This window comes from Pseudomonas sp. SP16.1, from assembly GCF_052682975.1.
The window spans coordinates 1,393,111-1,504,569 of sequence record NZ_JBQYFZ010000001.1; the positions used below are offsets into that span (position 1 = coordinate 1,393,111).

Annotated in this window: 104 protein-coding genes and 6 tRNA genes (2 of these 110 cut by a window edge); 77 read left to right on the forward strand and 33 right to left on the reverse strand. The window is 65.5% G+C overall.

Annotated elements, in window-relative coordinates; translation table 11 throughout:
* The 3 genes from nosP to ACUTAF_RS06775 all read left to right on the forward strand — a co-directional run.
* Window positions 1–350: the 3' end of a nitric oxide-sensing protein NosP gene (gene nosP, locus ACUTAF_RS06765; protein WP_445579251.1), read on the forward strand. The gene continues 805 nt to the left of window position 1, outside the view; only the last 350 of its 1,155 coding nucleotides appear in the window; its start codon lies off the left edge, out of view; the stop codon is at window positions 348–350.
* Window positions 289–2,934, forward strand: coding sequence for a hybrid sensor histidine kinase/response regulator NahK/ErcS' (nahK, locus tag ACUTAF_RS06770; RefSeq protein WP_445579252.1), 2,646 nt, complete (start codon window positions 289–291; stop codon window positions 2,932–2,934). The genes nosP and nahK overlap by 62 nt, the downstream gene beginning before the upstream one ends.
* 285 nt (window positions 2,935–3,219) lie before the next feature.
* Window positions 3,220–4,032: a class I SAM-dependent methyltransferase gene (locus ACUTAF_RS06775; protein ID WP_445582414.1), complete on the forward strand. Its 813-nt coding sequence runs from the start codon at window positions 3,220–3,222 to the stop codon at window positions 4,030–4,032.
* A 185-nt stretch (window positions 4,033–4,217) separates the two neighbouring features.
* On the opposite strand, the gene ACUTAF_RS06780 is transcribed toward ACUTAF_RS06775, so the two are convergent.
* The 8 genes from ACUTAF_RS06780 to ACUTAF_RS06815 form a co-directional block, all read right to left on the reverse strand.
* Window positions 4,218–5,807: a winged helix-turn-helix domain-containing tetratricopeptide repeat protein gene (locus ACUTAF_RS06780; RefSeq protein WP_445579253.1), complete on the reverse strand. Its 1,590-nt coding sequence runs from the start codon at window positions 5,805–5,807 to the stop codon at window positions 4,218–4,220.
* Between the two features lie 331 nt (window positions 5,808–6,138).
* Window positions 6,139–6,558 (reverse strand): GNAT family acetyltransferase, encoded by a 420-nt coding sequence (locus tag ACUTAF_RS06785; RefSeq protein WP_445579254.1) that lies wholly within the window; start codon window positions 6,556–6,558, stop codon window positions 6,139–6,141.
* Window positions 6,559–6,607: 49 nt separating this feature from the next.
* Window positions 6,608–7,273, reverse strand: coding sequence for a response regulator (locus ACUTAF_RS06790; RefSeq protein WP_445579255.1), 666 nt, complete (start codon window positions 7,271–7,273; stop codon window positions 6,608–6,610).
* A 23-nt stretch (window positions 7,274–7,296) separates the two neighbouring features.
* Window positions 7,297–7,875, reverse strand: coding sequence for a PQQ-dependent catabolism-associated CXXCW motif protein (locus ACUTAF_RS06795; RefSeq protein WP_445579256.1), 579 nt, complete (start codon window positions 7,873–7,875; stop codon window positions 7,297–7,299).
* 129 nt (window positions 7,876–8,004) lie between these two features.
* Entirely contained in the window at window positions 8,005–8,796 is a 792-nt protein-coding gene (locus ACUTAF_RS06800) for an ABC transporter permease (RefSeq protein ID WP_445579257.1), read from the reverse strand.
* Window positions 8,793–9,611: an ABC transporter ATP-binding protein gene (locus ACUTAF_RS06805; RefSeq protein WP_445579258.1), complete on the reverse strand. Its 819-nt coding sequence runs from the start codon at window positions 9,609–9,611 to the stop codon at window positions 8,793–8,795. The genes ACUTAF_RS06800 and ACUTAF_RS06805 overlap by 4 nt, the downstream gene beginning before the upstream one ends.
* A complete protein-coding gene (locus ACUTAF_RS06810) occupies window positions 9,608–10,573 on the reverse strand; it encodes a YVTN family beta-propeller repeat protein (RefSeq protein ID WP_445579259.1) in 966 nt (321 codons plus the stop codon). The genes ACUTAF_RS06805 and ACUTAF_RS06810 overlap by 4 nt, the downstream gene beginning before the upstream one ends.
* A 171-nt stretch (window positions 10,574–10,744) precedes the next feature.
* Complete coding sequence (locus tag ACUTAF_RS06815) at window positions 10,745–11,917, reverse strand: ABC transporter substrate-binding protein (RefSeq protein ID WP_445579260.1); 1,173 nt, start codon at window positions 11,915–11,917, stop codon at window positions 10,745–10,747.
* Window positions 11,918–12,075: 158 nt separating this feature from the next.
* Between ACUTAF_RS06815 and ACUTAF_RS06820 the strand changes: the two genes are divergently transcribed.
* The 6 genes from ACUTAF_RS06820 to ACUTAF_RS06845 all read left to right on the forward strand — a co-directional run bounded on the left by ACUTAF_RS06820 (window position 12,076) and on the right by ACUTAF_RS06845 (window position 20,688).
* Window positions 12,076–12,513, forward strand: coding sequence for a cupredoxin domain-containing protein (locus ACUTAF_RS06820; RefSeq protein ID WP_445579261.1), 438 nt, complete (start codon window positions 12,076–12,078; stop codon window positions 12,511–12,513).
* On the forward strand, window positions 12,514–13,779 hold the full coding sequence (locus ACUTAF_RS06825; protein ID WP_445579262.1) for a HAMP domain-containing sensor histidine kinase: 1,266 nt from the start codon (window positions 12,514–12,516) through the stop codon (window positions 13,777–13,779).
* Complete coding sequence (locus ACUTAF_RS06830; RefSeq protein WP_445579263.1) at window positions 13,776–14,426, forward strand: response regulator transcription factor; 651 nt, start codon at window positions 13,776–13,778, stop codon at window positions 14,424–14,426. Before ACUTAF_RS06825 ends, ACUTAF_RS06830 begins: the two co-directional genes overlap by 4 nt.
* 229 nt (window positions 14,427–14,655) lie before the next feature.
* Window positions 14,656–15,195, forward strand: coding sequence for a YbhB/YbcL family Raf kinase inhibitor-like protein (locus ACUTAF_RS06835; RefSeq protein ID WP_445579264.1), 540 nt, complete (start codon window positions 14,656–14,658; stop codon window positions 15,193–15,195).
* 300 nt (window positions 15,196–15,495) lie between these two features.
* Window positions 15,496–19,785 (forward strand): AMP-binding protein, encoded by a 4,290-nt coding sequence (locus ACUTAF_RS06840; RefSeq protein WP_445579265.1) that lies wholly within the window; start codon window positions 15,496–15,498, stop codon window positions 19,783–19,785.
* A gap of 99 nt (window positions 19,786–19,884) precedes the next feature.
* Window positions 19,885–20,688: a helix-turn-helix transcriptional regulator gene (locus ACUTAF_RS06845; RefSeq protein WP_445579266.1), complete on the forward strand. Its 804-nt coding sequence runs from the start codon at window positions 19,885–19,887 to the stop codon at window positions 20,686–20,688.
* A gap of 48 nt (window positions 20,689–20,736) precedes the next feature.
* Here the strand turns inward: ACUTAF_RS06845 and ACUTAF_RS06850 are convergent, their stop codons facing one another.
* Together ACUTAF_RS06850 and exaA are read right to left on the reverse strand one after the other, a co-directional pair.
* The gene (locus ACUTAF_RS06850; protein WP_445579267.1) at window positions 20,737–21,390 is read right to left on the reverse strand and encodes a pentapeptide repeat-containing protein; all 654 of its coding nucleotides are present in this window, start codon (window positions 21,388–21,390) and stop codon (window positions 20,737–20,739) included.
* Window positions 21,391–21,569: 179 nt separating this feature from the next.
* Entirely contained in the window at window positions 21,570–23,432 is a 1,863-nt protein-coding gene (gene exaA / locus ACUTAF_RS06855) for a quinoprotein ethanol dehydrogenase (protein WP_445579268.1), read from the reverse strand.
* Between the two features lie 290 nt (window positions 23,433–23,722).
* Between exaA and pedF the strand changes: the two genes are divergently transcribed.
* From pedF to ACUTAF_RS06875, 4 genes are all read left to right on the forward strand, one after another.
* Window positions 23,723–24,142, forward strand: a complete 420-nt coding sequence (gene pedF / locus ACUTAF_RS06860) for a cytochrome c-550 PedF (RefSeq protein WP_445579269.1) — start codon at window positions 23,723–23,725, stop codon at window positions 24,140–24,142.
* Between the two features lie 4 nt (window positions 24,143–24,146).
* A complete protein-coding gene (locus tag ACUTAF_RS06865) occupies window positions 24,147–25,019 on the forward strand; it encodes a substrate-binding periplasmic protein (RefSeq protein WP_445579270.1) in 873 nt (290 codons plus the stop codon).
* Window positions 25,020–25,040: 21 nt separating this feature from the next.
* Window positions 25,041–25,790, forward strand: a complete 750-nt coding sequence (locus ACUTAF_RS06870; RefSeq protein ID WP_445579271.1) for a quinoprotein dehydrogenase-associated SoxYZ-like carrier — start codon at window positions 25,041–25,043, stop codon at window positions 25,788–25,790.
* 118 nt (window positions 25,791–25,908) lie between these two features.
* A complete protein-coding gene (locus tag ACUTAF_RS06875; protein WP_445579272.1) occupies window positions 25,909–26,829 on the forward strand; it encodes a quinoprotein relay system zinc metallohydrolase 1 in 921 nt (306 codons plus the stop codon).
* A gap of 9 nt (window positions 26,830–26,838) precedes the next feature.
* Here the strand turns inward: ACUTAF_RS06875 and ACUTAF_RS06880 are convergent, their stop codons facing one another.
* On the reverse strand, window positions 26,839–28,392 hold the full coding sequence (locus ACUTAF_RS06880) for an MDR family MFS transporter (RefSeq protein ID WP_461859092.1): 1,554 nt from the start codon (window positions 28,390–28,392) through the stop codon (window positions 26,839–26,841).
* A complete protein-coding gene (locus ACUTAF_RS06885; protein WP_445579273.1) occupies window positions 28,382–29,431 on the reverse strand; it encodes an HlyD family secretion protein in 1,050 nt (349 codons plus the stop codon). The genes ACUTAF_RS06880 and ACUTAF_RS06885 overlap by 11 nt, the downstream gene beginning before the upstream one ends.
* 104 nt (window positions 29,432–29,535) lie before the next feature.
* Here ACUTAF_RS06885 and ACUTAF_RS06890 point away from each other — a divergent pair, with 104 nt between their 5' ends.
* From ACUTAF_RS06890 to ACUTAF_RS06935, 10 genes are all read left to right on the forward strand, one after another.
* A complete protein-coding gene (locus ACUTAF_RS06890) occupies window positions 29,536–30,456 on the forward strand; it encodes a LysR family transcriptional regulator (protein ID WP_445579274.1) in 921 nt (306 codons plus the stop codon).
* Between the two features lie 33 nt (window positions 30,457–30,489).
* Window positions 30,490–31,971, forward strand: coding sequence for a glutamate--tRNA ligase (gltX, locus tag ACUTAF_RS06895; RefSeq protein WP_445579275.1), 1,482 nt, complete (start codon window positions 30,490–30,492; stop codon window positions 31,969–31,971).
* Between the two features lie 178 nt (window positions 31,972–32,149).
* Window positions 32,150–32,225, forward strand: a tRNA-Ala gene (locus ACUTAF_RS06900).
* A gap of 60 nt (window positions 32,226–32,285) precedes the next feature.
* Window positions 32,286–32,361 (forward strand) — tRNA-Glu (locus ACUTAF_RS06905).
* 49 nt (window positions 32,362–32,410) lie between these two features.
* A tRNA-Ala gene (locus tag ACUTAF_RS06910) sits at window positions 32,411–32,486 on the forward strand.
* Window positions 32,487–32,546: 60 nt separating this feature from the next.
* A tRNA-Glu gene (locus ACUTAF_RS06915) sits at window positions 32,547–32,622 on the forward strand.
* 47 nt (window positions 32,623–32,669) lie between these two features.
* A tRNA-Ala gene (locus tag ACUTAF_RS06920) sits at window positions 32,670–32,745 on the forward strand.
* Window positions 32,746–32,793: 48 nt separating this feature from the next.
* Window positions 32,794–32,869: transfer RNA gene (locus ACUTAF_RS06925), tRNA-Glu, on the forward strand.
* 239 nt (window positions 32,870–33,108) lie between these two features.
* Window positions 33,109–33,648 carry a TetR/AcrR family transcriptional regulator gene (locus ACUTAF_RS06930; RefSeq protein ID WP_445579276.1) on the forward strand — a complete coding sequence of 180 codons (540 nt, stop codon included), beginning with the start codon at window positions 33,109–33,111 and terminating at the stop codon, window positions 33,646–33,648.
* A gap of 11 nt (window positions 33,649–33,659) precedes the next feature.
* A complete protein-coding gene (locus ACUTAF_RS06935) occupies window positions 33,660–34,499 on the forward strand; it encodes an alpha/beta hydrolase family protein (protein WP_445579277.1) in 840 nt (279 codons plus the stop codon).
* Here ACUTAF_RS06935 and ACUTAF_RS06940 read toward each other — a convergent pair.
* Window positions 34,469–36,331, reverse strand: a complete 1,863-nt coding sequence (locus ACUTAF_RS06940) for a sensor domain-containing diguanylate cyclase (RefSeq protein WP_445579278.1) — start codon at window positions 36,329–36,331, stop codon at window positions 34,469–34,471. The genes ACUTAF_RS06935 and ACUTAF_RS06940 overlap by 31 nt on opposite strands.
* A gap of 221 nt (window positions 36,332–36,552) precedes the next feature.
* On the opposite strand from ACUTAF_RS06940, the gene ACUTAF_RS06945 reads away from it, so the two are divergent.
* Window positions 36,553–37,002: an acyl-CoA thioesterase gene (locus ACUTAF_RS06945; RefSeq protein WP_445579279.1), complete on the forward strand. Its 450-nt coding sequence runs from the start codon at window positions 36,553–36,555 to the stop codon at window positions 37,000–37,002.
* Window positions 37,003–37,009: 7 nt separating this feature from the next.
* Here ACUTAF_RS06945 and ACUTAF_RS06950 read toward each other — a convergent pair whose 3' ends face one another.
* Window positions 37,010–37,405 (reverse strand): hypothetical protein, encoded by a 396-nt coding sequence (locus tag ACUTAF_RS06950; RefSeq protein WP_445579280.1) that lies wholly within the window; start codon window positions 37,403–37,405, stop codon window positions 37,010–37,012.
* Window positions 37,406–37,498: 93 nt separating this feature from the next.
* On the opposite strand from ACUTAF_RS06950, the gene ACUTAF_RS06955 reads away from it, so the two are divergent.
* Together ACUTAF_RS06955 and ACUTAF_RS06960 are read left to right on the forward strand one after the other, a co-directional pair.
* Complete coding sequence (locus ACUTAF_RS06955) at window positions 37,499–38,482, forward strand: tRNA dihydrouridine synthase (RefSeq protein WP_445579281.1); 984 nt, start codon at window positions 37,499–37,501, stop codon at window positions 38,480–38,482.
* 232 nt (window positions 38,483–38,714) lie between these two features.
* Window positions 38,715–39,164, forward strand: a complete 450-nt coding sequence (locus tag ACUTAF_RS06960; protein WP_445579282.1) for an Hsp20 family protein — start codon at window positions 38,715–38,717, stop codon at window positions 39,162–39,164.
* 50 nt (window positions 39,165–39,214) lie between these two features.
* On the opposite strand, the gene ACUTAF_RS06965 is transcribed toward ACUTAF_RS06960, so the two are convergent.
* A complete protein-coding gene (locus ACUTAF_RS06965) occupies window positions 39,215–41,356 on the reverse strand; it encodes a putative bifunctional diguanylate cyclase/phosphodiesterase (RefSeq protein ID WP_445579283.1) in 2,142 nt (713 codons plus the stop codon).
* A 105-nt stretch (window positions 41,357–41,461) separates the two neighbouring features.
* Window positions 41,462–42,343 carry a LysR family transcriptional regulator gene (locus ACUTAF_RS06970; RefSeq protein WP_445579284.1) on the reverse strand — a complete coding sequence of 294 codons (882 nt, stop codon included), beginning with the start codon at window positions 42,341–42,343 and terminating at the stop codon, window positions 41,462–41,464.
* A gap of 219 nt (window positions 42,344–42,562) precedes the next feature.
* Between ACUTAF_RS06970 and leuC the strand changes: the two genes are divergently transcribed.
* The 15 genes from leuC to ACUTAF_RS07045 all read left to right on the forward strand — a co-directional run bounded on the left by leuC (window position 42,563) and on the right by ACUTAF_RS07045 (window position 59,859).
* Entirely contained in the window at window positions 42,563–43,990 is a 1,428-nt protein-coding gene (leuC, locus tag ACUTAF_RS06975; protein ID WP_445579285.1) for a 3-isopropylmalate dehydratase large subunit, read from the forward strand.
* Window positions 43,991–44,001: 11 nt separating this feature from the next.
* Window positions 44,002–44,649 (forward strand): 3-isopropylmalate dehydratase small subunit, encoded by a 648-nt coding sequence (gene leuD, locus ACUTAF_RS06980; protein ID WP_445579286.1) that lies wholly within the window; start codon window positions 44,002–44,004, stop codon window positions 44,647–44,649.
* A 100-nt stretch (window positions 44,650–44,749) separates the two neighbouring features.
* Window positions 44,750–45,832, forward strand: a complete 1,083-nt coding sequence (leuB, locus tag ACUTAF_RS06985; RefSeq protein ID WP_445579287.1) for a 3-isopropylmalate dehydrogenase — start codon at window positions 44,750–44,752, stop codon at window positions 45,830–45,832.
* A gap of 55 nt (window positions 45,833–45,887) precedes the next feature.
* On the forward strand, window positions 45,888–47,000 hold the full coding sequence (asd, locus tag ACUTAF_RS06990; RefSeq protein WP_445579288.1) for an aspartate-semialdehyde dehydrogenase: 1,113 nt from the start codon (window positions 45,888–45,890) through the stop codon (window positions 46,998–47,000).
* A gap of 155 nt (window positions 47,001–47,155) precedes the next feature.
* On the forward strand, window positions 47,156–48,166 hold the full coding sequence (locus ACUTAF_RS06995; RefSeq protein ID WP_445579289.1) for an aspartate-semialdehyde dehydrogenase: 1,011 nt from the start codon (window positions 47,156–47,158) through the stop codon (window positions 48,164–48,166).
* 155 nt (window positions 48,167–48,321) lie between these two features.
* Window positions 48,322–51,102, forward strand: coding sequence for a FimV/HubP family polar landmark protein (locus ACUTAF_RS07000; protein ID WP_445579290.1), 2,781 nt, complete (start codon window positions 48,322–48,324; stop codon window positions 51,100–51,102).
* 7 nt (window positions 51,103–51,109) lie between these two features.
* The gene (gene truA / locus ACUTAF_RS07005) at window positions 51,110–51,973 is read left to right on the forward strand and encodes a tRNA pseudouridine(38-40) synthase TruA (protein WP_445579291.1); all 864 of its coding nucleotides are present in this window, start codon (window positions 51,110–51,112) and stop codon (window positions 51,971–51,973) included.
* A 42-nt stretch (window positions 51,974–52,015) separates the two neighbouring features.
* On the forward strand, window positions 52,016–52,651 hold the full coding sequence (locus ACUTAF_RS07010; protein ID WP_445579292.1) for a phosphoribosylanthranilate isomerase: 636 nt from the start codon (window positions 52,016–52,018) through the stop codon (window positions 52,649–52,651).
* Between the two features lie 119 nt (window positions 52,652–52,770).
* Window positions 52,771–53,655 carry an acetyl-CoA carboxylase, carboxyltransferase subunit beta gene (accD, locus tag ACUTAF_RS07015; RefSeq protein WP_445579293.1) on the forward strand — a complete coding sequence of 295 codons (885 nt, stop codon included), beginning with the start codon at window positions 52,771–52,773 and terminating at the stop codon, window positions 53,653–53,655.
* Window positions 53,652–54,929 carry a bifunctional tetrahydrofolate synthase/dihydrofolate synthase gene (folC, locus tag ACUTAF_RS07020; protein WP_445579294.1) on the forward strand — a complete coding sequence of 426 codons (1,278 nt, stop codon included), beginning with the start codon at window positions 53,652–53,654 and terminating at the stop codon, window positions 54,927–54,929. The genes accD and folC overlap by 4 nt, the downstream gene beginning before the upstream one ends.
* A 15-nt stretch (window positions 54,930–54,944) precedes the next feature.
* Complete coding sequence (locus tag ACUTAF_RS07025; protein WP_445579295.1) at window positions 54,945–55,568, forward strand: SPOR domain-containing protein; 624 nt, start codon at window positions 54,945–54,947, stop codon at window positions 55,566–55,568.
* Window positions 55,569–55,650: 82 nt separating this feature from the next.
* The gene (locus tag ACUTAF_RS07030) at window positions 55,651–56,163 is read left to right on the forward strand and encodes a CvpA family protein (RefSeq protein WP_445579296.1); all 513 of its coding nucleotides are present in this window, start codon (window positions 55,651–55,653) and stop codon (window positions 56,161–56,163) included.
* A gap of 88 nt (window positions 56,164–56,251) precedes the next feature.
* Complete coding sequence (purF, locus tag ACUTAF_RS07035) at window positions 56,252–57,760, forward strand: amidophosphoribosyltransferase (RefSeq protein ID WP_445579297.1); 1,509 nt, start codon at window positions 56,252–56,254, stop codon at window positions 57,758–57,760.
* Window positions 57,761–57,868: 108 nt separating this feature from the next.
* Complete coding sequence (locus ACUTAF_RS07040; RefSeq protein ID WP_445579298.1) at window positions 57,869–59,080, forward strand: O-succinylhomoserine sulfhydrylase; 1,212 nt, start codon at window positions 57,869–57,871, stop codon at window positions 59,078–59,080.
* A 2-nt stretch (window positions 59,081–59,082) separates the two neighbouring features.
* Entirely contained in the window at window positions 59,083–59,859 is a 777-nt protein-coding gene (locus ACUTAF_RS07045) for an SDR family oxidoreductase (RefSeq protein ID WP_445579299.1), read from the forward strand.
* 106 nt (window positions 59,860–59,965) lie between these two features.
* On the opposite strand, the gene ACUTAF_RS07050 is transcribed toward ACUTAF_RS07045, so the two are convergent.
* The gene (locus ACUTAF_RS07050; protein ID WP_445579300.1) at window positions 59,966–61,630 is read right to left on the reverse strand and encodes an electron transfer flavoprotein-ubiquinone oxidoreductase; all 1,665 of its coding nucleotides are present in this window, start codon (window positions 61,628–61,630) and stop codon (window positions 59,966–59,968) included.
* Between the two features lie 323 nt (window positions 61,631–61,953).
* On the opposite strand from ACUTAF_RS07050, the gene ACUTAF_RS07055 reads away from it, so the two are divergent.
* Window positions 61,954–62,703 (forward strand): electron transfer flavoprotein subunit beta/FixA family protein, encoded by a 750-nt coding sequence (locus tag ACUTAF_RS07055; protein ID WP_012018936.1) that lies wholly within the window; start codon window positions 61,954–61,956, stop codon window positions 62,701–62,703.
* On the forward strand, window positions 62,704–63,633 hold the full coding sequence (locus ACUTAF_RS07060; RefSeq protein WP_445579301.1) for an electron transfer flavoprotein subunit alpha/FixB family protein: 930 nt from the start codon (window positions 62,704–62,706) through the stop codon (window positions 63,631–63,633).
* Between the two features lie 130 nt (window positions 63,634–63,763).
* On the opposite strand, the gene ACUTAF_RS07065 is transcribed toward ACUTAF_RS07060, so the two are convergent.
* Window positions 63,764–64,693 (reverse strand): alpha/beta fold hydrolase, encoded by a 930-nt coding sequence (locus ACUTAF_RS07065; RefSeq protein ID WP_445579302.1) that lies wholly within the window; start codon window positions 64,691–64,693, stop codon window positions 63,764–63,766.
* 116 nt (window positions 64,694–64,809) lie between these two features.
* On the opposite strand from ACUTAF_RS07065, the gene ACUTAF_RS07070 reads away from it, so the two are divergent.
* From ACUTAF_RS07070 to ACUTAF_RS07105, 8 genes are all read left to right on the forward strand, one after another.
* Window positions 64,810–65,643 carry a substrate-binding periplasmic protein gene (locus tag ACUTAF_RS07070; protein ID WP_445579303.1) on the forward strand — a complete coding sequence of 278 codons (834 nt, stop codon included), beginning with the start codon at window positions 64,810–64,812 and terminating at the stop codon, window positions 65,641–65,643.
* 9 nt (window positions 65,644–65,652) lie between these two features.
* The gene (locus ACUTAF_RS07075; RefSeq protein ID WP_445579304.1) at window positions 65,653–66,006 is read left to right on the forward strand and encodes a DUF4398 domain-containing protein; all 354 of its coding nucleotides are present in this window, start codon (window positions 65,653–65,655) and stop codon (window positions 66,004–66,006) included.
* The gene (locus tag ACUTAF_RS07080; RefSeq protein ID WP_445579305.1) at window positions 66,006–66,818 is read left to right on the forward strand and encodes an OmpA family protein; all 813 of its coding nucleotides are present in this window, start codon (window positions 66,006–66,008) and stop codon (window positions 66,816–66,818) included. The genes ACUTAF_RS07075 and ACUTAF_RS07080 overlap by 1 nt, the downstream gene beginning before the upstream one ends.
* 200 nt (window positions 66,819–67,018) lie before the next feature.
* Window positions 67,019–68,488, forward strand: a complete 1,470-nt coding sequence (locus tag ACUTAF_RS07085; protein ID WP_445579306.1) for an aminotransferase-like domain-containing protein — start codon at window positions 67,019–67,021, stop codon at window positions 68,486–68,488.
* A 66-nt stretch (window positions 68,489–68,554) separates the two neighbouring features.
* Entirely contained in the window at window positions 68,555–70,267 is a 1,713-nt protein-coding gene (locus ACUTAF_RS07090; protein ID WP_445579307.1) for a vWA domain-containing protein, read from the forward strand.
* On the forward strand, window positions 70,264–70,836 hold the full coding sequence (locus tag ACUTAF_RS07095) for an RNA polymerase sigma factor (RefSeq protein ID WP_445579308.1): 573 nt from the start codon (window positions 70,264–70,266) through the stop codon (window positions 70,834–70,836). Before ACUTAF_RS07090 ends, ACUTAF_RS07095 begins: the two co-directional genes overlap by 4 nt.
* Complete coding sequence (locus ACUTAF_RS07100) at window positions 70,833–71,474, forward strand: hypothetical protein (protein WP_445579309.1); 642 nt, start codon at window positions 70,833–70,835, stop codon at window positions 71,472–71,474. The genes ACUTAF_RS07095 and ACUTAF_RS07100 overlap by 4 nt, the downstream gene beginning before the upstream one ends.
* Window positions 71,475–71,571: 97 nt before the next feature.
* A complete protein-coding gene (locus ACUTAF_RS07105) occupies window positions 71,572–72,051 on the forward strand; it encodes a hypothetical protein (RefSeq protein WP_445582416.1) in 480 nt (159 codons plus the stop codon).
* 10 nt (window positions 72,052–72,061) lie between these two features.
* Here the strand turns inward: ACUTAF_RS07105 and ACUTAF_RS07110 are convergent, their stop codons facing one another.
* Entirely contained in the window at window positions 72,062–72,916 is an 855-nt protein-coding gene (locus tag ACUTAF_RS07110; RefSeq protein ID WP_445579310.1) for a LysR family transcriptional regulator, read from the reverse strand.
* Between the two features lie 97 nt (window positions 72,917–73,013).
* On the opposite strand from ACUTAF_RS07110, the gene ACUTAF_RS07115 reads away from it, so the two are divergent.
* From ACUTAF_RS07115 to ACUTAF_RS07130, 4 genes are read left to right on the forward strand one after another with little or no spacing between them, the layout of a single operon-like run.
* Complete coding sequence (locus ACUTAF_RS07115) at window positions 73,014–73,247, forward strand: DUF1127 domain-containing protein (RefSeq protein ID WP_445579311.1); 234 nt, start codon at window positions 73,014–73,016, stop codon at window positions 73,245–73,247.
* A gap of 21 nt (window positions 73,248–73,268) precedes the next feature.
* Entirely contained in the window at window positions 73,269–74,219 is a 951-nt protein-coding gene (locus ACUTAF_RS07120) for a DMT family transporter (protein ID WP_445579312.1), read from the forward strand.
* Between the two features lie 13 nt (window positions 74,220–74,232).
* Window positions 74,233–74,715 (forward strand): DUF3291 domain-containing protein, encoded by a 483-nt coding sequence (locus ACUTAF_RS07125; RefSeq protein WP_445579313.1) that lies wholly within the window; start codon window positions 74,233–74,235, stop codon window positions 74,713–74,715.
* Between the two features lie 32 nt (window positions 74,716–74,747).
* Window positions 74,748–75,941 (forward strand): winged helix-turn-helix domain-containing protein, encoded by a 1,194-nt coding sequence (locus ACUTAF_RS07130; protein ID WP_445579314.1) that lies wholly within the window; start codon window positions 74,748–74,750, stop codon window positions 75,939–75,941.
* A 33-nt stretch (window positions 75,942–75,974) separates the two neighbouring features.
* Here ACUTAF_RS07130 and loiP read toward each other — a convergent pair whose 3' ends face one another.
* Both loiP and ACUTAF_RS07140 read right to left on the reverse strand, forming a co-directional pair.
* Window positions 75,975–76,730: a metalloprotease LoiP gene (gene loiP, locus ACUTAF_RS07135; RefSeq protein WP_445579315.1), complete on the reverse strand. Its 756-nt coding sequence runs from the start codon at window positions 76,728–76,730 to the stop codon at window positions 75,975–75,977.
* 168 nt (window positions 76,731–76,898) lie between these two features.
* Entirely contained in the window at window positions 76,899–78,245 is a 1,347-nt protein-coding gene (locus tag ACUTAF_RS07140; RefSeq protein ID WP_445579316.1) for a class II 3-deoxy-7-phosphoheptulonate synthase, read from the reverse strand.
* A 165-nt stretch (window positions 78,246–78,410) separates the two neighbouring features.
* Between ACUTAF_RS07140 and ACUTAF_RS07145 the strand changes: the two genes are divergently transcribed.
* Both ACUTAF_RS07145 and ACUTAF_RS07150 read left to right on the forward strand, forming a co-directional pair.
* On the forward strand, window positions 78,411–79,190 hold the full coding sequence (locus ACUTAF_RS07145) for a spermidine synthase (RefSeq protein WP_445579317.1): 780 nt from the start codon (window positions 78,411–78,413) through the stop codon (window positions 79,188–79,190).
* A 255-nt stretch (window positions 79,191–79,445) separates the two neighbouring features.
* Entirely contained in the window at window positions 79,446–81,161 is a 1,716-nt protein-coding gene (locus ACUTAF_RS07150; protein ID WP_445579318.1) for a DEAD/DEAH box helicase, read from the forward strand.
* Between the two features lie 108 nt (window positions 81,162–81,269).
* Here the strand turns inward: ACUTAF_RS07150 and ACUTAF_RS07155 are convergent, their stop codons facing one another.
* Both ACUTAF_RS07155 and ACUTAF_RS07160 read right to left on the reverse strand, forming a co-directional pair.
* Window positions 81,270–81,671: a transcriptional regulator gene (locus ACUTAF_RS07155; protein WP_445579319.1), complete on the reverse strand. Its 402-nt coding sequence runs from the start codon at window positions 81,669–81,671 to the stop codon at window positions 81,270–81,272.
* Between the two features lie 88 nt (window positions 81,672–81,759).
* Window positions 81,760–82,527 (reverse strand): DODA-type extradiol aromatic ring-opening family dioxygenase, encoded by a 768-nt coding sequence (locus ACUTAF_RS07160; RefSeq protein WP_445579320.1) that lies wholly within the window; start codon window positions 82,525–82,527, stop codon window positions 81,760–81,762.
* A 102-nt stretch (window positions 82,528–82,629) separates the two neighbouring features.
* Here ACUTAF_RS07160 and ACUTAF_RS07165 point away from each other — a divergent pair, with 102 nt between their 5' ends.
* Window positions 82,630–83,289 (forward strand): thiopurine S-methyltransferase, encoded by a 660-nt coding sequence (locus ACUTAF_RS07165; RefSeq protein ID WP_445579321.1) that lies wholly within the window; start codon window positions 82,630–82,632, stop codon window positions 83,287–83,289.
* 117 nt (window positions 83,290–83,406) lie between these two features.
* Here the strand turns inward: ACUTAF_RS07165 and htpX are convergent, their stop codons facing one another.
* The 3 genes from htpX to ACUTAF_RS07180 form a co-directional block, all read right to left on the reverse strand.
* The gene (htpX, locus tag ACUTAF_RS07170; protein WP_445579322.1) at window positions 83,407–84,279 is read right to left on the reverse strand and encodes a protease HtpX; all 873 of its coding nucleotides are present in this window, start codon (window positions 84,277–84,279) and stop codon (window positions 83,407–83,409) included.
* A gap of 89 nt (window positions 84,280–84,368) precedes the next feature.
* Window positions 84,369–84,821 (reverse strand): hypothetical protein, encoded by a 453-nt coding sequence (locus ACUTAF_RS07175; protein WP_445579323.1) that lies wholly within the window; start codon window positions 84,819–84,821, stop codon window positions 84,369–84,371.
* A gap of 6 nt (window positions 84,822–84,827) precedes the next feature.
* A complete protein-coding gene (locus tag ACUTAF_RS07180; RefSeq protein WP_445579324.1) occupies window positions 84,828–86,039 on the reverse strand; it encodes a pyridoxal phosphate-dependent aminotransferase in 1,212 nt (403 codons plus the stop codon).
* A gap of 309 nt (window positions 86,040–86,348) precedes the next feature.
* On the opposite strand from ACUTAF_RS07180, the gene msrB reads away from it, so the two are divergent.
* A complete protein-coding gene (msrB, locus tag ACUTAF_RS07185; protein WP_445579325.1) occupies window positions 86,349–86,744 on the forward strand; it encodes a peptide-methionine (R)-S-oxide reductase MsrB in 396 nt (131 codons plus the stop codon).
* 208 nt (window positions 86,745–86,952) lie between these two features.
* On the opposite strand, the gene ACUTAF_RS07190 is transcribed toward msrB, so the two are convergent.
* Window positions 86,953–87,144 carry a PA1571 family protein gene (locus ACUTAF_RS07190; RefSeq protein WP_445579326.1) on the reverse strand — a complete coding sequence of 64 codons (192 nt, stop codon included), beginning with the start codon at window positions 87,142–87,144 and terminating at the stop codon, window positions 86,953–86,955.
* A 147-nt stretch (window positions 87,145–87,291) separates the two neighbouring features.
* On the opposite strand from ACUTAF_RS07190, the gene ACUTAF_RS07195 reads away from it, so the two are divergent.
* Genes ACUTAF_RS07195 through ACUTAF_RS07215 form a run of 5 tightly spaced genes read left to right on the forward strand, consistent with a single transcriptional unit; the run spans window position 87,292 to window position 91,613 of the window.
* On the forward strand, window positions 87,292–88,407 hold the full coding sequence (locus tag ACUTAF_RS07195; protein WP_445579327.1) for an ATP-NAD kinase family protein: 1,116 nt from the start codon (window positions 87,292–87,294) through the stop codon (window positions 88,405–88,407).
* A gap of 9 nt (window positions 88,408–88,416) precedes the next feature.
* A complete protein-coding gene (locus ACUTAF_RS07200) occupies window positions 88,417–89,007 on the forward strand; it encodes a DUF1287 domain-containing protein (protein ID WP_445579328.1) in 591 nt (196 codons plus the stop codon).
* A complete protein-coding gene (locus ACUTAF_RS07205; protein WP_445579329.1) occupies window positions 89,004–89,438 on the forward strand; it encodes a thiol-disulfide oxidoreductase DCC family protein in 435 nt (144 codons plus the stop codon). Before ACUTAF_RS07200 ends, ACUTAF_RS07205 begins: the two co-directional genes overlap by 4 nt.
* On the forward strand, window positions 89,431–89,838 hold the full coding sequence (locus ACUTAF_RS07210) for a DoxX-like family protein (RefSeq protein WP_445579330.1): 408 nt from the start codon (window positions 89,431–89,433) through the stop codon (window positions 89,836–89,838). The genes ACUTAF_RS07205 and ACUTAF_RS07210 overlap by 8 nt, the downstream gene beginning before the upstream one ends.
* Window positions 89,839–89,846: 8 nt before the next feature.
* Window positions 89,847–91,613 carry an ABC transporter transmembrane domain-containing protein gene (locus ACUTAF_RS07215; protein WP_445579331.1) on the forward strand — a complete coding sequence of 589 codons (1,767 nt, stop codon included), beginning with the start codon at window positions 89,847–89,849 and terminating at the stop codon, window positions 91,611–91,613.
* Here ACUTAF_RS07215 and rhtA read toward each other — a convergent pair.
* The 3 genes from rhtA to ACUTAF_RS07230 form a co-directional block, all read right to left on the reverse strand.
* Window positions 91,610–92,461: a threonine/homoserine exporter RhtA gene (gene rhtA, locus ACUTAF_RS07220; protein ID WP_445579332.1), complete on the reverse strand. Its 852-nt coding sequence runs from the start codon at window positions 92,459–92,461 to the stop codon at window positions 91,610–91,612. The genes ACUTAF_RS07215 and rhtA overlap by 4 nt on opposite strands.
* Before the next feature lie 159 nt (window positions 92,462–92,620).
* Complete coding sequence (ppnP, locus tag ACUTAF_RS07225) at window positions 92,621–92,902, reverse strand: pyrimidine/purine nucleoside phosphorylase (RefSeq protein ID WP_397487701.1); 282 nt, start codon at window positions 92,900–92,902, stop codon at window positions 92,621–92,623.
* 64 nt (window positions 92,903–92,966) lie between these two features.
* Complete coding sequence (locus ACUTAF_RS07230; RefSeq protein ID WP_445579333.1) at window positions 92,967–93,515, reverse strand: 3'-5' exonuclease; 549 nt, start codon at window positions 93,513–93,515, stop codon at window positions 92,967–92,969.
* Between the two features lie 26 nt (window positions 93,516–93,541).
* Here ACUTAF_RS07230 and ACUTAF_RS07235 point away from each other — a divergent pair, with 26 nt between their 5' ends.
* Together ACUTAF_RS07235 and ACUTAF_RS07240 are read left to right on the forward strand one after the other, a co-directional pair.
* Window positions 93,542–94,483 carry an NAD(P)-dependent oxidoreductase gene (locus ACUTAF_RS07235; RefSeq protein WP_445579334.1) on the forward strand — a complete coding sequence of 314 codons (942 nt, stop codon included), beginning with the start codon at window positions 93,542–93,544 and terminating at the stop codon, window positions 94,481–94,483.
* An 85-nt stretch (window positions 94,484–94,568) separates the two neighbouring features.
* Window positions 94,569–94,826, forward strand: coding sequence for a YkgJ family cysteine cluster protein (locus ACUTAF_RS07240; RefSeq protein WP_445579335.1), 258 nt, complete (start codon window positions 94,569–94,571; stop codon window positions 94,824–94,826).
* Between the two features lie 83 nt (window positions 94,827–94,909).
* On the opposite strand, the gene gltA is transcribed toward ACUTAF_RS07240, so the two are convergent.
* A complete protein-coding gene (gltA, locus tag ACUTAF_RS07245) occupies window positions 94,910–96,190 on the reverse strand; it encodes a citrate synthase (RefSeq protein WP_445579336.1) in 1,281 nt (426 codons plus the stop codon).
* Window positions 96,191–96,553: 363 nt separating this feature from the next.
* Here gltA and sdhC point away from each other — a divergent pair, with 363 nt between their 5' ends.
* The 11 genes from sdhC to ACUTAF_RS07300 all read left to right on the forward strand — a co-directional run bounded on the left by sdhC (window position 96,554) and on the right by ACUTAF_RS07300 (window position 110,682).
* Window positions 96,554–96,928: a succinate dehydrogenase, cytochrome b556 subunit gene (gene sdhC / locus ACUTAF_RS07250; RefSeq protein WP_445579337.1), complete on the forward strand. Its 375-nt coding sequence runs from the start codon at window positions 96,554–96,556 to the stop codon at window positions 96,926–96,928.
* Complete coding sequence (gene sdhD, locus ACUTAF_RS07255) at window positions 96,922–97,290, forward strand: succinate dehydrogenase, hydrophobic membrane anchor protein (protein ID WP_445579338.1); 369 nt, start codon at window positions 96,922–96,924, stop codon at window positions 97,288–97,290. The genes sdhC and sdhD overlap by 7 nt, the downstream gene beginning before the upstream one ends.
* 3 nt (window positions 97,291–97,293) lie before the next feature.
* Window positions 97,294–99,066 (forward strand): succinate dehydrogenase flavoprotein subunit, encoded by a 1,773-nt coding sequence (sdhA, locus tag ACUTAF_RS07260; RefSeq protein WP_445579339.1) that lies wholly within the window; start codon window positions 97,294–97,296, stop codon window positions 99,064–99,066.
* Window positions 99,067–99,077: 11 nt separating this feature from the next.
* Window positions 99,078–99,785 carry a succinate dehydrogenase iron-sulfur subunit gene (locus tag ACUTAF_RS07265; RefSeq protein ID WP_024308047.1) on the forward strand — a complete coding sequence of 236 codons (708 nt, stop codon included), beginning with the start codon at window positions 99,078–99,080 and terminating at the stop codon, window positions 99,783–99,785.
* 249 nt (window positions 99,786–100,034) lie between these two features.
* Window positions 100,035–102,866 carry a 2-oxoglutarate dehydrogenase E1 component gene (locus ACUTAF_RS07270; protein ID WP_445579340.1) on the forward strand — a complete coding sequence of 944 codons (2,832 nt, stop codon included), beginning with the start codon at window positions 100,035–100,037 and terminating at the stop codon, window positions 102,864–102,866.
* Between the two features lie 66 nt (window positions 102,867–102,932).
* Window positions 102,933–104,168 (forward strand): 2-oxoglutarate dehydrogenase complex dihydrolipoyllysine-residue succinyltransferase, encoded by a 1,236-nt coding sequence (gene odhB / locus ACUTAF_RS07275; protein WP_445579341.1) that lies wholly within the window; start codon window positions 102,933–102,935, stop codon window positions 104,166–104,168.
* 66 nt (window positions 104,169–104,234) lie between these two features.
* Window positions 104,235–105,671, forward strand: a complete 1,437-nt coding sequence (gene lpdA / locus ACUTAF_RS07280; RefSeq protein ID WP_445579342.1) for a dihydrolipoyl dehydrogenase — start codon at window positions 104,235–104,237, stop codon at window positions 105,669–105,671.
* A 240-nt stretch (window positions 105,672–105,911) separates the two neighbouring features.
* The gene (gene sucC / locus ACUTAF_RS07285) at window positions 105,912–107,078 is read left to right on the forward strand and encodes an ADP-forming succinate--CoA ligase subunit beta (RefSeq protein ID WP_445579343.1); all 1,167 of its coding nucleotides are present in this window, start codon (window positions 105,912–105,914) and stop codon (window positions 107,076–107,078) included.
* The gene (gene sucD / locus ACUTAF_RS07290) at window positions 107,078–107,965 is read left to right on the forward strand and encodes a succinate--CoA ligase subunit alpha (protein WP_003240843.1); all 888 of its coding nucleotides are present in this window, start codon (window positions 107,078–107,080) and stop codon (window positions 107,963–107,965) included. Before sucC ends, sucD begins: the two co-directional genes overlap by 1 nt.
* A 502-nt stretch (window positions 107,966–108,467) precedes the next feature.
* The gene (gene brnQ, locus ACUTAF_RS07295) at window positions 108,468–109,781 is read left to right on the forward strand and encodes a branched-chain amino acid transport system II carrier protein (protein WP_445579344.1); all 1,314 of its coding nucleotides are present in this window, start codon (window positions 108,468–108,470) and stop codon (window positions 109,779–109,781) included.
* A 115-nt stretch (window positions 109,782–109,896) separates the two neighbouring features.
* The gene (locus ACUTAF_RS07300) at window positions 109,897–110,682 is read left to right on the forward strand and encodes a dienelactone hydrolase family protein (RefSeq protein ID WP_445579345.1); all 786 of its coding nucleotides are present in this window, start codon (window positions 109,897–109,899) and stop codon (window positions 110,680–110,682) included.
* Between the two features lie 28 nt (window positions 110,683–110,710).
* On the opposite strand, the gene queD is transcribed toward ACUTAF_RS07300, so the two are convergent.
* On the reverse strand, window positions 110,711–111,067 hold the full coding sequence (gene queD / locus ACUTAF_RS07305) for a 6-carboxytetrahydropterin synthase QueD (RefSeq protein WP_021444059.1): 357 nt from the start codon (window positions 111,065–111,067) through the stop codon (window positions 110,711–110,713).
* Window positions 111,068–111,121: 54 nt separating this feature from the next.
* On the reverse strand, window positions 111,122–111,459 hold the final stretch of the coding sequence (locus ACUTAF_RS07310) for a hypothetical protein (RefSeq protein WP_445579346.1). It continues 505 nt past the right edge of the window; the window shows 338 of its 843 coding nt (coding positions 506–843); its start codon lies off the right edge, out of view — the gene reads right to left on this strand; the stop codon is at window positions 111,122–111,124.

The following is a 111,459-nucleotide window of genomic DNA, read 5'->3' on the forward strand; positions in this document are numbered from 1 at the left end:
ACTACGTGCGCTCGATCCAGCGGGTGCACGAGGACCTCAGCCTGAGTTTCTACTGCGCGGTGGAGAACGGTATCGTCCTCACCGCCATGCGTCCCGGGCCGTTGCTGCCGAATCTCGAACAGCTGTTCACCGGCCTCGAGCAGCGCCTCGGTCCTCTGCTGCTGACCATCGGCTGCGACTGCTTCCTGCGCCGCCTGGAGATCGAGAACGACGGCGGCAGCCAGCCGGTGTCGGCCTTCCTGCGTCAGCAGCGGGTGATAGGTTTCAACACCTACGGAGAGCAGTTCAATGGCATGCACATCAACCAGACCTTCACTGGAGTCGCCATTGGCCGCCCCGGTCGCGGCTGATGGCACCGAGCTGCAGGCGCGCCTGGCCGAGCTGGAAGGCGAGAACGCCAAGCTCAGGCGGATCAACGCCGCGCTGATCGAGCGGGTGGAATCGATCCACTCGCGCGGCGACGACGCCTACGCCGCCTTCCAGCACTCGGTGGTGCTGGCCGAGCAGGTGCGCGAGCGCACCGACGCGCTGAACCAGGCGATGGCCGAACTGAAATCCAGCAACCAGCTGCTCAGCGACGCGCGGCTGCGCGCCGAGACCGCCCACCAGCACCTGATCGACGCCATCGAGAGCATCTCCGACGCCTTCGTGCTGTTCGACGACCGCCAGCGCATCGTCCTGTTCAACAGTCGTTTCAAGGCGCTGTGGGCGCGCAGCCGCGCGCGCATCGGCACCGGCACGCGGCTGGAGGAGATCAAGCGCCTGAGTCGCAGCACCGGCCTGGTGGTCGAGGCGCAGCTGGGCAAGGAGGGCGAGCCGAGCCTGTTCCGCCTGCAGGACGGGCGCTGGGTGCAGGTCAGCGAGCGACCGACCCGCGAGGGCGGGCTGGTGATCCTCTACACCGACATCACCGAGGTCAAGCAGAGCGAGGCGCTGCGCCGCGAGCAGGCGCTGGCGCAGAAATCGCGGCTGCTGCAGCGCGCGGTGGACAACCTGTCGCAGGGCATGGCGATGGTCAACGCCGAGGGTGCGCTGGAGCTGTGGAACCACCGCTTCCTCGAGCTCTGCGGCCTGGCGCCGATCAGTGCGCACCGGCCCTTCGCCGAGGTGATGGCCGAGAGCGAGCTGGAGCCGCTGACTCCCGCCAGCCGCGACGCCAGCGGCAAGCCGCTGCGTCAGGTCGAGGTGCGCCTGTTCGACGGGCGCATGCTCGAGGTGCGCACCCATCCGCTGCCCACCGGCGGCTTCGTCAACAGCTTCACCGACATCACCGAACGCCATCGCCAGGCCCAGGCGCTGAGCGAGAGCGAGCGCTGGATACGCCTGATCACCGACCACGTGCCGGCGCTGATCGCCTACCTCTCGGCCGACCTGGTCTACGAATTCACCAACAAGGTCTACGAGGAGTGGTACTGCTGGCCGCGCGGCGCCATGCTCGGCCAGAGCCTGCGCGCGGTGCACAGCGAGGAACATTGCCGGCGCCTGGAACCCTACGTCGAGCGGGCGCTGTCCGGCGAGAGCGTGACCTTCGAGTTCGCCGAGACCAACCACAGCGGCCAGGAGCGCTACATGCTGCGTTCCTACGTGCCCAACCGCCAGGCCAGCGGCGAGGTGGTGGGCATCTTCGTGCTGATCCGCGACATCACCGAACGCCGCCGCACTGCCGAGGCCCTGCACCAGGCCTACCAGCACCTGGAACAGCGCGTGCGCGAGCGCACCGCCGAGCTGACCACGGTCAACGACCAGCTGCGCCGCGAGATCGACGAACGTACGCAGATGGAGGCGCGCCTGCGCGAGGCCAAGGGCGAGGCCGAGCAGGCCAACCTGTCCAAGACCAAGTTCCTCGCCGCGGTCAGCCACGACCTGCTGCAGCCGCTCAACGCCGCGCGGCTGTTCACCAGCGCCTTGCTGGAGAAGAAGGATCTATCCGGCTGCGCGCCGCTGGTGCGCAACGTCAGCAACTCGCTGGAAGATGTCGAGAGCCTGCTCGGTACGCTGGTCGACATCTCCAAGCTCGACGCCGGGGTGATCAAACCGGATATCGCACCGTTCGCCGTCAGCGAGCTGTTGGAGAACCTCGCCGCCGAATACCACCAGATCGCCGGCAGCGAGGGCCTGCGCCTGGACTACCTGCCCAGCTCGGCGCTGGTGCGCAGCGACGTGCAGCTGCTGGCGCGGATTCTGCGCAATTTCCTCAGTAACGCCATCCGCTACACCGCCAGCGGGCGCATCCTGCTCGGTTGCCGGCGGCGCGGCAACAGCCTGTCGATCGAGGTCTGGGATACCGGCATCGGCATCGCCCCGGACAAGCTCGGCGAGATCTTCCAGGAGTTCAAGCGCGGCGACACGGTGCAGCGCAAACAGGATCGCGGCCTCGGCCTGGGCCTGGCCATCGTCGACAAGATCGCGCGCATGCTCGGCCACCGCATTCGCGTAGCGTCGCAGCCGGGCAGGGGCTCGATGTTCGCCGTCGAGGTGCCGCTGACCCGCCGCGCGCCCAAGGCGCGGGCGCTGCAGGACAGCCCCGACCAGCTGCTCGAGCGCCTGGCCGGCGCGCGGGTGTGGGTGCTGGACAACGACGCGGCGATCTGCGCCGGCATGCGCACCCTGCTCGAAGGCTGGGGCTGCCGGGTGGTCACGGCGCTATCGGAGGAAGACCTGGCGCGCCAGGTGGACAACTACCACGCCGACGCCGACCTGCTGATCGCCGACTACCACCTCGACGACGAGCGCAACGGCGTCGACGCCGTGGCGCAGATCAACGCCCGGCGCAGCGCGCCGCTGCCGGCGCTGATGATCACCGCCAACTACAGCAACGAGCTCAAGCAGCAGATGCGCGAGCTGGGCCACAGCCTGCTGCACAAGCCGGTGCGGCCGATGAAGCTGAAGGCGGCGATGAGTCATCTGATGGAGCGGGGCGGGCAGGCGGGATAGGGCCATAGCGCCTAACGCGGGCTGCACAGGGGCATGCCCGCGCGTTGACGGTGGGGTGGCAACGCGCTCGTTCACGGCCAGTGCAGAACCCCGGGTGCAAGCTACATAAACCGGCACGCTGCAAAGGCAATCCCTCAGCCAATCCCCACTCAATCCCCACGCGGCCCACAAGCGCCCCTATCCCGATGTTCGTAATCTGGCCCCACGCAGTCGCCAGCCGGGCACTGCTCAGAGCCAGAACATCGAGAGGATAGCGCCATGTCACTCGCACTTGCCGAAACACCGATCACCACCCCGGACTTTGATGCCATCAAGAGCAAGCAGAAACTCATGTGGGCGTCGGGCAATTACGCCAAGGTCGGCAGTACCCTGCAGCTGTCCGGAGAGTTGCTGTGCGAAAGCATGGGACTGAGCGCAGGCCAGACCGTATTGGATGTTGCTGCGGGCAATGGCAACGCGACGCTCGCTGCCGCACGCCGCTTCTGCCGGGTCACCTCGACCGACTACGTCCAGGATCTGCTGGATCAGAGCATGGTCCGTGCGCAGGCCGAAGGGATGCAGGTGAACTACCAGCTCGCCGACGCCGAGAACCTGCCCTTCGCCGACAATCAGTACGACAACGTGGTCTCCACCTTCGGTGTGATGTTCGCGCCGAATCAGGTCAAGGCAGCGTCGGAATTGCTGCGCGTGTGCAAGCCGGGCGGCAGGATCGGTCTGGCCAACTGGACTCCGGACAGTTTTATCGGCCAGCTATTCAAGACCATCGGCCGCTATGTGCCGCCACCGGCGGGCGTCAGCTCACCGGCCAACTGGGGGAGCGAGTCCTTCATCGAAGTGAACTTCGCGCCACAGGCACAGCACATGGCCATCCAGCGGCGTGATTTTCTGTTCCGTTATCTGTCTGCCCAGCATTGGCTGGAAGAGTTCCGCACCTACTACGGCCCAACGCACAAAGCCTTCAACGCGCTGGTCAGTGAGCAGCAGCTTGCATTGGCCAATGACATTCTCGGCCTGCTGGAAAAGTACAACGTCGCCATCGACGGGACGCTGATCGTGCCTTCCACCTACCTGGAAATCGTGATCACGAAAAAGGTCTGATGCGCGGGCGTGGCCAATGCTAGCCGTACCTGTCGCCTGGCCTAGCAGGCTGTTGAAAAACTACCTGCGTGGCCATTGCTGCGTTAAAAACAGGCTCAAAATGCTCATTTACAGCTCGTAAACTCCGCTTTTTCGCCTGTTTTTGCCTTGCACTGGCTGCCTCGCCTACGTTTTTCAACGGCCTGCTAGAAGTTCGCCAGGCGCAGGCCTTTGCTGAGGGTCTGGCGGAAACTGTCTTCGGTGAAAGGTAGCGCGACGAAGAAGTGTCTGGCACTGGCACTCGGGTGACGTGACAAGACTTGCTGACGCCAGTACTGCGCCTTGTCCGCCTGCTGATTCAGGGCATGGATCAATGCCGCGATCATCTGCACCAGATAGTGCGCACCGGGTGTACGGACAGCCAGGTCAATCGCCTTTATGGCATTTTCCATGTCGCCCATGCGCAGATAGCTCAGGGCGCGAACCGCATAGTTGGCGTAAAGCAACGGATCCAGCGGACTCAGATGCAGCGCCAGTTCCGAATTCGCGATGCAGTCCTCGGTCCGTCCCTGCAGCGTATTGACCAGCGCGCGCGAATAATGGCCTTGGGCAAAGTTCGGACTCAGTTCCACGGAGCGCTGCAGCCAGCTCTGGCTGATATCCGCCTCGCCTTCCAGCATCAGCGAACGTCCCAGGTTGAAGTTGGTAAACGGATCCAGCCCATCGAGTTCGACGCCGGTTTCGGCAAAGCGCCGGGCATCGGCAATCGCGCGATTCACATCCTGATCGTAATTGAGAAAGGCATCCTGAAAACGGGTGAACGACAGCCCGGCATAGGCGCGGGCAAAGCGCGAGTCCAGCCTTATCGCTTCGCGAAAATACTGAGCGGCCTGCTGGTTGGCCTGCGGCGTAAAGCGGTACATGTGGCGAAGACCGAGATGGTAATTGCCCCAGGCGTCGAGGCGTTGTGTCGACGTCAGCGATGCCTGACTGGCCTCATGCATCGGGACATAGATCTCAAGCGAAGCAATCACCCGCGCCAGAATCTGTTCGCGCGCCCCGTGCACGCGATCCTGAGACAAATCGAAACGATCCGCCCAGACCAGATCACCCAGCTGACAATCCGCCAGTTCCAGGTGCAACTCCCGCCGCGCGCCCCAGGTGGAGAGGGTGCCGCATAGGGCATAGCGCAGCTTCAGTTGTTGCCCGAGCAGACGCAGGTCGGTATCGGGAAGGCGAAAACGAAACGCCGTGCCGTGGGCAATCACCCGAAGCCAGCGCAGGCGGGAAAGTTCCTGAATCACATCATGCGCCATGGCTTCGGAGATCAACGCGGAAAAAGGATCATCGCCAAGATTGTGGAACGGCAGGACGATCAGCGAGGGTTTTCCCTGTAGCGCGAAGGGTTGAGAGTCGGGGACTTCGATCAACGACAGGTCCGGCGCAGATGGGCTTTCGATGTCGACGACGACCGCTGACGCGGCAGGTGTTTCGCTCACCTGCGCGACGAAACGAAACCCTCTGCCGCGCAGGGTGCGGATAAAGCGCTGACTGTCGCCGTCATCCTGCAAGGCCTTGCGCAGGGTTTTCACGCAGGTGGTGACCGCCGAATCCGAAGTACAGCGCCCCCGCCAGAGTTGCTCGATGATCTCGTCCTTGCTCACCACCCGCTCACGATTACGGATCAGGAGCAGTAACAAGTCATACGCGCGAGGTTCAAGCGAAACCTCCTCGTTCCCGCGTGTCAACGAGGCATGCTCGATATTGATCTCGAACTCATCGAAGCGATATTGCATGGGCAAAGATTTTTCGGCCGGAACTGAAAAAGCGCACGTGCTGCAGAACTAGAACCAGGCACACGGATTCGACTACCGGTTTAACGGTCGCCGATCTTCACCCTTAGACTTTAGTTGAAATTGATTCCAGCCATTGATGGAACGTGGGGCGGGGCTTGAGCCACGTTAACGCGGCGCGCCTGTCAGTAGCCCGGATGCAATCCGGGGCAGGGCCCGTGATCGATCCCGGATTTCATCCTGGCTACGAACCTGTAGGTTGGATGTCGCTTTTTACCTCCACCGCAGCGGTGGATCGGAGAAGCCTGATCCACGCTAATGAATCTGCGCGCGCTCAATCATCGGCAATCAGGCGCTTGCCCAGGCTGACCAGCGGCTCGATCCGGTAACCCAGGCGCTCGTAGAACGCCAGCACTGCCTGATTGCCGTCGCGCACCTGCAGGTTGAGCTTGGGGCAGCCCAGCGCTTCGAGGCGTTGCTCGACGGCGGTCATCAACTGGCGGCCCAGGCCGCGGCGGCGCTGCGTGGGGCAGACCGCGAGGTAGTTGACCCAGCCGCGATGACCGTCGAAACCGGCCATCGCCGAGGCCACCAGCTGGCCGTCGACCTCGCCGACGAGAAACAGCTCCGGCTGCACGCCGAGCTTGCGGCGGATGTCCTGCTGCGGATCGTTCCACGGCCGAGTCAGCTCACAGCGTTGCCACAGATCGATGACCGCGGCCTCGTCGGCCGGCTGGAAGGGGCGGATATGCATGGCGGGCTCCAGGAGTGGCGAGCCGCCGTTTTTAGCACATCGCCAGGGGCTAGCGGCGCAGATAGGCTGCGAAGTCGATATCGCCGGCCGAGAGGATGGCCTGCACCCGGTTGTGCACGCCCAGCTTGCGCAGGATGGCGGAGACGTGGGCCTTGACCGTGGTTTCGGCGATATCCAGGCTGTAGGCGATCTGCTTGTTCGACTCGCCCTTGGTCATGCGCTCGAGCACTAGAAGCTGCTTGCGCGTCAGCGCCTGCAGCAGCTCCGGCGGGATGCTGTGGGTGTCGGTGTGGTGGCGATGGCCGCCGCTCTTCTGCGAGCGGATGATGTCCGGCGGCAGGTAGACGTTGCCGTCGAGGATCTGCGCGATGGCCTCGGTCATCTGCACGCGCGGCGAGGACTTGGTGATGAAACCCACCGCGCCGTAGGTGATGGCCTGCAGCACGATCTGCTTGTCCTGCTCGGCGGAGACGATCACCACCGGGATGGTCGGCGCCTCGTTGCGCAGGTTCATCAGCCCGCTCAGGCCATGCATGCCGGGCATGTTCAGGTCGAGCAGGATCAGGTCGAGATCGTCGTGCTGCTGGGTCAGCTCCAGGGCGCTGTCCAGGTCGGCGGTCTCCATGATCTCGCTGCCGGGGAAGCCGTCGGCGATGACGTTGTGGATGGCTTCGCGAAACAGCGGGTGGTCGTCGGCAATCAGAATCTTGTACATGGCCTTTCACCTCGTTGTTGTGATTATGGTGCGGCGTTGGGGGTGAGGAAAGCGCCGGGCAGTTCGGCCGGCTGGGCGGGCACCAGCGGCAGGCCGGCCTGCTCCCAGGCGTCGATGCCGTCACGGTACCAGTACAGCTGGCGATAGCCCAGCTGGTGAGCGCGGCGCGCGGCGTTCCAGCTCAGCCAGCAGTCGGAGCGGCAGTAGAACACCAGCGGCCAGTCCGGGTCGCCCTTGCTAGCGCTGCGCAGGTGGGTTTCAAAGTAGCGCTGCCAGCGCGGCTCGAGCTGGCCATCGCCGGTGTTGGCCAGCCACAGGCTGCCGGGCAGGTTGGCGTGGGCCTCGTCCTCGACGAAGCGGCCATTCAGCCAGGTGCGGCGGTAGACGTCGATCAGGCGGGTGTGCGGCTGTTCGCGCAGCAGGCGCTGCAGGGCCGGGGTGTCGAGGGTGCGCGCGCCTTCCAGCGTGGCCGGGGTGGGGCTGCGGTACTGCGTCTGGCGGTAGCCGTCGGCGGCGAACAGGGCGACTTCGGCCAGCGTCACGGGGGCTAGCAGGCAGGTGCCGAGTAGCAGCCCCGCGTGCAGGGCAAGGCAGTGTTTCATGACCGTGGGCCTCTGTTCTTTTTATGGGGGTATTAGAGGCCCGGACCGCTGCGTTGGGAATTCTACGATGGAGAGCAAAAGCAGTACCAAAGTAGTAGAAGTCGTAATGGCGAGCGGCCAGAAGTCCGCTCAACCCACCTTGCGCAGCGCCGCGTGCTGCGGGTTGAAGCTGGCCACGGCGAGGACCGCGAACAGCAGGGTCAGGCCGGCGCAGATCAGCAGGGCGTCGAAGTGCAGGCGCAGGTACAGGGCGTTGCGCACCAGCTCCACGGCATGGGTGAAGGGATTGAGCGCGCACAGCCAGTACAGCCACTCGCTGGACTCGCGCATCTTCCACAGCGGGTAGAGCGCAGACGACAGGAAGAACAGCGGGAAGATCACGAAGTTCATCACCCCGGCGAAGTTCTCCAGCTGGCGGATGCCGTTGGACAGCAGCAGCCCCAGCGCGCCGAGCAGCAGCGCCACCAGCAGCAGCGGCGGCAGCGCGGCGAGCAGGCCCCAGGCCGGCGGTTGCACGCCGTAGACCCAGGCGATGGCGAGGAAGGCATAGACCTGCAGCAGCGAGATCAGCGCGGTGGCCAGCAGCTTGGCGGCGAGCAGGAAGGCGCGCGGCAGCGGGCTGGTGAGTAGCACGCGCATGCTGCCCATCTCGCGGTCGTAGACCATCGACAGCGAGCCCTGCATGCCGTTGAACAGCAGGATCATGCAGGCCAGACCAGGCACTATGTAGGTGTCGTAGGTGATGTAGGTGTCGTACGGCTCGATGATGGCGATGCCCAGCGCGGCGCGAAAGCCGGCGGCGAATACCAACAGCCACAGCAGCGGGCGCACCAGGGCGCTGAGAAAGCGCGAGCGCTGCAGGACGAAGCGCAGCCATTCGCGCAGCACGATGCCGCGCAGGCAGTACCAGTAGGCGCTCATGAGCGGGCCTCCCGCGTAGGGTGCGCCGCGCGCACCGGGATTGTGTCGCTGCTGTCGTCGGCACGTTTCGGCCTGATCGCCTCGCGCACATAGCCGCGGCCGAGGGCCTCGTCGCCGGTCAGGCGGGCGAAGTGGGTGGCCAGGTCGTCGCCGAAGTCGGCGGCCTTGCCGCCGGCCACGCGCTCGCCGCGATGCAGGATCAGCAGCTCGTCGCCGGGCTCGATCTCGTCCAGCAGGTGGGTGGTCCACAGCGCGCTCAGGCCCTGCTCGCGGCACAGGTTGCGCACGTGGCGGCCAAGCGCCTGGCGACTGGCCGGGTCGAGGCCGGCGCTGGCCTCGTCGAGCAGCAGCAGACGCGGCTGATGCAGCAGGGCGCGGGCGATCTCCACGCGGCGGCGGTGGCCACCGTTGAGCGTGCGCACTTTCTCATGCCGGCGCTCGCCGAGATCCTGGCGTTGCAGTTCCTCATCGATGCGTGCCTGCGCCAGGCGCCGCGGCATGCCGTGCAGGGCGGCGTGGTAGGCGAGGTTCTGCTGCACCGAGAGGTCCAGGTCCAGCGTGCTCTGCTGGAACACCACGCCGAGCTGGCGCAGCGCCTGGCGCGGCTCGCTGGCAAGGCTGTGGCCGAAGATCTGGATGTCGCCCTGCTGCAGGTCATACAGGCGGGTGAGCAGGGCGATCAGGGTGGACTTGCCGGCGCCGTTGGGCCCGAGCAGGGCGGCGAAGCGCCCAGCCGTCAGCTCGTAGTCCAGGCCGGCCAATGCCTGGCGCTGGCCGTAGGCGAAGCTCAGGCCCTGCACCTCGAGCGCGTTCATGGCGTCACCACCACGCCCCAGGGATAGCGGCCGACCTTGATCGACTTGCTCACCTTGAGACTGGCTACGTCGATCACCGACACGTCGCCACTGACCCCGTTGGTGGTCAGCAGGCGCTGCTGATCCGGGGTAAAGGCCATATGCCAGACGCGCCGGCCCACCAGCAGGTAGTCGAGCACTTCGAAGCTCTTGGCATCGACCACCGCGACATGGTTGGCCGGGCCGAGGGCGACGAAGGCGTACTTGCCGTCGTCCGTGAGCTTGACGCCTACCGGTTGCACCTTGTCCGGGTGCACGCCCTTGATCTCGAAGCGCAGCACCTTGAGGATCTCGCGCGCCTCGACGTCCATCACCGTCACCGTGCCGCCGATTTCGGCCGAGGCCCACAGACGCTTGCCGTCCTTGTCGAACTCGACGTGGCGCGGGCGCTGGTCGACCAATGTGTTGTCCACCAGTTGCTGGGTGCTGGTGTCGATCCAGTGCAGCATGTTGGTGGTCTCGCTGGTATTGACCGCCCACTTGCCGTCCGGGCTCACCGCCATGCCTTCGGGCTCCACGCCCACGTCGATCTGCGCCAGCACCTCGTCGCTCTGGGTGTCGACCACCGTGACCAGCGCATCGTCCTCGTTGGAGATGTACAGCCAGCGGTCGTTGTGGTGCAGGGCGAACTGCTCGGGGTCGGCGCCGGAGGGCAGCTCCTTGACGATCTGGCGCGTGGCCAGGTCCATCACCTGCACCCGGTCCGAATCGCTGGCGCAGATGTACAGGAGCTTGTTGTCGGAGGACAGCAGCAACCCGCGCGGGCGCATGCCGACGGCCAGGGTGTCGGTGACCTCCAGTGTGTCCAGGTCGATCACGCTGATGCTGTCGTCCTTCTCGTTGGACACATAGGCAGTGGCGGCCAGGGCCGAGTGGCAGGCCAGGCCGAAGGCGACGGCGCAGGCAAGACGGGTAAGGCGCATGGGGGTGATCCTCTTGTTATGTCGGTTTTGCCGGTGCGCACGGCGCACCCTAGGGTCTCAGGCTTACTCTCGTGGGAGGGGCTTTCGGCTCGGGCATCCTGCTTCGCTCTACCTCCTGCATCCCTGCAGTCGTAGCCGCGACTGTCGCCGCTGAAGCGCCTCCCACGGTCTCTAGGGCGTACCCGCCAGATCACACTTCACCTCCGGGCGGTCGTAGCCGAGGCTGTCCATCTCGTTGCTGGGGTGGAGGAAACCGTCCTGCGGCGAGGTGCTGACCAGCGCACGCGGGTGGATCAGCGGAATCGGTTGGCGCAGCTCGCCGTTCCACGGGCGGAAGCTCAGCTTGCGGCCCTTGAAGCCGTCCAGCGGCAGCTGTTCGTTCAGCAGCAGGTGGCGGATGGCCTGTGGGTCGGCCTCGCGCTGCTTGGTGATGGCCGTGGCCAGGCTGCGCACCGCCATCCAGGCGGCGAAGTCGCGGTCGTTCATCCAGCGCCCGGCGAGTTCCTCGAAACGCTTTTGCAGCTGCGCGGCGCCGAAGGTTTCCACCGTCTTGTGCCAGGCGGTCGGGGTCAGGCCCTGGGTGCCAGCCACCGGGCGCGGGTACCAGGTGTTGTAGGGCAGGTATTCGCCGAAGTCGCCGCGTTCGTCGGCCACCAGCACCACGTCGTATTCGCTGGCCTGGGTGAACAGCGGCATTTCCGCCTGGGCGCTGCGGCGCTGGTCGTTGTCGAAGCTCCAGGGCTTCTCGGCGACGATCCTGTGGCCGAAGCGCTTGGCCGCGCGCTTGAGCGCCTCGGCGTAGGCGATGTCGTCCTCGGTGTTGCCGGTCACCAGCAGCCAGCGCGTCCACTTGCGCACGGCGAGAAACTGCGCCAGGGCGTCGGCCAGCATGGCGCGGCTGGGCAGGGTGTGCAGCACGTTGCCCAGGCACTGTTCGCGGCGCAGGCCGTCGTCGGCGCTGCCGGCATTGAGCAGCAGGCTGTCCGGCAGGCGCTGGCTGAGCTGGCGCAGCGTGGCGGCCGGGGCGTTGATCACGAACAGGCGGATGCCGGCCTGGTGCTGCTGTTCGGCGGCGGCGAGAACGGCGGCCGCATCCTCGCTCTCGGCGCTCTCCAGGTCGAAGTGCTGCTTGAGGAAGCGCCCGGTGCTGTTGCTGTCGGCAATCGCCAGTTCGGCACCGCGGCGGCCGGCGTCAGTCGGCTCGGGGATGACGTTGGACAGCAGCGGGCCGCGTGGCGGCAAGTGCGCCAGGTAGCCGATGCGCACCTGCAGCTCGCTGGCGCAGGCGGCGCCGGTGCAGAGCAGGGCGAGAACTAGCAGGGCGGACTGGCGAATCTGGCGCATGGGGCGGCTCCCGGTCGGATGGCCCCAGCATAGGAACAGCCCCCGCCTTGGGAAATATGCCCAAAGTACCAGCGGGGCGGTACCAAGGTAGTAAACCGCAAAAGTCGCCCGCTCCCTAGCATGGTCACCAGGCCAACAAAAACAAAAGGTGACCTCCCATGCGTACCTTCAAAGCCCTGATGCTGCCGCTGCTGCTGATTCTCAGCCTGCTCGGCGTCGACAGCCTGCACGCCGCCGGCGATATGACCCGCCGCCCGGTCGCCTTGCCCGACCTGGTGCTGGGCAGCGATGAGAGCGACTACGCCATATCGCACAGCGAGTACCAGCTGCAGACCGGCCAGGCCTACCAGCTCAAGATCATCGCCAGCGGGCAGAAGGAATATGCCTTCCAGGCGCCGGAATTCGCCACCGCCATCTACCTGCGCAAGGTCGAGGCCGGCGGCGTGGAGATCAAGGCGGTGACCCTCACCGAGCTGGAGTTCGAGGACGCCGGCGAGGCGGAGATCTTCTTCCTGCCGGTCAAGCCGGGCAAGTACCGCTTCTACGCCAAGGGTCTGGAAGGCAAGGGCATGCTCGGTCATTTCGTGGTCAAGTAGATGACTGCCCTCGGCCGTATCAACCTCGGCGTCAGCCTGCTGTTCGTGCTGGTGACCCTGGTCGGGCTGGCCCTGCTGCTGCGCCAGGCCAGCCACGACGTGCACCGCGAGTTGCTGGCGGCCGAGGCGGTGGTCGAGTACCTGGGCGAAGCGGCGCGCAACAACCCGGCCAGCCTGCGCCCCGAATTGACCGACAACCTGCGGCATATCCGCGTCAGCTGGCAGCGCCCAGGCGCGTCGGTCGACACGCGGGCGGGCAGCGGCCCGCAGCAGTGGGTCGCCCGGCAGCTGCTGGACCCGGCCCTGCTGCTGGCCGACGTCTGGCCGCTCGCGGATGGCCGCGAACTGCGTATCGCGCTCGATCCCTCCGACGAAATCGATGAGATCTACGACTCGCTGCTGCAACTCTTGCTGCTCAGCGGCTTCGCTCTGGCCCTGAGCCTGCTGACCATTCGCTTCGCCGTGCGCCGTGGCCTGCGCGTGCTGGACGAATTGCTGGCCGGCCTGAGCCAGGTCGGCGCCGGTCACTTCGACACCCGCCTGCGCGACCATGGCCCGGCCGAGGCGCAACGTCTGGCCGGGCACTTCAATGCCATGGCCACCACCCTGCAGCAGGTGCAGGCGGACAACGGCGAGCTGACCCAATCGCTGCTGGAGTTGCAGGAGCGTGAGCGAGCTCGCCTCGGCCAGACCCTGCACGACGACCTTGGCCAGTACCTCAGCGGCATTCGCGCCCAGGCCTGCCTGCTCAAGGTCATCGCCGACCGGCCACAGCAGGTGCAGGACACCGCACGCCTGCTGGACGACAACTGCGAGCGCCTGCAGCAGGGCTTTCGCCGTCTGATTCGCGACCTCTATCCGGTGGTGCTGGAACGCCTGGAACTGGGCCCGGCGTTGCAGCAGTTGGCCGCCGACTGGCAGCAGGCGCAAGGCATTCGCTGCCGCCTGCAACTGGGCGAGCGGCTGCCGGATCTGCCGCTGGCCAGCAAGTCCCATCTCTACAGGTTGGTGCAGGAGGCGCTGACCAACGTCGCCCGCCACGCAGGCGCCAGCGAAGTGCGCATTCGCCTGCAGCGGCGTGGTCAGGGCCTGCGCCTGCTGGTGCGCGACAACGGACGCGGCACGGCACTGCCGCTGCGCCCTGGCATCGGCCTGCGCTCGATGCGCGAACGCAGCCGCAGCCTCGGTGGCGAGCTGCGCCTGCACAGCCGCCCGCAAGCCGGCTGGGCACTGTGCCTGAACATTCCTCTGGAGACGATGCGATGAAGGTGCTGCTGGTAGACGATCACGCCGTGGTGCGCCAGGGCTACGCCAGCCTGCTGCGCGCCCTGTTGCCGGACGTGCAGCTGCGCGAGGCCAGCGACGGCGAGCAGGCCCTGCAGCGGGTGCAGGAGGAGATTCCGCATCTGGTGATCATGGACATCGGCCTGCCCGGTATCAGCGGCCTGGAAACCACCCGCCGCCTGCGCCAGCGCCTGCCGCAACTGCGCGTGCTGTTCTTCAGCATGCACGACGAACTGCCCCTGGTGCGCCAGGCGCTGGACGCCGGCGCCATCGGCTACCTGACCAAGAACTCGTCGCCGGAAGTGCTGGTGGAAGCGGTACGCCGCACAGCCGCCGGCCACGCCTACATCGAACAACCCCTGGCCACTCAACTGGCCTGCAACCCCACCAGTAGCGGCGGCCTCGACCCGCGCCTGCGCGAACTGACCCAGCGCGAGTTTGAAATCTTCGTCATGCTCGCCCGCGGCCTGCCACCCCGGCAGATCGCCGAGAGGCTGTGTATCAGCGCCAAGACCCTGTCCAACTACCAGACCCTGGTGAAGAACAAACTGCAGATCGCCTCGCAGGCGGAGCTGGTGCATCTGGCGATCGACAGTGGGGTCGTGAGGGTGGGGTTGGAAAGTGCTTGAAATGGCTGGGTGGGCTGCAATGACTTGTCGTATTGATCGTCTATCCCCGGAGTGATCGGTCTCTCGGGGGCGGAAAGCCAGCGAGTAGCCTGGATATTGATGGTGTAGGGAGACGGTGCAGATGAGCAGACGGCTGTTTTGGGCTAAAAGTTGATTGTTTTCCGACTAACGCGGGTCGCGTGGGAACTCCTATGATCGTCGCGCTTTTTTATTGAGAGAGATCGTTCCCATGCGCAATCTGTTCTGCAAGTTGGCTCTGCCAATGTCCCTTCTTTTCACGTCTACCGTCCAGGCGGCCTCCTTCCAGCTGACCAGTAGCGATATCGCCCAGGGCAAGCCCATGAGCAATGCCCAGGAGTTCCAGGGGTTTGGCTGCAGCGGTGGCAACCAGTCGCCGCAACTTTCCTGGAGCGGCGCTCCGGAAGGGACCGAAGCGTTCGCCGTGTTCGCCTACGATCCGGACGCTCCGACCGGCAGTGGCTGGTGGCACTGGCAGGTGGTGAACATTCCCAAGGAAGTGACCTCCCTGGCTGCCGGCGCCGTGGTGCCAGCCGGCAGCACCAGCATCAAGAACGATTACGGTGTGACCGGGTTCGGTGGGGCTTGCCCGCCCGAGGGTCATGGTGTGCACCGCTATCAGTTCACCGTATTCGCACTGTCGAAAAAGCTGGAACTGCCCGAGGACGCTTCGGGCGCGCTGACCGGTTATATGGTGCGCGCCAACGCCATCGCTTCGAGCACTATCGAGGCCTTGTACGAGCGCAAGTAAACGTTTCAGTTGGACTAATGCTGAGGATGGAGTTGGATACGTGTAAATTGCCATGTATCAATAAAATCTTCTCGGAATCGTAGCGAGTCTGGCTGAAGTATGAAGATAAATATCCCCCTGCCTATGCTCGGGGATATTTTTTTGAGTGGAAATTAAAGAGGTGATGGTTCGCGGTGCAGGGGCTTGATGGCATGCGGTTATATATTCCGGTCCGCCGGGTAGTTTGGAGGTGTCGATAGGTAGGGTCGGATTCACCTTCTGCGCTTCGATGTCTTGAGATGTTTAAAAAAGGGAATTGGGATGAACATGTTGGCGGATATGCCTTCGGCAAAGATTAGAATCCTCGCTCTGCATGGGCGAGGCAGTAATGGCGGCGTTACCAGGTTGCAGTTGAGGAATCTTGGAATATCCGAGTCCGAGTATGACGTGTTGTATGTCGACGGGCCAATATCCTCAGACAGACCTGGGCCGGGAATAGCAGAATTAGAAGAGCTGGTGCCGGGGCCTTGGTATTCGTGGCTTCCCGATGATGATGCGGTATGGGCGGATGGCCAGGCGCTGCGTAATGCAATATGCGATGCCGTCGAGTATGTACTTTCGATTCTGCAGAACAACGATCCGTTTGATGCCGTGTTCGGTTTCAGCCAAGGCGGCCTGATCGCAAACCTTGTCAATGGATTGTCCGCGGACCAAGCGCTGATAGCGGCCCTGCAGCAGCGTACGCAGAGCAGCATTTCGCTGCCAAATGAAACCCCTTTCAATGCTGCCGTCATTGCCTGTGCTGGTTCTTCGCTCCCGCTATCCGAGCTGCGATTGAAAGCGGAATTGGGCCCAGTGCCTCAAGTCTCTCCGCAGATCCATAATGTTCACCTGATCGGGCGAGAAGACGACTACCGCCCATGGTCGGAATCCTTCGCCTCTTCTCTGAACTCGACAGCTACCGATGTCTGCTATTTGTCGGGTGGCCACGAAATCGCCCGGCTGCATGGTGAAAACGCTGAGGTTCGTGATCTGGTCCGGCGATGCCTCGACCGGTCCCGAGACAGGGGCGATCTGCGCCCAGCTGTTACGGATAAGCTGGTGTGGCAGCGGTCCAGCCCGCGGAGCTCCCGAGCGATTGCCAGCAATCTGCAGATCGCGGCGGTGAAGGTGGACACGCAGGGGCTGCCCGAAACCATCGTTGGCATGCTGGCCGCCCAACCCGCCGATGCCCCGTTGTTGCGGCTGGCCAGGGAGACGGATACAGGCAAGTGCACGACTTACGGTCAGTTGCTCTCGTTCTGCCGGCCCGGGGGGGAGGGCGACCTGCGTCGCCTGGGGGTACAGGCAGGGGAAGTCGTCGCCTATCTGGCGCCGCCCGGTGGAAGTGCTGTGGCGGCGGCGGCGTTTCTGTCCATCGCCTCGCAGACCTGCGCCGTTCCGTTTGCGCCCACTATGAGCGAGGCGGATACCTTGCTGGCGCTCGAGCAGTATGGCGTCAAGCATATCGTGCTGTTCGAAGGCGTTGCCGCTCCCGGACTGCAGGCGGCCTTCGAGCGTTACGCCGGTAGCGGAAAGGCGCTCATTCATCACGCCCATCACCGCGGGGAGGCTTCTCCCGGTCTGTTCAGGTATCTCAACCCGGTCGATGACTTCCACAGCCTGCCGGCGCTAGCCAATCCAGCGAGCGCCGATTGCCTGCTGTTGCGTACATCGGGAAGCACTTCCGTGCCGAAGGTGGTGCCGTTGCGACAGCGGGACCTGGTTATCAATGCCGCCATTCTGGCGGATGGTATCGGCCTCAGTTCCAGCGACGTGACCTACAGCGTGATGCCTCTGGACCATATAGGCGGGCTCAGCGCTTCCATTCTGTGCAGTGTCGCGGTGGGCGCATCCGTCACATGCGACGGTCTGTACAACCCGCAGGGAATGGTAGAGGCTCTCGCGAATTCCAATCCCAGGCCCACCTGGTATTCGGCTGTACCGACCATCCACAATGCCACGGTGCGATATCTTCTGGATAACCCGGAAACCTATCTGGATCGGCACGGCCGCTGGCACGGCCACAACCTTCGGGTGATTCGCTCGGGGGCCGCCGCTCTGAAAGAGGCGGATCGTCAGATACTCGGGGCTACCTACGGCTGCGAAGTGGTCACCACCTACAGCATGTCCGAGCAGATGCCGATTTCCCAGCCGCCCAGAAAGGGTGATCGATGGCAGCAAAACCAGGAATCGGTCGGTGTGCCTGTCATCGCTTCGTTGGCAGTGGTCGATCCGACCACGTTGCGGCCTCTGCCTTTCGGCAGTGCTGGCGAGGTGGCCATTTCTGGTCCCACCGTTTTTACCGGTTATTTGCACAACCCGACTGCCAATCAGCAATCCCGCTTCCTGCTGAAGTCGCCAGAAGACGGCCTGCTCCACACCTGGTTCTTGACCGGCGATCTGGGTGAAATCGACTCCGACGGAACACTGACGTTGCGGGGACGATTCAAGGAGCTTATCAAGCGAGGAGGGGAGCAGATCTCGCCGTTCGAAGTGGAGAGCGTGCTGACGCAGCATCCATGGATCAGCACGGCGATATGTTTTTCTGTTCCATCCGATCTCTATGGAGAAGAAGTCGGTTGTGCGCTGGTGCTGAAGTCCTCCGTCTCGGATAAGGTCAGCCAGCAGCAAGCAGCCAAGGAGATGAGGGACTTTCTTCGACAAAAAGGGCTGGCCTCCTACAAGTGTCCGACCTTCTGGAAGCTTGCGGGCGAGGATGACCTGCCGAAAACAGCCAGCCGAAAATACATTCGCAATGGGCTGGCGCAAGTGCTCAATGTGGGGGCATCCCGTAGCGAGACAGCGCCGGTCTCCCACGCCGCTTGCGCCGAAAGTTCGCCGACTGCTGTGCAAGGTTCCAGCGACAGACCCAAGGTGGATTGGTCGACGCTGGCGGGTTTCAGGTTCGTGCTGGCGTGCTATGTGATGTTCATGCACATCGGTTCCGATCAATCGTGGGGGGCTTTTGCCAATCTGCGCCAGTTCCCCTGGCATGTGCATGCCTTTTTCCTGGTGGCGGGCTATTCCCTGGCAGTCTTCATGCCCGCGCTGATCACACGCAAGGCATCGTTTGTCTGGTCTCGCGTGTCATCGATGTATCCACTCTATGCCTTGGCGCTGCTATTTGCCCTGATTAACCTGCTGCCGCATTGCCAGCCATCGACCTTCTCTTCCGTGTTTCACTGGAATGCCCAGCCGGGAGATATTGACCGATTGTTCTGCGAGGGCACGCCGCTTCTGCAGGACTCGTGGCTGGCGAACCTGTTCTCGACAGTGCTGATCTACCTCACAGGTCTATCGGCCACACCACTGTGGGGGGCGTCCTGGTTTATGGGCTTCTATCTCTGGTTCATATCCATGTACTTCCAGTGCCTGGTGGTTTTCCCGGTCCTGTATAACGCGCTGTATAAGAATCGAGGGAATACGAAGCGACTTCTGCTGCTGACCATGTCGGGATTGGGCGTGAATGTGCTGATCCTGTTGGGCTTCTGGTACGGTTATGCCGCTGACGCAACAGGTTATGGCTTCTTCGACCAACTGACAGGCGAAAAGATATCCCCCAGCATCGCGCAAATGGAAATGGCGGATAAGGACAACGCAGTGATGCTGGGGTTCTATCTGTTTGCTCCGTTCTGGATGGTCTATTTCGTGGTGGGCATGTGTGCAGCGTTTCTGTATGACGCGATTCGTCCTGCCGAACAGCGCCGCGCTTACCTTTGGGGCTATGTCGCGGATGCCGTCACCTTGATCGTGATCGCCCTGAGTGCGGCGCACGTACTTCAAGGCTATATCCCCCATGGCGCAGCTATGACCCAGGCCTCCCTGGATACTTACTTCCTCCGGCCCGAAGCTGCCGATAGTTTCGCCGATCCCGGCATCGTTCACAGAATCTGGGATGAAATCAACTCGCGGTTGTTCGCTCCCATTACCTTGCTGTGGGTGTTCGCACTAAGCACCGGCCAGGGGGTTACCGCAAGGATCCTGCGTTTGAACCCCATTTCTCAAACTCTGGCGGCGACGACATACGCTTGCTTTCTGTTTCATCAGATTGTCGGGCAGTGGTACTATGCCATTACGCGTAACGGGGAGTGGTGGAACTGGTGGAGTTATCGGAAGGACTTCTATTGGTTTAGTCCTCAGCCAGTGCCGGTGGAATGGTACGAATATTTCTATGTGGTCGGGCTGGTGGTGATTTTCGGAAAAATGGTGCAGCCCATCGAGCGATTCATCCGGCACGGTTTAAAAATAGGCGTCTCCTCTCTGAGAAGAACCGATCTGACGCCTCAGCCAGTAGAGGACACGTTGACGGTAATCCTGAAAATCGTGCAGAGAACCACTGGAATGGAAGCGAAACCGGAATGGAGTCTCGAAGAGTGTGGCTTGGCATCGCTCGGCGTCGTTCAGTTCACCAATACGCTTCGAGCGGAGTTCTCCAGTTCTACCGAGAAAATCGCGTTGTCGGTGCCGGATATTATGGCGGCGCGAGATCTCCATGAAATTGCCGCTCTCGTAGATTCGGCGAGAGAGGACGGACGACAAGAGCAAGACCAAATGCTGCAAGCCACATGATGGATAGATGACCTAAGTGGTATGCGACCCGCCCTTGCGAAAGGGCGGGTTCGTCGTTTCTACAGGTGAAGGGATGAGGTTTCTACTGCTGGTAACGCTATGCAGGAACTAATAAAACTGGCGAGAGAGGCACAGCGTGAAATCGGCGGGCTGCCGTTTTCGGTGTATTCGTCTTATAAAGAGCAACACATTCTCAATGCACCCATCACCAAGCCGCTGCTGATATTCGTGCTGGCTGGCGTCAAGCAGTTGGGGCAAAGGGATGAGATCATCTGCCCGACTGGCACTTTCCTATTTTTGTCCAATGCCTCGGATATCGATATGAGGAATATTCCGGGGGAGGAGTACTTCGCCGTTCTGATCGAGTTCGAACTTAGTGATTTCGATTGCTTCAAGAACAAGCGAAGTGCCGAGACTCGCTACGTTCAGGGCGGTATAGATGCCAGGTTGGCTAAAACCCTGATGCAATTTATCGAGTGGGCGCCCTGTGCGCCCCGGGAGTTGTGGCATTTTCGCCGCGAGGAGCTGCTGCAGCTGATCCACCTGTCCGGTTACGACCAGGTGAGTGGCATCGTCGGGCACCCGAGTCTCAGTCACCAGTTGCACGCTATCGTCAGTGACAACATTTCATCTGCCTGGAGTGTCGCGCGGCTGGCGGAACGGTTGGCGGTCAGCGAGTCGACCTTGCGCCGCCGACTGAAGTGCGAGGGCGCCAGCGTCAAGTCGATCGTGAACAGGGCCAGACTGGGGCAGGGACTGTTTCTGCTGCAGACGACCATGGAGCCCATCGGCCGCATTGCCGAGCGCTGTGGCTACCAGTCGCAATCGCGTTTCACCGATAGATTCAAGCAACAATTCGGCATCACGCCCTCCGAACTCAGGAAAACGCGCGAGCCCGATTAGGGGCTCTTCCGGTGGCTGCTGCGGCGCGCCCTCAAGTCTCGCTCCGGATCAATCCCAGCCCTTTGGGCACTCCACGCACCCCGGCATATTGGCGCCCTGGAAGTTGCCGAAGCGCACCCGTGCGCCGCTGAGATTGGCATTCTCCAGGTTGGCGCCGCCCAGTTTCACTTCCTGCAGGTTGGCATCCTCAAGGTGCGCGCCCTTGAGGTCGGCCTTGCTCAGCCAGGTCATTTCCAGGTTGGCGGCCTGCAGCTGGACGTTGTGCAGCTTGGCGCCGGAGAGGCGGGCGAATTCCAGGTCGGCGGCGCGCATATCGGCGCCTTCGAATTGCGCGGCCTGGGCGAACAGGCCCCAACCGCTGATGGCCACCAGGCTGGCGCCGGACAGGTCGGCGGCGCGCAGGTTGCTCTGTTGCAGGCTGGCGCGTGTGAGGTTGGCGCTGCGCAGTGTGGCCTTTTCCAGATTGGCCAGGTCGAGGTTGGCGTGGCGCAGGTTGGCGCCGGATAGGTCGGCGCCGGCAAGATCCATGCGGCGCATGTCCAGGTTGCGCAGGTCGGCGCCGCGCAGGTTGGCCTTGCGGCATTGGCTGTCGGGTTCGATGCGGCAGCCGTTGATCTGCGGCACGCCGTCGTTCTCGGCGCCGATGGCGTGGCTGCCGAGCACCAGCAGCAGGACCGGGATAAGCAGAGGCAGGTATTTCATGGCGAGTCCTCGGGTTAATCGCCTGATTCGCTTCGCGGCTAAGGCCGTTCCTGCGGGAAGACGATGGGTAGCCTGGGGTAGGGTGCGCCGTGCGCACCTTGGGTAAATGCGGATGGCTAGGTGAAGGTGCGAAAAACCGGTGCGCATGGCGCACCCCAAGTGCGCCATGCGTTGGGCCATCAGCGCTGGGCGCTGGCCTTGTCCCAACTCGGCAGCTTGAACACCCAGAAGGAGCCGCCCTGGGCCACCGGCTTGGTCAGCTCGGCCATATCGCCGCCCCACAGCGGAACGGCGCCGCCGTAGCCGGCGGTTACGCCGATGTACTGCTCACCGTCCTGTTCCCAGGTGACGGGCGGGGAGATGATTCCGGTGCCGACCTGGAACTTCCACAGCTCCTTGCCGTTCTTGGCGTCGAAGGCCTTGAAGTAGCCGTCGCCGGTGCCGGTGAACACCAAGTTGCCCTTGGTGGCGAGCACACCGGCCCATAGTGGCAGGCGCTCTTTGTGCTCCCAGGCGACCTTGCCGGTGGTGGGGTTCATCGCGCGCAGGATGCCGACGTGGTCGTCGTACAGGCGCTTGATCCGGAAACCCATGCCCAGGTAGGCGGAGCCCTTCTTGTAGTGCGCTTCCTCGGCCCAGTAGTCCTCCTTCCAGTGGTTGGCCGGCACGTAGAACAGGCCGGTGTCCTGGCTGTAGGCCATCGGGTTCCAGTTCTTGCCGCCAAGGAAAGGCGGCGAGACCTCGACTATTTCGCCCTTGCTTTCGCCCGGCTTGGGTTTCGGCGGACGCTGGCCTTCGTTCTCGACCGGGCGACCGGTTTTCAGGTCGATATGGCTGGCCCAGGTGATCTTGTCGACGAAGGGGAAGGCGTTCTTCAGCTTGCCGTTGGCGCGATCGACCACATAGAAGAAGCCGTTGCGGTCGGCGTGGGCGGTGGCCTTGGTGACCTTGCCGTCCTTGTCCTTGTAGTCGAACAGCACCAGCTCGTTGTTGCCGGAGAAGTCCCAGGCATCGTTCGGAGTGTGCTGGTAGAACCACTTCACCTCGCCCGTGCTCGGGTCGACGCCGACCTGGCCGGAGGTGTACAGGCTGTCGTAGTCCCTGGGATCACCGCCGTCTGAGGTGCGTGCCCAGCCGTTCCACGGCGCCGGGTTGCCGGCACCGATGATGATGGTGTTGGTCTCGGCATCGAAACTGGCGCTCTGCCACGGCGCACCGCCGCCCTGGCTCCAGGCTTGCTTCTTGCCGGTCGGGGAGTTGGGGTCATCTGGCCAGCTTGGCGCCTTGATATCGCCGGTCGGGGTGCTGTCCTTGCCGTTGAGGCGGCCCATATGGCCTTCGACGAACGGACGCATCCAGACTTCCTCGCCGGTATCCGGATCACGGGCGAACAGCTTGCCGACCACGCCGAACTCGTCGCCGGAGCTGCCGTGGATCAGCAGCACCTTGCCGCTCTTGCCATCCTTCACGATGGTCGGCGCGCCGGTCATGGTGTAGCCGGCGGCGTGCTCGCCGAACTTCTTGTTCCAGACCACCTTGCCGGTGTCCTTGTTCAGCGCCACGACGCGGGCGTCGAGGGTGCCGAAGTAGATCTTGTCGCCGTAGATCGCGGCGCCGCGGTTGACCACGTCGCAGCAGGGACGGATGTCGTCGGGCAGGCGATGGCTGTAGGTCCACAGGCGCTTGCCGGTCTTGGCGTCGAGGGCGAACACCCGCGAGTAGGAGCCGGTCACGTAGACCACGCCGTCGTGGATGATGGCCTGGGATTCCTGGCCGCGCTGCTTCTCGTCGCCGAAGGAGTAGCTCCAGGCCGGGGCGAGCTTGAACACGTTGTCGGCGTTGACCTGGGCCAGCGGGCTCCAGCGTTGGGCGTTGGTGCCCATGCCGTACTGCAGCACGTTATGGGTGCTGAGGTGGTCCTTGGCGATGTCGTCCCAGGTCACCGGCTTGGCGAACGCGGCCTGGCTCAGCGCCAGGCCGCCGGCCAGCAGCAGGGCGAGCGCCAGCGGGCGCGGGGTGCTGGGTAGGTTTGTTGTTGTCATCGTTGTGCTTCCCATTGGAGGTGGTAGGTCGCCGCAGTGGCAGTTCGATGGTGGAGCCCGGCCACCTTTGCGCCTACGGAAAAACTCCCGCCTTTGCCGGGAGGATTTCCCGCTCGGGGCATGACTTGGCCTTGCTGCCAAGGCATCGGCCAAACCCCGACCCAAGCCCTACTACCAAGGGACTAGGACGCGGCCACCAAAGCAGCATTCGGTGCCCCGCGCCGCCTTTCTAAGATGACCCCACGAGCTCCGTACGAGCTGTCTTGCGTGCATTCGATGAGGTCCTAGCCATGAACAAGAAATTCAATTCCACCCTGGCCCTGGTGCTGCTGGCCGCATCCACCCAGCTCTGGGCGCATGGCGACGTGGTGCCGCAGGCGGTCAACACCGACGGCCTGGAGCCGCTGGGCGAGGAATGGCTGGAGGAAAACCCCTACCGCGACAACCCGCGCGCCATCGAGATCGGCGCCTCGGCGTACAACCAGAACTGCGCCGCCTGCCACGGCCTGGAGGCCAAGTCCGGCGGTATCGCTCCGGACCTGCGCCTGCTGGAACTGGGTGCCATGGGCGACGAGTGGTTCAAGGAGCGGGTGATCAACGGTGCGGTGCGCGACGGTCGCGTATACATGCCGAAGATGGCCGATTACCTGAGCCAGGAGGCGCTCTGGGCAGTGCGTACCTATCTGGAGAGCGTGCACGTCGAGGAGTAAGAGCATGCGCCGGCTGATCCTGTTGTGCGGCCTGCTGCTGTGCCTGGGCACGGCGCAGGCACAGGTGCGTGACTTCGACCGCATCAATGAGGCCGGCGAGCTGCGCGTGGTGCTGTACCAGAACTTCCCGCCCTACAGCTATGAGCGGGACGGCCAGCCGCGCGGCGTCGACTACGAACTGGCCAAGGCGCTGGCCAAAGGCCTGGGCCTGAAGCTGCAGCTGATCTGGGCGCCGCCGGGCGAAAAACTCGACGACGATTTGCGCGACTACATCTGGCGGGGCCGGGTGACGGCTCAGGGTGAGCTGGCCGACGTGATGCTGCGGGTGCCCTATGACCGCGAGTTCTCCTATCGACGCAACGAGCTGGGCGAACTGGTCAACGAACTGGTGGTGATGTTCGGCCCCTACCAGCGCGAGCGCTGGCAGCTGGCCTTCGACCGCCGCCGCCTGGCCGCGGTGCCGAGCATCGCGGTGCTGCGCCAGCATCCGGTGGGGGTGGAGGTGGATAGCGTGCCGTCGTTCTATCTGAGTTCATTCAAGGGCGGCATGCTCGCCGGCCAGACCCATCACTACCCGACGCCGCAGCTGGCCTTCGCCGCCATGCGGGGCGGCGAGGTAGATGCGGTGATGGCGCTGCGCGGGGAGGTGGACTGGCTGGTGCACGAGGCGGGCGATCCGCAACTGGCGCTGGCCGAGAACGCCTACCCGGACATGGGCAGGCAGATCTGGGAGATCGGCATGGCGGTGCACGAGAGCAATCGCCAGCTCGCCTATGCCCTGGAAGAACAGCTGGAGACCTTGATTCTCGACGGCTCGCTGGAGCGCCTGTACGCGCGCTACGGCCTGCGCTACGAGAAGCCGGAACAATACCAATAGGGCGTGAGCCGGAGGTGGGCGATGGATTGGCGTAGCCTGATAATGCTGGCGCTGTTCGCCTGGGCCTGGGAGGCGCGGGCGCAGCCGGCCGACCCGGTACCCTCGGTGATGTGGGACTACCATCACCAGCGGCTGCTCGGCGGGGCGGCCTTCGTCTTCGACGAGCGGGTGCGTGTCGAGGTGCCGCCGTTCGCCGAGGATGCGCGCCAGGTGCCGATCCAGGTCGATGCCAGCGCCTACCGCGGGCGGGTCCAGCGCATCGTGGCCTGGGCCGAGCTCAATCCCATCCCGCGGATCTTCGACTTCGAGCCGGGCGAGCAGCTGGAGCCGAACCTGGCCATTCGCATCCGGGTCGAGCAGGCCACGCCGATTCGCGCGGCGGTGCTCACCGACGACGGCCTCTGGCACGTCGGTTCGGCCCGAGTCGACGCCGCCGGCGGTGGCTGCACGGCGCCCAGCGTGGTACGCGCCGAAGCCGGCTGGGAGGAGCGCCTCGGCCAGGTGCTGGGCAAGCGCTTCGTGCGCGACGCGGGCAGTCGGCTGCGCCTGCAGGTCTCCCACCCGATGGACAACGGCCTGGTCGGCGGCATTCCCGAGTTCTATATCGAGCAGGCCGAACTGCGCGGCGAGGACGGGCAACTGCTCGGCCGTATCGAGCTGTTCCCGGCGGTCAGCGAGAACCCCACGCTGAGTTTCGACCTGCGCGGCGAGCAGCGCGCTGAGCTGTGGCTGCGCGACAACAACGGCAACGAATTCCAGGCGGCGTTCTGAGAGTGGTCCCGTTCGCTGCGGGGCGCGGCTGCCACAGCAGCACGAGCGTACCACCTGTCCGTAGGAGCCCCGCCTCGGGGCGAAGCTCCTGGTGCAGGCAAACTTCGAGGAGAACACCATGCGCTGGATGCTATTGCTGCTAAGCCTGGCCGCTGGCCTGGCCCAGGCCGGGTTGGACTACCGGCTGCAACCCCGGCAGATCGCAGACGGCGTCTGGCTGCTGGAAGGCAGCACCGCCAACTTCGCCGCGGACAACGGCGGCAACATCGTCAACCTCGGCTTTGTCGAAACCGACGACGGCGTGCTGGTGATCGACAGCGGCCCGTCACGCCGCTACGGCGAAGCGCTGCGCCAGAGCATCGAGAAAGCCACCGGCAAACCGGTCACGCGCCTGCTGCTGACCCATCACCACCCCGATCATGTGCTGGGCAACCAGGCCTTCGCCGACGTGCCCATCGCCGCCCTGCCCGGCACCAGCAAACTGCTGGCGGAGCAGGGCGACGCCATGGCAGAGAACATGTACCGCCTGGTCGGCGACTGGATGCGCGGCACCGAGGTGGTGCTGCCGAGCGAGGAACTGCATGAAGGCACGCTGGACATCGGCGGCCGGCGCCTGCAATTGCTGGCGCTGCGCGGCCATACCGGCGCCGACCTGGCGATTCTCGACGAGCGCACGGGCGTACTGTTCGCCGGCGACCTGCTGTTCTACCAGCGCGCGCTGACCACGCCGAATACTCCGGGTCTGGAGGTCTGGCAGGCCGATCTCGACCGCCTCGAAGCCCTGCCCTGGAAGCTGCTCGTGCCCGGTCACGGTCCTATCGCCACGGACACCGCGCCCTTCGCGCAGATGCGCGACTACCTGGGCTGGCTCGATGGCCTGCTGCGCCAGGGCGCGGCGCAGGGCGCGGAGATGAACGAGCTGATCCGCGCGCCGATACCCGAGCGTTTCGCCGGGGTGAGCCTGTCGCGCTACGAGCTGATCCGCAGCGTCAGCCACCTGTATCCGCGTTACGAGCGCGACGCCCTGGCACGGCCATAGCCAGGGGCGTCAATGTGCGTCGCCAGCGCTGGTGGCGCCGGCCGGCAGGTGGCGGGTCAGCAGCATGGCCAGCATGCTCAGCCCCAGGGCGATGCCGATGCAGTGAAAGGCGTCGTTGTAGGCCATGATCGCCGCCTGCTGGTGCGTGATCTCGCTGAGTTTGGCCAGCGCCGCCTGCTGGCTACCGAGCGTCTGCGTCAGCAGTTGCAGGCGTTCGTCCAGCTGCGCATTGGTCGGCACCAGGGCTTCGCGCAGGTAGTCGAAGTAGACCTTGGCGCGGGCATCCAGCAGGGTCGCGAGCAGGGCGATGCCGATGGCGCCGCCGAGGTTGCGCAGGATGTTGAACAGGCTCGACGCCGAGCCGGCGTCCTGCGGCAGCACGTAGGCGGTGGCGATCAGCGACAGGGTCACCATCACCAGCGGCTGGCCGAGCGCGCGGATGAGTTGGATGTGCTGGAACTGTTCGCCGGCGAAGTTCGGCTCGAGCACCCCCGAGGCGAAACTGGCCGCACCGAACAGGGCGAAACCCAGGGCGCACAACCACTTCGGCGAGACGAATGTCATCAGCTTGGGCACCAGCGGAATCAGGACCAGCTGCGGCAGGCCCATCCACATGATCACCTCGCCGATCTGCAGCGCGTTGTAGCCCTGGATCTGCGCCAGGTATAGCGGCAGCACGTAGATCGAACCGTACAGGCCCACGCCCAGGCCCAGGCTGGCGATGCCGGCGAGGGCGAAATTGCGCTCGCGCAGCACGCCGAGGTTGATCAGCGGGTTGGCTCTGGACAGCTGCAGAAGGACGAACAGCGCCAGGCTGACCAGGGCGATGCTGCCCAGGCCCTGGATCAGGCTCGACTCCAGCCAGTCCTTGCGCTGGCCCTCCTCGAGAAACACCTGCAGACAGCCCAGGCCCAGGCCGAGGGTGAGGATGCCGGCGTAGTCGGTGGTGCGCAGCAGCTGCCAGTGCGGCGCCTTCTTCTCCAGGCCATGGAGCAGCCCGGCGATCATCAGCAGGCCGGGCGGCACGTTGATGTAGAAGATGTACTGCCAGCCGAAATTCTCGGTCAGCCAGCCGCCCAGGGTCGGTCCGATGGACGGGGCGAAGGTGGCGGTGATGGCGAACAGCGCCATGCCCTTGGCGCGGTGGTGCTCCGGCAGCTTGATCAGGGTCAGGGTGAACGCCAGCGGGATCAGCGCACCGCCGGTGAAGCCCTGCAGGGCGCGGAAGACGATCATGCTTTCCAGGTTCCAGGCCATCGAGCACAGCAGCGAGGCGCCGAGAAAGCCCAGCGACACCCACAGCGCCAGGCGCCTGGCCGAGAGCAGCTGCACCAGCCAGGCGGTCAGCGGGATCATGATGATTTCGGCCACCAGGTAGGAGGTGGAGATCCACGAGCCTTCCTCCAGGGTGGCGGCCAGCGCGCCCTGGATGTCCTTGAGCGAGGAGTTGGTGATCTGGATATCCAGCACCGCCATGAAGGCGCCGAGCATGGCGCTCATCACCGCGATCCAGTCGCGCCGGCTGGGCTCCGCCGTGGGGCGCAGCAGGGCATCAGCCGCCATGCTGGGCGTCGTCGCGGATGTCGACATGCACCTCGACCGACATGCCGGGGCGAATCAGCCCCTGCAGCGGGTGGTCGGCGGCGAAGGTCAGCTTGACCGGGATGCGTTGCACCACCTTGGTGAAGTTGCCGGTGGCGTTGTCCGGCGGCAGCAGGCTGAACTGCGCGCCGGAGGCGGCGAACAGGCTGTCGATGCGGCCCTCGATGGGGGTGTCCGGATAGCTGTCGAAGACCAGCTCGGCGCGCTGGCCGGGGTGCATGCGGCCGATCTGGGTTTCCTTGAAATTGGCCTGCACCCAGATATCCCGATCCGGCACCAGCGACAGCAGGTAGCTGCCGCTCTGCACCACCTGGCCCTCGCGCGCCGCGCGCTGGCCGACGAAGCCGCCGATGGGGGCGTGGATCTGCGTGCGGGCGAGATCCAGCTCGGCCTGCTCCAGGTCGGCGCCGGCGGCCAGGATCAGCGCGTCGAGGCGCTTCATCTCGGCCTGCAGCGCCGCGGTCTGTTGGCGCTGCGCCTGCAGGTCGGCGTCGGCCTTGGCCCGTTGCGAGCGCGCCACGCGCTGATCGGCGGCCAGGGTGGTGACCCGCTCTTCGGACACGTAGCCGGGCTTGCGCAGAGCCCGGGCGCGGGCTAGGTCGAGCTGGGCGCGTTCCAGGGTGGCCTGGCTGGCGGCCACTTCGGCCTGACTGGCGGCGATCAGGCTGCTCTGCTGCGCCAGTTTGCTGCGCGCCTGATCGAGCTGCGCCTGGTAATTGGCCAGGGCGGCGCGGGCGCGCTGGCGGGCCAGGCGGAAATCGCTGTCCTCCAGCACTGCCAGCAGCTCGCCGGCCTCGACGTGCTGGTTGTCGCGCACCAGCACGCGCTCGATACGCGCGTTCAATTGGCTCGACACGCGGGTGATCTCGCCCTGCACGTAGGCGTTGTCGGTGCTTTGCAGGTGGCGGCCGACCAGCAGCCAGTGGCCGAGCAGGGCGGCGGCCAGCAGGGCGAGCAGGGCGGTGAAGAGCAGGAGGCGGCGTTGCAGGGGAGCGGGCATGCGAGGGGCTCGGCTTGGGGAGAAATGTAAGCGAATTTAACGGTGTTCCCTTTTCGCTAGTAGCCGCTAGACTTGGCAAACTTTGTTGCTTGTGGGGAACAATCATGGGGTTGGACGATGCGCTGATCTTCACCCGGGTGGTGGAGTGCCACAGCTTTACCCAGGCGGCGATCGGCCTGGGCATGCAGAAATCCACGGTCAGCCGGCGCATCGCCCTGCTCGAGGAGCGCCTCGGCGTACGCCTGCTCAACCGCACCACGCGCAAGCTGCGCCTGACCGAGGTGGGCCAGGCCTACTACGAGCGTTGCCGGCAGATCATGCTCGACTTCGCCGAGGCCGAGCAGGCGGTGATGCAGCTGCAGCGCGAGCCCTCGGGACTGCTGCGGATCAGCGCGCCGATCGAGTTCGGCCAGCTGTTTCTCGGCCGGGTGCTCGGCGAATTCATGCGCCAGTACCCGCAGATCACCGCCGAGGTGGAGCTGACCTCGCGCCTGGTCGATCCGCTGGAGGAGGGCGTGGACATCGCCATCCAGGTCGGCCAGCCGCAGGACTCCACGCTGATCGCGCGCAAGCTGTTCGAGAGCGGCCGGCGCCTGTGCGCCAGCCCGGCCTACCTGGCCGCCCACGGCACGCCACGTAGCGTCGCCGAGCTGGAGGGGCATCGCGCCATCCTCCTGCAGCACGACGCGCCGCGTTACTGGCCGCTGCTCGGCGAGAGCGTGCCGTGCCAGCGGGTGCTGACCTGCAACAACATCACCTTCGCCCGCGAGGCGGCGCTGGCCGGCGCCGGCATCGCCGGCCTGCCGCTGATGATCAGCGACGAGGCGGTGCGCGCCGGGCGTCTGGTCGAGCTGCTGAGCCAGGCGCGCCTGCCGCTGGGCGAGGTCTACGCGGTCTATCCTTCGCGGCGGTTCCAGGCGATGAAGGTCAAGGCCTTCCTCGATTTCCTCATGGTCAGCCTGCCACTCAGCGGCGGCGGCCTGCTGGAGCCCGGCGCCCCCGGCCTGTTAACATCGCCGGCTTGATTGAACCCACGCTTCGACTGTCCGAGAGCCTTCATGACCACCGTTCGTACCCGTATCGCGCCATCGCCGACCGGCGATCCCCACGTCGGCACCGCCTATATCGCGCTGTTCAACCTGTGCTTCGCCCGTCAGCACGGCGGCCAGTTCATCCTGCGCATCGAGGACACCGACCAGCTGCGTTCGACCCGCGAGTCCGAGCAGCAGATCTTCGACGCCCTGCGCTGGCTGGGCATCGAGTGGGATGAGGGCCCGGACGTTGGCGGCCCGCACGGCCCGTACCGGCAGAGCGAGCGCAGCGCGATCTACAAGCAGTACTCGGACGAACTGGTCGGCAAGGGCCATGCTTTTCCTTGCTTCTGCAGCGCCGAGCGCCTTGACGAGGTGCGCGCGCAGCAGATGGCCAACAAGGAAACCCCGCGCTACGACGGTCACTGCATGCATCTCGATCCGGCCGAGGCGCAGCGCCGCATCGCCGCGGGCGAATCCCACGTGGTGCGCATGAAGGTGCCGAGCGAAGGTATCTGCGTGGTGCCGGACATGCTGCGCGGCGACGTCGAGATCCCCTGGGATCGCATGGACATGCAGGTGCTGATGAAGGCCGATGGTCTACCGACCTACTTCCTGGCCAACGTGGTCGACGACCACCTGATGGGCATCACCCATGTGCTGCGGGGTGAGGAATGGCTGCCGTCGGCGCCCAAACTGATCAAGCTGTACGAGTACTTCGGCTGGGAGCAGCCGGCGCTGTGCTATATGCCGCTGCTGCGCAATCCGGACAAGAGCAAGCTGTCCAAGCGCAAGAACCCCACCAGCATCACCTTCTACGAGCGCATGGGCTACCTGCCGCAGGCCATGCTCAACTACCTCGGGCGCATGGGCTGGTCGATGCCGGACGAGCGCGAGAAGTTCTCCCTGAACGAGATGATCGAGCACTTCGACATCAACCGCGTGTCTCTGGGCGGGCCGATCTTCGATCTGGAGAAGCTGTCCTGGCTGAACGGCCAGTGGCTGCGCGAGCTGCCGGTGGAAACCTTCGCCGCCGAGGTGCAGAAGTGGGCGCTCAACCCCGAGTACCTGATGAAGATCGCGCCGCACGTGCAGGGCAGGGTGGAGACCTTCAGCCAGATCGCCCCCTTGGCCGGTTTCTTCTTCTCCGGCGGCCTGAACCTCGACGCCAAGCTGTTCGAGCACAAGAAACTCTCGCCCGACCAGGTGCGCCAGCTGATGCAGCTGATCCTGTGGAAGCTGGAAGCGCTGCGCCAGTGGGAAAAAGACCGTATTACCGGCTGCATCCAGGCTGTGGTCGAGCATCTGGAGCTGAAGCTGCGTGACGCCATGCCGCTGATGTTCGCGGCCATCACCGGCCAGGCCAGCTCGGTGTCGGTGCTCGATGCCATGGAAATCCTCGGCCCGGACCTGACCCGCTTCCGCCTGCGCCAGGCGCTGGAGCTGCTCGGCGGTACTTCGAAGAAAGAAGCCAAGGAGTGGGAGAAGCTGCTGGCGAGCATTGCCTGACGTAGGGTGCGCCGTGCGCACCGCGGCTGTTCTGTGGAGCATCGGTGCGCATGGCGCACCCTACGGGGCATCGCGCGACCCTAAGTAATTGTTCTAGTGGCAAAAACTTTTGGCTGGCCGGAAAAATGTTGTTGACAGCCAATCGGGGCGCTCTTAACATGCGCCCCGTCCTCGAGATGGGGCTATAGCTCAGCTGGGAGAGCGCTTGCATGGCATGCAAGAGGTCAACGGTTCGATCCCGTTTAGCTCCACCAATCTCGACTCCTTTGGGAGTGCCAGAATCGATATGAGTCGATTCACGATAAGGGTCTTGCGTCCCCTTCGTCTAGTGGCCTAGGACACCGCCCTTTCACGGCGGTAACAGGGGTTCGAGTCCCCTAGGGGACGCCACTTATTCCAGCCGCAGCGCTCAGGCGTTGCAGCCAGACCGCAAGGTTTCGGGGCTATAGCTCAGCTGGGAGAGCGCTTGCATGGCATGCAAGAGGTCAACGGTTCGATCCCGTTTAGCTCCACCAATCTCGACTCCTTTGGGAGTGCCAGAATCGATATGAGTCGATTCACGATCAGGGTCTTGCGTCCCCTTCGTCTAGTGGCCTAGGACACCGCCCTTTCACGGCGGTAACAGGGGTTCGAGTCCCCTAGGGGACGCCATTTTCCAGTCGCAGCGCTTGGGTGCTGCGAGCCGACCGAAAGGTTTCGGGGCTATAGCTCAGCTGGGAGAGCGCTTGCATGGCATGCAAGAGGTCAACGGTTCGATCCCGTTTAGCTCCACCAATCACCGACCAGGCCAGCCTAGTGCTGACCTTGTCGTTAGAAGGTTCCGTCCCCTTCGTCTAGTGGCCTAGGACACCGCCCTTTCACGGCGGTAACAGGGGTTCGAGTCCCCTAGGGGACGCCATTTTTCTTGCCGCATTTGCGGGTCTCAAGGGCTGCTTCTTGCGAAGCGGCCCTTTTTTGTTCCCGCCTTCCTTGGCGGTGTGCTGTCGCTGCGCGACGCGAAAATTCCTCCCCAACCTTTTTCGATACCCGTCTTTCCTGGCCCTGTATGGCGTTCCCTTTCGCTGCTCGATACGGATTCGGCTTGCACCTCAATATTATGAGTGTAATATTGCATTCATAATATAACCGAGGTGAAGCATGAGCGAGCGCAAGAGCAGAACCCGCGAGCGCATTCTCGCCGCCGCCGGAGCGGTGCTGGCCGAGCGTGGTCCGGGTGATCCGGCTGTAGCCAAGGTGATGGCCGCAGCGGGACTGACGGTGGGCGGCTTCTATGCCCATTTCGCCAGCAAGGATGCGCTGATGCTCGAGGCCTTCCGTCAGTTGCTCGGGCGGCGTCGTGCGCGTCTCGCCGAGCTCGACGGCAGCCTCGGTGGGCGCGAGCGGCGCGTGCTGCTGGCGGCTTTCTACCTGTCGCGCAAGCACCGCGATATGCAGGGCGAACGCTGTCCTTTGCCTGCCTCGCTTGCTGAGATCGAGCGCCTGCCCGAGGGCTTTCGCCTGGCGCTGGCCGAGCATATCGAGCTGATGACGGCCGCGATAAGCGAGACGCCGGAGGAGGCAGACACGGCTCTGGCCGACCTGGCGCTGATGGTGGGCGGTCTGGCCCTGGCGCGGGCATTGGGCCCGGGCGAGTTGTCCGACCGGGTGTTGCGGGCCGCCAAATCGGCGGTGAACTGAGGAGAAGCCAGATGAAACAGATGACCTGGGTACGCGGCGTCAATGCGACGCTGGGATGGGTGGCGCCGCAACTGCTGGCGAGCCATCTGCGTGAACGCTTCATGACCCCGCGCAACCTGCCGCCGCGCGACTGGGAGTTGCCGCTGCTGGCCAGTGCCGAACGCATCACCCTGCGCTTCGGTCTGTCGGCCTTGCGCTGGGGCAGCGGGCCGGCCGTGCTGTTGATGCACGGCTGGGAGGGGCGGCCGACCCAGTTCGCCGCGCTGATTCGCGCGCTGGTCGATGCCGGTTACGCAGTGGTGGCGCTGGACGCCCCGGCCCATGGTCGCTCGCCGGGAGTGGAGGCCAGCGTGGTGCTGTTCGCCCGGGCGCTGCTGGAGGCGGCCAGCGAACTGCCGCCGCTGCAGGCGGTGATAGGCCATTCCATGGGTGGTGCCAGCGCCCTGCTGGCAACGCAGATGGGCCTGCGCAGCGCGGCGCTGGTGAGCATCGCCGCGCCGAGCCGGATTCTCACCGTGCTGCGCGGTTTCGCCCGGCATATGGGGCTGCCGCCGGTGGCGCGCTCGCGCTTCATCCGCCTGGTGGAGGAGAAGGCCGGCATGCCGGCGGCTCACCTCGACGTGCAGCGTTATCAACTGGAGTTGCCGGGGCTGATCGTGCATGCCGAGGACGATCCGTTGGTGCCGGTGGGCGAGGCCGAGCTGATCCACCGGGCCTGGTTCGACAGCCAGCTGCTGCGCCTGCCCGCGGGCGGTCATCAGCGCCTGCTCGGCGATCCGCGGCTGACTCAGGCGGTACTGACGCTGCTAGGCGAAGTGCGTCAGGCGTCGTCGAGCGCCGTCGCCTCGTAGACCTCGACGCGGTTGCGGCCGGCCTTCTTGGCTCGGTAGAGGGCCTGATCGGCCCGCTCCAGCATTGCTTCGCTGCTGGTTCCGCTGGTCGGGATGTCCACGTACAGACCGATGCTGAGAGTCAGGCGGATGCTCTGGCCCTCGTAGATGCAGGGTGTGCGGGCCAGGTCGTCGCGCAGTTGCTCGGCCAGGCTCAGGGCACCGGCCCGGTCCGTATCGCTGAGCAGGGCGGCGAACTCCTCGCCGCCGAAGCGCGCCAGCAGGTCGCTGCTGCGCAGGCGCTGCTGGATGCGGGTGGCGGCATGGCGCAGGCAAGCGTCGCCGCCCAGGTGGCCGTAGCGGTCGTTGACCTGCTTGAAGAAGTCCAGGTCCATCATCAGGATGGCCAGCGGGTGCCGCCCACGTTCGCTGCGAGCGCGGGCGCGTTCCAGCTCCTCATTCAGCGTCTGGCGGTTGAACAGGCCGGTGAGGCCGTCGCGGCGGTTGAGTTCGGCCAGCTTCAGGTTGGCGTCGGAAAGTTTCTGTAGCGCCTGCTCGAGCGCCGCGGTACGGTCGTTGATGCGCAGCGCCAGGTTGTCGTTGATCTGTGTTTGCAATTCCAGGCGCTTGGCCTGTTCTTCGCGCAGACGCCGCTCCTGCACCATCAGCTGCAGCTGGGCCTGGCGTTCGGCGCTCTGCGCCTGGCGGATGCGCGTGGCCAGCGCCACCGAGAACACCGCCATCTCGATCAGCCCGCCGATCTGCTGGGCGTGCAGGGTGAAGTGCGAATAGGGCAGCAGGCCGGTGCCGGTGAGGACGCTGAACAGGCTGGCGGCGATCAGCACCGACCAGCCCAGGGCGAACAGGCGGGCGGACATGTGGCCGGCGCGCCAGCGCAGCAGGGTGAAGACGCTGGCGGCAGCGGCGCAGACCCCCAGCAGGACGAAACTGCCGATCAGTGCGGTCCGGTAGGGAGCGAAGAATGCCAGGGCGATTACCACGCCGCTGCCGGCCAGCAGTGCGCCGCACACCCAGGTATACAGCGGCGACGCTCGCCTGAGATCGAGGACTCCATAGGCGAAGAGAATGCCGAACAGGGTGGCGATGGCGGAGCTGAGCGGAAAGCTCAGCTGATGCCAGGCCAGCGCGTGCGGCCACAGCCACTGCAGGGCGAAGCCGAGTTGAATGAACTGATAGAGGGCGAAGCTGGCGACGAACAGGCTGTACCAGAGGTAGTTGCGATCACGGGTGATGCCGTAGATCGACAGGTTGTAGAAGAACATCGCCGCCAGGGCGCCGAAGAACAGGCCCTGCAGCAGCAGGCTGCGCTGTTCCTGACGGTCGAAGGCCTCGTGCGTCATCAGGCTGGCGCTGAGATTGGCCGAACCGTCGCTCTGCATGCGCAGCCACAGGCGCCGGGTCTCGCCGGGTGCGACCTCCAGCGGCAGGAGCAACTGGCGATGGTCGATCCAGCGCGAGTCGAATGGGCGCTGATCGCCGGCGCGATAGATCCTCCCGCCATCCAGGCCATGGGCGTCCAGTCGATCCAGCAGCGGGTTGCCGATCACCAGCAGCCAGCCGAGGGAGCGCGCGTGCGGGTTGTGCACGTCCAGGCGCAGCCAGTAGGCACTGCTGCCGTAGCCGAAGCTGGCGTCGCGCCGGGCGACCGGCTGCCAGGCCGTCTCCGGCAGATCGCGCACCTCGGTGAACTCGGCCTGGCCCTCGGGGTCTTCCCATACCTGCATATAGGGCCCGGGTAGCACCGGCTCCTGACCGCTCGGCAGAGGCAGGCTGTCGGCCCAGCTCAGGGCGGGTAGCAGGAGCAGCATCAGCAGGCGCAGAACGGCAGTCAATTGCTCGGATCTCGGCTCGGGGCGAATGCCCGGCATTATGGCGTGCTGGCAGGGCGCTATGAAAGGATGGCGCTGCATCGGCCACGGCGGACGGCGTATTATTCGCCGGCGCGCCGTCGGCCGGCGGCGCCGCTTGCCAGGACGAAAACAAGGCGGGGGAACAGGATGAAAGCGAGGATGAAAGAGGCGCAGCAGCCGACAATCAGTCAGGAGGTGCGGCCATGAGCTGGGATCTGCCCGACCCCTTCGTCATCGATCTGGAGGTAGCGGCCGACGACATCGATGGCCTGGGCCATGCCAACAATGCGGTCTACGTCAGCTGGCTGGAGCGTTGCGCCTGGCGTCACTCGCAGTTCCTCGGCCTGGATCTGGCCGAGTACCGCAGGCTGGATCGCGCCATGGCGGTATTGCGCCATGAGATTGATTACCTGGCCAGCGCCTACGAGGGGCAGCAGCTGCAGATGGCCACCTGGATCGTCGAATCCGATCAGCGTCTGAAGATGGACCGGCGCTTCCAGCTGCTGCGTCCCGAGGACGGCGCCACCCTGCTGCGGGCCAAGACCACCTTCGTCTGCATCGAACTGTCCAGCGGACGCCCCAAGCGCATGCCGGTGGAGTTCATCGAGGGCTATGGCAGGGCGTTGCTGGAGCGCTATCCGCTGGAGCTGTAGCGACGCGCTAGTTGAGCAGCGGGGCGAGGAATGCCCGACCCGGCTCGACTATCACGGCGAACTGGCGGGTCTCGCCCGAGCCGAGCAGCACCGCCTGCGCCGGTCCCGGCCCGCGCCCGTTGCAGTAGCCGGCCGGGGATATCGCCACGGCGACGCTCAGCTCGCCGCTGGGCAGGTCGAGGCTGGTACGCTCGCCCGGCCCCAGTTTCGCCACCACCCGCCGATTGACGTAGAGCTCCACGTCGCAGGCATTCGGCGCGTTGTTGTCGCGGCTGAAGATCAGTCGCCCCGGGCCGTCGGGCGCCGGGTTCGGCGGTACCACCTGCACGCCCCGCGGCAGGACGTCGGCAGCCTGGGCGAGGCTGCCGGCCAGGCACAGGGCCAGTAGCGAGCGACGCAGCATGTTGGATCTCCCTTCGGTTTCCTGCAGTGTGGACCATCTTGCGCCGTCCGCGCGGCGCCTTAAACTGTGCGCCCGTTTTCTCCGGACAATCCCATGCAAATCGCCCTGGCACCCATGGAGGGGCTGGTCGACGAAATCCTGCGCGACGTGCTGACCCGTATCGGCGGCATCGACTGGTGCGTCACCGAGTTCATTCGCGTCAGCGACCGCCTGCTGCCGGCTGCCACCTACCGCAAGCTCGCCCCCGAGTTGTTCGCCGGCGCCCGCACCTGCGCCGGCACGCCGATGCGCGTGCAGTTCCTCGGCTCCGACCCGCAGTGCCTGGCCGACAATGCGGCCTTCGCCTGCACCCTGGGAGCGCCGGTGGTCGACCTCAACTTCGGCTGCCCGGCCAAGACGGTGAACAAGTCGCGCGGCGGCGCGGTGCTGCTCAAGGAGCCGGAGCTGCTGCACGCCATCGTCCGCGAGGTGCGGCGCACGGTGCCGGCCGAGATTCCCGTGACCGCCAAGATGCGCCTGGGCTTCGCCGACAAGGACGGCGCCCTGGACTGCGCGCGCGCCCTGGCCGAGGGCGGCGCCAGCCAGATCGTGGTGCATGCGCGGACCAAACTCGAGGGCTACAAGCCGCCGGCGCACTGGGAATGGGTGGCGCGGGTGCAGGAGGCGGTGGCGGTGCCGGTATTCGCCAACGGCGAGGTGTGGACGCTGGACGACTGGCGGCGCTGCCGCGAGATCAGCGGGGTGGACGACATCATGCTGGGGCGCGGGCTGGTGTCGCGGCCCGGCCTGGCCCGGCAGATCGCCGCGGTACGCGCCGGTGAACGGCCGCAGGAAATGAGCTGGGGCGAGCTGCAGCCGTTGCTGCTGGACTTCTGGCAGCGGGCGCGGCGCAAGCTGGCGCCGCGCTATGCGCCTGGTCGCCTGAAGCAGTGGCTGGCCATGCTGACGCGCACTTACCCCGAGGCGGTAGCCCTGTTCGCCGAGGTGCGCCGCGAGCAGGATTGCGCGCGCATCGATCGGCTGCTGGGTATGCCCTTGCAGGAGCAGAGGTTGCCCGACGTGGCGACATTCCTGTAGGAGCCCCGCCTCGGGGCGAAGCCTTCGTCCAATGCCGGTTGTGGTGGGATGGCCGCTATTCGCCGCGGGGCGTGGCTCCCACAGACTATAGGGAAGGGCTTGCCCCTGCGAGCTGTAAACGAATTTTTCAGGCTCTTGAAAATTGCGCCGGCGACCTCAGTTAAGGGCTTGCGGGATGCCGAAGTCGGGTTCCGCAACGTGATCCCTTGCTGAGTCATTCAGGAGAATTGTCATGAGTAACGTACTGTCCCTGGCTCCTCTGTTCCGCCAGTCCATCGGTTTCGACCGCTTCAACGATCTTTTCGAGTCCGCCCTGCGCAGCAACGACGGCGGCAGCTCCTATCCGCCCTATAACGTCGAGAAGCATGGCGAGGACCACTACCGCATCGTGGTCGCGGCGGCCGGTTTCCAGGACGAGGATCTCGAGCTGCAGGTCGAGCGTGGCGTATTGACCGTCAGCGGCGGCAAGCGCGAGCGCGGCGCCGAGCAGGTCAGCTACCTGTATCAGGGCATCGCCCAGCGCGCCTTCAAGCTGTCGTTCCGCCTGGCCGACCATATCGAGGTCAAGGGCGCCAACCTGGTCAACGGTCTGCTCAATATCGATCTGGAGCGCATCGTGCCGGAAGAGGCCAAGCCCAAGCGCATTCCCATTGGTAGCCAGCGGCCTGCGCTGGAAAGCTGAGGCGACGGAGGCCTGATGAGGAGGGCGCCCCTGGAGGCGCCCTCTGCATTTCAGCGCAGCAGGGCGCAGAAGGCGTCGTGCGGCAACGGTTTGCTGAACAGATAGCCCTGATACAGGTGACAGCCCTGCGCTCGCAGGAAGTCCAGCTGTTCCTGCAACTCGACGCCCTCGGCGATCAGCGTCAGGCCCAGGCTGCGCGCCATGGCGACGATGGCGCGGATGATCTCGGCGTCGTTGGGGTCGGTGGTGGCGTCGCGGACGAACGACTGGTCGATCTTCAGCATGTCCACCGGCAGGCGCTTGAGGTAGGTGAGCGAGCTATAGCCGGTGCCGAAGTCGTCCATGGCGAAGCTGACGCCCAGCCTCTTCAGGCGCAGCATCTTGCCGATGGTGTCGTCGACATTCTGGATGACGATGCCTTCGGTGATCTCCAGCTTGAGCATGGCATTGGGTAGTCGGCTGGCGCGCAGGCAGCCGGCCACGCGCTCGACGAAGTCGTGCTGGCTGAACTGCCTGGGGCTGATGTTGACGCACAGGCTGAAACGCTCGGCATCGACCAGGCCGTCGGCGAGCAGGCGGGCGCAGAGATGGCAGGCTTCGGCCAGCACCCAGCCACCGACCTCGACTATCAGCCCGCTTTCCTCCAGCACCTGGATGAACTGCGCCGGCGATTGCGCGCCGTGCTGGGGGTGCTGCCAGCGCAGCAGGGCCTCGGCGCCGATCACCTGGCCGTCGCGGGCATCGATCTGAGGTTGGAAATAGAGCTCGAACTCGCCGCGGGCCAGCGCCAGGCGCAGCTCGTTTTCCAGGCGTAGGCGGGCGCTGGCGGCCTCCTGCATGGTGCTTCGAAACAACTGGATGGCATTGCGTCCGGAATCCTTGGCGCGGTAGAGGGCGATGTCGGCGCGCTTGAGCAGATCGGCCGGGGTATCGCCGTGATCGGGGATCAGGGCGATACCGATGCTTGGCGTGACCTGAAGGTGGTGGCCATCCAGCAGCATCGGCTCGGCCAGCAGCCGGCGCAGCTTTTCGGCCACCTGGCGCACCTGGCGGGTCACTTCCGAGCGCCTGCCTTCCAGGCCGCAGAGCAGCACCACGAACTCGTCGCCGCCCAGCCGCGCCACGGTGTCTTCCTGGCGTACGCTGGCCTCCAGGCGCGCGGTGACCAGGCGCAGTACGGCATCGCCGACGGGATGGCCGAGCGAGTCGTTGATGTGCTTGAAATGGTCGAGGTCGATGAACATAAGTGCGCTACGCAGGTCGTGGCGCTTGAGCAGGGCGACCTGCTGGGTCAGGCGATTGATCAGCAGGGCGCGATTGGGCAGGTTGGTCAGGGCGTCGTGATAGGCAAGGTGCTGCACCTGTGCCTGCGCCAGCTTCAGCTCGCTGATGTCGCGGGCGGTGAGCAGCAGGCAGGCTGTGCCGTTGAGGTCCAGCGGCTGCACCGATACCTCCACCAGGCGGACCTCTCCGTCGCGGTGCTGGCCATGCATCTCCATGTGCAGCACCTGACCGTTCTCGGCCAGGTGCTCGAGCATCTGCGTGCGTTCCTCGGGGAAGGCCCAGATATTCATTTCGAACGCGGTGCGGCCGATCACTTCGGCCGGGGTGTAGCCGGTGAGCCGGGTAAAGCCCTCGTTGACCTCGATGTAACGGGCGCTGTCGCGCTCGGTGATGGTGATGGCGTCCGGGCTGGAGTGGAAGGCCTTGGCGAACTTCTCCTCGGAGGTACGCAGGGCTTCGGCGCGGGCCTGTTGCGTGGTGATGTCACGGATCACGCCGAACATGCGCCGCCGGCCGTCCGCCTCGTGCTGCAGGCTGCCGCTGATCTCCAGCCAGTGCAGGCTGCCATCCGGCCAGCGGATGCGGTGGCGCAGGGCGCGGCCTTCGTTGTCGCCGGCGAGAATGGCATTGAACTGTTGCAGCACCGCGCCGCGCTCTTCTTCGGGGATCAGCTCGATGTACTCGATGCTGCAGCTCAGTGGGAGCTCGGGGTCGAGACCGAACAGCGCCTGGGCGCCGCGCGACCAGCTGACCTGGCCGCTGTCGATATCCCAGTACCAGGCGCCCAGGCGTGCGCCGTTCAGCGCTGCCAGCAGCCGCGGCGCGTCATGCCAGGCCTGCTCGAACTCGGCGGGATCCTTCGCCGGGATATGCGGCAGAGGCGGCTTGTGGTCAGTGGGTCTGGCCATGTCCGGGGCTTCCTCTGCGGGGGACGATGCGCGCGGGAACAGGAAATGCTGTCATGCACGACCTTTGCGGTTGCTGTATCACCACGTTAGACGCTGGCTGGGCGGCTATGCAAGATCGTCGCGCTGGGCGTCGAGCAGGGCCATGAAGGCCCGCGCGGCATTCGACAGCGTACGCTCGGTATGCAGGATGTAGCCGAGCTGGCGTGACAGCTGGATGCCCGGCAGCGGCAGACGCGCCACCTGGTCGTCGAGCATGGTGCGCGGCAGCACGCTCCAGGCCAGGCCGATGGACACCATCATCTTGATGGTTTCCAGGTAGTTGGTACTCATGCCGATGTTCGGCGTCAGGCCCTGGGCCTCGAACAGGCGTTGCACGATATGGTGGGTGAAGGTATTGCCGCCGGGAAATACCGCTGGATGCCGCGCCACGTCGGCCAGGCTGATGGCCCCGCTGCGCGCCAGCGGATGTTCCGGTGCGGCGACGAAGTCCAGCGGGTCGTCCCACACCGCTACCGCTCGAATCGGCTCGCGGGTTTCCGGGGCCAGGGTGATCACCGCCAGTTCCGCACGGCCATGCAGTACCTCCTCATAGGCCACTTCCGAGTCGAGGAACTGGATATCCAGCGCCACCTGCGGATGAGCGCGGGTAAAGGAGCGCAACAAGGGCGGCAGACGATGCAGGCCAATATGGTGACTGGTAGCCAGGGTCAGGCGGCCGCTGACCTCGCCGGACAGGTTGGTCAGGGCGCGGCGGGTGTCGTCCAGCACGTTGAGGATCTGATAGGCCCGCGGCAGCAGTGCGCGCCCGGCCTCGGTCAGGCCGATCTCGCGGCCGAGGCGGTCGAACAGGCGTACGCCAAGCTGCTGTTCCAGGCCGGCGATGCGCTTGCTCACGGCCGGCTGAGTCAGATGCAGGCGTTCGCCGGCCTCCGAGAAACTGCCGGTTTCGGCGATGGCGAGAAAGGCGTTGAGGTTGGCCAGATCCATAGACGAGCTCCGAGCGGCAAGATCCAAGCTGCAAGTCAGGCCGCAGTGCTTCTGCGTGCGGCTTGGCGGGTGATGCTTGCAGATCGAGGAATTCCTTTGTGGAATCCTCGGGATAAAAAATATGAATTTGAGTTATTCGTTTCGCGATCATAGCATTTCACCCCATAAGCCGCAGGGCCATTCGCCCGGGCATAGAAAGACGCTGATGAGGGATAGCTAATGGCCGGCAAAACGCTCTACGACAAGCTCTGGGAAATGCACGAGGTCAAGCGCCGTGACGATGGTTCCTCGCTGATCTACATCGACCGCCATATCCTCCACGAGGTGACCTCGCCGCAGGCCTTCGAGGGCCTGCGCCTGGCCGGGCGCAAGCCGTGGCGCATCGACGCCAACATCGCCACCCCGGATCACAACGTGCCGACCACCAAGGCCGAGCGCCAGGGTGGCCTCGAAGCCATCGCCGACGAAGTGTCGCGCATCCAGGTGCAGACCCTGGACGAGAACTGCGACGATTTCGGCATCCTCGAGTTCAAGATGAACGACGTGCGCCAGGGCATCGTCCACGTGGTCGGCCCGGAGCAGGGCGCCACCCTGCCGGGCATGACCGTGGTCTGCGGCGACTCGCACACCTCCACCCACGGCGCCTTCGGCGCGCTGGCCCACGGTATCGGCACCTCGGAAGTCGAGCACGTGCTCGCCACCCAGTGCCTGGTGGCCAAGAAGATGAAGAACATGCAGGTGCGCGTCGAAGGCAAGCTGCCGTTCGGCGTCACCGCCAAGGACATCGTCCTGGCCGTGATCGGCAAGATCGGCACCGCCGGCGGCAACGGCCACGCCCTGGAATTCGCCGGCAGCGCGATCCGCGAGCTGTCGCTGGAAGGGCGCATGACCATCTGCAACATGTCCATCGAGGCCGGTGCCCGTGTCGGCCTGGTGGCGGTGGACGAGAAGACCATCGCCTACGTAAAGGATCGCCCGTTCGCGCCCAAGGGCAGCGACTGGGACAAGGCCGTGGCGCAGTGGCAGAACCTGGTGTCCGACGCCGACGCGGTATTCGATACCGTGGTCGAGTTGCGCGCGGAAGACATCAAGCCGCAGGTCAGCTGGGGCACCTCGCCGGAAATGGTCCTCGCCGTCGACCAGAACGTGCCGGACCCGGCCGTTGAAGCCGACCCGGTGAAGAAGGACTCGATCACCCGCGCGCTGAAATATATGGGCCTGACCGCCAATCAGGCGATCACCGATATCCAGCTGGATCGCGTATTCATCGGCTCCTGCACCAACTCGCGCATCGAGGACCTGCGCGCCGCCGCCGAGGTGGCCAAGGGCCGCAAGGTCGCCGCGACCGTCAAGCAGGCGCTGGTGGTACCGGGCTCCGGGCTGGTCAAGGCGCAGGCCGAGCAGGAAGGTCTCGATAAGATCTTTATCGAAGCCGGTTTCGAGTGGCGCGAGCCGGGTTGCTCCATGTGCCTGGCGATGAACCCGGACAAGCTGGGCAGCGGCGAGCACTGCGCCTCCACCTCCAACCGCAACTTCGAGGGCCGCCAGGGCGCCGGTGGCCGTACCCACCTGGTCAGCCCGGCCATGGCCGCGGCAGCGGCCGTCACTGGCCATTTCATCGACGTGCGCGAACTGATCCAGGCCTGAGGAGTAGAAAGATGAAAGCCTTTACCCAACACACCGGCCTGGTCTGCCCGCTCGATCGCGCCAACGTCGACACCGACCAGATCATTCCCAAGCAATTCCTGAAATCGATCAAGCGCACCGGCTTCGGCCCTAACCTGTTCGACGAGTGGCGCTACCTGGATATCGGCCAGCCGAACCAGGACTGTTCCCAGCGTCCGATCAACCCGGATTTCGTGCTCAATTTTCCGCGCTACCAGGGCGCCAGCGTGCTGCTGGCCCGCGAGAACTTCGGCTGCGGCTCCTCGCGCGAGCACGCCCCATGGGCGCTGGACGAGTACGGTTTCCGCACGGTGATCGCACCGAGCTTCGCCGACATCTTCTTCAACAACAGCTTCAAGAACGGCCTGCTGCCGATCATCCTCAAGGACGAAGAGGTCGATGCACTATTCGAGCAGGCCGAGGCCACCGAGGGTTATCAACTGACGGTCGACCTCGAAGCGCAGACCGTGACCCGCCCCGATGGCGTGCAGTACGCCTTCGAGGTCGATGCCTTCCGCAAGCATTGCCTGCTCAACGGTCTGGACGACATCGGCCTGACCCTGCAGGATCAGGAGGCGATCAGGGCCTTCGAGGCCAAACATCAGCAGAGCAGCCCCTGGCTGTTCGGCGCGATCAAGTAATACATGAAGGTAGGGTGGATGGCGCTTTAGCCATCCACCGTGCTGGGTTTCGGTGGATGAAAACAGCATCATCCACCCTACGGATAGATTGAGGAATGCAATGAGCAAGCAGATTCTGGTTCTCCCTGGCGACGGTATCGGCCCGGAAATCATGGCCGAGGCGGTCAAGGTGCTCGCCCTTGCCAACGACAAGTACGCCCTGGGCTTCGAACTGAGCTTCGACGATCTCGGTGGCGCCGCCATCGACCGTTACGGCGTGCCGCTGGCCGACGAAACCCTGGCGCGTGCCAAGGCTGCCGATGCCATTTTGCTCGGCGCTGTAGGCGGGCCGAAGTGGGACACCATCGACCCGGCCATTCGTCCAGAGCGCGGCCTGCTGAAGATACGCTCGCAGCTGGGCCTGTTCGGCAACCTGCGCCCGGCCATCCTCTACCCGCAACTGGCTGATGCTTCCAGCCTCAAGCCGGAAATCGTTGCCGGCCTGGATATCCTCATCGTCCGCGAGCTGACCGGCGGCATCTACTTCGGCCAACCGCGCGAGAGCAAGGTGCTGGAAAACGGCGAGCGCATGGCCTACGACACCCTGCCGTACAGCGAGAGCGAAATCCGCCGCATCGCCAAGGTCGGCTTCGACATGGCCATGGTGCGGGGCAAGAAGCTGTGTTCGGTCGACAAAGCCAACGTGCTGGCCTCCAGCCAGCTGTGGCGCGCGGTGGTCGAGGAAGTGGCCAAGGACTACCCGGGCGTCGAGCTGAGCCACATGTACGTCGACAACGCTGCCATGCAGCTGGTGCGCGCGCCCAAGCAGTTCGACGTGATGGTCACCGACAACATGTTTGGTGACATTTTGTCCGACGAGGCCTCCATGCTTACCGGTTCCATCGGCATGCTGCCGTCGGCATCCCTGGATGCCAACAACAAGGGCATGTACGAGCCGTGCCACGGCTCCGCGCCGGACATCGCCGGCAAGGGCATCGCCAACCCGCTGGCCACCATCCTATCGGTGTCGATGATGCTGCGTTACAGCTTCGCGCAGGTGGCCGCCGCCGACGCCATCGAGAAAGCGGTGAGCCTGGTGCTGGATCAGGGCCTGCGTACCGGCGACATCTGGTCGGAAGGCAAGACCAAGGTCGGTACCGCCGCCATGGGTGACGCGGTGGTAGAAGCGCTGCGTAGTCTGTAATCTTCCAGTCCCGCCGGGGTGGTTCCGGCGGGCTGCTTATATAGGTGTAGTCGTTATGAAACGTGTAGGTCTGATCGGTTGGCGTGGCATGGTCGGTTCCGTGCTCATGCAGCGCATGCTGGAAGAGCGGGACTTCGACCTGATCGAGCCGGTGTTCTTCACCACTTCCAATGTCGGCGGCCAGGGCCCGGCCATTGGCAAGGACATTGCCCCGCTGAAGGACGCCTACAGCATCGACGACCTGAAAGGGCTGGACGTGATCCTGACCTGCCAGGGCGGCGACTACACCAACGAGGTCTTCCCCAAGTTGCGCGAAGCCGGCTGGCAGGGCTACTGGATCGATGCCGCCTCGTCGCTGCGCATGGACGACAGTGCGGTGATCGTGCTCGACCCGGTCAACCGCAAGGTGATCGATCAGGCGTTGGACGCCGGCAGCAAGAACTACATCGGGGGCAACTGCACCGTCAGCCTGATGCTGATGGCCCTGGGCGGTCTGTATGAAGCCGGTCTGGTCGAGTGGATGAGCGCCATGACCTACCAGGCCGCGAGCGGGGCGGGCGCGCAAAACATGCGTGAGCTGATCAAGCAGATGGGCGCGATCAACGCCTCCGTCGCCGATGAGCTGGCCGACCCGGCCAGCGCCATCCTCGACATCGACCGCAAGGTGGCCGAGGCCATGCGCGGCGATGCCTTCCCGGTCGACAACTTCGGCGTGCCGCTGGCCGGCAGCCTGATCCCCTATATCGACAAGGAATTGCCCAACGGCCAGAGTCGCGAGGAGTGGAAGGCCCAGGCCGAGACCAACAAGATCCTCGGTCGCTTCAAGAGCCCGATCCCGGTCGACGGCATCTGCGTGCGCATCGGCGCCATGCGTTGCCACAGCCAGGCGCTGACCATCAAGCTGAACAAGGATGTGCCGATGGGCGACATCGAGGGCCTGATCAGCCAGCACAACCCCTGGGTCAAGCTGGTGCCGAACCATCGTGAAGACGCCATCCGCGAGCTGGGCCCGACTGCTGTGACTGGCACCCTGAGCGTACCGGTCGGTCGTCTGCGCAAGCTCAACATGGGCTCGCAGTACCTCGGCGCCTTCACCGTCGGCGACCAACTGCTGTGGGGCGCGGCCGAGCCGCTGCGGCGCATGCTGCGCATCCTGCTGGAGCGCTAAGCGCACGGCCTTGGCGCCCGGATTCAAACGGAGCCCCTCTGTTTTCGGCAGAGGGGCTTTGTTTTTAGTGGGCGGATGCAACCCGCTGGCTGCCGATTGCCTGTGCGAGAGGGGGCGGTTACAGTGCCGCTCCCTCCGCGTCACAGGTCCAGCCCATGAGCCAGTCCATCAACATCGCCCTGGTCGGCGCCACCGGAAGCGTCGGTGAGGCGCTGGTCGAGTTGCTCGAAGAGTGCGAATTTCCGGTCCAGGACCTGCACTTGCTCGCCAGCAGCGAATCCGTGGGTCAGAGTTTGCCCTTTCGCGGGCGCCAGCTGCGGGTCCGCTCGCTCGACAGCTTCGATTTCGCCCAGGTGCAGCTGGCTTTCTTCGCCGCTGGCAGCGAAGTGACACGTGCCTGCTACGAGCGAGTAGCAGCCGCCGGCTGTTCGCTCATCGATCTGAGCTCGGCCCTGCCGTTGCAGCTGGCGCCTTGCGTGCTGCCCGAACTGGGCCGGCAAGGCTTGCCCGCATTGAGCTCGCCTTTCCTGGTCAGCGCGCCGACGCCGTCCGCGGTGGCCAGTGCGTTGGTGCTGAGCGCGTTGCGCCCGGTGCTGGAGCCGCGGCAGGTGCAACTGACCGCCATGCTGGCGGTCTCCACGCTCGGTCGCAGCGGCGTACAGGAGCTGGCGCGGCAGACCGCCGAGCTGCTCAACGCCCGTCCGCTGGAGCCCAAGGGGATGGATCGACAGATCGCCTTCAACCTGCTGGCGCAGGTCGGGGTGGTCGACGAGTGCGGCCATGCCGAGCTGGAGACCCGCCTGGCTGCCGAGTTGCAGCAGCTGCTCGGGCTGCCGGATCTGCCAGTGTCGGCGACCTGCGCGCTGGCGCCGGTATTCTTCGGCGACAGTCTGGCGCTCGCCGTGCAGGCTGCTGCGGCGGTGGACGTTCCGGCCGTGCTGCGTGCCTTGAAGGTCGCTCCAGGCATCGAGTTGGTAGAGGCGGGCGACTATCCGACAGCGGTGGGCGATGCGGTCGGCCAGGATCTGGTTTATGTGGGGCGTGTGCGCGCCGGCGTCAGCGATCCGCGGTTGCTCAATTTGTGGATTGCGTCTGATAACGTGAGAAAAGGCGCCGCTCTGAATGCTGTGCAAATAGCGGAGTTATTGATAAAACACTATCTGTAAAAGATACTTACCTAGAAATTTGAAGAATCTTTCTAGCTTGGCAATACTGGCTGAATTGATTGCTGAATGGGGAGCCGCTCTTGCAGTGGAAACAGGCAGCAGTTATCGAGACCCTCTCGCATGCCGAGAAAAAAGATAAAACAAGGGATAACGCTATGGTTCGGGTTCGCAAACTAGTGCTGGCAATCGCAGCGGCTTCGGCCCTGTCTTCCGGTATGGCGCATGCGCTGGGGTTGGGTGAGATCACCCTGCAATCCGCGCTGAATCAGCCGCTGGTAGCGGAAATCGAACTGCTGGAGGTGCGCGACCTGGCCTCCAATGAAGTCGTGCCCAGCCTCGCGTCACCCGAAGAGTTCGTCAAGGCGGGTGTCGATCGTCAGTACTTTCTCAGTGATCTGAAGTTCACGCCCGTGCTCAAGCCCAATGGCAAGAGTGTGATTCGCGTCACTTCGAACAAGACGGTACGCGAACCTTATCTGAACTTCCTGGTGGAAGTGCTCTGGCCGAATGGCCGACTGCTGCGCGAATACACCCTGTTGCTCGATCCTCCGCTGTATTCCCCGCAAACGGCCGCTGCGGCGGCGCCGCAAGTGCCGGCCGCCGCTCCTGCGCCTCGCGTCGCTGCGCCCTCCGTCGCTGCACCGGCGCCGGCACCGCGTCCGGCCGCTCCCGCGCCCGCTGCGCGAGCCATCTCCGCTAATGAATACAAAACCACCGCCAACGATACGCTGTGGGAGATCGCCCGGCGCGTCGGTGGTGGTTCGGTCAATCAGACCATGCTGGCCATCCAGGACCTCAATCCGGATGCCTTCATCGGCGGCAACATCAATCGCATGAAAGCAGGGCAGGTACTGCGCCTACCCGATGAACAGCAGATTCGCAGTCGCAGCAATGCCGAGGCCGTGGCCCAGGTCGCCGAACAGAACGCCGCCTGGCGCGAAGGGCGCGCCGTCGCCGCCCGCCAGGTGGATGCTACCCGGCGTACTGCTGCCGGCGCCGCGCCCGCGACTGCGGAGGCTGGTGATAGCCTGAAGCTGGTAGCCGCCGAAGCTGGCAAGGCCACCACTGGCAGCGATCGTGGTTCGAGCGACAGCAAGGCGCTTGCCGACAAGCTGGCCGTGACCCAGGAAAGTCTCGACTCGACCCGTCGTGAAAATGCCGAGCTGCAGAGTCGTGTCGGCGACCTGCAGAGTCAGTTGGACAAGCTCCAGCGTCTGGTCGAACTCAAGGACAGTCAGTTGGCCAAGTTGCAGGCCGACCTGGCCGCCGCCGAGACAGCTTCTCCCGCACCGAGCGACGAGGGCGAGCCAGCTCAGCCGGCCGCGGACCCCGCTCCGGCAGAAGCAGCGGTGTCTCCTCCGGTATCGCCGCCGGGAGAGTCGGGCCCGGATTACAACTACAGCGAAGAGCCGGCAGCGCCTGTCGAAGACAGCGCCGCCGCAGCCCCCGAGCAGCCGGCCGAAGAGCCGGCTGCTGTCGTTGCGCCTCCAGCTCCAGCCAAGCCTGAGGCGGCCAAGCCCGTGGCTCCTGCACCAACACCAACACCAGCACCGGAGCCGCAGGGCTTTGTCGACGATCTGCTGGCTAACCCGATGACGCTGGGGCTCGCCGGCGGCGGCGCGCTGCTGCTGCTGTTGCTCGGCCTGATGGCGCTGTCGCGACGCAACGCGATGAAAGAGGCCGAGTTGCAGGACGAACTGGCGCAGGACGATGCCTTCGCCGCCGACCTGGAAATGCAGGAAGACCCGCTTGCCGGTCTCGATGCCGAGGCTCCGCAGGCCGCACCGGTTGCCGTCGGCGAGGAGCGGGTCGCCGCTCAGACTGCCGATGCCCTGGGTGAAGCCGACATCTATATCGCCTACGGTCGTTTCAATCAGGCCGCCGAACTCCTGCAGAACGCCATCAACGAGGAGCCGCAGCGCAGCGACCTGCGCCTGAAGCTGATGGAGGTCTATGCCGAGCTGGGCGACCGCGAGGGCTTCGCTCGCCAGGACAACGAACTGCGCGAAATCGGCGGCGCCAGCAACGAGGCCGAGCAGTTGAAGGCCAAGTACCCGGCCATGGCCGCTTTCGCTGGTGCCGGTGCGCTGGGGGCGGCGGTTGTGGCGGACGATCTGGCTGATTTCAGTCTCGACGACCTCAGCCTGGACGAGCCGAGCCGCGAGACGCCCTCTGGCGCAGGCGGTGATCTGGATGACGCCTTCGACCTGAGCCTGGACGAATTGGAGGCCGATCTGGAGCGCGACATGCAGGCCGTGCCGAGCGATACCGCGACCCCGTCGCTGGACGATGATCTGGACTTCGGTCTGGTCGACCAGCCCGCCCCCGTGGCCGCCGACGACGACCTGGATTTCGACCTGGCCCTGGATGAGGGCAAGTCTGAGCCGGTAGGCGATCTGTCCGACTTCAGCCTGGATTTGGACGAGCCCGCTCCGGCAGCTGGTGCCGACGCCGACGATTTTCTCCTCAGTCTCGAGGAAGACGAAGCACCGGCAGCTGCCGAGTCGGCGGACGAGCTGGCCGATCTGAGCCTGGATATGCCGGAGGAGGTGTCGGCGGGCGATTTCGATCTGCCGGCCGATTTCGATCTTTCCCTCGACGAGGAGCCGCGGGCTCAGGTGGACGTCGAGCCCGACAGCTTCGCTGCGCAACTGGATGAGGTGAGCGCAGAGCTGGAGCAACTGAGCAGCAGCTTCGAGCAGCCCGCCGAACAACCGCAGCAGCCGGCCGACAGTCTGGCAAGCGACCTGGATGGCGACGACGACTTCGACTTCCTCTCCGGTACCGACGAAACCGCGACCAAGCTGGATCTGGCACGCGCCTATATCGACATGGGCGATACCGAAGGTGCGCGCGACATTCTCGACGAAGTGGTCGCCGAGGGCAGCGAAGCCCAGCAGCAGGAAGCTCGCGAGATGATTGCCAAGCTGGTTTGATCGATCTATGTCCGACGTAGTACCTGTCGCGGCCGCCGAAATGGCGGCCGCTGGCTTTTCCAGAATCGCCCTCGGCCTCGAATACAAGGGCGCGCGCTATCGCGGCTTTCAGCGTCAGGGCGGCAAGGTCGCCTCGATCCAGGGTTGTCTGGAGAGCGCGCTGTCCAAGGTGGCCGGCGGCGAGCGGGTAAGCATCCTGTGCGCCGGGCGCACCGATGCCTCGGTGCACGCCAGTGGCCAGGTGGTGCACTTCGACACCGCTGTCGAGCGCCCGCTGCACGCCTGGATCATGGGCGCCAACATGAATCTGCCCAAGGACATCAGCGTGACCTGGGCAAAGGTCATGCCGGCGCACTTTCATGCGCGTTTTTCGGCCATGGCGCGGCGCTATCGCTATGTGATCTACAACGACCCGATCCGTCCGGCTCATATGGCCGAGGAGGTGACTTGGAATCACCGCCCGCTGGATGTGGCGCAGATGCGTGAGGCGGCTCTGGCGCTGGTCGGTACCCACGATTTCAGCGCGTTTCGCGCCAGCCAGTGTCAGGCCAAGTCGCCGATCAAGACCGTGCATCACCTAGCGGTGGTCGAGCATGGTCGTTTCATCGTGTTGGATATCCGCGCCAACGCCTTTCTGCATCATATGGTGCGCAATATCGCTGGCGTGCTGATGGCCATCGGTGCCGGCGAGCGTCCGGTGCAGTGGGCGCGTGAGGTGCTGGAACGTGGCGAGCGGCGCAGCGGTGGCGTGACCGCGCATCCCTATGGCCTGTACCTAGTGCAGGTGGAATATCCGGACGAGTTTCAGTTGCCGCAACGTTATCTCGGGCCGCACTTTCTCTCGGCTCTGCCGGATGTGCGTGCAGGCTAGGCCTTTGCTACCATCCAGCGCTTTGCAGCAGGGAGTACGCCCGTGTCAGTCGTGCGCAGCAAGATCTGTGGTATCACCCGCGTCGAAGACGCGCTGGCCGCCGTAGCGGCCGGAGCCGACGCCATCGGCCTGGTGTTCTACGCTAAGAGCCCGCGTGCGGTCGGTGTCGAGCAGGCGGCTGCGATCCTGCAGGCGTTGCCAGCGTTCGTCACCAGCGTCGGCCTGTTCGTCGACATGCCGCGCGCCGAGCTGCAGCAGCTGTTGCAGCGCCTGCCGCTGGATCTGCTGCAGTTTCATGGCGACGAGTCGCCGACGGATTGCGAAGGGTATGGTCGTCCCTACATCAAGGCCCTGCGCGTGCGCCCCGGCGAGGACGTGGCGGCGGCGATGGCGCCCTATGCCGGTGCGCGCGGCATCCTGCTGGACACCTTCGTCGAGGGTGTGCCCGGCGGTACCGGCGCCACCTTCGACTGGTCGCTGGTACCGCCCCAGGCCGCCAAGCCGATCATCCTGGCCGGCGGCCTGGAGGCGGGCAACGTAGCTGCGGCGATCCGTCAGGTACGCCCCTATGCGGTGGACGTCAGCGGCGGCGTCGAGGCGAGCAAAGGCATAAAGGATGCAGGCAAGATTCGCGCATTCGTGCGAGCGGTGCGCGACGCCGGATGTGACGACGCCTGAGGCGCAGCCGTCCATTAGCCTGTCACGCCGCTCGATGTGCGGTGGAAACGAATTGCTGGAGGTGGGTCGCCTCGGAATGAGCGGCTCGCCCGAACCAACGGTTATGGAGAAATGACAGCATGAGCAACTGGTTGGTAGACAAACTCATCCCCTCGATCATGCGTTCCGAGGCGAAGAAGAGCTCGGTGCCCGAGGGCCTGTGGCACAAGTGCCCGTCCTGCGATGCCGTACTCTACCGCCCGGAGTTGGAGAAGACCCTCGACGTCTGCCCCAAGTGCAACCATCACATGCGCATCGGCGCCCGCGCGCGCCTGGATCTGTTCCTCGATGCCGAAGGCCGTGAGGAGATCGCTGCCGAGCTGGAGCCAGTCGATCGCCTGAAGTTCCGCGACAGCAAGAAGTACAAGGATCGTCTGGCTGGAGCGCAGAAGCAGACCGGCGAGAAGGATGCGCTGATCGCAATGCGCGGCACCCTCGAAGGCATGCCGATTTCCGTTTGTGCCTTCGAGTTTTCCTTCATGGGTGGCTCCATGGGCGCCATCGTCGGCGAGCGTTTCGTTCAGGCCGCCAACGTGGCTCTGGAGCAGCGCTGCCCGCTGGTGTGCTTCTCGGCCTCCGGTGGCGCGCGCATGCAGGAGGCGCTGATCTCGCTGATGCAGATGGCCAAGACCTCGGCCGCCCTGGCGCGTCTGCGCGAAGAGGGCCTGCCGTTCATCTCCGTGTTGACCGACCCGGTCTACGGTGGCGTCTCCGCCAGCCTGGCCATGCTCGGCGACGTGATCGTCGCCGAGCCCAAGGCGCTGATCGGCTTCGCCGGCCCGCGCGTGATCGAGCAGACCGTGCGCGAGAAACTGCCGGAGGGCTTCCAGCGCAGCGAGTTCCTGCTGGAACACGGCGCCATCGACATGATCATCCCGCGTGCCGAGCTGCGTCCGCGTCTGGCGCGCCTGCTCGCGCAGCTGATGAATCGCCCTTCTCCGGTTTCCCTGCCGGCCACTGCATGACCGAGCGCAGCCTGGGCGACTGGCTCGCCTACCTCGAGCAGCTGCACCCCTCGGCCATTGACATGGGCTTGGAGCGCTCGCGCGAGGTGGCGCAGCGTCTCGGCCTGGGTAAGCCGGCGCCGCTGGTGATCACCGTCACCGGCACCAACGGCAAGGGCTCCACCTGTGCCTTTGTCGCCGGCCTGCTGCGCGCGCAGGGGCGCAGGGTCGGCGTCTACAGCTCGCCGCACCTGCTGCGCTACAACGAGCGGGTGGTCATCGATGGTTGCGAGGCCAGCGACGCCGAGCTGTGCCAGGCCTTCGCCGCGGTCGAGGCGGCGCGCGGCGAGATATCCCTGACCTATTTCGAGATGGGCACCCTGGCGGCCTTCTGGCTGTTCGAGCGCGCGGCGCTGGACGCCGTGGTGCTGGAAGTGGGGCTGGGCGGGCGGCTGGATGCGGTGAATCTGGTCGACGCCGACCTGGCGCTGATCACCAGCATCGGCCTGGATCATGCCGACTGGCTGGGCGATACGCGCGAGTCGGTGGCTTTCGAGAAGGCCGGTATCCTGCGCGCCGGCAAGCCCGCGTTGTGCGGTGATCTCGACCCGCCGCAGCCGCTGCTCGATCAGGTGGCGCGGCTGGATGCGCCGCTGTTTCTGCGCGGTCGCGATTACGACCTGAGTATCGGCGCGCAGGCCTGGTCCTGGTACGGCCTCGATGCGCGTGGGCAGGTGCTGCGCCTGGAGCAGCTGCCGCTGCTCGACTTGCCGATGGAAAACGCCGCCCTGGCGCTGCAGGCCTACGCTTTGCTGGAGCTGCCCTGGGATGCCGCGCAGATCGCCCAGGCGCTGCTGGCGACACGGGTTGCCGGGCGTCTGGACCGGCGCACGCTGGATTGGCGAGGCAAGTCACTCACACTGTTGCTCGATGTTGGGCATAATCCCCATGCCGCCGAGTACCTGGCGCAGCGTCTGCAAGCCCGGCCGTCGACTGGGCGCCGTTGGGCGGTGTTTGGCCTGTTGGCCGACAAGGACCTGCCCGGGGTGGTGGCGCCGCTGCTCGATCAGGTTGCCGGCTGGGCCGTGGCGCCACTGGCGACGCCGCGTTCGCGCCCGGCCGCCGAGCTGGCCGCGCAATTGCAGGGCCAGGGGGCGGCGGTGACGCTGCACGCGGACGTGCGCGCCGCGCTGGAGGCCCAGTGCGAGCAGGCGGCGTCCGGCGACGAGATTCTGCTGTTCGGATCGTTTTTCTGCGTGGCCGAGGCCCTGGATTGGCTGGCCCGCCCAGCTTGAAAGGGGAGTAGGGGGATGGCATTGCTGGACAAGGGGCTCAAGCAGCGCATGGTCGGCGCGCTGGTGCTGGTGGCGCTGGCGGTGATCTTCCTGCCGATGTTGCTGTCGCGCGAGGACGAGATGCGCCGGGTAGTGGTGGACGCGCCGGCGATGCCGCAGATGCCGGCGGTGCCGGAGGTGGTCACGCAGCAGGCCGACGTGCTCGAGCCGGAGGCCTTGCCGCGGGAGCCGATACCGCTCGAGGACGAGTCGCCGCAACCGGTCGAGACGCCCGTGCAGCCCGAGATTCAGCCCGCGGCGCCAACGCCTGCGCCTACGCCGAGCAAGCCCGAGGTGGCCAAGCCGGAGACGCTCGTCAAGGCGCCGGCCAAGCCCGTCAGTCGCCTGGACGCCAATAGCCTGCCGGTCAGCTGGTCGGTGCAGCTGGCCAGTCTGTCCAGTCGCGGCGGTGCGGAAAACCTGCAGAAGACCCTGCGCAGCCAGGGCTACAACGCCTATATCCGCACCTTCGACGGCATGAATCGAGTGTTCATCGGGCCGTTGATCGAGCGCGCCGAGGCCGAGCGCCTGCGCGACCAGCTCAACCGTCAGCACAAGCTCAGCGGTTTCGTCGTGCGTTTCCAGCCCGAGGCGGGCTGAGAGTCGGACTTTGCAATGCCCGGTTACCCGATGCGCCGGGCTCTGCTAAAATGCTTCGCCTTTTCCGCTGGTAGGCCGCATCGTGGTATTCACCTGGGTCGATTGGGCGATCATCGCCGTCATCGCCGTCTCGAGTTTGATCAGCCTCAAGCGTGGCTTCGTCAAGGAAGCCTTGTCGCTGCTGACCTGGATCATCGCAGGCATCGTCGCCTGGATGTTCGGTGGTGCGCTGGCCCAGCATCTCGTCGAGTTTATCGAAACCCCGTCCGCGCGGGTGATCGCCGCTTGTGCCATTCTGTTCGTCGCCACCTTGTTGGTCGGCGCCCTGGTCAATTTCCTCATCGGCGAGCTGATCCGCGTGACCGGGTTGTCCGGCACCGACCGTTTCCTCGGCATGGTGTTCGGCGCCGCCCGCGGCGGTCTGTTGGTGGTGCTGCTGGTGGGGCTGATCAGCCTGGCGCCGGTGGAGCAGGACGCGTGGTGGCAGCAGTCGCAACTGGTGCCGCATTTTCTGATGGTCGCCGACTGGTCGAAGAACCTCATTCTGGGGTGGTCCGGTCAGTGGTTTTTTGGTGGGATCGGCTCACCCAGCTGATCCGCCTTATAAAGAGCGACCGCCATGGCCCAAACCGCCATGGCAGTCGCGCAAGTTAGCCTGAACTATCTAGCAGGGGTCGTGGCACATGTGTGGCATCGTCGGTATCGTCGGCAAGTCGAACGTCAATCAGGCGCTGTATGACGCGCTCACCGTCCTTCAGCATCGCGGCCAGGACGCTGCCGGCATCGTTACCAGCCATGATGGCCGGCTGTTCCTGCGCAAGGACAACGGCCTGGTGCGCGACGTGTTCCAGCAGCGCCACATGCAGCGCCTGGTCGGTCACATGGGTATCGGCCATGTGCGTTACCCCACCGCCGGCAGCTCCAGTTCGGCCGAGGCGCAGCCGTTCTACGTCAACTCGCCCTACGGCATCACCCTGGCGCACAACGGCAACCTGACCAATGTCGAACGCCTGGCCAAGGAGATCTACGAATCCGACCTGCGCCACGTCAACACCAACTCCGACTCGGAAGTGCTGCTCAACGTGTTCGCGCACGAGCTGGCCCAGCGCGGCAAGCTGCAGCCGACCGAGGAGGACGTGTTCGCCGCGGTCAGCCACGTGCACGAGCGCTGCCTGGGCGGCTACGCGGTGGTGGCGATGATCACCGGCTACGGCATCGTCGGTTTCCGCGACCCCAACGGCATTCGCCCGATTGTCTTCGGCCAGCGTCACACCGACGAGGGCGTGGAGTACATGATCGCTTCCGAGAGCGTGTCGCTGGACGTGCTCGGTTTCACCCTGATCCGCGACCTGGCGCCGGGCGAGGCGGTGTACATCACCGAGGAGGGCAAGCTGTTCACCCGTCAGTGTGCGCAGAACCCCAAGTACGCGCCGTGCATCTTCGAGCACGTCTACCTGGCGCGTCCGGACTCGATCATGGACGGCATCTCGGTGTACAAGGCGCGTCTGCGCATGGGCGAGAAGCTGGCCGACAAGATCCTGCGCGAGCGCCCGGAGCACGACATCGACGTGGTCATCCCGATTCCCGACACCAGCCGTACCGCTGCGCTGGAGCTGGCCAACCACCTGGGCGTTAAGTTCCGCGAAGGCTTCGTCAAGAACCGCTACATCGGTCGCACCTTCATCATGCCCGGCCAGGCGGCGCGCAAGAAGTCCGTGCGGCAGAAGCTCAACGCCATCGAGCTAGAGTTCCGCGGCAAGAACGTGATGCTGGTCGACGACTCCATCGTGCGCGGCACCACCTGCAAGCAGATCATCCAGATGGCCCGCGAGGCCGGCGCGAAGAAGGTCTACTTCTGCTCGGCGGCGCCGGCGGTGCGTTATCCGAACGTGTATGGCATCGATATGCCCAGCGCCCACGAGCTGATCGCCCACGGCCGCAGCACCGATGAAGTCTGCGAGCTGATCGGTGCCGATTGGCTGGTGTACCAGGACCTGTCGGACCTGATCGAAGCGGTCAGTGGCAGCAAGAAGATCAAGATCGACAACTTCGACTGCGCAGTATTCGACGGCAAGTACGTCACCGGCGATGTCGACGAGGCCTACCTGAACAAGATCGAGCAGGCGCGCAACGACGCCAGCAAGGCCAAGTCGCAGGCGGTCAGTGCGATCATCGATCTGTACAACAATTGATTCGGGCGGGCAGGGCCGGTCCCTGCCTGTCTCGATGGCGCGCCCGGCGCGTCCGACGAAACCGGTAGCACGGATGTAAGCCGCGCTCATTCTTCTTGAGGTAGCGATATGACACTGGAATGGGAAGCCGGCAGGCTCGACAGCGATCTCGACGGCGTGGGCTTCGACACTCTGGCGGTGCGCGCCGGCCAGCGCCGCTCGCCCGAGGGCGAGCACGGCGAGGCGCTGTTTCTCACCTCCAGCTACGTGTTCCGTACCGCCGCCGACGCCGCCGCGCGCTTCGCCGGCGAGGTGCCGGGCAACGTCTACTCGCGCTACACCAACCCCACCGTGCGCGCCTTCGAGGAGCGCATCGCCGCCCTGGAGGGCGCCGAGCAGGCGGTGGCCACCGCTTCCGGCATGTCGGCGATCCTCGCCATCGTCATGAGCCTGTGCAGCGGCGGTGACCATGTGCTGGTGTCGCGCAGCGTGTTCGGCTCCACCATCAGCCTGTTCGAGAAGTACCTCAAGCGCTTCGGTGTCGAGGTCGATTACGTGCCGCTGGCCGATCTGGAGGCCTGGCAGGGCGCTTTCAAGCCCAACACCAGGCTGCTGTTCGTCGAGTCGCCGTCCAACCCGCTGGCCGAGCTGGTGGATATCGCTGCGCTGGCCGAGATTGCCCATGCCCGCGGCGCGCTGCTGGCGGTGGACAACTGCTTCTGCACCCCGGCGCTGCAGCAGCCGCTGGCGTTGGGCGCCGATATCGTCATGCACTCGGCCACCAAGTACATCGACGGCCAGGGCCGCGGCCTGGGCGGCGTGGTGGCAGGGCGAGGCGAGCAGATGAAGGAAATCGTGGGCTTTCTGCGCACCGCCGGCCCGACCTTGAGCCCGTTCAATGCCTGGCTGTTCCTCAAGGGCCTGGAAACCCTGAGCATCCGCATGCGCGCGCAGAGCGACAGCGCCCTGCATCTGGCACTGTGGCTGGAGCAGCAACCGCAGGTCGAGCGCGTTTACTACGCCGGTCTGCCCAGCCATCCGCAGCACGAGCTGGCTAAGAAGCAGCAGAGCGCCTTCGGTGCGGTGGTCAGCTTCGAGGTCAAGGGCGGGCGTGATGCCGCCTGGAAGCTGATCGATGCCACCCGCGTCATTTCCATCACCACCAACCTCGGCGACACCAAGACCACCATCGCCCATCCGGCCACCACCTCGCATGGCCGCCTGACGCCGCAGGAGCGCGCCAATGCCGGCATTCGAGACAGCCTGATCCGCGTCGCCGTGGGCCTGGAAGACCTGGCCGACCTCAAGGCGGACCTGGCGCGCGGCCTGGCCGCGCTCTGAGCATGCTCGAGTGGGGCAGCGGCGCCGCGCCGAATAACGGCCGGGTCGCCCTGGTCACCGGCGCGGCCCGCGGTATCGGTCTGGGCATCGTCGCCTGGCTGATCACCGAGGGCTGGCAGGTGGTGCTGGCCGACATCGATCGCGAGCGTGGCTCGAAGGTGGCGCGCGCGCTGGGCGACAACGCCTGGTTCGTCGCCATGGACGTAGCCAAGGAGGATCAGGTGAGCGTCGGCGTCGCCGAGGTGCTTGGCCAGTTCGGCCGCCTCGATGCGCTGGTATGCAACGCGGCCATCGCCGATCCGCACAACCCGCCGCTGGAGGCGCTAGACCTCAAACGCTGGAATCGCATGCTGGCGGTCAATCTAACCGGCGCCATGCTCCTGGCCAAGCATTGCGCGCCTTACCTGCGCGGTCATCGTGGGGCCATCGTCAATATCGCTTCGACCCGTGCCAGTCAGTCCGAGGCCAACTGCGAGGCCTATGCGGCGAGCAAGGGCGGCCTGGTGGCGCTGTCTCATGCGTTGGCGATCAGCCTGGGGCCGGAGGTGCGGGTCAATTGCGTCAGCCCCGGCTGGATCGACTCGCGTGATCCGTCGCAGCAACGACGCGAGCCGCTGTCGGTCTTCGATCATGCGCAGCATCCGGTCGGTCGTGTCGGTACGGTGGAGGATGTCGCCGCCCAGGTTGCCTGGCTGCTGTCCGAGGCCGCCGGTTTCGTCACCGGTCAGGAGTTCGTCATCGATGGCGGCATGAGCCGCAAGATGATCTATCAGGATTGAGTGCAGTAGGGCGGGTGCAGCCCGCCGGCAGGTCGCGGTGGGTTATACAGTGCGGCAGCAGAAACGAAAAAGGCTCCCGAAGGAGCCTTTTTCTTGAGCGGCCGAATTACATGTTGGGGTAATTCGGGCCGCCGGTGCCTTCCGGGGCGACCCAGGTGATGTTCTGGGCCGGATCCTTGATGTCGCAGGTCTTGCAGTGCACGCAGTTCTGCGCATTGATCTGGAACTTCTTCTCGCCGTCTTCCTGGGTCACCACTTCGTATACGCCGGCCGGGCAGTAGCGCTGCGCCGGTTCGTCGTACAGCGGCAGGTTCTTCGCCAGCGGGATGTTCGGGTCGGTGAGCTTGAGGTGGCAGGGCTGCTCTTCTTCGTGGTTGGTGTTGGAGAGGAACACCGAGGAGAGCTTGTCGAAACTCAGCTTGCCGTCCGGTTTCGGATAGGCGATCTTCGCGCACTCGGCGGCCGGCTTCAGGCAAGCGTAGTCCGGCTTGTTGTCGTGCAGGGTGAAGGGTGCCTTGCCGCCGAAGACGTTCTGATCCAGCCAGTTGATGCCGCCGCCGACGATGGCGCCGTACTTGTGAATGGCGGCGCCAAAGTTGCGGCTGCGGAACAGCTCGTCGTACAGCCAGCTGGCCTTGAAGCCATCGACGTAATTGGTCAGCTCGTCGCCGCCTTCGCGGCCGGCAGCCAGGGCCTCGGCGATGGCGTCGGCCGCCAGCATGCCGGACTTCATCGCCGTGTGGCTGCCCTTGATCTTGGCGAAGTTCAGGGTGCCGAGGTCACAGCCGATCAGTGCGCCACCGGGGAAGACCATCTTCGGCAGCGAATTCAGGCCGCCCTTGCAGATGGCGCGGGCGCCGTAGGCCACGCGCTTGCCGCCTTCGAGGTACTGCTTGACCACCGGGTGATGCTTGTAGCGCTGGAACTCGTCGAACGGTGACAGGTGCGGGTTGGCGTAGGACAGGTCGATGATCAGGCCGACCACTACCTGGTTGTTCTCCAGGTGATAGAGGAAGGAGCCGCCGGTGTTCTCGGTGCCCATGATGTCCATCGGCCAGCCAGCGGTATGCACCACCAGGCCCTGCTCGTGTTTGGCCGGATCGATGTCCCAGATTTCCTTGATGCCGATGCCGTAGTGCTGGGCGTCGGCTTCGCTGTCGAGCTTGTACTGCTTGATCAGCTGCTTGCCGATATGGCCGCGGCAGCCTTCGGCGAACAGGGTGTACTTGGCGCGCAGCTCCATGCCGGGCGTGTAGTAGCCTTCCTTGGGGTTGCCTTCGCGGTCGACGCCCAGGTCGCCGGTGACGATGCCGCGCACCACGCCGTTGTCGTCGATCAGCGCTTCCTGAGCGGCGAAGCCCGGGTAGATCTCGACGCCCAGGTTCTCGGCCTGCTGCGCCAGCCAGCGACACAGGTTGCCCAGGGAAATGATGTAGTTGCCTTCGTTGTGCATGGTTTTCGGCACAAAGAAGTCGGGAATTCGGGTAGCCTTGTCGGCGTCGCGCAGCAGATAGATGTCATCGCGCTTGACCGGAGTGTTGAGCGGGGCGCCCAGCTCCTTCCAGTCGGGGAACAGTTCGTTCAGTGCGCGCGGCTCGAAGACCGCACCGGAGAGGATGTGAGCGCCGACTTCGGAGCCTTTCTCGACCACGCAAACGCTGATCTCCTGGCCCGCTTCGGCGGCTTTCTGCTTCAGGCGGCAGGCGGCGGACAGACCAGACGGGCCGGCGCCGACGATGACGACGTCGAACTCCATAAATTCGCGTTCCACAGGCTATCTCCTACTCAAGGCTCTTCGGTGTTGTATGTTGGAGGGCGCGGCTCGTCTCCCTGAGCGCTGCGGCGCATTATATCTACACCCTCTCAGCGGGCCAATACAAACGTTTGTTTGAATTTTCTGTAGGCCTGTTAGAATCCTACTACATCGCGGATGACCGGCCAGTTCGCTGTATTGACCGAGTCAGGCCGCGGGGTCAAGATACGGGCGGTTTTGCGCTCGCCGTCTGGGCTGAAGGTCGGTTCCGGCCGATTTTGCATCACCGGCCAGGCTCGCCTTGGCGACATTCTTATTCACCGGAGAGTAACGAGGAATCCATGAAGGTTCTTGTAGCTGTCAAACGAGTGGTTGACTACAACGTCAAGGTTCGCGTCAAGGCGGACAACAGCGGCGTCGACCTCGCCAACGTCAAGATGTCCATGAACCCCTTCTGCGAGATCGCCGTGGAAGAAGCCGTGCGCCTGAAGGAGAAGGGCGTGGCGAGCGAGATCGTCGTCGTCTCCATCGGCCCGGCCACCGCTCAGGAGCAGCTGCGTACCGCGCTGGCTCTGGGCGCCGACCGCGCCATCCTGGTCGAGTCCAACGACGAGCTGAACTCCCTGGCCGTGGCCAAGCTGCTCAAGGCCGTGGTCGACAAGGAGCAGCCGCAGCTGGTGATCATGGGCAAGCAGGCCATCGACAGCGACAACAACCAGACCGGCCAGATGCTCGGCGCGCTGACCGGTTTCGGTCAGGGCACCTTCGCCTCCAAGGTCGAGGTGGCTGGCGACAAGGTCAACGTCACCCGTGAGATCGATGGCGGCCTGCAGACCGTCGCGCTGAACCTGCCGGCTATCGTCACCACCGACCTGCGCCTGAACGAGCCGCGCTATGCGTCGCTGCCGAACATCATGAAGGCCAAGAAGAAGCCGCTGGAAACCGTTACCCCGGACGCCCTGGGCGTTTCCACCGCCTCCACCGTCAAGACCCTGAAAGTCGAAGCGCCGGCTGCTCGCAGCGCCGGCATCAAGGTCAAGTCCGTGGCTGAACTGGTCGAGAAACTGAAGAACGAGGCGAAGGTAATCTAAATGACTATCCTGGTTATCGCTGAACACACCAATGCCGCCCTGGCTGCCGCGACCCTGAACACCGTTGCCGCTGCCGCGAAGATCGGTGGCGACATCCACGTACTGGTTGCCGGTAGTGCCTGTGGCGCTGCTGCCGAAGCTGCTGCCAAGATCGCTGGCGTAGCCAAGGTGCTGGTGGCCGACAACGCCGCCTATGCCAACCAGCTGCCGGAAAACGTCGCACCGCTGGTAGCCGAGCTGGGCAAAGGCTACAGCCACATCCTGGCTGCCGCCACCAGCAACGGCAAGAACATCCTGCCGCGCGTCGCCGCTGCCCTGGACGTCGACCAGATCTCCGAGATCATCGCCGTTGAAAGCGCCGACACCTTCAAGCGTCCGATCTACGCTGGCAACGCCATTGCCACCGTGCAGTCCTCGGCTGCCGTCAAGGTGATCACCGTGCGTAGCACTGGTTTCGATGCCGTCGCCGCCGAAGGCGGCAGCGCTGCCGTTGAAGCGGTGTCCGGCCCGGCCGATGCCGGCAAGTCCGCCTTCGTTGGCGAAGAACTGGCCAAGTCCGACCGTCCGGAACTGACCGCTGCCAAGATCGTCGTATCCGGCGGCCGTGGCATGGGCAATGGCGACAACTTCAAACACCTGTACGCCCTGGCCGACAAGCTGGGCGCCGCCGTCGGTGCCTCGCGCGCCGCGGTCGATGCCGGCTTCGTGCCGAACGACATGCAGGTCGGCCAGACCGGCAAGATCGTCGCGCCGCAGCTGTACATCGCCGTCGGTATCTCCGGCGCGATCCAGCACCTGGCTGGCATGAAGGACTCCAAGGTGATCGTTGCGATCAACAAGGACGAAGAGGCGCCGATCTTCCAGGTTGCCGACTACGGCCTGGTCGCCGACCTGTTCGAAGCCGTACCGGAGCTGGAAAAGCTGGTCTAAGCCGCTTTCTCCGCTGTGAAGAAACCCGCTCCCAGGAGCGGGTTTTTTATTGGCTATCCGCATCTCCGAGGGTCGTCAGGCTTCGCTGGCTGCGCCGCGTGTTCGGCCATGGCTTTGCTCGGGCGATGCATCAGGGCGTCAGACCTTCGAGAAAGCGCCGGTAGAGCAGGGCGCTTTGCTGCGGGCGTTCGAGCATCGGCGCGTGGCCGACTCCGGGCATTACCACCACGCTAGGCTGGCGCAGCAGCGGGCGCATCACCTCGATGCTGGATACATGCAGCACGCGATCCTGCTCGCCCCACAGCAGCAGAGTCGGCGTCTGGATCTTCGCCAGTTCCGGCTCCAGCGGGATATAGCGTTCGACCAGCTGCCGGAATACCCGCTCGTAATGCTCGCGGTTGGCCATCGAGCGCTCGGCCAGGTGGCGCTTGAGCGATTCGGGCAGGTAGGGCGGTTCGGCGAAGACGAACTGCAGCAGGCGCTGGAAGTCTTCCGGCTGCCTGACCACCAGCGGGTTGGGCGCGCCGCGTTCGAGCAGGGCGAATAGCTCGCTCTGTATCGGTGCCTCGACGCCGGCGTTGTTGAACAACGCCAGCGAGCGAACCCGTTGCGGGTAGCGCGCGGCATACAGGGCGGCGATATGTCCGCCCATGGAGTTGCCCAGCAGATGGGCGCGTTCGATGCCCAGTGTCTCGAGGATGGTCGCCAGGCGTTCGGCCTGGGTGCCGACGTCGTAGCTGCCGACGGGGCGGTCGCTATCACCGAAGCCGGGCAGATCGAGGGCGATCACCCGATAGCGGTCCGTGAGGTGGCGGGAAAAGCGCAGCCAGTTATCCTTGTCGGCGGCGAAGCCGTGGATCAGCACCAGGGTTTCGCCCTTGGCCGGCCCTCCCAGGTAGTAATGGATGTTAAGATCGCCGGCACGCAGCTGTTCGTGGCTCAGTCCGGCGCGCTGCTGTTCGATCAGGCGCAGGCCGGCCAGCTGGGTCGCTGGGAAGAAGTAGAGCGTCGTGGTGGCAGCGACGAGCAGCAGCAACAGGCCGAACAGCAGTTTTTTCATGGCGCGTCCTTATCGCGAATTATTATGGCGGCGCCTTTAAGCTAGCATGAACACGGACGGTTTCCGGGGCTTTCCCGCCATCCTTAGTCGATCACCGCATGAACCGAGAGTAGCCAATGCCCGAGCGTTGTCTGTTTAAGTCCCTGCTGCTGTGGTGCGCCCTGGCGCTGATGCCGGCAGCCGCCCTGGCGGTGGGCAAGTGCGAGCGCCTGGTGGCGACCGGCAATCCCGAGTATCCGCCCTACCTGTGGCGCGACCCGCAGAATCCGCAACAGTTGATCGGTGCCAACGCCGACCTGCTCAAGCACCTGGGCAAGGACCTCGGTCTGGTCATCGACGTGATCCATACCGGGCCTTGGTCGCGGGCGCAGGACGAGGTGCGCACCGGACGGGTCGACCTGATTGCCGGCGCCTTCCTTACCCTGCCGCGTCTGGAGCACATGGATTACATCCATCCGGCGTTTTTCTTCACCCCCAGCGTGGTGTGGGTGCGCAAGGGCGAAGCCTTCCCCTATGGTAGTTGGATCGATCTGCAGGGGCGCACGGGTGACACGCTGGTGGGCAACAGCTTCGGCCAGCAGTTCGATGCCTTCGCCGAGACCAATCTCACGCTGGAGGGGGTCTCCAGTCTTACCCAGGCGTTCCAGAAGTTGCTGCTGGGGCGCACCGACTACGTGCTCTACGAGCGCTATCCAGGGCTGGCGCTGGCCGAGACACTGGGCATGGACGACGATCTGGAGGTTCTTGAGCCGCCAATCTCCAGCGAAGGTCTGTACCTCACCCTGTCGCACAACTCGGCGTGCAACGAGCCCTGGCTGCGCGGGCAGCTGGCGCGCAAGATGACCGAATTGGTCGCCGCCGGTCTGCCCGAGCAGTTGCTGCAACGCAACCTGGAGCTGTGGAAGGCCCAGCAGATGCAACCCGACCCGGTCGGCGACGTCAATCAGTAGGAAGTTCTCGTGATCAATCGACCCCTTTGCGCGCTGCTGCTGGCGCTGGGCCTGACGGCCTGCGCCAGCGACCCGGCGCCCACCGAACAATTGCGCCTGACCGAACAGGCCCTGACCCAGGCCAAGGCCCTGGGCGTGGTTGGCGAGCAGTCGGAATCCCTGCGTCTGGCCGAGGAGAAGTTCGCTCAGGCGCAGGCTGCCCTGCAGGACGGCGAAAACAAGCAGGCGCGTCTGCTGGCCGAGCAGGCCGAGTTGGACGCCCGCCTGGCCGAGGCCGAGCACCTCAGCGACAAGGGACGGGAGCAGTTGGCCGAGCTGAACCAGCGTATTGGCCGTCTGCGCCAGCAGTTGGGGGGCATGTGATGAGTCGCTCGATGCGTATCGCTGGTTTGCTGCTGGCGGCCACCTGGCTGGGCGGTTGCGCGGCCAATCAGCCGGGTAGCGACCAGGCCCTGGAGGCGGCACGCGCCAGCTTCCAGAAGGTCAAGGAAGACCCCGGCGTGCTGCGCGCGGCGCCCAAGGACGTGATTCGCGCGGGCGAATCGCTGGCGCGGGCCGAGCGGCTGTCCAGCTACTGGGGCAGCGGCGACGATGTGCGTCACTATGCCTACCTCAGCCAGCGCTACGCCGACATCGCTCGGCAGCACAGCGAGATCGCCCTCAATCAGGAGCGTGTGGCCAAGCTCGAGTTGGAGCGTCAGCGCCTGCAACTGACCCTGCGCGAGGCCAAGTTGCTCAGCGTGCAGCAGCATAACGGCTGGCTGGAGGAGCAGATGGTCAGCCTCGCCGCCAGCGAAACCGAGCGCGGCCTGGTGATGACCCTCGGCGACATGCTGTTCGACGCCGGGCGCGCCGAACTGCAGCCGGCCGCCAATCGCACCGTGCTCAAGCTGGTGCAGTTCCTGCAAATCAACCCGCAACGGCGGGTGCGCATCGAGGGCTACACCGACAACACCGGCAGCGCCGAGGAGAACCTCGAACTGTCGCGCGCGCGGGCGCAGAGCGTGGCCGATCTGCTGGTGGACCTGGGCATCGACGCCAAACGCATCCAAGTGGTCGGCTATGGCGTCGACTTCCCGGTGGCGGAGAACGCCTCGGCGCGCGGGCGAGCACAGAACCGTCGGGTGGAGATCGTCTTCTCCGACGAGCGCGGTCAGCTCGGCGCCGAGCGCTAAGCCCGCCTGGCTGCATGCGAACCCCGGCCTGGCCGGGGTTTTTCGTTTCTGCTCTGCGCCTGTCTGGCCGTGATCGCCTGAGGCATAAGGCATACAGCTGTCGCACGGATACTGTATGGCCGACACTGTTCTGAACTGTGCCAGTACACTTTTGAGTAAATCGGCTACTGTTATGGTTCAGCGACCCGAAGGAGACGGCCATGACCAATCTGTTGCTCTATCAGCGTATCGCCCAACAGCTGGCCGAGGACATTCGACGTGGCGTCTACCAGCCGGGCGAGCGGGTGCCGTCGGTGCGCAAGATGAGCGCGCAGCTCAACGTCAGCCACGCCACCGTGCTGCAGGCCTACGCCAATCTGGAAGACCAGGGGCTGATCCGCGCACGTCCGCAGTCCGGTTTCTACGTGCATCAGACGCCGGCGCTGACCGCGCCCACCCCGGATATCGCGCGGGTCGAACGCCCCGGCCTGGTCACCCGCAGCAGCATCATCAACCAGGTGCTCACCGAGTCGCGCCGCGAGGGGGTGTTTCCGCTGGGCGCGGCCGTGCCGCACGTCGACTACCTGCCGGTGCGCGCGTTGCACCAGCAACTGGCCAAGGTCACCCGTTTCCATAGCCCGCGCGCCTTCAGCTACATGTTCAGTCCTGGCTTCGAACCGTTGCGCCGGCAGGTGGCGATCCGCATGCGCGACGCCGGGGTGATGGTCGACCCGTCCGAGGTGGTGATCACCCATGGCTGCGTCGACGCCCTGCAGATGAGCCTGCGCGTGCTGACCCAGCCGGGCGATCTGATCGCCGCCGAGTCGCCGACCTATTACGGCCTGTTGCAGCTGGCCGATCTGCTCGGCCTCAAGGTGATCGAGATTCCCAGCGACCCGACTACCGGCATCAGCCTGGAGGCCTTGCAGCTGGCGGCCAACCAGTGGCCGATCAAGGCGCTGGTGCTCACCGCGCGGCTGTCCAATCCGCTCGGCGGCACCATTCCCGAGGAGCGCCAGCGCCAGTTGCTGCGCCTGGCTGACGATTACGACATCCAGATCATCGAGGACGATATCTACGGCGAGCTGATGTTCGAGCAGGGGCCGACCAAGGCGCTCAAGTCGCACGACCGCGACAGCCGGGTGATCTACTGCTCGAGCTTCTCCAAGACCCTCTCGCCCGGCGTGCGCATCGGCTGGATAGTCGCCGGCAAGTACCAGGACGAGATCCAGCGCCTGCAGACCTTCACCACTCACTCGGCGTGCAGCGTGACGCAGATGGCCGTGGCCGCCTACCTGGAGAATGGCGGCTACGACCGTCACCTGCGTTTCATCCGCCAGGAGTACCGCAAGAACCTCAGCGCCTTCCAGCTGGCGGTGCAACAGTATTTCCCCGAGGGCACGCAGATGACCCGACCCAAGGGCGGCTTCATCCTCTGGGTCAGCCTGCCGGTACGGGTCAATACCAAGGATCTGCACGTGCGCGCATTGCAGCAGGGCATCTCGATCGCGCCGGGGCTGATTTTCAGCAACACCGAACAGTTCAACCATTGCGTGCGGCTGAATTGCGGCATTCCGTGGAACCGCGAGGCCGAGCGCGCGCTGATGACCCTCGGCATGCTGGCCGGCCAGCTGTGCCAGGAGGTGAGCGGCGGCTTGTCGCTGGAGCGGGCGGGCGGCGTAGCGGTTTAACCCGAATCGGACAGGGGCTGCGTCTACCTGAGCGAAGGTTCCATGCCATTGCTCAGGAGCTGCATCATGTCCGCTTATTCCGTACTGCTCGTTCGTCCACTGGCCGCCGGTTTGGCAGCCGGGGTGTTGCTCGCCCTGACCGCCTGCAGCGCCTCGGGCCCCGAACCCGAGGCGCAGGGCAAGCCCGCCGCCCCGGCCGCCACGCTGCACGACAGCCTGGCGCCGCCGCTCGCCGCCGAGGTGCGCGCCGGGCTGACGCGCAAGCGCGAGCGCCTGCTGCCCAACCATGTCGCCCCTCTCCCCAGCCCCATGCTCGATACCCAGCCGCCGGGCTATCGCGACGTGCCGCGCGAACAGTACCAGGCCTATGCGGATAACCCCGTATTCGCCGTGGCGGAGACGCCGGTTTCCACCTTCAGCATCGATGTCGACACCGGCAGCTACGCCAACGTGCGGCGCTTCCTCAATGGCGGGCAGCTGCCGCCGAAGGACGCGGTGCGCCTGGAGGAGTTGGTCAATTATTTCCCCTACGCCTACCCGCTGCCGACGAGCGATGCGCCCTTCGGCGTCGGCACCGAACTGGCGGTCACGCCCTGGAACCCCGAGACCCGCCTGCTGCGTATCGCCATCAAGGCCGTCGATCGCAGCGTGGATGAGCTGCCGCCGGCCAACCTGGTGTTTCTGGTCGATGTCTCCGGCTCCATGCAGCGCCGCGAGGGCCTGCCGCTGGTGCAGGGCACGCTCAAGCTGCTGGTCGAGCAGTTGCGCCCGCAGGATCGCGTATCGCTGGTCGCCTATGCCGGCGCCAGCGAGGTGGTGCTGGACTCCACGTCCGGCGGCGACAAGGCGGCCATTCGCGCGGCCATCGATCGGCTGACCGCGGGCGGCTCCACCGCCGGCGAGTCGGGCATCCAGCTGGCCTACCAACAGGCGCAGCAGCACCTGATCGACGGCGGCATCAACCGCATCCTGCTGGCCACCGATGGCGACTTCAACGTCGGCATCAGCGACTTCGACAGCCTCAAGCAGCTGGCCGTCGACAAGCGCAAGAGCGGCGTCTCCCTGACCACCCTGGGCTTCGGCGTGGACAACTACAACGAGCGCCTGATGGAGCAGCTGGCCGATGCCGGCAACGGCAACTACGCCTATATCGACAACCTGCGCGAGGCGCGCAAGGTGCTGGTCGATCAGCTCGGCTCGACCCTGGCCACGGTGGCCAGCGACGTCAAGCTGCAGCTGGAATTCAACCCGGCCGAGGTCAGCGAGTACCGCTTGCTGGGCTACGAGAACCGCGCGCTGAAGCGCGAGGACTTCAGCAACGACAAGGTCGACGCCGGCGATATCGGTGCTGGGCATACGGTCACCGCGCTGTACGAGCTGGTGCCGGCCGGTGCCAAGGGCTGGCTGGAACCGCTGCGTTATCAAGCCACTGCCCAGACTGAGAGCAAGACCGGGGAACTGGCCTGGCTGAGGATTCGCTACAAGGCGCCGGGCGAGCAGAGCAGCCGCCTGCTGGAGCACCCGATCGCGCGCGCCGAGGAGCGGCCGGTCGCGGCGGCCAGCGAGGATCTGCGTTTCGCCGCGGCGGTGGCCGCCTTCGCCCAGCAGCTCAAGGAGGGGCGCTATACCGGTGATTTCGATCTGGCGCAGAGCATCGCGCTGGCCCGTTCGGCCAAGGGCGAGGATCGTTTCGGGCTGCGCGGCGAGTTCATCCAACTGGTCGAAATCGCCCAGAGCCTGCAAACTTCCGCTTCCACACCCGCACGAGTTCGGCAGTGAACGCACCTCTCACGGACGACGACGCCGCGCTGCTGCGGCATTACCGCGGCGGCGATGCCGCGGCCTTCGACGAGCTGTACCGGCGCCACCGGCTGGGCCTGTTCCGTTTCCTGCTCGGCCTGTGCGGCGATCACGCCCTGGCCGAGGAGGTGTTCCAGGAAACCTGGATGAGCCTGGTGCGCAGCCGGAGCGAGCAGCGCGAGGCCGTGCTGTTCAAGACCTGGCTGTACCAGATCGCCCGCAACCGGCTGATCGACCACTGGCGCAAGAACGGCAGGCACCAGGCTGGCCACGACGCATACGATGAAGGCCAGCACGCCCAGCCGGACCCGCAGCCGGGCCCGGAGCAGCAGCTCGGCCTGAGCCGCGACGGCGAGCGCCTGCAGGCCGCGCTGGCGGATCTGCCGGCCGATCAGCGCGAGGTGTTTCTGCTGCGCGCCCATGGCGACCTGGAACTGAGCGAGATCGCCGAGCTGACCCATACGCCGGCCGAGACGGTCAAGAGCCGCCTGCGCTATGCCCTGCAGAAGTTACGCCGGCTGCTGGCCTGCGAGGAGTTGTCCGCATGAAGCATGATCGAGACCCCCTGGAACACGAGCAGGAGTTGCTGGCGCACTTTCGTGCCCATGGCGGCGGCGAACCCTCGGCCGAAATGGATGCGCGAATCCTGGCGGCGGCCAGTGCGGCGGCTCGCGAGTCGGTGCGGCAAGCCGCGGATGAACCCGGGGCTGGCTTGGCTCAGCGCCTGCATCGATGGCTGTTCGGCAGCGGCCGGCAGCGTTGGTCGGTGGCCCTGGCGGGGCTGGCCTGCGTCGGCATCGGCGTCAGCCTGACCTGGCGCACGCTGGAACGCAGCCCGGACGCCTTCGATACCGTGCCGCCGGCGGCGGTGAGGGCGCCCGCGCGCGAAGCGCTTTCGCGGCAGTACGCCGCTCCGGCGGCGCCTGCGCCGGCCGAGCGCAAGAAGGAGGCGCCGGCGCTACGCATGCAGGCCGCGCCCGCGGCGAGCATGGCCGATACGGCTGTCGAGGAATCTGCGGCGCCGGCCAAGGCCGAACCACGCGACAACCTGCTGCGCCTGTTAGGGCTGCGGCGTGCCGGTGAGGAGGAGAAGGCGCAGCGCCTGTTCGAGCAGCTGCGTGCCGAGCATCCGCAGCTGGACATCGAGGCCGAGCTCGGCCGCCTGGAGGACGAATCCGACCGATAGCTCATGGTCGTGAGTAAAAGCACTGTAAGCCCACTTGCCAGGCGCTCGCGACAGGAAGAGCATGGCACTTTCCCGTTGCTGAGTTCCGTTGTTGTCGATGAAGCGTAAGCGTATTGGTTGTCTGCTGTTGTTGTTATCCCTCGGCTTGCTGGGCGCCTGCGAGCGTGAGCCGGCGGGCGCCCAAACGGGTGCGCCGGCGCCTGTGGAGAGTGCAGCCCCCGTTCAGCGGCCGGCGCCCGTGTCCGCACCACCGGCCGTCGAGCCCGCCACGCCAGCCCGGCCGACAGCGGTCAAGGCGGCGCAGCCGGTCGAGCCCGGTCCGCAACCGAGCGTTCGAGCGGCCGAACCCGAGCCGCAGGTCGCGCTCGATCTGAGCCTGCCCGAGGAGTTGCTCGAGCCCCTGCCTGCGCAGGTGGGCGGCGCCGAGCTGCCGCCATTGCTGCCGCCGCTGTTCGTCGACAAGAGCGAGCAGGGCAATCCTTTCCAGCTCAGCGGCAGGCTGCTCAGCAACGAGCGGATCGACGACTACTGGGAATCCATCGAAGGCGCCGAACTACAGTTCGAGTTCAAGCAGTAATGGGCGCCTCCTAGAGACGAAAACCTTCCACGATATGTTCGGCCAGGCACTCGGTGACGGGCGACTGGCTGGCTTCGTTGCGCAGCAGCACGATGCTCGCCGAGGGCATGGCGGGCAGGCCCTCGGCCTCGCCGATGATGCGCATGTCCGGCGTGATCAGGCTCTGCAGCTGGGCAGTGATGGCCAGGCCGGCGCTGACCACCGCCATGATCGCCGACAGGCTGGGGCTGGTGTAGGCGATGCGGTATTCGCGCTGCATGGCGTCCAGCGCGTTGCAGGCCCAGGAGCGGCAGAAACACTGCGAGTTGAACATCGCCAGCGGCAGCGGGTCCTGTTCATGTGGGCTGAAGCCCTGCGCCTCGGCCCAGACGATGCGCTCCTGGCGCAGCAGCTGGCCGATCTCCTTGCCCGGCTCGCGGGTCACGATGGTCAGGTCGAGGTCCTGACGCTGCAGCAGCTGGAAGGACGGCTCGCAGTGCAGCTCCACCTGCACCATGGGGTAGGCCTGGGCGAAACGCGAGAGGATGCCCGGCATGAAGCGCATCACGTAGTCGTCCGGCGTACCGATGCGCATGGCGCCGACCATGTGCGGTTCGCGCAGGGTGGTCAGCACCTCACCGTGCAGCTTGAGGATGCGCCGTGCATAGCCCAGCAGCAATTGGCCTTCGGGGGTCAGGCGCACCTGACGGCCATCGCGTTCGAACAGCGGGCGCTGCACCACGTCGTCCTCCAGCCGTTTCATCTGCATGCTCACCGCCGACTGGGTGCGGTTGACCGCTTCGGCGGCGCGGGTGAAACCGCCGGTGTCGGCGATGGCGACGAAGCTGCGCAGTAATTCGGTATCAATACCGGGGTGGTAGGCCATTCATCAATCTCCAAGATGGATAGCATAAGAAACATTCGTTGGATTGATCTTAAGCCCGGCGCGAGACTGGCGCCAACCCCACAGGGAGGGCAAAGAGATGAAAGGTCAGAAAGGTTATGCCGTTGCTCATCCGCTACAGGTTCCCGGGCTGCACGCAGGGGCCCGGCTGCGGGCGCTGGGTCGCCAGCTGCGCCGCTGGTGGCAACTGGCCGAGCAGCGTCACCGCCTGGGCATGCTCGACGAGGCGGCGCTCAAGGACATCGGTCTGAGTCGGGCCGATGCGGTGCAGGAAAGCGAGCGGCCGTTCTGGGATGATCCGCTCAAGCGTTAAATCGTAATCTGGAGTGGCTGAATGGGTACGACGCGCAAGGGCGCCGATTGCTTTCTGTTGCAACTGATGCTGTTGCTGTGCGCCGTCTGGGGCAGCCAGCAGGTGGCGATCAAGCTGGCTGCCGCTGACATCGCGCCGCTGTTGCAGGTGGCGCTGCGCTCGGGAATCGCCGCGCTGCTGGTCGGTGCGCTGCTGCTCTGCCAGCGCGGCTGGCGCACCTGGCTGCCCTGGACCTGGCGTGCCGGCCTGCTCACCGGCGCGCTGTTCGCCCTGGAATTCTTCTTTATCGCCCATGGTCTGCAGTACACCTCGGCGTCGCATATGGCGGTGTTTCTCTACACCGCACCGATCTTCTCCGCGCTGGGCCTGCACCTGCTGCTGCCCAGCGAGCGCCTGCGCAGCCTGCAGTGGCTGGGCATCGCCCTGTGCTTCGGCGGAGTGGCGATGGCCTTCGGTGGCGGCGGCAACTGGGCGGCGCTGGATGGTCGCATGCTGCTGGGCGATGTCCTCGGCCTGTGCGCCGGCATGGCCTGGGGCGCCACCACCGTGGTGGTGCGCGCCTCGCGCCTGTCCGAGGCGCCGCCGGCCCTGACCCTGTTCTATCAGCTGGCGCTGGCCTTCGTGCTGCTGCTGGGCTACGCCTCGCTGTTCGTCGAACTCCCGCCGGTGCGCTGGACCCCGGTAGCCATCGCCAGTGTTCTGCTGCAGGGCGTGGTGGTGTCCTTTCTCAGCTATCTGGCCTGGTTCTGGCTGCTGCGCCGCTACCTGGCGTCCAACATGGCGGTGTATTCCTTCATGACCCCGCTGTTCGGCGTGAGCTTCGGCGTGCTGGTGCTGGACGAGCCGCTCAGCCTTAACTTCGTCATCGGCGCGCTGCTGGTGCTGGCGGGCATCAGCCTGGTCAGCGGCGATACCTGGCTGCGCCGTCGCCTGGCGCCGCGTCGCGGTGGCGTCGAACAGTTCGATGGATAGACAAGGAGTGCCCATGTCCCGTTATCACCTGGCCCAACTGAACATCGCCAGCCTGGCGGCGCCGCTGGACTCGCCGCAACTGGCCGACTTTGTCGCCAATCTGGCGCCCATCAACGCGCTGGCCGAGGCGTCGCCCGGCTTCGTCTGGCGTCTCGAGGACGAGGGCGGTGACGCCACCGCGCTGCGCCCGTTCGGCGAGGACGTGCTGGTCAACATGTCGGTCTGGCGCGACATCGAGTCGCTGGCCGACTACGTCTACAAGTCCGCCCATACCGAGATGCTCAAGCGTCGCCGCGAGTGGTTCGTGGCGCAAAAGTCGGCGCACATGGTGCTCTGGTGGGTGGCTGCCGGCCATCTGCCGAGCCTGGCGGAGGCGGCCGAGCGCCTGCAGCGGCTGCGCAGCGAGGGGCCGACGCCTGCGGCCTTCAGCTTTCGCCAGCGCTTCCTGGCGCCCGACGCGCAGCCATCGTTGCCGTTGGAACTGGCGCGCGACTAGTCTGGGCGGACCGCCAAACCAGCGAGGGCCGCATGTCCGATTCACTCTCGATCGCCGACGCTCGTCGCCTGGCCCTGGCCGCCCAAGGCTTCGGCCGCACCACGCGCGGCAAGGTCGGTCGGCGCCAGTTGCTGAACCAGCTCGAACGCCTTGGCGTGGTGCAGATCGACTCGGTCAACGCGCTGGTGCGCTCGCACTACCTACCGGCGTTCTCCCGGCTCGGCCACTATGCGCCCGAGCTGCTCGACCAACTGGCCTGGGGCAAGCCGCGCCAACGCGCGCTGTTCGAATACTGGGGCCACGAAGCCTCGCTGCTGCCGCTGGACGTCCATCCCTTGCTGCGCTGGCGCATGCGTCGGGCGGCGCAGGGGCGCGGCATCTACCGGCAGTTGGCGGAGTTCGCTGCGCAGCGTGGCGAGGTGATCGCGCGGGTGCTGCAGGCGGTGCGCGAGCAGGGTGCGCTGGGCGCCGGCAGCCTGTCGAGCCGCCAGCAGCGCGCCGGCCCCTGGTGGGACTGGAGCGAGGAGAAGCACGCGCTGGAATGGCTGTTCGCCGCGGGCCAGGTCACGGTCGCCGGGCGCCGCGGCTTCGAGCGCCTGTACGATCTGCCCGAACGGGTGATTCCCGCCGCCGTCCTCGCCCAGGTGGAGCCGGACGAGGCCGAGGCGCAGCGCCGTCTGCTGCTGCGTTCGGCCGAGGCGCTGGGCGTAGCGACCGAGAAGGATCTGCGCGACTACTACCGGCTCGACGCCACCGACTGCAAGACGCGTCTGGCCGAACTGGTGGAGGCGGGCGAGTTGCTGCCGGTTGCGGTGCAGGGCTGGCGGCAGCCGGCCTATTGCCGTGGCGAACCGCGCATCGGGCGGCGAATCAAGGCCAGCGCGCTGCTGTCGCCCTTCGATTCGCTGATCTGGGCGCGTGAGCGCACCGAGCGGCTATTCGGCTTCCGCTATCGCCTGGAGATCTATACCCCGGTGCACAAACGCGTGCATGGCTACTACGTGCTGCCGTTCCTGCATCACGAACGCCTGCTGGCGCGTGTCGATCTGCGCAGCGAGCGGGCGCAGGGGCGCCTGGCGGTGCATGCCGTGCATCTGGAGGAGGCGGTATTGAACGAGGAGGCACGCCTGGCGCTGGGTGAGTCGCTGCAGGGCCTGGCGCGCTGGCTTGGACTGGAACAGGTGTGGCTGGCGCCGGGTGTGGCGCACCGGCATCTGCTGGGTTAGCAGGGACCGCCGGAGCGGCCCCTGGCTGCGGCCTTACTTGGCCGCCAGGCGGGTGCGCATGTTGTCGGCGCGCTCGCTGGAGCCGGGGTGCGAGGAGAACATGCTGCTCTCGCCGCCGCTGAGCTTGGCCAGTTTCTCGAAGGCGCTGACCAGGCCTTCGCGCGGGATGCCGCGCTGGCCCAGCAGATCGAAGGAGAAGTTGTCCGCGGCGGTCTCCTGGCTCTGCGAGAACTGCGCGTTGACCAGCTGCTCGCCGAGGGCGCCGATCTGCGAGCTGGACAGCGCCGCGACGGTGGCGTTGCCCGAAGAGGCGGCGGCATTGCGCGCGGCGGCCGTGGCATAGGCGGTCTGCATGGCCTTCTTAGTGTGGCCGAGGGCGACGTGCCCCATCTCGTGGCCGAGCACGCCTTCCACTTCGTTGTCGCTCATCAGGTCCATCAGGCCGCTGTAGACGCGCACGCAGCCGTTGGCCATGGCCCAGGCGTTGACCTCGTCGGCCAGGTAGACCTTGTAGGTTACCGGCGTGCCGTTGACCTGCTGGCCGAGGTTGCCGGCGATCTTGTCCAGGCGCTTGCCGTAGGTGCTATCCGGGTCGGCGATGTTGGCCGAGGCGTCCATTTCGGCGCAGGCCTGGTCGGACATGTCCTTGACCTCGGCATCGCTCAGGGTCGCGGCCTGCACGGCCATCAGGCCGGATTGCAGCATGGCGTCGGGGGACATGTTCTGGCAGCCGGTCAGCAGAACGGCGCCGGACAGGGCGAAAGCGGAGAGGTTGGTACGCAGTTGCATGAATCATCGTCCTTGTGTGTGATGTGGCCGCGAGTCCTTCCCGGCGGGTACTGCTGTTCGGCACCTGGTCGGCGCTCGCGTTGGGGGCCGGCATTATGCCGCAATCGCTGGCGAAAAGCCTGCGAGCCGGTTGGCGAAGCGGGCGCCGCGGATGGCGCCCGGGGGATTTCAGCGTCTGACCTGTTTCAGCGTCTCGGCGATCATGAAGGCCAGCTCCAGCGACTGGTCGGCATTCATCCGTGGGTCGCAGTGGGTGTGGTAGCGATCCGACAGGCTGTCTTCGGTCACCGGCCGCGCGCCGCCGATGCACTCGGTGACGTTCTGCCCGGTCATCTCGATATGAATGCCGCCGGCGTGGGTGCCCTCGGCCTGGTGCACGGCGAAGAACTGCTTGACCTCGCTGAGGATCTGCGCGAAGTCGCGGGTCTTGTAGCCGCTCGAGGCCTTGATGGTGTTGCCGTGCATGGGGTCGCTGCTCCACAGCACCTGGCGCCCTTCGCCCTGGACCTTGCGCAGCAGGCGCGGGAAGTGCTGCTCGACCTTGTCGGCGCCCATGCGCACGATCAGGTTGAGGCGGCCCGGGTCGTTGTCCGGGTTGAGCACATCGATCAGGCGGATCAGCTCGTCCGGGTCCATGCTCGGGCCGACCTTGACGCCGATGGGGTTCTCGATGCCGCGCATGAATTCGACGTGGGCACCGTCCAGCTGACGGGTGCGGTCGCCGATCCACAGCATGTGCGCCGAGCAGTCGTACCAGCGCCCGGTGAGGCTGTCCTGGCGGACGAAGGCCTGTTCGTAATTCAGCAGCAGTGCCTCGTGGGCGGTGAAGAAGCTGACCTCGCGCAGTTGCGGCGCGCTGTCCATGCCGACGGCGCGCATGAAGGCCAGGGTCTCGTCGATCCGATTGGCCAACTGGTGGTACTTCTCGGAGAGCGCCGAGTTGGCGATGAAGTCGAGGTTCCACTGGTGCACCTGGTGCACATCGGCGAAGCCGCCCTGGGCGAAGGCGCGCAGCAGGTTGAGGCTGGCGGTGGCCTGGTGGTAGGCCTGCAGCAGGCGTTCCGGGTCGGGCGCGCGGCTGGCGGCGTCGAAGCCGATGGCATTGACGATATCGCCGCGGTAGGCGGGCAGGGTGACTCCGTCGATGGTCTCGCTGCCGGCCGAGCGCGGCTTGGCGAACTGGCCGGCCATGCGTCCGACCTTGACCACCGGACAGCCGGCGGCGAAGGTCATGACGATGGCCATCTGCAGCAGCACCTTGAAGGTGTCGCGGATCTTCGCCGCGGAAAACTCGGCGAAACTCTCGGCGCAGTCGCCGCCCTGCAGCAGGAAGGCGCGGCCCTGAGTCACCTCGGCGAACTGTCGGCGCAGCTCACGCGCCTCGCCTGCGAACACCAGCGGCGGATAGCCGGCCAGGGTGTGCTCGACGCGGGCCAGATGGGCGGCGTCGGGGTATTCGGGTTGCTGCTGGATGGGCTTGCCTCTCCAGCTCTCGGGGCTCCAGGCGTGCGACATGCTGCGTCTCGGTTGATCAGGCGAATCGGCATGTTAACCGATAAGCCCGGCCTGCCGCAGGCACCGTGGCCGCGCAATTATCGCGTGACCGGGCGCAAGGCTTCGCCGACAATCGGCGCCGTCGTCCAGGCGTGGGGCCGGGAGCGGACAGCAGGAGTGAGGGCGATGCCGGGATTGCCGCCGAGCGAAGAGATGCAGAAGCTGGACGAAGTCCTGCTGGCCGAGGTGCGCGACGCCTTCGGGGTGATCCGCGTGGTGCAGATCGGCGCTTATCGCTTCCTCGAGTTCGGCGAAGCCATCGAGCAGAGCTGCGTGTTCACCGCCGACCCGAGCTGGCTGGAGTACGACTACACCCGCGCCATGTTGCTCGGCGCGCTGTGCCACGAGGCGCCGGAAACCGCGCTGTTTCTCGGTCTTGGCGCCGGCAACCTGACCCAGGCCTGCCTGAAGTTCCTGCCGCTGGAGGATGTCGAGGCCATCGAACTGCGTCCCGACGTGCCGCGTCTGGCCATGGAGTTTCTCGGTCTGGACGACGACCCGCGCCTGACCATCCGCATCGGCGACGCCACCGAGCTGCTGGCCAGCGCCGAAACCGCCGACCTGATCTTCCTCGATCTGTATACCGACCAGGGCCCGGGGACCGGCCACCTGGCCTGGCGCTTTCTCGAGTGCTGCCGGGAGAAGCTCAACCCCGGCGGCTGGCTGATCATCAACCAGTGGGCCGGCAACGACGGCAAGCCGCTCGGCGCGGCGCTGCTGCGCGGCCTCTACCATCGCCACTACTGGGAGTGCCCGGTGAAGGAGGGCAACGTGGTGCTGCTGATCCCCGCCGATCTCCAGCAGCAACTGGATCTCGGCCGCCTGCAGGCGCGCGCCGGCGAGCTGGCGCCACGGCTGGGCTATTCGCTGCAGCCCTTGATCGAGGCCTTGCGCCCCGCCAGTTGAGACGCCGCTCGGCAGGCGATTGCGCCGCCAACTGCAAAAACTGCCACCTGTGGCAGGAATTTCCGGTATAGTGCGCGCCGGCCAATTCTCTGGCCACGTTCAGGTAGCGCAAATCGCCCGGAGCCCGACTTCGGCAGCCAGTCCCCCGCGGACTATCCTTGACGATTCACTTTCATCACGTCTTCGCAAATCCCCGCCGAACCAGGCTGCCAGGGTGACCCACAAGGTCTTACACGGCATGCGCAGCTTTGGAACATGGGTCTTTGCGGATGCACTAGAGGCAGACCCATGACCCAGGAAATCGGCGGCTTCGCCGCGCTCGGACTTCACCCCAATATTCTCGCTGCTCTGACCGCCGTCGGTTACGAAGAGCCGTCGCCGATCCAGGCGCAGGCCATTCCGGTGATCCTCGCCGGCCACGACATGATCGGCCAGGCGCAGACCGGCACCGGCAAGACCGCCGCCTTCGCCCTGCCGCTGCTGTCGAAGATCGACCCGGCCAAGCGCGAGCCGCAGGTGCTGATCCTCGCCCCGACCCGCGAGCTGGCCCTGCAGGTGGCCACCGCCTTCGAAACCTACTCCAAGCAGATGCCGGGCGTGAACGTGGTCGCCGTCTACGGCGGCGCGCCCATGGGGCCGCAGCTCAAGGCCCTGCGCATGGGCGCGCAGGTCATCGTCGCCACCCCGGGGCGCCTGGTCGACCACCTGCGTCGCGACGACAAGGTGCTGTCCACCATCGCCCACCTGGTGCTCGACGAGGCGGACGAGATGCTCAAGCTGGGCTTCATGGACGATCTGGAGATCATCTTCGAAGCCATGCCGGCTAGCCGCCAGAGCGTGCTGTTCTCCGCTACGCTGCCGCACTCGATCCGCGCCATCGCCGAGAAGCACCTGCGCGAGCCGCAGCACATCAAGATTGCCGCCAAGACCCAGACCGTCTCGCGCATCGAGCAGGCGCACCTGATGATCCACGCCGACCAGAAGACCAACGCCGTGCTGCGTCTGCTGGAGGTCGAGGAGTTCGACGCCTTGATCGCCTTCGTGCGCACCAAGCAGGCCACCCTGGATCTGGCCGCAGCGCTGGAGGCCAAGGGCTTCAAGGCCGCCGCGCTGAACGGCGACATCGCCCAGGCCCAGCGCGAGCGGGTGATCGACTCGCTCAAGGATGGCCGTCTGGACATCGTCGTCGCCACCGACGTCGCCGCCCGTGGCATCGACGTACCGCGCATCACCCACGTGTTCAACGTCGACATGCCGTACGACCCGGAGTCCTACGTGCACCGTATCGGCCGTACCGGCCGTGCCGGCCGCGACGGCCGCGCGCTGCTGCTGGTGACCCCGCGCGAGCGGCGCATGCTGCAGGTGATCGAGCGCGTCACCGGGCAGAAGGTCGGCGAGGTCAAGCTGCCGAACGCCCAGCAGGTGCTCGATGCCCGCATCAAGAAGCTCACCAGCGGCCTGGCGCCGCTGGTCGCCGATGCCGAAGCCAGCCACGGCGAGCTGCTCGACCGTCTGACCGCCGACATCGGCTGCAGCCCGCGCGCCCTGGCCGCGGCCCTGCTGAAGAAGGCCACCAACGGCCAGGCCCTGGATCTGGCCAGTGTCGAGCGCGAGCAGCCGCTGGTACCGGGCGTCGGCGGTGCCCCGCGCGAGCGTCGTGAGCGTGACGGTGAGCGCGGTGGCGAGCGTGGCGAATACCGTGAGCGTCGCGCGCCGTTGCCGCTGGGCGAAGGCCGCGTGCGTTGCCGTACCGCGCTGGGTACCCGCGACGGCATCGCCGCGAAGAACCTGCTCGGCGCCATCCTCAACGAGGGCGGCCTGGCCCGCGAAGCCATCGGCCGCATCCAGATCCGCGAGACCTTCAGCCTGGTCGAACTGCCGGAAGACGGCCTCGATCGTCTGCTGGGCAAGCTCAAGGACACCCGCGTCGCCGGCAAGGCGCTGAAGCTGCGTCGCTACCGCGAGGATTGAGTCCGAGCGCACAGCGGGCCTCGAGGGGCCTGCGGCTGCAAGACGAGAACGCCGCGACACCTTACCGGGTCGCGGCGTTTTTTATGGTGTTCGCGCGCACGTGGTCGGTCAGCTCGCCTCGCCGAGGTTGGCCCTGGTCGCGAGGCGGTCGAACACCTCCGGCGTCAGCGCCGCCTCGCCGGCCTCGTCGAGCACTTCGCGCGGATGCTCGCTGCCGGGAATGCTGCTGTCGAGCATGCTCAGCAGTTGTGCACCGCGCGGGGTGAGGACGAAATTCTCGCCGTTGCCGCCCTCGTTTTCGGGGCGCGCTTCGATGAAACCGCCTTCCAGCAGTCGTGCCTCGTAGCGGGCGGCTTCGGCGCGCAAGTGGTCGAGGTCGTCGATATGTTCGCCCGCCTGTTCCAGCTCATTGGCCAGTTCCTCGGCGTAGCGGCGCGGGGCGAAGGCTTTGCCGGCCGAGTTCTGCGCTTCGTGCAGCAGGCGTTCGATCAGATCCCAGTAGTAGGTCATGGCGGTCTCTCCGCAACGATGGGCTTACAGCTTCCGACTTCGTCGCCAGGGCAGAGGTTCGACCTGGATGCCGCATGGTGGGGCGTTGCTAGCCGAAGCGGTAGATGTCCATTCCCAGCGCGCCATAGGTGAAACCCGAATGTTCCAGCTTGAAGGCGCCGCCGGCGCCGCGGGCAAAGAACAGCGGCAGCAGGTGCTCGTCCGTGGGGTGGTTGCGCACGGCGTGCGGGGCCTGCTGGCGATAGCGGTGCAGGGCGCTTTCGTTGTCCTCGGCGAGCCTCTCCACCATCCAGTCGCGAAACGCCCTGGCCCAGGGCGCGACCTGCTCGGGGCCGGCACGCCAGTCCAGTTCGGCGAGGTTGTGGGTGATGCTGCCGGATCCGATCGGCAGCACGCCGTGCTCGCGTAGGCCGGCCAGCGCGCGGCCGATGCGGGTCTGCTGTTCGGGGCCGAGGCGGCTGGGCAGCGACAGCTGCAGCACGGGGATGTCGGCGGCCGGGTACATCAAGGACAGCGGCACCCAGGCGCCGTGATCGAGCGGACGTTGCGCATCGAGCGCGGCCGCGAGACCAGCATCGCTCAGGTGCTCGGCGATTTGTGCGGCCAGCGCCGGGGCGCCGGGCGCGGGATACTGCACGGCATACAGCGCGGCAGGGAAACCGCCGAAATCGTGCCAGGTCCGTGGCTGTGCGGCGGCGCCTAGCAGCAGCTGCTGGCTTTCCCAGTGCGCCGAGACCACCAGCACGGCGCGTGGGCGCGGCAGCTCGGCCGCCAGCCTGGCGAGGGCTTGACCGCTGGCGCCGGGCTCCAGCGCGAGCATGGGCGAACCGTGGGAGATGAACAGCGAAGGCAGCATGGCGCTAACTCCTGGAGTAGGATGCTGTCATCTTGGTGGCTGGACCTATCGGATTCCAGCATAAATTCTTGAGCCTTATCATCGATTTACCTGGAGGTTTGTGTGCACGATGGTTTCTGGCAGGAGCGCTGGGCGCGTGATCAGATCGGTTTCCATCTGGATCAGGTCAATCCCTACCTGCAGCGGCATTGGCCCGCGCTGGAGGTGCCTGTCGGCGCCCAGGTGCTGGTGCCGCTGTGCGGCAAGAGCCTGGATCTGGCCTGGCTGGCCGGCCAGGGGTATCGCGTGCTCGGCGTGGAGCTGGCGGAAAAAGCGGTGGCGAACTTCTTTGCCGAGCAGGGCCTGCAGCCGCAGATCTCCCGACGAGGCGCCTTCAAGGTCTATCGCGCCGGCGCGCTGGAGCTGTGGTGTGGCGATTTCTTCGCCCTGCGCGCCGAGGACGTTGCCGAGTGCCAGGCGCTGTACGACCGTGCCGCGCTGATCGCGCTGCCGCCGGAGATGCGCGCGCGCTATGCGGCGCACCTGACGGCGATTCTGCCTAGCGGCTGCCGCGGCCTGCTGATCACCCTGGACTACCTGCAGAGCCAGATGGACGGGCCGCCCTTCGCTGTCGGCGACGACGAGGTGCAGGGGCATTTCGCCGCCGGCTGGCAGGTAATGACGCTGCAGCGCGAGGACGTGCTGGCGGGCAACTGGAAATTCATCCGCCACGAGCTCAAGGCGCTTGATGAGGTGGTCTACCGTCTAGACAAGCGCGGGTAGGGTGCAAAAACGCCTCGCGCTGGCGACGGCCCGAAGGGGCGAGGCCCCTGGATGTTCAGGGCGGGGCACGAATATAAAAAAGGCGACCCGAAGGTCGCCTTTATCAAGTGCGGGCGATCAGCCCAGGCGACGCAGCGCCTCGATGCGATCTTCCAGCGGCGGGTGGGTCATCAGCAGGCCGGCCAGGCCGTTCTTCAGGCCGCCGTTGATGCCGAAGGCGGTCAGGCTGTCGGGCATGTGCACCGGCACGCCCTGTTCGGCGCGCAGGCGCTGCAGCGCGGCGATCATCGCGCCGGTGCCGGCCAGGCGGGCGCCGGCTTCGTCGGCCTTGAACTCGCGCTTGCGCGAGAACCACATGACGATGATGCTGGCGAGGATGCCCAGCACCAGCTCGGCGAAGATGGTCGCGACGAAGTAGCCGATGCCGTGGCCGTCTTCGTTCTTGAGGATGGCCTTGTCGACGAAGTTGCCGAAGATGCGCGCGAAGAACATCACGAAGGTGTTCACCACGCCCTGGATCAGCGCCAGGGTGACCATGTCGCCGTTGGCCACGTGACCGATCTCGTGGGCCAGCACCGCGCGCACCTCATCCGGCGAGAAGCGCTCGAGCAGACCCTGGCTGACGGCGACCAATGCGTCGTTCTTGTTCCAGCCGGTGGCGAAGGCGTTGGACTCGTAAGCCGGGAAGATGCCGACTTCCGGCATCTTGATGCCGGCGTCGCGCGCTAGTTCCCCGACGGTCTGCACCAGCCACTGTTCATGGCGGGTGCGCGGCTGGGTGATGATCTGGGTGCCGGTGCTCATCTTCGCCATCCACTTGGAGATGAACAGCGACACCAGTGCGCCAGCGAAACCGAACACGGCGCAGAAGACCAGCAGGCTGCCGAGGTTCTGGCCGGTGTAGCGATCGACCCCCAGCAGTTTGAGGGTGACGCTGGCGATGACCAGCACCGCCAGGTTGGTGGCCAGGAACAACATAATGCGCATCATGGTGTGAACGAACTCCTCACGGGGAAAGACGTACGAGTAATGCCGGCTATATAAGGGCGCCCCCCTGGGGGTTTCAACCGGCGACTATTTCAAACTATGTCCCCTGGGGCGTGCAGTGCGCTCTCGAACAGCAGGCGGGTCAGCCGCGCGATGCGTTCGCCATGGCGCTGCGCCAGTGCTTCGCGCAGCTGGAAGGCGAGGGTGGCGTGCACTCGGCGCACGCTTGGCGGCAGCGTATCGCCCTCGCGCAGGGCATGAGGGACGGCGCGTGACAGGCGCAGGAAACCCTTCTCGGTGAGCACCGCCTGGTCCAGCGCGTCGTAGGCGATGGTCGAGTCGAAGCGGATGTAGCCTTCCTCGGCCAGCCACAGCAGGGCGCCGAGGCAGGCCTGGTGACGCTTGCTGGGCAGGCCGAATTCATCTGGCTCCTCGCGGCCGATGAGGTCTTCGACGTACAGCGCCAGCTTGCGCGGGAACGCCTGGTAGAGCAGCAGCAGGCCGCCGGCCGCGTCCTTGTAGAAGTCGTCGATCTGCAGATCCATGCCGGCCTACTGGCTATAGCCCTTGAGGAAGTTGCCGATGCGGCCGATGGCCTGCTCCAGGTCGTCGACGCGGGGCAGGGTGACCACGCGGAAGTGATCCGGCCAGGGCCAGTTGAAGGCGGTGCCCTGGACGATCAGCAGTTTCTCCGACAGCAGCAGGTCGAGGACGAACTTCTCGTCGCTATGGATCGGGCAGACCTTGGGATCGATCCGCGGGAAGGCGTACAGCGCGCCCATGGGCTTGACGCAGCTGACCCCGGGAATGTCGTTGAGCAGCTCCCAGGCGCGGTTGCGCTGCTCCAGCAGGCGGCCGTTGGGCAGCACCAGGTCGTTGATGCTCTGGTAGCCGCCGAGCGCGGTCTGGATCGCATGCTGGCTGGGGACATTCGCGCATAGGCGCATATTGGCCAGGATGTCCAGGCCCTCGATATAGCTCTGCGCCTTGTGCTTTGGCCCGGAGATGGCCACCCAGCCGGAGCGGAACCCCGCCACCCGATAGCTCTTGGACAGGCCGTTGAAGGTCAGGCACAGCACGTCCGGTGCCAGCGAGGCGGTGCTGATGTGCACGGCCTCGTCGTAGAGGATCTTGTCGTAGATCTCGTCGGAGAACAGCACCAGGTTGTGCTGGCGCGCCAGTTCGACGATATCCAGCAGCACTTCCTTCGAATACACCGCGCCGGTGGGGTTGTTCGGGTTGATCAGCACCAACGCCTTGGTGTTCGGCGTGATCTTGGCGCGCATGTCGGCGACGCCGGGGAACCAGCCGGCCTGCTCGTCGCACAGGTAGTGCACCGGCTTGCCGCCGGCCAGTGCCACTGCGGCGGTCCACAGCGGGTAGTCGGGTGCCGGGATCAGCACCTCGTCGCCGTTGTTGAGCAGTGCCTGCATGGCCATAACGATCAGCTCGGACACCCCATTGCCGAGGTAGATGTCCTCGATGCCGACGCCTTCGACCTGCTTCTGCTGGTAGTACTGCATCACCGCCTTGCGCGCGCTGAACAGGCCCTTGGAGTCGCTGTAGCCTTGGGCTGTGGGCAGGTTGCGGATGACGTCCTGGAGGATTTCTTCCGGCGCCTCGAAACCAAACGGAGCCGGGTTGCCGATGTTCAGCTTGAGGATGCGATGACCTTCCTCTTCCAGGCGTTTGGCGTGCTTGAGCACCGGCCCGCGGATGTCATAACAGACGTTGGCGAGCTTGTTCGATTTGCTGACCTGCATGTATGGGATCCTGAGCGATGGATAACCCGCTGAATCACGCTGCAAAAGTCTCGTGGCGGAGAACCTTTGCAGCCATGTAACGCGGGTGACAGACTGGCGTCGAATCATACGTGGCGGTCTGGGCGCGGCAAAGGTGCCGCCCCGGCTTTTTTATGGCCTGCCATGCCTGGCGGCCACCCTTCGGGCCGTCGCTACGCGACGTTAAAAATGGCTCCCGGCCGTTTTTTCAGGCGTTGTGGGCTGCCGCCACACTTAGGCCAAGGCGCCATGCCGCTGCGGTCCGACTTATATCGAGGAGGAATCTGCCCCGTGGACAAGCTCGAAAAACCCCTGGAGGCCTGGCGCGAGGAACTGTCGCAGGAGCAGTTTCATGTCTGTCGCTTGGGCGGCACGGAGCGGCCCTTTACCGGCGAATATCACGACAGCAAGACGCCGGGCGTCTATCACTGCGCCTGCTGCGGCGCGGCGCTGTTCGACTCGGATGCCAAGTACGACTCCGGCAGCGGCTGGCCGAGCTACTTCCAGCCCGTCAGCGACGAGGCGATCGCCCGGCTCGACGACTTCAGCCATGGCATGCACCGCATTGAGGTGAAATGCGCCCGCTGCGATGCCCACCTCGGTCACGTGTTCCCCGACGGGCCGCGGCCGACCGGGCTGCGCTACTGCATCAACTCGCTGTCGCTGAAGCTGCTGCCGCGCGAGTAGGGCGCGTCACAGCGCAAATGTCGGAACGGCTTAGGGTGGGTTAGCCGCCTGTCACCCTTGCCGAGTACGCCAGTACACCTGCAGCGGCGTAACCCACCATAGGCGCCACGCGCTCTATCTCCTGGTGGGTTACGCGGCGCACCACCTCATTCGTGGCTGCAAGATTGGCGTTCAGCGCCGCTAACCCACCCTACAGGAGTCCGACAGTTCATGATTGAGGTGACACTGGCGCGGGCATCGCTTGTAGGATCTTTTCTAGTTCACCGCAGGCCTGCTGGATCATGCCTTCGGTGATCGGGACTTCGCGGCCCTGGCCATCGATGATAAAACCGCCCACCGGCATCTGTGGACGCTTGGCCGGGGTGGCGGGGCGTTGGGCGGCAGTGTCGTGCAAGCTCATGGCCTGTCTCCTCATCAGTGATGCGCGCCAGTCTAGAGCCGCTAGATGAAGTGGCGGTGACAACCAGGTCGGCGTAGCAGCGCTACAAAGCACATTGCGAAAGTCGTACTGCAGGCAGTATGCCGGCCTGTACTCAACGAGGAATTCATGTCGCGTTTCCATATAGGTCTGATCATCAATCCGCTGGCCGGCCTCGGCGGGCCGGCGGCGCTCAAGGGCAGCGACGGCGTGGCCGAGCAGGCGCTGGCCCTCGGTATCGAGCCCAAGGCGGCGCAGCGCACGCGCACCGCGCTGGAGCAGTTGCTGGGATTGCGCGAGCGCATCGAGTTCGTGACATATCCGGGCACCATGGGCGGCGATCTGCTGGCGCAGATGGGCTTCGCCCATCGCCTGCTGGGCGAGTTGGGCGCCGGCGCGACCACCGCCGACGACACCCGCCGCGCCGTGCGGCAGCTGCAGGACGCCGGGGTCGCGCTGATCCTGTTCGCCGGTGGCGATGGCACGGCGCGGGACGTTTGCGCGGTGGTCAGGGAAGGGCAGCCGGTGCTGGGCATTCCGGCCGGGGTGAAGATCCAGTCCGGCGTCTACGCCATCAGCCCGCGTGCGGCGGGAGAGTTGACTGCGCGTTTGATCGAGGGCGGCCTGGTGCGCCTGGCCAGCGGCGAGGTGCGCGATATCGACGAGAGCGCCCTGCGCGAGGGGCGAGTCACGGCGCGCTGGTACGGCGAACTGTGTGTGCCGCAGGAGGGCGGTTATGTGCAGTCGGTCAAGCAGGGCGGGGTGGAGTCCGAGGAGCTGGTGCTGGCCGATCTCGCCGCCTGGCTGGAGGCGGAGTGGGAGCCGGGCGTGCGCTATGTGTTCGGTCCCGGCTCGACGATGCACGGTCTGGCGCAGAATCTGGGGCTGGAGACCACCTTGCTCGGCGTCGACGTGATCGAAGATGGCCAGGTGATCGCCCGTGACGTCAACGAGGCCGAGCTGCTGGCCCTGGTCGACGGCCATCCGGCCTATCTGCTGGTCACCGCCATCGGTGGCCAGGGCCATATCCTCGGCCGCGGCAACCAGCAGATCAGCCCACGGGTGCTGCGCGCCATCGGCCTGGAGCGCCTGCGCGTGGTGGCGACCAAGCGCAAGCTGGCCACGCTGGAAGGCCGCCCGCTGCTGGTGGACAGCGGCGAGGTGACCCTGGACGACGCCTTCCCCGATGCGGTGCGGGTCTGGGCCGGGTATAAGGAAGAGCTGCTGTATCCCCTGAGTCGATAGGAGGTCGAGATGCGGGTCGTGAGTGTATTGCTGCTCTGGTTGCTGGCCTGCGCCGCCCAGGCCATCGAGGCGGACCGGCTGGTGCTGGCGGCGCGCGAGCAGGTCGGCGTGACCCTGGGTTACGACCCGGCCTACCGCCGCCTGAGCTATCCGGGCGGAGACGTGCCGCTTGCGACCGGCGTGTGCACCGACGTGGTGATCCGCGCGCTGCGCCAGCAGGGCCTGGACCTGCAAGAGGCGGTGCACCGCGACATGCGCGCCAATTTCGCGCTCTACCCGAAGCACTGGGGGCTGAGCCGCCCCGACGCCAATATCGACCATCGCCGCGTGCCCAATCTGATGACCTGGTTCCAGCGCCAGGGCTGGTCGCTACCGATCGACCAGGACGCCACGGCCTACCGCGCCGGCGACATAGTCGCCTGGGATCTGGGCGGCGGCCTGACCCATATCGGCATCCTCAGCGATCGCCAAGGCCCGGATGGCGCACCGCTGGTGCTGCACAATATCGGCCGCGGCGCCCAGGAAGAGGACATCCTCTTCGCCTACCGGGTGATCGGCCATTACCGGCCTGCCAGCCAGCAGGCGGAGAACCGATCATGACCGACGTGCCACCCGGCCTGTGCGCCGGCGAATCCGTGGTGCTGTTCGATGGCGTGTGCAAGCTGTGCAACGGCTGGGCGAAGTTTCTGATTCGCCACGACGCGCACCGCCGTTTCCGCCTCGCCTCGGTGCAATCGGCCCAGGGGCAGGCGCTGCTGCTCTGGGCCGGGCTGCCCACCGAGCGGTTCGACAGCATGGCGCTGATCGAGGATGGCCGCCTGCTGCTGCGTTCCGACGCCGTGCTGCACATCCTCGCCCAGCTGCCCGGGCCCTGGCCCTGGCGGGCGCTGGCCTGGCTGCGGCTGATCCCGCGGTCAGTGCGCGACTGGTGCTACGACCGCATCGCGCTGAACCGCTACCGCCTGTTCGGCCGGCATGCGGTATGCCTGCTGCCTGCGGCCGACCATGCCGGGCGCTTTCTGCATGACTGAACGGCGTCTGGCGCAGATCGCCTGGCTCGCGCGGCTGGCCTTGGCTCTGGTGTTTCTCTGGCATGGCCTGGTGCCGAAGATGCTCTGGCTGAGCCCCGATGAGCTGGCGATGATCGGCGCTCACGGCCTGCCCGATCATGCGCTGTTCGCGCCCGAGCTGATCGCCCGCGTCGGCGGCATGGCCGAGGCGCTGTTGGGCCTGGCGCTGCTCGTGGTCCGCGACCAGCGCTGGCCGCTTGCGCTGGCGGGAGCGGCGTTGCTCCTGTTGCTGCTTGATGTGGCGCTGCTGAGCCCCCATCTGCTGATTCAGGCGTTCAATCCGCTGTCCACCAATCTGGCGGCGCTGACCCTCTGCGCCGTGGCCTGGCTGGCCGAAGCGCCCCCTGCCACCGACTCCTGAGACCCACCATGGCATCGCTGTTTTCCTCCCGCCAGCGCGGCGCCCTGCGCCTGGCCTGGCGCTTTGTCGCGCCCTATCGCGGGCGGGTGCTGGGCGCCTTACTGGCGCTGCTGTTCACCGCGGCGATCACCCTGTCCATGGGCCAGGGCATCAAGCTGCTGGTCGATCGGGGCCTGGCCACCCAGTCGCCGCAGGCCTTGAGCCAGTCGCTGATGCTGTTCTTCGTCCTGGTGCTGGCCCTGGCGCTGGGTACCTACACCCGCTTCTACCTGGTGTCCTGGCTGGGCGAGCGGGTAGTCGCCGATATTCGCCGGCGCGTGTTCGATCACCTGATCGAGCTGCACCCGGGCTTCTACGAGAGCAACCGCAGCTCGGAGATCCAGTCGCGGCTGACCGCCGACACCACCTTGCTGCAGTCGGTGATCGGCTCGTCGCTGTCGATGGCGCTGCGCAACCTGATCATGCTGGTCGGCGGCAGCGTGCTGCTGGTGGTGACCAACCCCAAGCTCAGCGGCATCGTGCTGGCGGCGCTGCCGCTGGTGGTGGCGCCGATCCTGATATTCGGCCGCCGCGTGCGCGCGTTGTCGCGCCTGTCGCAGGATCGCGTGGCCGACGTCGGCAGCTACGTCGGCGAAGTGCTGGGGCAGATCAAGACGGTGCAGGCCTACAACCACCAGGACGAGGACAAGCGCCGTTTCGCCCTGTCCGCCGAGGCGGCGTTCGAGGTGGCGCGTAAGCGCATCGCCCAGCGCGCCTGGCTGGTCACCCTGGTCATCGTGCTGGTGCTCGGCGCCGTCGGCGTAATGCTCTGGGTCGGCGGCATGGACGTGATCGCCGGGCGCATTTCCGGCGGCGAGCTGGCGGCCTTCGTATTCTACAGCCTGATCGTCGGCTCGTCGTTCGGCACCCTGAGCGAGGTGATCGGCGAGTTGCAGCGTGCCGCCGGCGCGGCCGAACGCATCGCCGAGCTGCTGCGCGCGCGCAACGAGATTGCTGCGCCGCAACAGGGTCAGCAACGCCTGGCGCAGCCGGTGCGCGGCGCGATCGAGCTGCAGCAGCTGCGCTTCGCCTATCCGGGCCGCCCGGACAGTTACGCCATCGATGGCATCAGCCTGCAGGTGCGTGCCGGCGAGACCCTGGCGCTGGTCGGGCCGTCCGGTGCCGGCAAGTCGACGCTGTTCGACCTGCTGCTGCGTTTCTTCGACCCGCAGGCCGGCAGCATCCTGATCGACGGGGTGCCGATCGACCGGCTCGATCCGCGCGAGCTGCGCGCCTGCTTCGCCCTGGTGTCGCAGAATCCGGCGCTGTTCTTCGGCACGGTGGAGGACAACATCCGCTACGGTCGTCTCGACGCCAGCCAGGCCGAGGTGGAGGCGGCGGCGCGCGCGGCACACGCCCACGAGTTCATCCAGCGCCTGCCGCAGGGCTACCGGACCCACCTGGGCGACGCCGGTCTGGGGCTCTCCGGCGGCCAGCGGCAGCGCCTGGCCATCGCCCGCGCGTTACTGGCCGATGCGTCGATCCTGCTGCTGGACGAGGCCACCAGCGCGCTGGATGCCGAGAGCGAGCACCTGATCCAGCAGGCCCTGCCGACGCTGATGGCCGGGCGCACGACGCTGGTGATCGCCCACCGCCTGGCCACGGTGAAGCAGGCCGAACGTATCGCGGTGATCGAGCAGGGCCGGCTGGCGGCCATCGGTAGCCACGCCGAGCTGCTGGCCAGCAGCCCGCTCTACGCGCGGCTGGCCGAGTTGCAGTTCGGCGAGGCCGGCTAGCTCTTGGGTTTGATCGTCGCTGCCGCGCCGGCCGAGGCGAGGATGATGGCGCCGATCGCCAGCCACTGGTTCCAGCCCAGTTGTTCGCCGAGGAACAGCAGGCCGGAGAGCGCGGCGATGGCTGGCTCCAGGCTCATCAGGATGCTGAAGGTACGCGCCGGCAGACGGGTCAGGGCGACCATCTCCAGGCTGTAGGGCAGCGCCGAGGACAGCATCGCGACGCCCAGGGCGATGGACAGCAGATCCACCGAGAACAGGCTGCCGCCGGCCTGCCACAGGCCGACGGGCAGCACCAGCAGGGCGGCGACCCAGGTACCCAGGGCCACGGTCTGGCGGCCGTGGGCGGCGCCGGCCTTCTGCCCGAAGACGATGTACAGCGCCCAGCACAGCCCCGCGCCGAGCGCCAGGGCCATGCCCAGCGGATCGAGCCGGGTCTGCGCCAGGTCGCTGGGCAGCAGCAGCCACAGGCCGAAGATGGCCAGGGCGATCCAGGCGAAGTCCAGCAGCCGCCGCGACGACAGCAGCGCCAGGCCCAGCGGCCCGGTGAACTCCAGGGCCACGGCGACGCCCAGCGGGATGCTCTGCAGCGACATGTAGAACAGCAGGTTCATTCCGCCGAGGGCCAGGCCGTAGGCCAGTAGCGAGCGATAGGCGGCAAGGTTCAGTCGCGCGCGCCAGGGCCGCATCACCAGCGACAGGATGATCGCGCCGATTATCAGGCGCAGCGCCGTGGTGCCTTCGGCGCCGACCAGCGGGAACAGGCTCTTGGCCAGCGATGCGCCGCTCTGGATCGAGACCATGGCCACTACTAGCAGGGCGATGGGAGCGAGGAGGGCGGTGCGTGGCATGGGGCTGTCCTTGGCGGGCTAAGGCAATGAAGAGGTCTTCAGCTGTGCGCGAGCGTAGGGTGCGCCGCGCGCACCGAGGGTCGCCCGGGTTGCCGCAATTTCGACATGGCCAAGAAAAAACCGGCCGCCAGGGCCGGTTATTCGTCGTGCTACGGCCTGTTAGCGATACTCGCAGAGGTAGGCGGTGTCCACCGCCACCTTCAGTTGGAACTTGCTGTTGGCCGCTACGGTGAAGTTGCTGCCGGCCTCGAAGGTGCTCCAGCTGTCGCTGCCTGGCAGTTTCACGGTCAGGGCTCCGGCCACCACGTGCATGACTTCCAGCTGGCTGGTGCCGAACTCGTACTCGCCCGGGGCCATCACGCCGATGGTGGCGGGGCCTTCGGCCATGGCGAAACCGATGGATTTGACGGTGCCGTCGAAGTACTCGTTGACCTTGAACATCTGTGATTCCTCGGGAAGGGTCATAAAAGGGCCGCCAGTATGCCCAAGCGCCTTTTCTTCGTCATCAGTCTTTGAGAGGCAGCACCAGCGGCAGTAGGCGAGCGGTATTGCGCGCATCGGTCAGGGCGCGGTGCTGCTGGCCCTGGAACTGCAGACCGGCCAGTTGCAGGGCGCTGTGCAGACCCACCGGGCGGGGCAGCTGGCGGGCCTTGGCGAAGGCCTGCTTGAGGTTCAGGTGCGGTAGCGCGGCGAGCACACTGTCCAGTCGGTACTGGCGCCATTCCTGCTCCAGCTGGCGGCGATCGTAGTCGCCCCAGCTGCTCCAGCCGACCAGGCGCGATGCATGTTGATTGAGCCAGCGCTCGAACTGCGGCCAGACCTGTGGCAGGGGGATGGCGGTGTCGACGTCGCTCTGCTCGATATGGGTCAGCTCACGGCAGAAGGCGGTCAGACAGGGACGCCGCTGCGGTTTGACGAAACGCTGGAAGTGGTCGCGCTCATGGCCCTCCGTGTCGACCAGGCTGGCGCCGATTTCGATGATCTCCATTTCCGCCACCGGCCAGCCGCCCTCGTCGGTGGTCGCTTCCAGGTCGATGACCAACCAATGTCCCATAGGCCCTCCCTCGCGTGCGAAGCAGTATGGAAGGGCTTTCCGGGCAGGGCAAACCCCGTGTTAGGCTCTGCCGCCAATGTCTGGAGGAGATCGCTATGGCGAAGGTCGCTTTTATCGGCTTGGGGGTGATGGGTTATCCGATGGCCGGGCATCTGGCCCGCAACGGCCATCAGGTGACGGTGTACAACCGCTCGCCGGGCAAGGCCGAGCAATGGATGGCCGAATATGCCGGTAGCAGTGCGCCGACCCCGCGCGAGGCGGCGCAGGGTGCCGAGCTGGTGATGTGCTGCGTGGGCAACGACGACGACCTGCGTGGCGTGGTGCTGGGTGAGCAGGGCGCCTTCGCCGGCATGGCGCCCGGCGCCGTCCTGGTCGATCACACCACGGCGTCGGCCGATGTCGCACGCGAGCTGGCGGCAATCGCTGTCGAGCGTGGCCTGGGCTTTCTCGATGCGCCGGTCTCCGGCGGTCAGGCTGGCGCGGTCAACGGCGTGCTGACGGTGATGGTCGGCGGCGAGGCCGACGCCTATGCCAGCGCCGAGCCTGTGATCCAGAGCTATGCGCGGATGGTCCGGCTGATGGGCGCGGCCGGCAGTGGTCAGCTGACCAAGATGGTCAACCAGATCTGCATCGCCGGCCTGGTCCAGGGCTTGTCCGAGGCGCTGCATTTCGCCCAGCGCGCCGGTCTCGACGCGCACGGCGCGATGGAGGTGATCAGCAAGGGCGCGGCACAGTCCTGGCAGCTGGAGAATCGTCACAAGACCATGCTGGCCGGCGAGTTCGACTTCGGCTTCGCCGTGGACTGGATGCGCAAGGATCTGTCGATCCTGCTCGACGAGGCGCGGCGCAACGGCGCGCAACTGCCGGTGACGGCGTTGGTCGATCAGTTCTACGCCGACGTACAGGGCATGGGCGGCGGCCGCTGGGATACCTCCAGCCTGATCGCGCGGCTGCAGCGCAACCACTGAGCCTGGCGGGGCGGGCGCACGGCTTGCCAGGGGGCTGGGTAACCCCTAAGATCGCCGCCGTTTTATCCGCCTGTCGAGGGAAATCATGGAGTGTCGTGCAGGTTGCGGCGCCTGCTGCATCGCGCCTTCCATCAGCTCGCCGATCCCCGGCATGCCCGAGGGCAAGCCGGCTGGCGTGCGTTGCATCCATCTGTCGGCCGAGTATCTCTGCGCGCTGTTCGGACGTCCCGAGCGGCCCGCGGTCTGTGTTGGTTTCGCCGCCGACGAGAGCGTCTGCGGCGACAGTCGTGAGACTGCCATCCGTCTCCTCGGCTGGCTGGAGCAGGCTACCTCGGCGGCCTGAAGGCAGTCGTGGCGAGTGGCTTTGCGGGGCTCCGGAACGAAAAAGGCTGCCATTGGGCAGCCTTTTTCGTCTTGCGAGGTAAGTCAGTCGCGGCTGGTCGGCAGGTCGCGCTGCTGATAACCGGTGTACAGCTGGCGCGGGCGGCCGATCTTGTACGGGCCGGAGAGCATTTCCTTCCAGTGCGAGATCCAGCCGACGGTACGCGCCAGGGCGAAGATCACGGTGAACATGGAGGTCGGGATGCCGATGGCCTTGAGGATGATGCCCGAGTAGAAGTCCACGTTCGGGTAGAGGTTGCGCTCCTTGAAGTAAGGATCGTTGCGCGCGATCTCTTCGAGCTTCATCGCCAGTTCCAGCTGCGGGTCGTTGATGCCCAGCTCGGCCAGTACTTCGTCGCAGGTCTGTTTCATGACCTTGGCACGCGGGTCGAAGTTCTTGTACACGCGATGACCGAAGCCCATCAGCTTGAACGGATCGTCCTTGTCCTTGGCCTTGGCGATGAACTTCTCGATATTCTCCACGCTGCCAATCTCGTCGAGCATGGTCAGTACCGCCTCGTTGGCGCCGCCGTGGGCCGGGCCCCACAGCGCGGCGATGCCGGCGGCGATACAGGCGAACGGGTTGGCACCCGAGGAGCCAGCCAGGCGCACGGTGGAGGTGGAGGCGTTCTGCTCATGATCGGCGTGGAGGATGAAGATCTTGTCCATCGCCTTGGCCAGCACCGGGCTGATCGCTTTGATCTCGCACGGGGTGTTGAACATCATGTGCAGGAAGTTTTCCGCATAGTTCAGGTCGTTACGCGGGTACATCATGGGCTGGCCCATGGAGTACTTGTAGGTCATGGCGGCGATGGTCGGCATCTTGGCCACCAGGCGCATGGCCGAGACTTCGCGGTGCTGCGGGTTATTGATGTCCAGCGAGTCATGGTAGAAGGCGGACAGTGCGCCGACCACGCCGCACATGATGGCCATCGGGTGGGCATCGCGACGGAAGCCGTTGAAGAAGGTCTTCAGTTGTTCGTGAACCATGGTGTGGTTCTTGATGGTGCCGACGAACTTGGCCTTCTCTTCCTTACTCGGCAGCTCGCCATTGAGCAGCAGGTAGCAGGTTTCCAGGTAGTCCGATTGCTCGGCGAGCTGTTCGATGGGGTAGCCGCGGTGCAGCAGGATGCCCTTGTCGCCATCGATATAGGTGATCTTCGACTCGCACGAGGCGGTCGACATAAATCCAGGATCAAAGGTGAACCGACCCGTGGCGGTCAGGCTCCGCACATCGATTACATCAGGCCCCATGGTGCCGGTCAGAACGGGCAGGTCGACGGGGGCATTGCCCTCGATGATCAACTGCGCTTTTTTGTCAGCCATATGTGGCCTCCTAGTTATGCTTGAAATCATCAGACAGCCCCCCACGCAGGGCCCGCACCACTATAGTGAGATAAATCCGAAAGTCAATTTGCGAAAACCCAGGCGGCAGAAGGGTTTGGGCGGGTTTTTGCACGAAAAAAGGCCGCTATTTACGCCTTTTGTTTGCAGGCTGCAATGCGCTTTTTGGGGGAGGCCATTGCATTGTCATTAGTCTGCTAACTGTCTATACTCTGCGCCCGACCGCCAGGGGCTTAGCGGCCATATCATGGCGGTCGTCACTCCTTGGGTGATGGGTACCTGACCAGTGCACTTCCCAACAACTTTGCCCTGATAGTTAGGGGCTCTCAGTGTGATAACAAAGCCGTGAATAGCCAACGACCTGTAAACCTCGACCTTAGGACTATCAAGCTCCCGATCACCGCTTACACGTCCATTCTGCACCGCATCTCCGGTGTCATCCTCTTTGTCGGTATCGCCATCCTGCTGTTCGGCCTCGACAAGTCGCTGACCTCCGAAGAGGGCTTCGCCCAGGTGAAGGAATGCCTGACCAGCCCGCTGGCCAAGTTCGTGATCTGGGGTCTGCTGTCCGCTCTGCTGTACCACCTGGTGGCCGGTGTGCGCCATCTGATCATGGACATGGGCATCGGTGAGACGCTGGAAGGCGGAAAGCTGGGCTCGCAACTCGTCATCGCCGTTGCGGCGGTCGTGATCGTGCTGCTGGGGGTGTGGATATGGTAACCAATGTCACGAATTTCTCGCGTTCGGGCCTCTATGACTGGATGGCGCAACGCGTCTCCGCGGTGGTTCTCGCGGCTTACACGCTGTTTCTGCTGGGCTATGTGATCTGTAATCCGGGGCTGGGCTACGCCGAATGGCATGCCCTGTTCTCCAACACCGCGATGCGCATCTTCAGCCTGCTGGCACTGGTGGCGCTGAGCGTGCACGCCTGGGTCGGCATGTGGACCATTTCCACCGACTACCTGACGCCGATGGCGCTGGGCAAGTGGGCGACCGGTGTGCGTTTCCTGTTCCAGGCCGCGTGCGGCATCGCCATGTTCGCGATGTTCGTCTGGGGCGTGCAGATTCTGTGGGGTTTCTGATTCATGGCTAGCATCCGTACTCTCTCCTATGACGCCATCATCGTGGGTGGCGGCGGCGCCGGCATGCGCGCCGCGCTGCAACTGGCCCAGGGCGGTCACAAGACTGCCGTGGTCACCAAGGTGTTCCCGACCCGTTCGCACACCGTCTCCGCCCAGGGCGGCATCACCTGCGCCATCGCTTCGGCCGACCCGAACGACGACTGGCGCTGGCACATGTACGACACCGTCAAGGGTTCCGACTATATCGGTGACCAGGACGCCATCGAATACATGTGCTCCGTCGGCCCGGAAGCCGTGTTCGAGCTCGAGCACATGGGCCTGCCGTTCTCCCGTACCGAGCAGGGCCGCATCTATCAGCGCCCGTTCGGCGGCCAGTCCAAGGGGCCGGACAATCCGACCCAGGCGGCTCGTACCTGCGCCGCGGCCGACCGTACCGGTCACGCCCTGCTGCACACCCTGTACCAGGCCAACCTGAAGGCCGGCACCTCGTTCCTCAACGAGTGGTACGCCGTCGACCTGGTGAAGAACCAGGACGGCGCCATCGTCGGCATCATCGCCATCTGCATCGAGACCGGCGAGACCGTCTACATCCGTTCCAAGGCCGTGGTCCTGGCCACTGGCGGTGCCGGCCGTATCTACGCCTCCACCACCAACGCCCTGATCAACACCGGTGACGGCGTGGGCATGGCCCTGCGTGCCGGCGTGCCGGTGCAGGACATCGAGATGTGGCAGTTCCACCCGACCGGCATCGCCGGCGCCGGTGTACTGGTCACCGAAGGCTGCCGCGGCGAGGGTGGTTACCTGATCAACGCCCATGGCGAGCGCTTCATGGAGCGTTATGCGCCCAACGCCAAGGATCTGGCCGGTCGCGACGTGGTCGCCCGCTCCATGGTCAAGGAAGTGATCGCCGGCAACGGCTGTGGCCCGGACAAGGACCACGTGCTGCTCAAGCTCGATCACCTCGGCGAGGAAGTGCTGCACAGCCGCCTGCCGGGCATCTGCGAACTGTCCAAGACCTTCGCCCACGTCGATCCGGTGGTCGCGCCGGTTCCGGTCATCCCGACCTGCCACTACATGATGGGCGGCGTTGCCACCAACATCCATGGCCAGGCCATCACCCAGGACGCCAACGGCAACGACAAGATCATCGACGGTCTGTTCGCCGTCGGCGAGGTCGCCTGCGTATCGGTGCACGGTGCCAACCGTCTGGGCGGCAACTCGCTGCTCGACCTGGTGGTATTCGGTCGTGCCGCCGGCCTGCACCTGGAAAAGGCGCTCAAGGAAGGCGTGGAAGTCCGTGGCGCCAGCGAGACCGACATCGAGCAGTCTCTGGCCCGCCTGTCCGGCGTCAACGAGCGCAGCACCGGCGAAGACGTCGCTCCGCTGCGCAAAGAGCTGCAACAGTGCATGCAGAACTACTTCGGTGTGTTCCGTACCGGCGAATACATGCAGAAGGGCATCCAGCAGCTGGCCGATCTGCGTGAGCGCATCGCCAAGGTGAAGATCGCGGACAAGAGCCAGGCATTCAACACTGCGCGTATCGAGGCGCTGGAACTGCAGAACCTGCTCGAAGTCGCCGAAGCGACCGCGGTGGCGGCGGAGGCTCGCAAGGAGTCCCGCGGCGCCCACGCTCGCGAGGACTTCGAGGAGCGCGATGACGAAAACTGGCTGTGCCACTCCCTGTACTTCCCGGGTGAGAAGCGCGTGTCCAAGCGTGCCGTCAACTTCGCGCCGAAGACAGTGCCGGCGTTTGAACCCAAGGTTCGGACTTATTAAGGGTGACTCAGATGTTGCAAGTCAGTGTTTATCGCTACAACCCGGAGAAAGACGCGGCTCCGTTCATGCAGGACTTCCAGGTCGACACCGGCGGCAAGGACATCATGGTCCTCGACGTGCTGGCGCTGATCAAGGAGCAGGACGAGGGCTTCTCCTACCGTCGCTCCTGCCGCGAAGGTGTGTGCGGCTCCGACGGCATGAACATCAACGGCAAAAACGGCCTGGCCTGCATCACCCCGCTGTCCGCGGCGGGGCTCAAGGGCGGCAAGCTGGTGATTCGTCCGCTGCCCGGTTTGCCGGTCATTCGTGACTTGGTCGTCGACATGAGCATCTTCTACAAGCAGTACGAGAAGGTGCAGCCGTTCCTGCAGAACGACACGCCGGCTCCGGCCATCGAACGTCTGCAAAGCCCGGAAGAGCGCGAGAAGCTGGACGGTCTGTACGAGTGCATCCTGTGCGCCTGCTGCTCGACCAGCTGCCCGTCGTTCTGGTGGAACCCGGACAAGTTCTTGGGTCCGGCCGCACTGCTGCAGGCCTATCGCTTCCTGGCCGACAGCCGTGACACCAAGACCGCCGAGCGTCTGGCGTCCCTGGACGATCCGTTCAGCGTGTTCCGCTGCCGCGGCATCATGAACTGCGTCAACGTCTGCCCGAAAGGCCTGAACCCGACCAAGGCCATCGGTCACGTGCGCAACATGCTGCTGCAGAGCGGCACCTGATCTGCAAGTTGCTGTACCCGTAACACCTGCATTACCGGCTTCGGCCGGTAATGCAGCAAAAGCCAGAACCGCAGCCCACAAAGCCGCGGTCCTTACTCGAAAAATATGACGACCAGCAGGGGCATCCGGGCTGGTACCCGGACTATCTGCGGGAACCAAAGTGGCTTTACCCGAGTCGCAGCAACTGGGCTCTGGTACGACCCTATGGTGTCCACGCCGGTGGTGTCCCCTTACCGAGGGTGACCAAGCATGCAAGAAAGCGTGATGCAGCGCATGTGGGACAGTGCCCACCTATCCGGTGGCAACGCTGCCTACGTGGAAGAGCTCTACGAGCTCTACCTGCACGATCCCAACGCTGTGCCAGAAGAGTGGCGCACTTACTTCCAGAAGTTGCCGACCGACGGCAGCGCCGCCACGGACGTATCGCATTCGACCATTCGCGATCATTTCGTCCTGCTCGCCAAGAATTCGCGTCGTGCCCAGCCGGTTTCGGCAGGGACCGTGAGCAGCGAGCACGAGAAGAAGCAGGTGGAAGTGCTGCGTCTGATCCAGGCCTACCGCATGCGTGGCCATCAGGCCGCCCAACTCGACCCGCTGGGTCTGTGGGTTCGCACTGCGCCGTCCGACCTGTCGATCAACCACTACGGCCTGACCGACGCGGATCTGGATACCACCTTCCGTACCGGCGAACTGTACATCGGCAAGGAAGAGGCGACCCTACGCGAAATTCGCGACGCCTTGCAGCAGACATATTGTCGCACCATCGGCGCCGAGTTCACCCACATCGTCGACTCCGGCCAGCGCAACTGGTTCGCCCAGCGCCTGGAAAGCGTCCGCGGCCGCCCGCAGTTCTCCAGCGAAGTGCAGGCGCATGTGCTCGAGCGCGTCACCGCCGCCGAAGGCCTGGAAAAATACCTGGGCACCAAGTACCCGGGCACCAAGCGTTTCGGTCTGGAAGGCGGCGAGAGCCTGATCCCGCTGCTGGACGAGATCATCCAGCGTTCGGGTTCCTACGGTACCAAGGAAATCGTCATCGGCATGGCCCACCGCGGCCGTCTCAACGTCCTGGTCAACACCTTCGGCAAGAACCCGCGCGACCTGTTCGACGAGTTCGAAGGCAAGAAGACCGAAGGCCTGTCCTCCGGCGACGTGAAGTACCACCAGGGTTTCTCCTCCAACGTCATGACCGCCGGTGGCGAAGTGCACCTGGCTCTGGCGTTCAACCCCTCGCACCTGGAGATCGTCTCCCCGGTGGTCGAGGGCTCGGTGCGTGCCCGCCAGGACCGTCGCAGCGATGCGGCCGGTGACAAGGTGCTGCCGATTTCCATCCACGGCGATGCGGCGTTCGCCGGCCAGGGCGTGGTCATGGAAACCTTCCAGATGTCGCAGACCCGTGGCTACAAGACGGGCGGCACCATCCACATCGTGATCAACAACCAGGTCGGCTTCACCACCAGCCGTCCGGAGGACGCGCGCTCCACCGAATACGCCACCGACGTGGCGAAGATGATCCAGGCGCCGATCTTCCACGTGAACGGCGACGACCCGGAAGCTGTGGTGTTCGTCACCCAGCTGGCCGTCGACTACCGCATGCAGTACAAGCGCGACGTGGTCATCGACCTGGTGTGCTACCGCCGCCGCGGCCACAACGAGGCCGACGAGCCGAACGGCACCCAGCCGCTGATGTACCAGCAGATCGCCAAGCAGCGCACCACCCGCGAGCTCTACGCCGACGCCCTGGTCGCCGCCGGCGTGCAGAGCAGCGATGACGTGCAGGCCAAGATCGACGATTACCGTACCGCGCTGGACAATGGTCAGCACGTGGTCAAGAGCCTGGTCAAGGAGCCGAACAAGGAGCTGTTCGTCGACTGGCGGCCGTACCTGGGCCATGCCTGGACCGCGCGTCACGACACCCGCTTCGAGCTCAAGACCCTGCAAGACCTGTCCGCCAAGCTGCTGGAAATCCCCGAAGGCTTCCTGGTTCAGCGCCAGGTGGCGAAGATTCTCGAGGACCGCCAGAAGATGGGCGCCGGCGCTCTGCCGATCAACTGGGGCTACGCCGAAACCATGGCCTACGCCACCCTGTTGTTCGAAGGCCATCCGATCCGCATGACCGGCCAGGACATCGGCCGCGGCACCTTCTCGCACCGCCACGCGGTGCTGCACAACCAGAAGGACGCCAGCACCTTCGTGCCGCTGAAGAACCTCTACGACGGTCAGCCGCGGTTCGAGCTGTACGACTCCTTCCTTTCCGAGGAAGCGGTGCTGGCCTTCGAATACGGCTACGCCACCACCACGCCGAACGCGCTGGTGATCTGGGAAGCCCAGTTCGGCGACTTCGCCAACGGCGCCCAGGTGGTATTCGACCAGTTCATCTCCAGTGGCGAGCACAAGTGGGGTCGCCTGTGCGGTCTGACCATGCTGCTGCCGCACGGCTACGAGGGGCAGGGCCCCGAGCACAGCTCGGCGCGCCTGGAACGCTATCTGCAGCTGTGCGCCGAGCACAACATGCAGGTCTGCGTGCCGACCACCCCGGCACAGGTCTACCACATGCTGCGTCGCCAGGTGATCCGCCCGCTGCGCAAGCCGCTGGTGGTGCTGACGCCCAAGTCGCTGCTGCGCCACAAGCTGGCCATCTCGACCCTGGAAGATCTGGCCGAAGGCTCGTTCCAGACGGTGATCGGCGAGATCGATGCGCTGGAGCCGAAGAAGGTCGAGCGTCTGGTGCTGTGCAGCGGCAAGGTCTACTACGACCTGCTGGAGAAGCGCCGTGCCGAGGGTCGCGAAGACATCGCCATCGTGCGTATCGAGCAGCTCTACCCGTTCCCGGAAGAGGACCTGGCCGAGGCCCTGGCGCCGTACAAGAACCTCAAGCACATCGTCTGGTGTCAGGAAGAGCCGATGAACCAGGGGGCCTGGTACTGCAGCCAGCACCACATGCGCCGTGTCGCCAGCGCGCACAAGAAGGGCCTGTTCCTCGAGTACGCCGGTCGCGAGGCCTCGGCCGCGCCGGCTTGCGGTTACGCCTCGATGCACGCCGAGCAGCAGGAAAAACTGCTGCAGGACGCCTTTACTGTTTAACGCCTTCATCCAGGGGGTGGCGGGCGCCGCCTCCTGGTAAAAACCGAATTTAAGGAAACACGCACAATGGCTATCGAGATCAAAGCCCCAACCTTCCCGGAATCGGTCGCCGACGGCACCGTGGCCACCTGGCACAAGAAGCCGGGCGATGCGGTCAAGCGCGATGAGTTGATCGTCGACATCGAAACCGACAAGGTGGTGATCGAAGTGCTGGCCGAGGCCGACGGCGTCCTGGCCGAGATCATCAAGAACGAAGGCGACACCGTTCTCTCCAACGAACTGCTGGGCAAGCTGAGCGAGGGCGGTGCCGCCGCTGCCGCGCCTGCTGCAGCTCCCGCCGCTGCCGCCGCTCCGGCTCAGGCTCAGGCTGCCGCCCCGGCTGCCGCCGCTGACGACGCCATCCTCTCGCCGGCCGCGCGCAAGCTGGCAGAAGAGAACGGCATCGACCCGAACAGCATCGCCGGCACCGGCAAGGGCGGTCGTGTGACCAAGGAAGACGTGGTCGCCGCCGTCGAGGCCAAGAAGAATGCGCCGGCCGCGCAGGCGCCCAAGCCTGCCGCCGCTCCGGCCGCTGCCGCTCCGGTCGTCGCCAGCGGCGACCGCGTCGAGAAACGCGTGCCGATGACCCGCCTGCGCGCCAAGGTCGCCGAGCGTCTGGTCGAAGCCCAGTCCACCATGGCTCAGCTGACCACCTTCAACGAAGTCGACATGACCGAAGTCATGGCCCTGCGTTCGAAGTACAAGGACCTGTTCGAGAAGACCCACAACGGCGTGCGCCTGGGCTTCATGTCGTTCTTCGTCAAGGCCGCTGTCGAAGCCCTGAAGCGCCTGCCGGCAGTCAACGCCTCGATCGACGGCAACGACATCGTCTACCACGGCTACCAGGACATCGGTGTAGCCGTGTCCAGCGACCGCGGCCTGGTGGTGCCTGTACTGCGCAACGCCGAGCTGATGAGCCTGGCCGAGATCGAGAGCGGCATCGCCACCTTCGGCAAGAAGGCTCGCGACGGCAAGCTGTCGATCGAAGAAATGACCGGTGGTACCTTCACCATCACCAACGGCGGTACCTTCGGTTCGATGATGTCGACCCCGATCGTCAACCCGCCGCAGGCAGCCATCCTGGGTATGCACAACATCATCCAGCGCCCGATGGCGATCAACGGTCAGGTGGTGATCCGCCCGATGATGTACCTGGCGCTGTCCTACGACCACCGCCTGATCGATGGTAAGGAAGCCGTGACCTTCCTGGTGACCATCAAGAACTTGCTTGAGGACCCGGCGCGCCTGCTGCTGGACATCTAAAAGCCAGTCTCCTCCACGGCGGCCCTGTTCACAGGGCCGTCCGGTTTATTCGAGAAGGAATACGTTATGACCCAGAAATTCGACGTGGTAGTCATCGGTGCCGGCCCTGGTGGCTACGTAGCCGCCATCAAAGCAGCGCAGCTCGGTCTGAAGACCGCCTGCATCGAGAAGTACCAGGACAAGGAGGGCAAGGTCGCCCTCGGCGGTACTTGCCTGAACGTCGGCTGCATCCCGTCCAAGGCGCTGCTGGACAGCTCCTGGAAGTACCACGAAGCCAAAGACGGCTTCGCCGTGCACGGCATCGAAGCCAAGGGCGTCACCATCGACGTCCCTGCCATGGTGGCGCGCAAGAACAGCATCATCAAGAACCTCACCGGTGGCGTCGCGGGCCTGTTCAAGGCCAACGGCGTGACCCTGCTCGAAGGCCACGGCAAGCTGCTGGCAGGCAAGCAGGTCGAAGTCATCGGCAAGGACGGCAAGACCCAGGTCATCGATGCCGAGAACGTGATCCTGGCTTCCGGCTCGCGTCCGGTCGATATCCCGCCGGCTCCGGTCGATCAGGACGTGATCGTCGATTCCACCGGCGCCCTGGAGTTCCAGAGCGTGCCGAAGAAGCTGGGCGTGATCGGCGCCGGCGTCATCGGCCTGGAGCTGGGTTCGGTGTGGTCGCGCCTGGGCGCGGAAGTCACCGTGATCGAGGCGCTGGACAAGTTCCTCCCGGCTGCCGACGAGCAGATCTCCAAGGAAGCGCTGAAGACCCTGACCAAGCAGGGTCTGAACATCCGCCTGGGTGCCCGCGTGACCGGTTCGGAGGTGAAGAAGAAGCAGGTTACCGTCAGCTTCACCGACGCCGAAGGCGAGCAGAAGATGACCTTCGACAAGCTGATCGTGGCCGTCGGCCGTCGCCCGGTGACCGCCGATCTGCTGGCCGCCGACAGCGGCGTCGATCTGGACGAGCGCGGCTTCATCTATGTCGACGATTACTGCGCCACCAGCGTGCCGGGCGTCTACGCCATCGGTGACGTGGTCCGCGGCGCCATGCTGGCGCACAAGGCCTCGGAAGAGGGCGTGATGGTCGCCGAGCGCATCAAGGGCCACAAGGCGCAGATGAACTACGACCTGATCCCGTCGGTGATCTACACCCACCCGGAAATCGCCTGGGTCGGCAAGACCGAGCAGCAGCTGAAGGCCGAAGGCGTTGCCGTCAATGTCGGCACCTTCCCGTTCGCCGCCAGCGGTCGCGCCATGGCCGCCAACGATACCGGCGGTCTGGTCAAGGTCATCGCCGACGCCAACACCGACCGCGTGCTCGGCGTTCACGTGATCGGCCCGAGCGCGGCCGAGCTGGTGCAGCAGGGCGCCATCGGCATGGAATTCGGCACCAGCGCCGAAGACCTGGGCATGATGGTGTTCTCGCACCCGACCCTGTCCGAGGCGCTGCACGAAGCGGCGCTGGCGGTGAATGGCGGCGCCATCCACATCGCCAACCGCAAGAAGCGCTGAGCGTCACAGGTGGCCGGCCAGTCCGGCCACTCGAGTTGTTGTAAGCCACGTGGTAGGCGGGGCGTCGCGTAATCGCCCCATCGCCGCGGCGGTGTTTGCAAGCAGAACCACGGCGGGCGGCCCGCGTCGAGTTCGACTCGCGGCGGAAGGCCCGGCGGACTGCTCCGGCAGTCACAGGTGGCGCGGTATCACAAGTACAGCGCCGAATGCGCAATACCTAAACGAAGACGGTAGACAAGCATGAATCTCCACGAGTATCAGGGTAAGCAGCTGTTCGCTGAATACGGCCTGCCCGTATCCAAGGGTTTCGCCGTAGACACCCCGGAAGAAGCGGCCGAGGCCTGCGAAAAAATCGGTGGCACCGAGTGGGTCGTCAAGGCCCAGGTCCACGCCGGCGGCCGCGGTAAAGCGGGCGGCGTCAAGCTGGTGAAGAGCAAGGAAGACGCCAAGGCCTTCGCCGCCAACTGGCTGGGCAAGCGTCTGGTGACCTACCAGACCGACGCCAACGGCCAGCCGGTCAGCAAAATCCTGGTCGAATCCTGCACCGACATCGCCAAGGAACTGTACCTGGGCGCGGTAGTCGATCGTTCCAGCCGTCGTATCGTGTTCATGGCTTCCACCGAAGGTGGCGTGGATATCGAGAAAGTGGCGCACGAAACCCCTGAGAAGATCCTCAAGGCCACCATCGATCCGCTGGTCGGCGCGCAGCCGTACCAGGGCCGCGAGCTGGCGTTCCAGCTGGGCCTGGAGGGCGATCAGATCAAGCAGTTCACCCACATCTTCGTTGGCCTGGCCAAGCTGTTCCAGGACTACGACCTGGCCCTGCTGGAAGTCAACCCGCTGGTGATCAAGGCCGACGGCAACCTGCACTGCCTGGACGCCAAGATCAACATCGACTCCAACGCCATGTACCGTCAGCCCAAGCTGCGCGCCATGCACGACCCGTCCCAGGACGATCCGCGTGAAGCCCATGCGCAGAAGTGGGAGCTGAACTACGTCGCGCTGGAAGGCAACATCGGCTGCATGGTCAACGGCGCCGGCCTGGCCATGGGCACCATGGACATCGTCAACCTGCACGGCGGTCAGCCGGCCAACTTCCTCGATGTAGGCGGTGGCGCGACCAAAGAGCGCGTGACCGAAGCGTTCAAGATCATCCTCTCCGATGACAACGTCAAAGCCGTTCTGGTCAACATCTTCGGCGGCATCGTGCGCTGCGACATGATTGCCGAAGGCATCATCGGCGCGGTCAAGGAAGTCGGCGTGAAGATCCCCGTGGTCGTCCGTCTGGAAGGCAACAACGCCGACCTGGGCGCCAAGGTCCTGGCCGACAGCGGTCTGAACATCATCGCGGCAACCAGCCTGACCGACGCTGCCCAGCAGGTCGTCAAGGCCGCGGAGGGTAAGTAATGAGCATCCTGATCAACAAAGACACCAAGGTCATCTGCCAGGGCTTCACCGGCTCGCAGGGCACCTTCCACTCCGAACAGGCCATCGCCTACGGCACCAAGATGGTCGGCGGCGTCACTCCGGGCAAGGGTGGTTCCACCCACCTGGGCCTGCCGGTGTTCAACACCGTCAAGGAAGCCGTGGAAGCCACTGGCGCCGAAGCGTCGGTGATCTACGTTCCGGCTCCGTTCTGCAAGGACTCGATCCTGGAAGCGGCCAACGGCGGCATCAAGCTGATCGTGTGCATCACCGAAGGCATCCCGACCATCGACATGCTGGAAGCCAAGGTCAAGTGTGACGAGCTGGGCGTGCGTCTGATCGGCCCGAACTGCCCGGGCGTGATCACTCCCGGCGAGTGCAAGATCGGCATCATGCCGGGCCACATCCACCTGCCGGGCAAAGTCGGCATCGTGTCCCGTTCGGGCACCCTGACCTATGAAGCCGTGAAGCAGACCACCGACGCCGGCTTCGGCCAGTCCACCTGCGTGGGCATCGGCGGCGACCCCATCCCGGGCTCCAACTTCATCGACATCCTCAAGCTGTTCCAGGAAGACCCGAAGACCGAAGCGATCGTCATGATCGGTGAGATCGGCGGTTCGGCTGAAGAAGAAGCGGCTGCCTTTATCAAGGCCAACGTCACCAAGCCGGTGGTTTCCTACATCGCCGGTGTGACCGCTCCGCCCGGCAAGCGCATGGGCCACGCTGGCGCCATCATCTCCGGCGGCAAGGGCACTGCGGACGAGAAGTTCGCTGCGCTGCAGGACGCCGGTGTGAAGACCGTGCGTTCCCTGGCCGACATCGGCAAGGCCCTGGCCGAGCTGACCGGTTGGGAAGTCAAGAACGCCTAAGCGTTTCTGACCCTCGCAAAAAGGCCACCTTCGGGTGGCCTTTTTGTTTTGTCTGCGCAGCCGAGGCGCGGCCACGCTTCCTGTGCTGACGGCTTGTAGGCTGTGTCGTGCGCGCCAGGAGGTAGCCGGTGGCAGAGGCTACGCAGGTGCCTTGCGACATCCCATGGGCTGGTTATTCATCGGCGAAGTTCGCGCTGAATCGCGAATAGAGCGGAACGCCGCCCCTTCGCTCCTGTAGGGAGGCAGGCGGGCAGGGCAGTTGCTGCCGGAGCCGCGCGACTGTCGAGCATGCGACAGTCAGTTGCGCCAGTTCGACAGCTCGTCCGCCAACTGTGCTGCTACACGGCAGTTTTCGTTAGTATCGCAACTATCGCGTGTCCGTGGCGCCATAAGCGCCTGGCGACGCCAGCAGTGGTTCGAGCCAAACGCTTGGGCGACGTTTCCCCGATCCCTTACGGAAACCTCCGCAACTCTTCGATTTCTGCTCGTGGTATTTCCCCTTATGACTCGTTTGCAAGGCTCGGACCTTCTGGCCCTCGGCTTCATGACATTTGCGCTGTTTCTCGGCGCCGGCAACATCATCTTTCCGCCCAGCGCGGGTCTGGCGGCAGGCGAGAACCTGCTGCCGGCGGCTCTGGGCTTTCTGCTCACTGGCGTCGGCCTGCCGCTGCTCACCGTGGTCGCCCTGGCCCGCGTCGGCGGCGGCATGGAGCGCCTGACCGCGCCGCTGGGCAAGATCGCCGGGGCGATCCTCGCAGTGGCGGTTTACCTGGCCATCGGCCCGCTGTTCGCCACCCCGCGTACCGCCGTGGTGTCCTTCGAGATGGGAATCGCGCCGTTCACCGGTAACGAGGGCCTGGCGCTGCTGCTCTACACCCTGGCGTACTTCGCCGCGGTACTGTTCCTCTCGCTGAACCCCGGACAGCTGGTCGATCGCATCGGCAAGTTCATCACCCCGGTATTGCTGGCCGCGCTGCTGGTGCTCGGTGGTGCCGCGCTGTTCGCCCCGGCCGGCGGGATCGGCGTGGTCGCCGACAGCTATCGCGAGGCGCCGCTGGTGCAGGGGTTCCTGCAGGGCTACCTGACCATGGATACCCTCGGTGCACTGGTGTTCGGCATCGTCATCGCCAGCGCCATCCGCGACCGCGGCGTGACCGACGCCAGGCTGATCACCCGCTACTCGGTGGTCGCTGGCATCATCGCGGCCATCGGCCTGTCGCTGGTCTATCTGGCGCTGTTCTACCTCGGCGCCACCAGCCAGGGCATCGCCGGCGATGCGCAGAATGGCGTGCAGGTGCTGACCACTTACGTACAGCACACCTTCGGCACCACCGGCAGCCTGCTGCTGGCGGTGGTCATCACCCTGGCCTGCCTGACCACCGCCGTCGGCCTGCTGACGGCCTGCGGCGAGTTCTTCAGCAACCTGCTGCCGGTCTCCTACCGCAGCGTGGTGATCGTCTTCGGCCTGTTCAGCCTGGGTGTGGCCAACCAGGGCCTGACCCAGCTGATCAGCGTGTCGGTGCCGGTGCTGGTGGGGCTCTATCCGCTGGCCATCGTGCTGGTCGCGCTGAGCCTGGCCAATCGCCTGTGGGTTTCCCAATCGCTGGTGTTCGTGCCGGTGATGGCGGTGACCCTGGTCTTCGGTCTGGCCGACGGCATAGCCGCGGCCGGCTGGGGCGAGCGGGTGCCGGCCTGGTTCGCCCAGCTGCCGCTGGCCGACCAGAGCCTGGGCTGGCTGGTGCCGGTGCTGGTGACGATGGCACTGGCGGCGAGCCTCGATCGCGTGCTTGTCCTGCGCCAGACCGCCTCGGCCTGAGGCGTATCGCCGATGCACACAAGGCCGCCCTCGAGGCGGCCTTTTTTCTGCCCGCGGCGGCGAATGCAGCTACCTTTTCTGGGCGATCGATAAGCGATTCCAAGGAGAGTGAGCCATGCGAGTATCCCTGATTCCCCTGTTGCTGGCCGGGTCCTTCGGCTTCGCCGAAGCCGCCGTGGTGGTCAAGCCGGTGCCCTACGAGATCGACGGCGAGGCCTTCGAGGGCATGTTGATCTACGACGATTCGGTGACCGCGCCGCGTCCCGGTCTGGTGATGGTGCCCAACTGGCTGGGCGTCAACCAGGACTCGTCGAAGAAGGCCGCGCGGGCGGCCGGCGACAAGTACGTGATCTTCATGGCCGACATGTACGGCAAGGCCATCCGCCCGAGCAACGCCGAGGAGGCCGGCACCGCGGCCGGTGCGCTGCGCGGCGACCGCGGCCTAATGCGCAAGCGCGCCCAGGCCGCAGTGGAGGTGCTCAAGGCACAGAAATCCACGGTAGCGCTGGACGACTCCAGGCTCGGCGCCATCGGCTTCTGCTTCGGCGGTGGCGCGGTGCTCGAATTGGCGCGCTCAGGCGCGCCGCTCAAGGGCTTCGTGTCCTTCCATGGCAACCTGGATACGCCCAACCCGGCCGACGCGCGGAACATCCAGGCGCCGGTGCTGGTGCTGCACGGTGCGGACGACCCGGCGGTGCCGCAGGCGCAGGTCGACGCCTTCGTCGCCGAGATGAAGGCGGCCAAGAAGGACTGGCAGCTGGTCAGCTATGGTGGCGCGGTGCATTCGTTCACCAACCCGCTGGCCAATGTGCCGGGGCGCAACGAGTACCACCCGCTGGTGGCGGCGCGGGCGTTCCAGGCGATGCACGACCTGTTCGCCGAGGTGTTCGCCGCGCCCTAGGATGCGGCCCGGCCAGCCGCGGTGCCGTTCAGTCGCCGCGGTACTCGCAGCCGCTGGTGCAGGTCTCGTGGATGCGCACGCGCGACAGCTCCGGCAGCAGGGGTTTGACCTGCTGCCAGATCCACTTGGCGAGCACCTCGCTGGTGGGGTTTTCCAGCCCGGGGATGTCGTTCAGGTAGTTGTGGTCGAGCTGTTCGTAGATCGGCTTGAAGATCGCCTTGATCTCGGAGAAGTCGCGGATCCAGCCGGTATAGGGGTCGACTTCGCCTTCGATATGCAGGGCGACGCGGAAGGAGTGGCCATGCAGGCGGCCGCATTTGTGGCCTTCCGGCACGTGGGGTAGGCGGTGGGCCGCCTCGAAGATGAACTCTTTGAACAATTCCACAGTACAGCGCTCGCGTCGGATGGCCCGAGACCGGGCCTTGAGCCGCGCAGTTTATCAGGTCTGCCCGAGCGCGGCGTCGCAGGCCTCGAGCAGCTGCGCGATCTGCCGCGCCAGGTAGCGATGGAAGGCGCGGTCGTGCCAGTAGGCGAAATGGCTCAGCGGCGTGTGGCGCTTGTACCAGGGGCCGACGGGCAGGGCGCGGTCCTCGTGCACCACCGCAGCGTAGGCCGGCACGGCGCGTAGAGGATAGCCGAGCGGATCGGCCGGAGCGTAGACGTTAAGCCAGCGCGCCTCTCGGCGCACGGCCTGGTCCAGGCAGTAGCCGGGAAAGCGAATCGGCTGCACGCGGTCGTAGGCGAAGGTGAACAGCGGGATGTTGCAGCCGAAGGTGG

Coding starts and splice junctions, on each gene's coding strand:
- nahK (WP_445579252.1), top strand. CDS start 289: ATGGCATGCACATCAACCAGACCTTCACTGGAGTCGCCATTGGCCGCC.
- ACUTAF_RS06780 (WP_445579253.1), bottom strand. CDS start 5,807: ATGCAATATCGCTTCGATGAGTTCGAGATCAATATCGAGCATGCCTCG.
- ACUTAF_RS06785 (WP_445579254.1), bottom strand. CDS start 6,558: ATGCATATCCGCCCCTTCCAGCCGGCCGACGAGGCCGCGGTCATCGAT.
- ACUTAF_RS06790 (WP_445579255.1), bottom strand. CDS start 7,273: ATGTACAAGATTCTGATTGCCGACGACCACCCGCTGTTTCGCGAAGCC.
- ACUTAF_RS06795 (WP_445579256.1), bottom strand. CDS start 7,875: ATGAAACACTGCCTTGCCCTGCACGCGGGGCTGCTACTCGGCACCTGC.
- ACUTAF_RS06800 (WP_445579257.1), bottom strand. CDS start 8,796: ATGAGCGCCTACTGGTACTGCCTGCGCGGCATCGTGCTGCGCGAATGG.
- ACUTAF_RS06805 (WP_445579258.1), bottom strand. CDS start 9,611: ATGAACGCGCTCGAGGTGCAGGGCCTGAGCTTCGCCTACGGCCAGCGC.
- ACUTAF_RS06810 (WP_445579259.1), bottom strand. CDS start 10,573: ATGCGCCTTACCCGTCTTGCCTGCGCCGTCGCCTTCGGCCTGGCCTGC.
- ACUTAF_RS06815 (WP_445579260.1), bottom strand. CDS start 11,917: ATGCGCCAGATTCGCCAGTCCGCCCTGCTAGTTCTCGCCCTGCTCTGC.
- ACUTAF_RS06820 (WP_445579261.1), top strand. CDS start 12,076: ATGCGTACCTTCAAAGCCCTGATGCTGCCGCTGCTGCTGATTCTCAGC.
- ACUTAF_RS06825 (WP_445579262.1), top strand. CDS start 12,514: ATGACTGCCCTCGGCCGTATCAACCTCGGCGTCAGCCTGCTGTTCGTG.
- ACUTAF_RS06830 (WP_445579263.1), top strand. CDS start 13,776: ATGAAGGTGCTGCTGGTAGACGATCACGCCGTGGTGCGCCAGGGCTAC.
- ACUTAF_RS06835 (WP_445579264.1), top strand. CDS start 14,656: ATGCGCAATCTGTTCTGCAAGTTGGCTCTGCCAATGTCCCTTCTTTTC.
- ACUTAF_RS06840 (WP_445579265.1), top strand. CDS start 15,496: ATGAACATGTTGGCGGATATGCCTTCGGCAAAGATTAGAATCCTCGCT.
- ACUTAF_RS06845 (WP_445579266.1), top strand. CDS start 19,885: ATGCAGGAACTAATAAAACTGGCGAGAGAGGCACAGCGTGAAATCGGC.
- ACUTAF_RS06850 (WP_445579267.1), bottom strand. CDS start 21,390: ATGAAATACCTGCCTCTGCTTATCCCGGTCCTGCTGCTGGTGCTCGGC.
- exaA (WP_445579268.1), bottom strand. CDS start 23,432: ATGACAACAACAAACCTACCCAGCACCCCGCGCCCGCTGGCGCTCGCC.
- pedF (WP_445579269.1), top strand. CDS start 23,723: ATGAACAAGAAATTCAATTCCACCCTGGCCCTGGTGCTGCTGGCCGCA.
- ACUTAF_RS06865 (WP_445579270.1), top strand. CDS start 24,147: ATGCGCCGGCTGATCCTGTTGTGCGGCCTGCTGCTGTGCCTGGGCACG.
- ACUTAF_RS06870 (WP_445579271.1), top strand. CDS start 25,041: ATGGATTGGCGTAGCCTGATAATGCTGGCGCTGTTCGCCTGGGCCTGG.
- ACUTAF_RS06875 (WP_445579272.1), top strand. CDS start 25,909: ATGCGCTGGATGCTATTGCTGCTAAGCCTGGCCGCTGGCCTGGCCCAG.
- ACUTAF_RS06880 (WP_461859092.1), bottom strand. CDS start 28,392: ATGGCGGCTGATGCCCTGCTGCGCCCCACGGCGGAGCCCAGCCGGCGC.
- ACUTAF_RS06885 (WP_445579273.1), bottom strand. CDS start 29,431: ATGCCCGCTCCCCTGCAACGCCGCCTCCTGCTCTTCACCGCCCTGCTC.
- ACUTAF_RS06890 (WP_445579274.1), top strand. CDS start 29,536: ATGGGGTTGGACGATGCGCTGATCTTCACCCGGGTGGTGGAGTGCCAC.
- gltX (WP_445579275.1), top strand. CDS start 30,490: ATGACCACCGTTCGTACCCGTATCGCGCCATCGCCGACCGGCGATCCC.
- ACUTAF_RS06930 (WP_445579276.1), top strand. CDS start 33,109: ATGAGCGAGCGCAAGAGCAGAACCCGCGAGCGCATTCTCGCCGCCGCC.
- ACUTAF_RS06935 (WP_445579277.1), top strand. CDS start 33,660: ATGAAACAGATGACCTGGGTACGCGGCGTCAATGCGACGCTGGGATGG.
- ACUTAF_RS06945 (WP_445579279.1), top strand. CDS start 36,553: ATGAGCTGGGATCTGCCCGACCCCTTCGTCATCGATCTGGAGGTAGCG.
- ACUTAF_RS06950 (WP_445579280.1), bottom strand. CDS start 37,405: ATGCTGCGTCGCTCGCTACTGGCCCTGTGCCTGGCCGGCAGCCTCGCC.
- ACUTAF_RS06955 (WP_445579281.1), top strand. CDS start 37,499: ATGCAAATCGCCCTGGCACCCATGGAGGGGCTGGTCGACGAAATCCTG.
- ACUTAF_RS06960 (WP_445579282.1), top strand. CDS start 38,715: ATGAGTAACGTACTGTCCCTGGCTCCTCTGTTCCGCCAGTCCATCGGT.
- ACUTAF_RS06965 (WP_445579283.1), bottom strand. CDS start 41,356: ATGGCCAGACCCACTGACCACAAGCCGCCTCTGCCGCATATCCCGGCG.
- ACUTAF_RS06970 (WP_445579284.1), bottom strand. CDS start 42,343: ATGGATCTGGCCAACCTCAACGCCTTTCTCGCCATCGCCGAAACCGGC.
- leuC (WP_445579285.1), top strand. CDS start 42,563: ATGGCCGGCAAAACGCTCTACGACAAGCTCTGGGAAATGCACGAGGTC.
- leuD (WP_445579286.1), top strand. CDS start 44,002: ATGAAAGCCTTTACCCAACACACCGGCCTGGTCTGCCCGCTCGATCGC.
- leuB (WP_445579287.1), top strand. CDS start 44,750: ATGAGCAAGCAGATTCTGGTTCTCCCTGGCGACGGTATCGGCCCGGAA.
- asd (WP_445579288.1), top strand. CDS start 45,888: ATGAAACGTGTAGGTCTGATCGGTTGGCGTGGCATGGTCGGTTCCGTG.
- ACUTAF_RS06995 (WP_445579289.1), top strand. CDS start 47,156: ATGAGCCAGTCCATCAACATCGCCCTGGTCGGCGCCACCGGAAGCGTC.
- ACUTAF_RS07000 (WP_445579290.1), top strand. CDS start 48,322: ATGGTTCGGGTTCGCAAACTAGTGCTGGCAATCGCAGCGGCTTCGGCC.
- truA (WP_445579291.1), top strand. CDS start 51,110: ATGTCCGACGTAGTACCTGTCGCGGCCGCCGAAATGGCGGCCGCTGGC.
- accD (WP_445579293.1), top strand. CDS start 52,771: ATGAGCAACTGGTTGGTAGACAAACTCATCCCCTCGATCATGCGTTCC.
- folC (WP_445579294.1), top strand. CDS start 53,652: ATGACCGAGCGCAGCCTGGGCGACTGGCTCGCCTACCTCGAGCAGCTG.
- ACUTAF_RS07025 (WP_445579295.1), top strand. CDS start 54,945: ATGGCATTGCTGGACAAGGGGCTCAAGCAGCGCATGGTCGGCGCGCTG.
- purF (WP_445579297.1), top strand. CDS start 56,252: ATGTGTGGCATCGTCGGTATCGTCGGCAAGTCGAACGTCAATCAGGCG.
- ACUTAF_RS07040 (WP_445579298.1), top strand. CDS start 57,869: ATGACACTGGAATGGGAAGCCGGCAGGCTCGACAGCGATCTCGACGGC.
- ACUTAF_RS07045 (WP_445579299.1), top strand. CDS start 59,083: ATGCTCGAGTGGGGCAGCGGCGCCGCGCCGAATAACGGCCGGGTCGCC.
- ACUTAF_RS07055 (WP_012018936.1), top strand. CDS start 61,954: ATGAAGGTTCTTGTAGCTGTCAAACGAGTGGTTGACTACAACGTCAAG.
- ACUTAF_RS07060 (WP_445579301.1), top strand. CDS start 62,704: ATGACTATCCTGGTTATCGCTGAACACACCAATGCCGCCCTGGCTGCC.
- ACUTAF_RS07065 (WP_445579302.1), bottom strand. CDS start 64,693: ATGAAAAAACTGCTGTTCGGCCTGTTGCTGCTGCTCGTCGCTGCCACC.
- ACUTAF_RS07070 (WP_445579303.1), top strand. CDS start 64,810: ATGCCCGAGCGTTGTCTGTTTAAGTCCCTGCTGCTGTGGTGCGCCCTG.
- ACUTAF_RS07080 (WP_445579305.1), top strand. CDS start 66,006: ATGAGTCGCTCGATGCGTATCGCTGGTTTGCTGCTGGCGGCCACCTGG.
- ACUTAF_RS07085 (WP_445579306.1), top strand. CDS start 67,019: ATGACCAATCTGTTGCTCTATCAGCGTATCGCCCAACAGCTGGCCGAG.
- ACUTAF_RS07090 (WP_445579307.1), top strand. CDS start 68,555: ATGTCCGCTTATTCCGTACTGCTCGTTCGTCCACTGGCCGCCGGTTTG.
- ACUTAF_RS07100 (WP_445579309.1), top strand. CDS start 70,833: ATGAAGCATGATCGAGACCCCCTGGAACACGAGCAGGAGTTGCTGGCG.
- ACUTAF_RS07105 (WP_445582416.1), top strand. CDS start 71,572: ATGAAGCGTAAGCGTATTGGTTGTCTGCTGTTGTTGTTATCCCTCGGC.
- ACUTAF_RS07110 (WP_445579310.1), bottom strand. CDS start 72,916: ATGGCCTACCACCCCGGTATTGATACCGAATTACTGCGCAGCTTCGTC.
- ACUTAF_RS07115 (WP_445579311.1), top strand. CDS start 73,014: ATGAAAGGTCAGAAAGGTTATGCCGTTGCTCATCCGCTACAGGTTCCC.
- ACUTAF_RS07120 (WP_445579312.1), top strand. CDS start 73,269: ATGGGTACGACGCGCAAGGGCGCCGATTGCTTTCTGTTGCAACTGATG.
- ACUTAF_RS07125 (WP_445579313.1), top strand. CDS start 74,233: ATGTCCCGTTATCACCTGGCCCAACTGAACATCGCCAGCCTGGCGGCG.
- ACUTAF_RS07130 (WP_445579314.1), top strand. CDS start 74,748: ATGTCCGATTCACTCTCGATCGCCGACGCTCGTCGCCTGGCCCTGGCC.
- loiP (WP_445579315.1), bottom strand. CDS start 76,730: ATGCAACTGCGTACCAACCTCTCCGCTTTCGCCCTGTCCGGCGCCGTT.
- ACUTAF_RS07140 (WP_445579316.1), bottom strand. CDS start 78,245: ATGTCGCACGCCTGGAGCCCCGAGAGCTGGAGAGGCAAGCCCATCCAG.
- ACUTAF_RS07145 (WP_445579317.1), top strand. CDS start 78,411: ATGCCGGGATTGCCGCCGAGCGAAGAGATGCAGAAGCTGGACGAAGTC.
- ACUTAF_RS07150 (WP_445579318.1), top strand. CDS start 79,446: ATGGGTCTTTGCGGATGCACTAGAGGCAGACCCATGACCCAGGAAATC.
- ACUTAF_RS07155 (WP_445579319.1), bottom strand. CDS start 81,671: ATGACCTACTACTGGGATCTGATCGAACGCCTGCTGCACGAAGCGCAG.
- ACUTAF_RS07160 (WP_445579320.1), bottom strand. CDS start 82,527: ATGCTGCCTTCGCTGTTCATCTCCCACGGTTCGCCCATGCTCGCGCTG.
- htpX (WP_445579322.1), bottom strand. CDS start 84,279: ATGATGCGCATTATGTTGTTCCTGGCCACCAACCTGGCGGTGCTGGTC.
- ACUTAF_RS07175 (WP_445579323.1), bottom strand. CDS start 84,821: ATGGATCTGCAGATCGACGACTTCTACAAGGACGCGGCCGGCGGCCTG.
- ACUTAF_RS07180 (WP_445579324.1), bottom strand. CDS start 86,039: ATGCAGGTCAGCAAATCGAACAAGCTCGCCAACGTCTGTTATGACATC.
- ACUTAF_RS07190 (WP_445579326.1), bottom strand. CDS start 87,144: ATGAGCTTGCACGACACTGCCGCCCAACGCCCCGCCACCCCGGCCAAG.
- ACUTAF_RS07195 (WP_445579327.1), top strand. CDS start 87,292: ATGTCGCGTTTCCATATAGGTCTGATCATCAATCCGCTGGCCGGCCTC.
- ACUTAF_RS07200 (WP_445579328.1), top strand. CDS start 88,417: ATGCGGGTCGTGAGTGTATTGCTGCTCTGGTTGCTGGCCTGCGCCGCC.
- ACUTAF_RS07205 (WP_445579329.1), top strand. CDS start 89,004: ATGACCGACGTGCCACCCGGCCTGTGCGCCGGCGAATCCGTGGTGCTG.
- ACUTAF_RS07210 (WP_445579330.1), top strand. CDS start 89,431: ATGACTGAACGGCGTCTGGCGCAGATCGCCTGGCTCGCGCGGCTGGCC.
- ACUTAF_RS07215 (WP_445579331.1), top strand. CDS start 89,847: ATGGCATCGCTGTTTTCCTCCCGCCAGCGCGGCGCCCTGCGCCTGGCC.
- rhtA (WP_445579332.1), bottom strand. CDS start 92,461: ATGCCACGCACCGCCCTCCTCGCTCCCATCGCCCTGCTAGTAGTGGCC.
- ppnP (WP_397487701.1), bottom strand. CDS start 92,902: ATGTTCAAGGTCAACGAGTACTTCGACGGCACCGTCAAATCCATCGGT.
- ACUTAF_RS07230 (WP_445579333.1), bottom strand. CDS start 93,515: ATGGGACATTGGTTGGTCATCGACCTGGAAGCGACCACCGACGAGGGC.
- ACUTAF_RS07235 (WP_445579334.1), top strand. CDS start 93,542: ATGGAAGGGCTTTCCGGGCAGGGCAAACCCCGTGTTAGGCTCTGCCGC.
- ACUTAF_RS07240 (WP_445579335.1), top strand. CDS start 94,569: ATGGAGTGTCGTGCAGGTTGCGGCGCCTGCTGCATCGCGCCTTCCATC.
- gltA (WP_445579336.1), bottom strand. CDS start 96,190: ATGGCTGACAAAAAAGCGCAGTTGATCATCGAGGGCAATGCCCCCGTC.
- sdhD (WP_445579338.1), top strand. CDS start 96,922: ATGGTAACCAATGTCACGAATTTCTCGCGTTCGGGCCTCTATGACTGG.
- sdhA (WP_445579339.1), top strand. CDS start 97,294: ATGGCTAGCATCCGTACTCTCTCCTATGACGCCATCATCGTGGGTGGC.
- ACUTAF_RS07265 (WP_024308047.1), top strand. CDS start 99,078: ATGTTGCAAGTCAGTGTTTATCGCTACAACCCGGAGAAAGACGCGGCT.
- ACUTAF_RS07270 (WP_445579340.1), top strand. CDS start 100,035: ATGCAAGAAAGCGTGATGCAGCGCATGTGGGACAGTGCCCACCTATCC.
- odhB (WP_445579341.1), top strand. CDS start 102,933: ATGGCTATCGAGATCAAAGCCCCAACCTTCCCGGAATCGGTCGCCGAC.
- lpdA (WP_445579342.1), top strand. CDS start 104,235: ATGACCCAGAAATTCGACGTGGTAGTCATCGGTGCCGGCCCTGGTGGC.
- sucC (WP_445579343.1), top strand. CDS start 105,912: ATGAATCTCCACGAGTATCAGGGTAAGCAGCTGTTCGCTGAATACGGC.
- sucD (WP_003240843.1), top strand. CDS start 107,078: ATGAGCATCCTGATCAACAAAGACACCAAGGTCATCTGCCAGGGCTTC.
- brnQ (WP_445579344.1), top strand. CDS start 108,468: ATGACTCGTTTGCAAGGCTCGGACCTTCTGGCCCTCGGCTTCATGACA.
- ACUTAF_RS07300 (WP_445579345.1), top strand. CDS start 109,897: ATGCGAGTATCCCTGATTCCCCTGTTGCTGGCCGGGTCCTTCGGCTTC.